We start from the raw sequence: 107,242 nt of genomic DNA, 5'->3' as shown, positions 1-107,242 counted from the left end.
GATCTCGTGACTTTGTTTGTTTAAATTGAGTGTAAAAATCAAAACAATCGTTTATCAGAAATCGAAAATTATTAGAAAAAAATCGTGATTCACCGTACTTTCTTAATAACCTGTAAAAGCCAACGGCAAATTTTGTTTTATTGGTACGTAAGTCTCTAATGGCATAGGCTAGAAAAGACATAGCAACATGAACAGGTATGCTTCCGTGTGACTTTCTAGCACCCCATTCGGTAAAATCAAGACCGTATTCCTGACAAAGAACTTGCAAGATAGAGTTAGGCTTAGGGAGCCTTCCTAAATAATCAAGTTCAAACATTAATCCATCAGGGATATGCCTATGGCGATACGCTTTATAAGTGTCTCTTAGCATCTGCATTTTTAACGTTACGGTTCCGTAGGCCATTTCTTCGTCAAATAAGTGGCGAACAAACTCATTTACATCCGCTTCCTTCAAATCAGCAAGATACTTGTCAGGGTGATGTAGTGTAGCCCACCGTAGAAAGTTCGCCGCATTTTCGACAACACATTTAACACTAACCTTAGATGCACTAATGAAGCGCTTATCGCCCTTGTATCCTCCGAATTTATACAGTATGTAATGCTTAAGAGACTGCTTCCAGCGCTTATTTAGCCTCACTATCCCCATATTCCAATGATAAAACTCACCATTATCGGGGTCTTTAAACAACCACTCATCCGACCTAAATGCATCAATATCTGTACGTAGTAATAACGTTGCTGCATCAAGTGGATTAATCGGCAGGGTAGAATTCATTATTCATCATTCCTTACACTATCGGAGGGAAAAGTGAAGACGGAAGCGTTTTTGAATGTTTTTCACCTTCAGAAAGCACATTTTTAGGAAACTTTGCCAATACTTCAGACAATTGGATGAACTCTTTCAGTACACCTGTTACGATTCTTTTACTGCTTCTTTGGTGCTGTATGATCCTTGGAATTTCAGCTTTCAAATGATCTAGTCTTCTTAATATAAGAGCAGCGGTACTTGTGCTGGCTATATATAAAGTCTTTTGCTTTGATTTAAATTCACCTAATAGGCCTATGCCTTCCACTGCATCACTGATGTGATTTAAACCTAATAAGCCTTTAACATCAGACGTACTCAATACCTCAGTTTTAGACAGCATATCATTTATGTCATCAGCAAAGTTCGACATCATTTCCGCCACTCTGTAGGATAGTGACGGAGTGTCGGTTATTTTCTCTTTTACGATACGTGGATATCTACTGAAGTAGACATCTTCTTCAGTTTTCTTTGTATGACCTGACAAACGTGCTGCCGCGTCTGCGTGGCTGCCAATTGTTGTATTTACACTTGAAACAAGAACGAACGATTCATGTATAGGACTAATAGGAAGTGTTTTTCCTGATTTTTTTAATCTCTCTAATAACCATAAAAATGGTTCTAACTGTTCATTAGATATTAGTTCTCCTAACGCATTTCTCAACACTGAGTTACTATTGAGCAGCCGCTCTCGAAGGTTAACGCCTCTTCCTTTTTGGTTCAAAAATTGACTTAAGGAAACAGTGGTAGAGTTAAAAACTTTGCCACGTTCAGAAGTGTTTCTATATTTTGTGGCTCTCTTAGCTTGAGAAGCCGCACAACTATACGCTTGATAAAGTACAACAGGGGTATCTTTATTCGAATGCAGAGCTGTTGATAAGGATACCCCTGAGCGATTCTTTATATAATCGAACTGAATTGTTTGCGTTCCTGATATACTTACTGTTTCTTTTATGTCAGAAAATCTAAGGTTTTGAACCCCTGTGGTTTGCACACCTTCGGTGGCTAATAGGCAAAATAACGCCCACTCTTGATTTGGGTTAAGTGACGTTAGGTTTGAAACCCCAAAAGACCTGCAAGTCCAGCTATTTCCAGTCAGCCCGAGCGAATCAATATTTAGACGTGATGTCATATAATTTGATTGAGAGGGGGAACCTATAACTTTATATGAGTGCCGACCATCTTTAAGAAGACGTTTCAAAGTGAAGACTTTTATGCCGTATTCTTTTAGGGCATCAGATTGAGTATAGTGTGGTTTACTATATTCTTTCCTTATATTTATCACCACATCATGAGGTATACTTTTGGGAAAATACCCTTCAATGGATCTTCTTGCGTCATACTCTGTACAACCATACTTTTCACCTAAGGCTCTCATAGATGGCCGTGAATGCTCTAGCTTATTCTTCATTTCCTCAATATCAGCAACAGAAAGCTGAGACTCAATAAGCTTTTTCTTGGGGCTAATAAATTCAGCGTATAAATCAGTCAAATTACTGGAGTTAAGGCAATAATCGAAATTATTATTACTGAAAACTTCTGTTAGTACACACTCTTTCGCAAGCTCGTTATTTTCTTCAAAAATAGCCTTAAAAATAGGAAGCATTATTGTACGACACTCATGACGTCCACTATTAAATGAGTGAAGATAGTAAGGGTTTGATACTGAGTTGCATTCAAACTCTAAAAAATGCCCGCAATATTCCTGGTTTAATATTGAATCTTTAGCTTTTTGCTCTAACAGAATGATATTTGCGCACACTAGCCTTAGTGATATTAATAATTCATCATCACCATAAGGACAGTTAGAAAACACCATAGAAAGCGGTGGTTTCTTTTTACTGTGTCTTCGTTGAATATCGAACTCTTGAATCACTTGATTTAAGAAGTCATATTCGTCAATGCTCAGTAACGACCCTTTAGCAAAGAAGTAATCTTCAACCGCTGCTACAAAAGGTCTAATTTGATTATAGGATTTGGAGCTATCTGCATCTTGCGCCAGTGCTATCGCCCATTCGTTAAAAACTGTTACTGGCGTAGTATTGATAGCAGTATAGCCTCTACTTGTCAGGAAATGGTAAAGCTTGTTAGTTCCCCTAACCCAGGTTTTCACCGAACCATCTCCTAATTTGGTAAACTTCTTAGAATAAAATTTAAACCATACAGCTTGCAGGATAGGGTGATTGGTGTCAGCAGGCACTTCTAGCTTATCTAATCTACAGTTTATTGTAGAGATGCTCTTTAGGTGCGATGTATCAATACTACTCATAACTATTCATAGCTTTCCTTTAAAGTCGATCATAAATGCTCATACTATCTAACTTCTTAATCACTTCTAATCGTTTAAATAACAAGGCTTCCGCACAGATGTAAAGCTTACTTGTGTTGTCATCTGAGTGTCCCATCCATTGAGGTAAGCTGAGCATCGGATCGTATCTACCGATGTCCATACCCTCGCAAAATGTAACAAAGTTAGTGGCGCACGTATGCCGAAGTGAATGGAAAACCCAACGATTATAAGAGCTTCTTAATTCCGCTGGAGTAATGTTCTTGGACAGATATTCATCTACAGAGGATCTAAAAAGCTTTGTTGCATAAGATGCGCTTGTCATGGGGATACCTTTCTTTTTCTCAAAAAGGTTTTTTTCCACATATTTACTTAAATCTCCGTACAGAAAACGAAACAGCTCTTTTTTTAGTTCCATAGAAATAGGTACGGAGCGGCGCTTATACCCTTTACCGGTGATCTTAATGAAAGCTTCTTCATAGAAACCGCCCTTATCATTTGGGAATTGTTCCTTGAGCCTTTCAATATCAAAATTGCCGTATTTGACAAGTTCATGTGTCCTAACACCAAGAAAATATCCCACCTTTAAAGCCATCTCATTTCGAGATCTTTTGAACGTATCTTTCGTTGGTATATGGGCAAGAATATTATTAAAGTCTTCTTCTCGGATATATTGCGAAAGAATGGTAGATGTGGCTCTATCTGCTAATTGCAATTTAGCCGACAGGGTTCTAACACTGTATGAAAACTCCTTTGGCTCATCAATGTAACCGTGCTTATATGCAAAGCTATAAAACTCCGAAAGAGTAGATATGTGCCTATTAATAGATACATCTTGGAGGCCGTTATTCACTAAATCCATTAAATAAGTGTTCATCTGACTTTCAGTGATTTCTCTGTAGTCAGATGGGAAAAAGTGATTAGAAGAATCAGTTTTACTAATTACGTTTAGGTAACGAGTCAAATCACTTGCACGTCCCTTTACTGTCGACTTACTACCTGATTTTGATTTTTTAGCAATTTCTAGGAGGAAGTGACAGCTTGCTTTGTGATAGGTGAAATCTTTAGTAAACAGCACTGCTGTTATTAAACTTCGACCACCACAAAAAACTTCCGTAAATCCGTACTTGAATTCCATAATTATCCCAAAGAAGATATCTACCTTTTTGTTTTGTTGACGTTGCGTTTAATGCAAACCCTAGCAGTAATGATGTCAACAAGAGTATAGTAAGTGTTCATAGGAAGATATAAAGTTCAGGCCTCAATTCAAGGTGATACAGTTCGTGTAACTGGTAAAAAACGTGATGACTTACAAGAAACTATGCAGCTTATCCGTGGCGCAGAGCTAGGGCAGCCTTTCCAGTTTAAAAACTTCCGCGATTAACCTTACCTATGTTAAAAGTGCAGCACGCTGCACTTTTGGATTTCTAGACGTCCATTGACAATTCCTTCTAAACCCAAGACAATAGCCACGAATTCTCAAGGTGCTATGCACAACCTAGTTTGGTTGCCAAGTGCATAGATAATCGGGAAGTTGGTGCGAACACAAGGGAACAACTAAATAGTCTTGATACTAGGTACGCGAAAGTATCACAATCAGATGTATTATTTAGTGTGGATCGGTTCAATGCCTGCGCTGCCCCCGCAACGGTAGAGTTAATATGCAAATCCAAGTTAACTGAGCCCGGAGACCGGCCTTGAAACAGTCACTTTGTGTTCTTGTACGGTGGGTACAAGTTAGGGGAAACCATGTTAAATAAAACTGCTTTAAGCGCAGCCATCACTGCGGCGCTCTCTTTTTCTGCATTTGCAGATCAAAATATTGAACACATCACAGTCACGGCGAACAAATTTGAACAGCCACTTGAAAGCGCACTTGCCGCGATCTCGGTGATCAGTCGTAGCGACATCGAAAAAAGCAATGTGCAAGATGTGGTTTCATTACTTGACAATGTAGCCGGTATTCAGGCCGTGAGAAATGGTGGTTTCGGCCAAAGCGTGAGCTTATTTTTACGCGGTAATGATGCCAAGCATACCTTGGTTTTAGTTGATGGTGTACGAGTTACTGACGCTAACTCGGGTGATAATTCGTTAACGAATATTCCATTAAATAGTATTGAAAGAGTTGAAATCATTCGTGGTGCGAAGGCGGCAATTTATGGTTCTGATGCGATTGCTGGTGTGATTAATATTATCAGTCGTGAAGGTAACCACAACACCATTACGTTAACATCGGGTAGTCACAATTATTCTGATATTGAAGCAACAGCAAGCTATAAAAAAGATAAGTTCACTCTGTCAGCTAATGCGGGGTATAGCCATACTGATGGCTATGACGTAATTGAAAAAGATCCTCAGGCTATCGTCGGTAAAAACCATGACCGCGATGGTTATTATAACGGTAACGCAGGCTTAACTTTACAGTATGGTGATGAGCAAAGTGGTATTTTTAGCCTTCGCTCACAGTACAGTGAGGGTGAAGGTGAATACGATGCTTGGGGAAGTGACGCATACCGTTTTCATAACTATACCAATAAATTAGCATGGAAAAGAAGTTCCGAAAAACTTAGTCAGCATGTTTCTTATAGCCTAGGAAAAGAGCAAAATGTTCAAATAGGCAGTAGTGCTGATGACAACGCTTATGTAACAAAGCGTGGACAATTTGAATATCAATCTCAGTATCATATCAGTGAAGCATTGAGCTTAACGGGTAATATAACGTTTTTAAATGAAGATGTTGGTGAATCAACCGCTACGTTTTCAGAATCTGAGCGTGACAATCTCTCAGTGGCATTTGGCGGTTTTTATAATGATGAAAACTGGCTAGCAGAGGTCGTGTTAAGAACTGATGACTATGACTTTCACGGTCGAGCAAATACCTATACCTTAGCGCTAGGTAAACAAGTTACGGATGGGTTGAGCGTAAAATTCAATCATGGTAGTGCATTTAGAGCACCTTCTTTATCTCAGACTTTTGTTATCGATAGCCCGTATTATTTACCTAACGCTAATCTGAGCCCTGAAGAGGCAAAAAATAGCGAAATCATCGTTACTTATAGTGATGAGCGTTTTCGAATTGAAGCGGCAGTGTATGATAATCGCATTACCGATAAAATCGTTTATGAACCGAATAGCGATTGGAAGTACGTACCGTTTAATATTGAACGGGCTGATTTTGAAGGTGCAGATTTAGTTGTTGAAGTTGAAGATAGTTTTGGAGTTGAACATACACTCAATGCCAGTTACGTTAGTGCAAAAGATGCAAAAACACAGCAGCAATTGCAGCGTCGTGCTAGACGCACGCTGACCTATACGATCAGTAAAACATGGCAAGATGTGGATGCAACCCTGACGTTAGTGCATCGTGGTGAGCGCAGCGATAAAGTATGGGGAGCCCAAGGTTCATATACTGTAACGTTACCGTCTTATACCGTATTTAATTTAGCTGCAAACTATACTTTCTTCGATAGGTTCAAACTAACAGGACGCATTGAAAACCTGACTGATAAGCGCTATTTCAATGCAACTGCTGGGGAAGCGAAAGATGGCTCGCTACTCGGTTATAAACCACCGGGTCGACAGGCATACGTTGGGGTAAGCTACCGCTTTTAACCTCAGGCTTCAATCGTGCTTGAAGATAAAATAAAGCACGCGTCTATCCACTTTTATCAAGATTAACCTGATTATCAGGTTAATCTTTAATCTCATTTTTCTTACCTATAAAGTTAGCTGCTTCGGTTGTGTTATCAATTAGTCTTACTACTAGTTCAATTTTAAGGAGTAAATCAGACGCTAATTGCGTTAAAAACTTCTTACTCAGAACAACTGAAAGCAAGTCTCCCAGGTGCTCGACAAGATCTCTTGGCTCAGAATAGGTCACTTAATTAAGTGAATAGGTACAAATTACATTTGTAACTAGCAATCTTAGTGAAACTTTGTTAATAATGAGTCTCGTTTTTATTATTGGTTAAACTTTTTGTTACTACAACTGGAGTGTTTAGTTAATTAGCTATCTTTAACGGCATAAATTGGTTAGACAACAAGGGGTATTGAAATATAAAGACGAGCTAGCATTTAACAACTTCAAGGAAAAGAGTATGAAGTCATTTTTATTAGGACTAGTTGGCCTAGGGTTGGTTACGTCCGCCTATGCCAGTGAACTAGATTTAGCGACACAACCCGATGTCACCACACAAGCAATGAGTGGAGATTTTGCCTGGTTTAATGCCCAGTCACAGACTTGCCGTCAGATCCGAAGCATGCTGTATTACCGCCATCCTGGTAATGATCATTTGACCCCTGTGTCAGTGCCTGTGGTTTATACTGGAGGGGAATGTTGGTCTACAGGTAGGACGACTTCTAGCCAAGGGCCTAAAGCAATGTATGATCAGGTCTCAGCGATTATTCATCAGCAATTTTCTAATGTTGAGCATAACTATAAAGAGTTAACCACAGATATAGTAAATACGGTTGCGGCGCAAGCGAGCGCGACTAAAGTTAGCCACACCACAAACTTATTTGGCACTATGCACATGAAAATAGCAGGTCGTGTGGATGGGCAAAATAAAGTACCAGTTTTAATTGATGGATTCGACTTAAAGTCTTACGCCAAATTTCGTAAGAAACAGCTTGGTATGAATATCTATATTCATGTTCATATTAATAATGAGAATGTTACCATTAAGGGTAAGTATGACGTGCGAACTCAGCAGCTTGAGTTAGACCCTTTGATTTCAAGCTTTAAACCTGTGGTTACCACAGAGGTTGAGTTACCATGGATCCTAGATCTGATGGATCGCTTGACTCCAGGGATCTTTGATAAACTCTATACTGAATTTAGTCGCATTGTAATTGATGTCTTTGAGTTCCTAGGTGTGGATATGAGCGAGGATATTCCCCAAGTGATTAAACACAATGTGCAGCTTATCGGGGCTGGGACTGTACCGCTTAAAGGGCTGGACAATTTAAGGCCTGGAGATACAGCAAACCTAGAGATGGAAGTAATGCGAGGGCATCTACGTATTAAAGATGGTCAAACAAGCTTCTATGTATTTGCAGTACCTATGTTACCGTAGTTTCTGTTGCCGAGTGCATGGCGCACTCGGCTTTTCTAAACATCGAGTCGTTTAGTTTTTCAATTTTGCCGCAAACCGGCTTTCGAACTTGGCAACCTTGGGTGCTATCATCACACTGCAATATCCTTGATTTGGATTCTCAGTAAAGTAGTCCTGATGATATTGCTCTGCAGGATAAAAGATCGGAGCTGGACTTATTTCGGTTACAATTTTCTCATGTAGCTGGAGTTGCAGCTGCGCTATATAATCTTGAGTTTGCTGTTGCTGCTGTTCGTTGTGATAAAACACCACGCTGCGATATTGTGTACCTATATCATTGCCTTGACGGTTAAGCTGGGTCGGATCATGTAGCGTAAAAAACATCTCAAGTAGTGTGATAAAGCTGACCTTATCAGGATCAAATTGCAGCTGCACCACCTCAGCATGTCCACTGTCACCACGACAGATCATTTGGTACGTTGGCTGATCCGTATGACCGCCAGCATATCCCGATGTTACTGCTTCGACGCCACTGACACGGCGAAATGCCGCGTCAATGCACCAAAAACAGCCACCACCAAAGGTTGCGGTTTGTAAGTTTGCCATCTACATCTCCTGCTCTGGATATTGTTGAGATTGCTCTTCTAGGCGCTTGCTCGTCTCTTCTGGAGATTGGGTCTTTTTCGCCAGTAAAGTGTAAGCCGTTGGGATCACAAATAACGTTAAAATGGTCGCAACGCTTACACCTGCAAAGATCACGACGCCAATAACCATACGGCTTTCAAACCCCGGGCCAGTAGCAAACACCAGTGGAATAGAACTCATCACAGTGGTTAACGAAGTCATGATGATAGGCCTAAGTCGCTGTGCTGCGGCATCGACTATTGCTTGCTCAAATACAATTCCTTTATCACGAAGCTGATTGGCAAATTCAACGATCAAGATACCATTTTTAGCACTTAGCCCAATAAGCATAACGATGCCAATTTGGCTGTAGATATTTAATGTACTATCCGTTAAGAATAGTCCATACATAGCACCGACTAACCCCAATGGAACAGTCAACATGATAACTAAAGGGTGCACGAAGCTTTCGAACTGTGCCGCTAGGACCAAGAAAGTCACGGTGAGCGCAAGAATAAAGACGTAAGTCATTGCTGATGCGCCTTCATAAAATAATTGAGACTCACCTTTATAATCAATAGCACCATCTATGTCATTTTCTTCTGCGGCAACTTTATTTAAAAAGTCCAGAGCCTGTTCAAGCGTATAGTTACCAGCAAGGTTGGCGGTGATAGTGATCGCACGCATACGGTTATAGCGATTCAGTCGTGCTGCGGTTGCTTCTTCTTTTATCGTGATCAAGCTGTCTAAAGGCACCAGCGCATCACTTCTAGACTTAACGTAAATATCAGCAATATTGTCAGGCGCAGAGAAGTCTGCTTTAGTACCTTTTAGAATGACGTCGTATTCCTCACCTCGATCAATAAAGGTAGTTACGCGGCGTTGTCCAAGCATGGTTTCTAGTGTTTGCCCAATTGCACTAACGGACACACCTAGATCGGCAGCTCTGGTTTTATTAATACTGATCAGAAACTGTGGGAAAGTTTCTTTGTAGTCATGATCTAAGCGAACCAGTCCTTTGTTATCCCGTGCTCGGGCAAGTATACGGTCGCGCCATGCTGCCAATTCATCGTAGTCGTTTCCTTGAAGCACAAATTCGATGGGGCGAGCATTGCCACCGCCACCAATACCTCGGCGCATGATGGCAAAGGCACGAATGTCAGTGACTTCTTGCATTTTACCACTGATTTCATCAATGACTTCCCACGTTGAGCGTTTGCGTTCATCCCAGTCTGGCATACCAATAATCGCAACTCCTCCTTGGCCACCCCAACCAGGGACACGGACAAGAACACGGCTTAATTCGTTGGATTCGACGTATGGCAGCAACCTTTCTTCGATTTTGGCCATATTCTCGGCGTTATTTTCATAGCTTGCGCCTTCGGGGCCATTCATCATGACAAAAAATGTACCGCGATCTTCTTTTGGCGTGAGCTCTGATGGGATTTGTTGAAATAAGCTATAGCTAGTAAATCCAGCTAGTGCAAGCATTACGATCAAACTATATTTTCGCGTCAAGTTTCTTTGTAATACACGACGGTAAGCTTGTTCAAGTCGACTAAACTGATTATCCATCCACTGACTAAAGCGGTTTTCTTTATTGCTTGGCTTTAATACCTTGGAACACAGCGCTGGTGACAATGTTAACGCGGTAATACTTGAGAACAAGACAGCTGCGCTTACTGCAAAAGCAAACTCAGTGAATAACGCACCAATACGACCGTCCATAAATACGAGAGGGATAAATACCGCAACCAGCACTAGGGTGGTGGCGATAATAGCAAAGCCAACTTCCCGTGCCCCTCTGTATGCTGCGAGTAATTTTGGCTCACCAAGCTCAATGCGACGATAAATGTTCTCTAGCATTACAATGGCATCATCAACCACTAAGCCAATTGCTAGTACAAGTGCAAGCAAGGTAAGGAGGTTAATAGAGTAGCCCATGGCAAGTAAGAACATAAAAGTGGCGACGAGGGCCACAGGAACTGTCACAGCGGGAATAAGAGTTGCACGAATATTGCCAAGGAAAATGTAAATAACCAGCACCACCAAAATCATGGCAATCGCTAAGGTACGATATACCTCAGTGATAGATTCTCGAATAAAAATAGAAGAGTCGTAGCTGTCTTGAATTGTGGTACCTTGCGGTAAATTACGCTTGATTTTTTCAAGCTCTTTACGCGCATTATCAACGACTTCCAAAGTGTTGGCTTTGGCTTGTTTGACAATCCCAAGGCCAATCATATTTTTACCATTGCCTCGGAAAGTACTTTCATCATCAGCCGCTTCAAGATRTACATCAGCAACTTCGCCTAATCGTACTAAGTAACCTTGTTCACCTCGTTTAATAACAAGGTTGTTGAAGTCGTCTTGCGTTTTATAACTTCTGGCAATCCTTACCGAGAAGTCGCGGTCAAGAGACTCAATCTCACCGGCGGGGAGTTCAACGTTCTCCCGACGTAATACTTGCTCTATGTCACTACTGGTGATCCCTCGAGCCGCCATGGCTTGTCTGTTGAGCCAAACCTTCATCGCGTATTTACGCTCGCCACCAATGCGAACATTAGACACGCCATCAACAACAGCGAGGCGGTCAACTATAAAGCGCTGGGCGTAATCGGACAGTTGCAACGTATCCATAGTTTCACTGTTTAATACAAACCAAGCTATGGGGCTATCATCACTATTGGACTTAGATACTTCTGGGGGTCTGACTTGTTCTGGTAGCCTATCAAGTGCTCGTGATACTCGCTCGCGCACATCATTTGCCGCTGCATCAATATCACGATCGATGTTAAATTCTATGGTGATATTTGAGCTACCGTTGCGACTGCTCGAGTTAATACTTTTTATTCCCTCAATACCAGAAATATGGTTTTCTAGAATTTGGGTGATTTTGGTCTCCACGACTTCCGCAGAAGCGCCCGTATAGTTAGTACTTACATTAACTATGGGACTTTCAATATCTGGATACTCTCGAAGCGGTAGCATAGTAAATGCGACCAGACCAAAGGTCAGTAATAGCAAGTTTATTACGATCGCGAAGATCGGGCGTTTAACCGCCGTATCAGTGATTTTCACGCCGTGTTACCCCTTAATTTCCACTTTTGATCCTGAACGGATTTTTAATGTGCCTTCGGTGATCACTTGTTGGCCTTCTGCTAAGCCTTTATCAATCGCAACCCAGCCGCTAAAACGAGTTTGCAAGTGCACCTCGCGTTGTTGGGCTTTACCCTCTTTGTCAACGATAAAGACATAGTGTTTGTCTTGTCGTGGAATAATACTTTTCTCTGGGACGACAAGGGCTTCAAATCTCGCCAGCTCAAGTGCGATGTGTAGCAACATACCAGGGCGTAGCCTATATTCTGTGTTGGTAAAACTTGCTGTAACACGTACTGAACGAGTTTGTTCATTGATGCGCGGATCTATATGGGATACTTTTCCGGTAAACGTTTGTGCTGGATAGGCCTCGCTATTTGCACTCACTTGCATACCTAGTTGCAGTTGAGCTAGGTATTTCTCAGGAACTTGGAAGTCAACTTTGATGATGCTGATGTCATCTAATGTGGTGATCACGGTACTATTATTAACGAAGCTACCTATTGAAACATTTCGAGTACCAAGTAAGCCATCAAAAGGTGCATACACAGTCATTTCTGCCAATTTGGTCTTCGTTGCTTCAAGCTGCGCTGTTAATGAGTCTACTTTAGCTGATTGTGCCTCTAACTGCGAGCGGGCCGCAGATTGGGTTTTGGCGAGATCTTTGAGTCTGTTAAGCTGTCGAATTTCTTCTTTTAGCGTCACTTTTAACGCTTTTATGTCGAGCTTTTCTTCTGCGTCACGTAACTGCACAAGCTTGTCGCCTTGCTTTACTACACCTCCGTCGTCAAAGTACAGTTGCGCAATGTAATCGCTTTGCGCGCTGGTTACGTTTATGGCTTGATTTGCGCGTGCAGAGCCAATTGAATTAACGGTAATGACACGCTCTTCCTTTGCTACTGTGTGTGCTTGAACCGGTGTTGCCGATACTGCTCTGCCATTTGCTTTTCCTTGGGATGCTGGTAAATATAAATAGCCGCTGATCGCGACTAGCACTATAATAATAAAAGGAAACAGTGCTTTCCCTGATTGATGACGCATATAGGTGACCCAGATTATAATTTGTTTCTAGTTTACAAAAATAAAGGCTAGCAAACTCGACGGCATATCCTGTAAATTTGTGCGTTAAACGAAAATCTAATTCAATTTAAGTATTTGTACCTAAATTAAATATTATGAAAAGCAGTCACTCTTGTAAACGGTGTATCACAATACGTAAATTGGTAGTATGGGCGATCATTATGTACTTTTTTTACACTTGGTATACGTATGCTTGAAGCTAAATTACGTGCAACAGCAAACAGACACGGTGCTGAATTTATGCTTGTCGGTGCCATCGGCCTGGTGGTGATCATGCTTTTTGTCAATCTTCGTGGCACGCCTATTTCGATTATCGAAATATTTCTAGCGAGTGCCATGCTAGTCGCTATCTTTATCGGTTTTTTGAAAAGTCAGCAACCCTACTTTAGTTTATGCTTTAATGAACAAGAGTTTAGCTATGTACACAAGTATGGAGCTTGGTCTCTTCCTATTGTAAACTTTCACTCAAGTGGCATTCCGAGCGTGCAACAAGGTATTGAAACACTTGAGTTAAATACAGTTGGTATTAAACTTAATGATATTGACGCATTTTTAATTAATCTAACCCCGAGGCTTGCGGGTAAATTATTGATAGAACAGCGGCATATTTTTTTACAAGCTGTTAAAATACATTGTGAAAATGGCAATTGCCCATCGGAATGGTTAATAGAAGATACAAGTTATCGTTCCAAAGCTGGTAAAGAATACACTGGTTTAATGGCAATGTTTGCAAACCGAATGGATAATTTAAAAACGGTTACAGGTTATGATTTACTTCTGCCTGCGACCGCTTTAGACAGGGATATTTGGCAATTTTCAGCCATGTTAAACCGCTGGAAACTAAACCCTAAAGAGGTGGTAAACGCATTGTTAGAAGAACATACCACCCATTGAAGATGTAACAGGATACACCAATATGAGCTTAGAGACGGCCTATATTAAAAGTGGGCGCAATACCATTATTCACAAAGAGAAGAAATTAGATCTTGTGATTGTTAATGGTGAAGCACACCCAAAAATCATGGTGACGGCCAATGGCTTGGTGCCTTTTAAGGAAGAGCTACCAAGAAACCGAAGAGAAGCGAAAGAGCGCTACCTAGAAGTTGTCCATGTTGCAAGCGTTGATGTGTTTGGGGAAGTGAAGCGCTTGCTATTTATTCAAGCGTTAGATGGCCGTGAGTATAAAGTAGATTACAGCAAAGTGGGCACCAAGTTGTTTGTTCGCATACATCAAGAGAGTTACTTGTAACTTAATAGGGATCATATGACAGCGTTTAGGGGAAGTTGGTGTTTATTAGCGTTGCTACTTAGCGGCTGTGGCGGAGGCTCAGGTGGTAGTGAGCCTACACAAGTGAGCGCTTCGGTAAACGCTGGAATGGACCAAGAAGTGACTGAAAAGACCGACGTTATTTTGAATGCGACTGGCTCCCCTGCGGGTGGGACGTTTAACTGGCAAGTTGTGTCCGGTGCAACGGTGAGTGAGTTTCCCATCACAGATCAACAAGCAAGCTTCGTTGCGCCAGATGTTAAGGCTAATGTCGATTTATTAATCCAAGTGGATTATGTTGCGCCAGATGGCAGTCTTGCCAGCGATCAGGTGATGGTTTCTGTTAAGTCTAATAATCAGCTACCGTCAGTCAATATTACGCAAACAGCCCCTGAGACACTACCTGCAACATATCAAGATACCATCACGCTTAGCGGCGAGGGATCCTCCGATCCAGATGAAAACGGCCAGATTGTCGCCTATCAATGGCAACAGCTAAGTGGTCCCAGTACCATACAGCCGTCAAGTCTGAACAATGCAACATTATCATTTATCCATCCTCTGTTAGATACGGCACAAACCTCAGTGTGGAAGTTGACTGTCACCGATGATGAAGGAGGGCAGGCGAGTAATCAGTTTCCAGTGGGATTATTAGCTAATACCCCAGTCGTGGTCGCGAATGCAGGAAGTGATCAGCAGGTACAAGCCTTTGATACGGTGACGCTAGATGGCTCTAAAAGCGATACAGTGTCTGGTCAAAAGCAGTGTAGTTGGAGGCAAATACCAGCCACAACCACTGTCTCGTTAAGTGCACCAAATGATTGTGTGACCAGTTTTATTGCCCCAGATAAAAATGTGTTATCAAAAGCTGAATTTGAGCTTACAGTAACAGACTCGCAAAACCGCACTGCGACCGATAATGTGGTCGTTGATATTGAGAAAAAACCACTGGGTAAACTCAATGATAGTGGTCAACTTGCTTGCTACGACAACAATACTGCAATTGCCTGCAACAGCGATAGCTTTAGTGGTCAAGACGCCTTACGTGGGCGAGACTATTTTGCAACGCAAGTAGCGAAAGAAGGTCGAGGTAACGCCGGATTTGATTTTACCAAGCTGAACCAGTTTGCTGATGAGTTACCTGATGATGCGACTGACTTTGCCTGTATTAGAGACAATGTGTCAGGACTTATCTGGGAAGTAAAAGAGGCCAGTGCTGGGACGTTACCGAATACCTCTACACGCAACGCACAAAATAGTTATACCTGGGCCTTATCTGTAGATGGCACATTTGCAGAAGGCAGTGTGCAATCAACGGCGAATACCAGCTGCCCGCAAGATAGCCACTGTGGAATTCAAGCGCTAATTGATGAAGTTAATAACCCTGCCACTGGCGAGCAAAGCTATTGTGGAGGAAATAATTGGCGTTTACCAACGTACATGGAGCTGCTGGGTTTGTTGGATTTTAGCTATGCAAACTCGGCGGTTATTGATCAATCACTATTTCCCAATTTGCCTGCCTCTGCACTACTTGGGCACCGCTACTATTGGACGACGCAATCAAGTTTAGATGGCACTGGAACAGCGCTTCGACGTGCTTATGTGGTAGACATGGATACGGGTAACGATTTTGCTGTTGAAAAGTCGAGTAAGGCATTTGTGAGATTGGTTAGAAACCCATAAGGAGAGCACTATGAAGCATGTGATTTCGATGCTACTCACGATATTATTTTCAACTGTAGGTTACGCCCAAACGTGTGTTGGTACAGTGACGGATACAAGCCGTTATACGGTAAATGCGAATGGCACGATACTCGATAGTCAAACTGGACTAATGTGGCAGCGTTGTAATTTTGGACAAAATTACAATAGCACTTCACAAAACTGTGAAGGGGATAGCCAGCAGCTAACATGGCAGCAAGCATTAATAGCAGCCAGCCAAGACAGCTTTGCAGATTTTAACGATTGGCATGTGCCAAATATCAAGGAATTGGCGAGTATTGTACTACATCAATGTGTTGCGCCTGCTGTCAATGCCACAATATTTCCTACGACAAAAAGTAACAACTATTGGTCTGCAACGACGCAAGCGAGTCAGCCAACATTTGCGTGGGCATATCAGTTTGCGGATGGTAAGAATAATCCAACCAATAAAACATCGGACGCCTTTGTTCGATTAGTGCGCTACTATCAGTAAGCACGTTACTGTCGCTTTTTGGCCTACCCCGTAGTCAGTTCTTAGCGTGGTAGGCAGATAACTAACTTATCGTTTATAGATTTCACTCTACATTACTTTTTTGACCTGCACGCAGTTTTCATCTATCTAAAATGGCTTTGGGAATGTTTGATATTTTGCTACTCTCTCGAAGTATTTTATTTCTTATGTACTACACAGGAGGCCATGTGAATCGATTAATCAGTGCGATAGCCGTGTCTTGTGCAGTATTGACCACTTCGGTACAGGCAAAAAGCAAATGTGACGTTGAGCTTGGACATGGTCTTATTATTACGGATAATGAAATCCGAATTGTTGACGACGGACAAACGCGTATTCAAATCAACAACGATAGCCAGCTTTTTATTCTTGGACGCTGGATTGAGCTTGACCAACAAGGCGAGGCTGTCGTTCGTGAATACTCGCTAGGTATCCGAGATACGGTACCAGAGTTAGTTAACTTAGCTACGGATGGGGTCAATTTAGGGCTAAGTGCCATTGAGCAGGTCGTCGAAGGTATGTCAGATAAAGAGCCCGAGGTACTCAAAACTCAGCTGCAATATGTCGAACGTGCCCTCATGGACAAGTTTAAACGCGGTGATGACTTCTTTTTTATCGCACCACAATCATTGTCAAAAATTGATGATTTTTTTACTAAGGAAATTAGCCAAAAAATTCATTCTGCTGTGCATGGCTCGTTAGGGTCGATCCTCGTTTCTTTAGGTGATGCGTTTAAGTCTCGAGAAGGCAATATTGAAGATAGGATCAATGATATGGGGCAGCGTATGGAGATCATCTCAAAAGAGATAGACAAGTCACTACAGAAAAAAGCCCATCAGTTAGAGGAAAAAGCCGAAGAGTATTGTGAGTGCTTAAACTCGTTGGATAAAACGGAAGAAAAACTACAGCGTATAGTCCCTGAGCTGGTTGCTTATGATCTAGTCCAGATCCGTTCTTAAGTGATAACACTTACTGGCGTTTTCTCGACTCAGCTTGTGCCAAGTCGATGAGAGTCCGATAACATTAAAATAGTCTTGCCAAACTTGCCAGTAGCGCTTTTGCATCAATGAGACCGGATAATTTGAGCCTAACATTAAGCTATCTTCACCAGCATGGTCAATGAGGTGACCTAGCCATTTGTCCAGTGCCATTGGGTTTTGAAGCATCTCATGGCCGGAGCACTTAATCATGACATTCTTTAAGGTGCTGATCCGCTGTAAGACAGCCGTACATGGTTGTGTTTGTTCTATAAACCCTGCATGATTAAACACGATTTTTAGGCGAGGGTGGCGCTGTGCCAGTGTCAGTAATAATTCTATTGTGTCGCACTGTGAGAAAGCTAACTGCGCTTCAAAATGTAAGCCCAATGATGCAAGGTAGATTAGATTTTCTTGCAGCCAAGGCGTATGCAAACGGCGACTATCTGCGCCTTCTGTAATATCTCTTACTGCAACAAGCGTCGGCGTCATGAGGCGAGTAATGGCTGCACTAAACTGTTCTGGCGGTGCATCAATCGGTGCGTAGCCAACAGCTTTAAATGGAAACCCTGTGAGAGTTTGTGCTAACCAATGCAGCTCGTTGATAGGGTTTTGATTATCAAAACCGGCTTCAATATGCACCAGCCCAGACAAGGTAAATCGATCATGAGGAGGAATGCTTGCGAGATGGTGGTTTTGCCTGATCTGCGCTAAGTTCGGCCAAGCTGGTGGATTGTGCTTGAGCCAAGAGTATTGACCCTGTGCCAAATCAAAAAAGTGTAGGTGGGTATCAATAATCTGTAGGCTCATTGTAGGCTCTCTGCTTGCTACTGTGCGGTATAACCGCCATCAATACTTTGTAAGCTGCCGGTAATAAAGCTGGCGTCTTCACTGAGTAAAAAAGCCACAAGTGCAGCAACTTCCTGAGGTTGTCCCAAGCGTTCTAGCGGTTGTAATTTTGCTTCCTCAGCGACTATCTGTGATTTGTCGGCGCCACTACGTTGACAGTAATTGTCAATGGCGTGGTGGAATAGCGGCGTTTCAATTGTACCTGGACATACCGCATTAGCGCGGATATTAAATTTAGCGTAATCCAACGCCGTGGTTTTAGCCATAGAAGCGAGAGCACACTTACTCAGGTTATAAGCAAAAGAGTTAGGCTTACCAACCAGCGCTTGATCCGACGAAATTAACACGATACTTCCGGCTTTTTGTGCCTTCATACTGGGTAATACGGCTTGAATAGCAGCGTAAGCACCTTTTACATTTAGCGCGAATAAAGCGTCAAATGTCGCTTCATCGGTGTCTTCAATCGTTGCGCTTAGGTGTTTGCCGGCGTTTGAAACTAGCGCATCAATATGGCCTACTTCTGTCATAATGTCAGAAATGACACCCTTTACATCAGCGACTTTACTAACATCACAGTGACGAAAAATACCCTGCTCGCAAGGTACTATATCTAGATTATAAACTGTGTAATGTTGCGATAGCAGCTTGTTGACAATGGCTTGGCCAATGCCAAAGCTGCCACCGGTAACGATGGCAACTTTTTTCATAACTTAATGTCCGCAACCACCTGCTGCATGCACGTGACCATGGGAGATTTCTTCCGCTGTGGCTTCACGTACAGAGATGACTTCAACAGCAAATGYTAGTGTTTTACCGGCAAATGGGTGGTTTAAATCACAATCTGCGTTAAAACGACCAACTTTTACGATTTTTACTTGATGACGTCCCTGATTTGAATCAACGATAGCTGTCATGCCTGGTTTCCACACTTTGCTATCACCAAGACCTTGTAGGTGTTTGATAGGGATACGTTGCACTAAGCCTTCTTGGTACTCCCCATAGGCTTGCTCTGGAGTTAAGGTTACTGTAAAGCTATCACCACCTGTTTTGCCTTCAAGTTCACTTTCAAGCCCTGGTAGCATGCCTTCAGTGCCGTGAAGATAGTTTAGCGGATCGCCATTTTTGCTAGACTCGATTTGGCTGTCACCTTCATGAAGTGTGTAGTGAAACTCTACCACTGTGTTCTTTGCAATTTGCATAAGTAAACCTTAAATAATTAGTCCTAGGTGATGTTTGCTGCATCAACCGGTAAAGGTAGTAGTTTACGTGAGTGGCATTCTGGGACGCAAGTTTCTCGAGATTAATTCGGCTCTTCATTTGCCAAAGGTTTCCCATGGCGAAGTAACGACTGGATGACTTTTACCCTATTGACGGGAGCGGGAGGAGGCGGTTCTTGTTGATGCTGCTGCATATCTACCGCTGGTAGTAGTAAGGTCAATACTTTCCCTGGTTTAATCAGTGTTTGTGCAGTGAGTGAATTCCAATTAAGTAAATCTTTTACCGCAACATTGTATCGACGGCTTATCGTCCATAACGATTCTCCCGTTTTGACAGTATGGTGATGCGTACGTTGAGGTAACGGCTTAGCTTCAATTTCCTTTATATAGGGACTTATTTCATGGTCAATGAGCCACTGTTGTTGGGCTGTGTTTTTGGATATCCGTAATGTTTCTCCCACGCGGATTAAGTTAGAGGCTTTATTGTTAAGCGCCTTTAGCGCTGTCACACTCATGCCCGCATTAAGTGCGATACGATATAGGGTGTCATTAGCTTTGACGGTGTAGCCGTGACTAAAGTTGTCTCTAAAAAATGCGCTTTGTAATAATGCTTTTTGGGGCAGTGGTAATAGCACGACATGTGGCCCACTTGGTGAGCTTCGGTGCTTTAAAAAGCCTTGATTTAACGCGTATATTTCGCGCTTATCTATCCCACTTAGCTTAGCGAGTTGCCCAATATCAAACTGTTGGCCGATATCTAGTACGGATGTTGTGGCGTGATTTGGTAAATTGGGAATAGTAAAATCTGAAGGCGCGGTTTTTAATAAATGGCTGAGTGCGAGCAACTTAGGTACATACTCAGCAGTTTCTTTTGGTAATTTCAGATGCCAAAAGTGTGTTGGTTTCCCAGCTTTTTTATTTTTCGCAATGGCTTTTTTGACTCGTCCCTCACCACTATTATATGCCGCAAGTGCGTGTAGCCAATCACCATTAAAACGTTGGTGTAAATATAAAAGGTACTCCAAGGCTACGTCGGTTGAGGCTAAAACGTCTTGTCGTCCGTCATACCATTTGTCTTTTTTAATCCCAAAATGATAGGCTGTGGCATCAACTAGCTGCCAAACTCCGACTGCATTTTGGGTAGATTTGGCTTTAGGCCTAAAGTCACTTTCAACAAATGGCAGCAAAGCGATTTCCATTGGCAGCCCTTTACTTTCTACTTTATTGACTACGTGATAGAAGTATGGAGCCGCCCGCTGATTAACGACCTGAAGATAATTAGGTTGTGATAAATACCATTTTATACGTTTATCCAGCCGAGGATGAGAAGCAGTATTAAAGCTAAGCCGATGACGAACATATTGCCACAAATCATCCTCATGAGTGGAGCTTATGTTCTTTTTGGGTGTAATTACTTTAGGCTCCGGGGGCGCTTCTGGTTGTTTTGCAGGCACTACGGGCACTTGGGTAAGCGCGGACAAAATGGCTTGTCTGCTTACTTGTACACTGCTGCTACTTTTACACCCGCTGAGTGTGACCATCAGCACAACAGTATATAGCGTTATTAAGACTCTGTTCATCCTTTAACTATACCGATAGGCTAAGTATTATTCAAAGTCAGTTTGTTGTTGAATATGCTGCCATTGTGATATTGCACGTTGTTGTTGCTGCTTATTTGAGTACAAAGTGGTTATTTTTTCAATAACTTGCTGTTCTTTGGTCTGATTTAGTAAGGTTAAAAATTTGTCCGGGATAGAGAGCATATTAGGTTTATATGGCTTTCCTGTTGCAGGTAACACCCAGCTTAGTGGTCTGGAGCGTAGAGTCTGGAGTGCCTGTTGCCACTGTTGCCAATGCTTTCTATGTACTAAGGGGACTAAATCGACATTGTAGCCACCAATTAGCCCCTGTGAATGAGGAAGATAGATGGTGAGATCTGAGCCTGTGAACCCTGTAAAATTTGCAATGTTGACTTCCACTTCGCCTAAATTCAAAGAGGTGTTGTGGGTATCAAGGGTCTCACTTGAACGAAAGTGAGTTATGCGCTCTGACCAGCTTGCCACTCTTTGTTTGGCAATCGTCAGCTTTTCTTGCCAAGCGCCCTGCTGGTCTTTATCTAGAGTGGAGACTCTGGTCTTACTCAGGTCAATACTTTGTTCAAACAGCGCTAATTGTGCAGCGAAAGCCTGCTGTAGCTTATCGCCAGAAGTTTTTGTTGGGCTTAACCATACCAGTTTTGGAAAAGCATGCTGTAGTAACGCGATGCTAGTATCTTGCTTTATATCTGAATGTAGTGACACCGCATAGCAAAGAGGGACGCTGAATTGACTTTGTAGTATTGAAATGAGCGCTTCTGTTGCGACCAGATCACCATGGATAGAAGCGAGTAGCGCACAGCGCTGACCAACCACTAAAGCCTGATTGGGGATCAGTGGCTGGTTTTTTCCTTGAACAAAGTAAACCGAATCATTTAGCTGATGAAGCGAAATTGCATTGCTCGCGCTGCTGCGAAAGCTTATTACCGATAACACTAGACTCATAAGTAAAGTGATGTGGTATAGCAGCGGTTTACAGGTGTTTATCACTTTGTATCGCCAGATGTTGGTGTGAGCTTATCAAGGAGAGAGGAGACAAAATCAGCATCTTGCTGCTGTTTCAATTCTAGAGCTTGTAAATCGTGGCATAAGTGCAAAGCGGCAAGCAGCAGTGCACTATGGTCATTACGAACGGTTGAACGTTTACGCATTTCTTCAACACGCCTATCAAGTAGCGCTACGGCATTATGTAGCGCTTGCTCTTGATCTGGTGCGCACGCGAATTGATGCGACTTGCCAAGCAACGTGACTGTTACTTGGTTATTTTGCTCAGACATTAGCTCGCCTGTTGGGTCTGCAACTTATCTAGTAAGCCCGATAAAGAAGAGCTAAATTCTTTTTGCTTTTCTTCACTTTCTAGCATTTCGAGCTGTAATGTTTCATTTTCATCGATGAGTTTTTGATTTTGTTCTTTCAGTGCCGAAACTTCCAATTTTAACTGATTATTTTGGCTCAAAAGTTGGTCAATCAACTGGTCGAGTTTTTGGAGATCTTGGTTATTCATAAATGCGCTCATATGACTGTGATTTGTCATGCAAATGTAAAACAAAGCGGCCGAGGATGCTAGTGTTTACGCGACTTTCTGCTGATTTTTCTCAACTTTTAAGCGATAATAGCGGTATTCGAATATTTTGTTCATAAGTGATTCAGATTAAAGTTAAAAATAGATGAATAACTGCTCAAACTTAATCCGTTTCAATTAGCAAGCTACTTTTAGCAAGGCAGGTTTATGCTCAGTTACAGACACTCTTTTCATGCAGGTAACCCTGCCGACGTAATAAAACATTTAGTATTGGCGGAAGTATTGTCATATATGGTCAAAAAAGAGAAGCCTTTTGACTATGTTGATACACATTCAGGCGCAGGCTTTTTTGAACTTGCAAGCGATGATGCACAAAAAACTCAAGAGTATTTGCAAGGGATCGCAAAATTGTGGCATTACTCAGGCGCTGTGACAGCTATTAGCGACTATGTTTGTTTGATTAAATCGTTTAATGAAGGAGAGCGACTGAGTCATTATCCAGGTTCGCCAAAAGTTGCTGAGCATTACTTACGCCGCCAAGATAAAGGATGGTTTTTTGAGCTACATCCGAGGGATCTTGAACTATTGCAGCAAAATACTGCGCATAAAAAGTCATTACGAGTAACTGGTAGTGATGGTTTTAAAGGGTTGCAGGGCCTAGTGCCACCGGCATCAAGACGTGCTTGTGTATTAATGGATCCGCCCTATGAGATAAAGTCGGATTATGACGTTGCTGTGCAAAGCATCATTAAAGCATACAAAAAGTTTGACTCTGGTGTGTATATGATTTGGTATCCGGTTGTAGACCGAGCGCGCATTGATGCCATGGAGTCACAGCTAATCGACTCTGGTATTCGTAATATCCAGTTATTCGAGCTCGCGACCCGTGCAGATACCCAAGAAAGAGGAATGACGGCATCGGGCATGTTAGTGATTAATCCGCCTTGGACGTTAAAAAAGACGATGGATGCGGTGCTGCCTGAACTTGTCACTTTGCTTGCTGAAGAGGAAGGGGCRTTTTATCGCAGTATTCAGCTAGTTGAAGAATAGGGTTGTAAGTCACCTGAGTGCTGGATAATGCAAAGCTTTTCTTGCTCTTTATCCACACTCAAGGTAACAAGAATAGGGTTACTTTTTAACAAATTTTGTCAAGATTACAATGTTCTGACCTTCAACTCTTCCTTCAATATGTTCGGAGTTGGAAGGTGACAGGCGGATATTTCGCACCGCAGTACCACGTTTAGCCACTAAACTACTGCCTTTTACGTCTAGGTCTTTGATCAAGGTAACGGTATCTCCGGCATTTAACTTCACGCCATTGCTGTCAAGGTGCACAATATCGTCATCTTCCGCAAGTACTTGTTCAGCCCATGCTCGGGTATCATCTTCTAGATAAAGCATATCTAACGCATCTTGCGCCCAGCCATTCTCAGTAGCTAAACGGTTAAGCATACGATAAGCCACGACTTGCACCGCAGGTACTTGACTCCACATGCTGTCATTTAAACAGTGCCAATGGTTAGCGTTTAAGTCTTGTTGACCTTCAACTTGGTCTTTACAAAGCTGACAAAGATACACGCATTTATCTGAATGCGCTTCGTTGACTGGTGGTACCTCGTAGACGTCAAGGTTTGTAGTTGATGTGCATAATTCACATTGATTGTTACTGCGCTCAGCTAGCGCGGCAGCGATTGTCATAATAACTTCCCAAGCTATAAAGCGGTGATTATAGCAAGAAACGCACTTGATACTCAGCTAGAAAAGGGCAAATTATACCAATTCTCTTGATTAAGTGGTCTATTCTGAGGCGAGAAAACCTTGTCGATAACCCTGCTATCGCGTCCTGCTATCGCCAAGGTACCTACACCCGTGTAGGCAAGGCAAAAGTTTTGCTATTTAGTTGTTCTAAATAAGAAATTTTTAACGCTGTTAGCGTCAGATTTACTCCTTCAAATTGAACAAGTATTAAGTCAAATTGGTATTACTCCTTCAAATTGAAAACGTATTAAGGCTAATTGGTATTTTGCAAGCTTGCGTTACATCAATTTGCTAATGCGTGATTAACTGGCGTGTTTTTGTTGAGTGGGAGTGTGCTGGTGTATTGTCGCTCAATTCTTTCGAATTCTCCCGCTTGCTTTAAGGCTGCAATTGCTTGATTGAGAGGCTTGAGTAGCTTTTTATGTTTAGCAAGTAAGCGAAATGCCAGCATGCCTTCGGAGTGTAATTGATTAAAGATAAAAGCAACATCAAGCTGCTCTGACCAATATTGAGCAGGTAAGTCACCGATAATAATGTAGTCAATACGTTTCAATTTTAACGCTAATAACAATTCTCTTTCAGAGGCAAAGTCCACTCGATGAAACTGGTTATCGTCGTGGTAATAGTAGCCTCGAACAGTCCCAACCTCTTTCCCCGTAAGCGTTAAAACGGGAGGGTGCGATGGACGAGTCACAATATATTCTCTAATGCTAAGTATTGGCTCTGAGTAGATATATCGAGGGTCTTTTTTCTGTTCATCATTTAGCCAGTCTGGGCTAATAATATCAAAGTCAATCTGCTGCTGTTCCAAATATGCGTTAGTACGCTTAGCTGGAAGTAGTAGGTTTTCCCCCCGGATCTCTGCATGGCTCAATATTGCTTCGACTGTTTCTGGAAATATACCAGGTTTTTCGGGGTTATGAGTAAAGTAGGGATAAAAGCTACCCGAACCACTTAAACTATATTTTAAGTAGGGGGTGAGGTCAGCTTTAACAAAGCTTGTGAAAGTAAAGAACCAAAGAATTAAAATTTGCTTCATAGTCCCATCTTAGCTTAACTGCTCAAATAAAGACAAGGGAGCGCTGAAGCTTTTAATAAGTAACCTAGACTTGGTATAACTCATTTCCTGCTCCAAGTTCAGGTCAAGTACTATCTGTTTTATCTATATTGCAACCAAGCTGCTGTAAAACCACACTTAAAATGAATAGGTGGTAACTTTTGGTTATAAGTGTTGTAAAATATAGAAACTTTTTATTGCCCAAGGCGTAACCATATTATACGCTTCCAGATACGTGGTTTCCTTTTGGCTTCTAAAGGATACGAATGTTAATGAGTGGTCCGGTGACTGAAATTCGCAAATCAGCAGTACAGTATATTGCTAGGCAGGCTATTTTGCGGCCTGATCAGGAAGTTTTTGCCTATGAGCTGCTTTATCGTGACTCAGACAATAACGCGTTTCCTGTTGGGGTGAGCGATGGTCAAGCAACCGGCCGAATGTTCTTTAACTCGCTTATGTTTATCGGGGTAGACCGATTAGCCGCAGGGCAGTTAGCCTTTATTAATCTCTCCGATGAATCACTATTACAAGAGTTGCCAAAACTGCTTTCCCCACAAAAAATTGTGATCGAGATAGTAGAGCGCTCAAAAGATATTCCTTCTCTAGTAAATACTGTGACTAAACTCACGCAAAAAGGCTACCGCTTTGCTCTGGATGATTATGATGGCGATGCTAAGTGGGAGCCGTTATTACCGCTAGTGGAGTTTGTCAAAGTGGAAGTTGAGCAGCCGATCATAAAAACAAATATGGCTGTGAAGCGGCTGAAGCGACAGTTTCCTGATATAAAAGTCATTGTTGAGCGGATCGAAACAAAAGACGAATTTGAGCTTATCAAAACCTCAGGCGCTGACTATTTTCAAGGCTTCTTTTTCGCTAAACCGGAAATGCTCAATCACGGTAATGTTGAACCATCAAAAATGGTGGTATTCCAGCTGCTACAGGCGACAGCCAAAAAATCACTTTGTTTCAAAGAAATACAATCTCGGGTGAGTAAAGATCTTAGCTTAACAGCCAGATTATTGAAGCTTGCCAATGCCAGAGCTGGAGAAGAAAGATTAGAAATTAAGTCAATTTCTCAAGCGGTTGTATATCTCGGTGAAGATGCAATAAGACAGTTTGTTAAAGTTCTTGCGCTGAGTGAACTTGGCTCTGATAAGCCAAGTGAGCTTACTAGAATGGGCTTAGTTCGTGCTAAATTTGTAGAGACCTTTCTCATGCCTGGTGGTGAAGAAATGGCTGAAACGGGCTACTTATTGGGATTGATGTCTATTTTGGATGTTATCCTCGATGTCGAGCTTGCTGTTATTGCATCTGAGTTTTCACTTGATGATTCACTCTCAAGTGCACTGCTGAGCTATCAGGGGTTGCTGGGGGGCGCTTTGCGTTTGGCGTTTGAAATTGAGCGGAACGATTGGAAAGAAGCCGAGCGTATACTAAAAGCGATTAGACCTGCCACACCAACCAACTATTTATATGATATGGCGCTCGCTAGTAGAGCGTATGCGGATGATATTCTCTCCATCGTTACCGAAGAGATTGAATAATACCAATTTGACTTAATACTTGCTCAATTTGAAGGAGTAAATCTGACGCTAACAGCGTTAAAAATTTCTCATTTAGAACAACTAAATAGCAAAATTTTTTCCTAGTTATCGACAAGATTTTTTCGCCTCAAAATAGACCACTTAATTAAGCAAATTGGTATAAAACCTCTACTTTGAGTCGCTGTATATTTCTTTGTTGCTGTTATCCATTATGATTGCTTGATTATATCTCTTAACTAAGTTTGCTATTTTGAGACAAAAAACCTGTTGATAGCACTGTCATCGCCAGCGCCTTGATGTCCTAATCTTTAGAATGTCAGCTGGATCCCCAATGCTTTTAAATATCCCTGCTCTTGTTCTAAATCGGCTTCAAATAATGAATGGGAAGCAAGCCACTTTGCTCCAACGTGCAACACTAGCGTATTGTCTAGGGCTGCGATACTAAGTTCAGGAAGTTGCTCCTGCTGACGCTTTTGGTTCACTAGTATACTCAAGCGAAAAATTGCCAATAGGCGGCTAAAATGACTTAATTCCCCTTCAATAAGCTCAAGTAATTCAGGTAATTTAATTTTCTTTCGATAAAATCGTACCAATGCGCTGAGTGTTAATTGCTGAGCTTGCGTAAAGCCTGGCAGTTGACTGTGTCTAACAATATACGCCCCGTGTTTATGCATTCCTGATGAGTTGATCGCGAGGCCTACCTCATGCAGTTTTGCTGCCCAGCAAAGCATTTCTACATCGTAGTTTGATAACGGCCAGTGGGTTTTCAGTTGCGATGTAAACAACAGAATAGTTTCACATATATTGTCAGCATGTAATTTATCTATGTTGTAGTGGTCACTAAAAGCATTGATAGTTCGGGTTCGAATATCAAATGCTTCCGTTTGATGTATTTCAAATAATAAGCCTTCTCTAAGCGCATAATCACTTAGACGCATGGCTGCAATGTGTAGCTGTCGGAATAATGCAATTAATACTGCAAGGCCACCGGAAATACTGACTTTTCTTTCTTCTGGCAGTGATTTTAAAGTGACGTTATTAATATGCTGGGCGTCAATAAAGAGTTGCTTTATTTGCTCAAGCTTTGCAAGTGTTATCTCATCACTCGCGGTTAACTCAGCGACCATAGCTGCAATAGTTTTGATAGTTCCAGAGGTGCCTATCACCGTATTCCAGCCAAGTTTTAAGTAGCTAGCAGCAATACTCTCAATATGCTGTTCGGCCTTGATCTCTGCTTTTTTAAAGCGTTTTGCTGATAACTTGCCATCAGCAAAATATGCTTTATTCATGGTCACACAGCCCACATTACGACTACTCAAAAGCTTATGGGTCAGGTGTTGTCCTATCACCAGTTCTGTACTGCCACCGCCTATATCGATAACTAAGCGGTTGTGCGTATCATGTTCGTAATTTGCTACACCTTGATAAATAAGACGCGCTTCTTCTTGACCAGAAATTACATTAATCGGGTAGGGAAAAACTTGTTTTGCTTTGGCAAGAAAGTAATTGAGATTTTTGCAATTTCGTAATGTATAAGTCGCTACTACTTGAACAGACTCTTTTGGAAAGCCATGCAAAGTTGTCGCAAATTGTGACAAGGTATCTAGTGCTCTTGCGATAGCTTCGTCACTGAGATTAAAGTTGCTGTCCAGACCAGAGGCCAAGTAAACTCTTTGTTTCTCTTTATGGAGCAGTTGTAAGCGACCATCAACTTCTCTTGCAACAACAAGGTGAAAACTATTTGAACCTAAATCCACAGCTGCAATAGAAGGGTAGTCGCGCATACATTAATCCTAACAAGTTTACTCTTTAGTTCCCGTCAATTGCTGTGATTCCCATTTTTTTAGATGGTCATAAATCGCAATTTGAGAACGAATTTTTTTACGGTTGCCACGGCGAACGTACAGATTCTTCTGTTCAGCGTCAATGACTCTTGCTTTCGTTCTATCTTTAAACTGCAACTCAATGACGTCGATGATAAGCTTTTTCAAATGCTCTGCATAAATAGGGGTGCCCACTTCAACGCGGTGGTCAAGGTTGCGGGTCATCCAGTCAGCAGATGAGATAAACACTCGTGGCTCGCCATTATTATCAAATATCATTACTCTAGGGTGTTCTAAAAACCTATCGACAATACTAATGACTTTGATGTTATCGCTAAATTGATGTAATCCCGGTATAAGCGCGCACATACCGCGCACAATCAGGCGGATCTTTACCCCTTTTCGAGATGCTTCATATAGTTTATCAACAAGCTGTTTATCGACTAAGTTATTAATTTTTATTGTTACTTTTCCGCTTCGCCCTTGCTCTGAGTGTTTGATTTCATCATCAATTAACTCAGTAATTTTACTACGAGCATTAAGTGGTGAAATCATTAGGTGGTCAAACTTAAATGGCAAATAACTACTTTCGATAAAACGAAAGACACTATCACATTCTTCTGTAATATCGGGATGTTTAGTGAATAAGCTAAAGTCGGTGTAGATACGCGCCGTTTTTTCGTGGAAGTTACCAGTACCAATATGCGCGTACTTTACTATTTTTCCTTTTTCTTTGCGGTGTACCACACACAGCTTGCTGTGTACTTTGAGTGCCGGGATCCCGAGCATCACTTTGATGCCATACTCGCTCATAAGCTTTGCCCACTCAATGTTATTTTGTTCATCAAACCGCGCTTTTAGCTCAACCATTACGGTAACTTTTTTACCATTTTTTGCTGCACTGACCAAAGAGGCAATCAGCCGAGACTGTTTTGCAACACGATAGATATTTACCTTTATTTGGGTCACTCGTGGATCGAATGCAGCTTGACGCACATACTCAAGCATATGATTAAAGGTGTGATACGGATAATACAGCAAAATATCCTGAGCAGATATTGCTCTAAAGACACTGCTATATTTGCTAAAAGCTGCGCTTTGTAGTGGCGGTAATGGTTTATTTTCTAAGTAGCCACGGCCAACATTTGGAAATGAAATAAAGTCTCTGAAGTTACGATAGCGACCTGCTGGGATCATAGCGTCTTGGCCGGTAACACCTAATCGTTTTTTCATCAGCTTGAGCATTTCTTCAGGCATTGTCTCTTCGTATACAAGCCTCACAGGTTCAGCATAAAGGCGCTGTTTGAGGCCCTTAGACATCGTATCAAGTACGCCTTCTTCTAATTCATCGTCTAAGTTGTATTCAGCATCTCGGGTGAGTTTCATCGAGTAAGCGTCGATACGTTCGAATTTAAAGAAACTCTTGAACACGTCGGCAATAAAAAAGCGCACGACATCATCCAGTAAAACAATCGTTTTATGTCGGCGTGTTTTTTCAGGAGGGAGCTGTACAAAGCGGTTTAGGCGATCAGTCGGAACCTCTAAAAAAGCATGGTGCTGCTTTTCACCATTGAGCTCAACGAACAGATAAGTCATGGTGTCATTAATATTGTCTGAATAGTCTTTACTCTCATTAATCATCATCGGTAGCAAGTGTGGCAAAACTTGATCTTTGAAATAATTTGCTAACCAATTTTTATGAAAATCAGATAATGCTTCAGGCTGTTCAACGTGAATATTATGCTCATTCAAGTCCTTCAATATTTGAGCGTATATGGCATTGAACTTTTTACCGAGTTCTAGTACTTTTTTTTGAATGTCAGCAAGTAGTGCCTCATCTTCGTCAAAGTTAGTATCAGGTAAGTTATTTAGCAGGATACGACGTTTAACGTCTGCGACTCGTACTTGAAAAAATTCATCTAAGTTATTGGAAAAGATACCAAGAAATCGGATCCGTTCGATGATCGGATTAGCGGGATCCTTGGCTTCTTGTAAAACGCGTTCGTTAAACGAGAGCCAGCTTAATTCTTTGGCAAAGTATGTGATGGTTTTATGCTCTAAAGATACGGCCTGCATTGTGCTTTCCATAGGTACAGCTTTTCTACAGCTTAAGCAGGGTGTATGACACTATTATGACAAACACGACGCGCCTGTTGTGTTTGCCATAAGACTATCTTGAGTATAGTGCAGCTTTTAGCTCTCTTCTATGTCGACAATCAAATCACTGGTGATTGATTCAAGTGCATCTACGACGTTTTCTTTCACCATGCCAACGGGTAAAGTAACTGTGGCAAAAGCGCTAAAAATAGGGAGTCCCCAATTCGGTGCACTGCGTTGTTTCGATGTGAGGTGGGTAATATTCGCCCCTTTATGGCGAATAACAGTCGCGAGCTCTTGGACTATTCCCGGTCTGTCATTACCAGTAATCACTAAATTGAGCGTGTCGGGCTCTGCCTGTGTTGCTGACGTTTCGCCTGACTCTATTTTTACCTCTAAATCAGGTAGCGCGTACAGTGCCTCTTGTATTTCTTGCAAATGTTCTTCAGCGACTTCAATTTGCACTATACCTGCAAAGTGACCTGCTAAATGACTTAAATTACTCGTTAACCAATTACCATGGTGAGAAAGAATTGTAGATGATATTTTCTCGACGAGACCCGGCTGGTCCTTACCTATAAGTGTTAATATTAACTGCTTCATATCATGTCTCTTTTTTTGTGGCGCCCGTAGGCGAAAAAACGAATTCGGCGCATGATTTAGACTAGTCTAAATACTGGCTTTGTCCAGTCTCTGGAAACACTTAATGTAAAGAAATGCAACGAAATTTAGGCCTTTACTCTAGCTTAACATGGAGGCTGTTTTTTGTTCAGTTTGGTTTGTTTTTTTTGATAATAAAACTCTGCTCTAAGGTAATTGAATAACGTGCAATTGTGTATTGGGTGTAACACAACTGTCATCTTGATGAAATATAATGCCCGCAATTTTAAAACCAAAGGGTATATTGATGACTTCCAATCCGCAAAAGCCATCCTTTAAAACGGATAGAAGCCGTCTATTCAAAGACAGGTTTGCACAATTTGGCATTACCTCCGGTGGAGTAATGGTCTTAATCGCACTTTTACTTATCTTCTTTTACTTACTGTACGTTGTTCAGCCCATTTTTGAATCTGCAAAGGTTGAAAAAAGAATGGACATTCAGCTAGTGCAAGAGCAGAAATACCTGGGTATCGGCGTTGAAGAACAAACTGAAATTGCCTATTTACTTAGCCGCAGCGGTACGGTTGATTATTATCAAATCAAAGGCGAAGGTGCTGGTAAGCTACTGGACTCGCTTAACGTTGATCTTGATGGCAATGTAACTGCATTTGCGGAAAGTGCCCCATTTTTGGGTCAGTATGCATTTGGTCTTGATAATGGACAAGTGCAGCTAGTCAAGCCCATGTTTATGGTCAGCTTTCCCGGTAATCAACGTGTATTGACACCACGTCTAAGTTACCCACTAAACGCCAAGCAACTTATTGTAGATGAGCAAGGTCAAGCAATCCGCAAATTTGCGTTTAGCCATTTTGAAGACAAAACTGCAGTGGTTGCGCAAACAGCTGACAAGCGTGTAATTTTTGCTTCTTACGTTGCTGAAGAGAATATGTTTACTGGTGAAGTTGAATGGGCGGTTGAGCGCACGGAGTTGGATATAGACGGTCGTGTTGACGAGCTACTGATTTCACCAGACACATCACGCACCTTTGTTCGTTCTGCTAACCAAGTCTATGTGTTTGATACACGGTATGCTTCAGAAGTAGAGTTATTCCAATTACTCGCAGCAAATGAAGAAAATGCCAACTTAGTCAATATGAATTTGCTCGCTGGTGCAAACTCGCTGATGCTTGCGAATGATAATGGTGAAGTGTCTCAATGGTTTGAAATCAATACCGATAATGGACGTCAATTTGACAAAATACGCTCATTTGAGACGCCCAAGAGTAAAAGAGTAAACTTGTTCAGTGAGTTTTATCGTCGCACTTTTTTCACAACCAATGAAAATGGTGAACTTGGTCTGTATTACACCACCAGTGAAGCACACTTATGGCAAGGTAAAGTGACGGATAAAGCAATACAAAAATTTGCTGTTGCACCACGTGCGAACGCGGCTTTACTACTCGCTGATGATACCTTGACGGTTGTTGAACTGCATAATGAACACCCAGAGGTAACGTGGTCTGCATTATGGCAAGAGGTGTGGTACGAAGGTTACCCAGAGCCTGCTTACACTTGGCAATCCACATCAGCTAGCGATGACTTTGAGTCTAAATTTTCCCTAGTACCAATTTCATTCGGTACGATTAAAGCAGCAATGTACGCTATGTTATTTGCAGTACCTATAGCGCTAGCGTCAGCTATTTACACGGCTTACTTTATGTCCAGTGAGTTGCGTCGAGTCGTTAAACCAGCGGTAGAAATTATGGAAGCACTACCAACGGTTATCTTGGGCTTTTTAGCGGGTCTTTGGCTTGCYCCTTTAATTGAAACTCATCTACCAGCAGTGGTTGCTCTATTGGTGTTATTACCAATAGCAATGATTGCAACGGCATTTGGCTGGACTAAATTACCCGCAAAAATAAGGCACGTTGTGCCTGAGGGGTGGCATTCAATTTTGCTTATCCCAGTGGTACTAATTGTTGGTTGGCTCTCGTTTGCCATGAGCGGTGGTATTGAGTCTTGGTTGTTTGGCGGTAATGTGCGCCAATATTTAACTAATGAACTAGGTCTAACATTTGACCAGCGTAACTCCCTAGTAGTAGGTATCGCAATGGGCTTTGCGGTCATTCCTACTATCTTCTCGATTGCTGAAGATGCGGTATTTAGCGTACCCAAGCACCTTTCAAATGGCTCACTGGCACTCGGTGCTACGCAGTGGCAAACTTTGGTTCGCGTTGTATTACTGACAGCAAGTCCTGGTATCTTCTCTGCTGTGATGATGGGTTTAGGACGCGCTGTTGGCGAAACCATGATTGTATTAATGGCAACGGGGAACACGCCAATTATGGACTGGAGTATATTCCAAGGTATGCGTACGCTTGCAGCGAATATCGCGGTTGAAATGCCAGAATCTGAAGTGGGAAGCTCACATTACCGCATCTTGTTCTTAGCTGCCTTTGTATTATTTATTTTTACTTTCGTATTTAACACCGTTGCTGAATTTGTCCGCCAGCAGCTGCGTGAAAAATATAGTTCAATGTAATTGGAGTGACATGACATGGTAAAGCAGTGGTTTAAGTCAGGTTCTCCGTGGATCTGGATGACAGGTGGCGCGGTCAGTATTAGTTTGATTTCGGTCATTGGACTCTTGGCAATGATAGCGTGGAAAGGGCTTAGCTTTTTCTGGCCATCACAAGTGGTAGAAATGCAATTAGAGGGATCCGTTGCGCAGCAAACAGTGATCGGTGAAATTTATGATCGCGAAATGGTACCAAAGTCTCGACTTGAGGCCGCAGGTTACGACCTATCTGACTATCAGGCCGAATATGTAGAGCGTTTGCTAGTTAAAACAGGTAACCGTGAATATGTGGAGCTTGACTTTAGATGGGTCTTGTCCACTGATATAAAGCGTCAAACAGTACCAGCTGATCTGGCTGTATTTGAGCGCAGTAAAAATGGTAACTTCTATGGCTATGTCGTCCGTGTTTTGGAAGATGGCAAGGCTGTTGTAGAGCAACCAGTTGAGAAACTGCATGAGTTAGTTGAGCGCGCCGTAGACCTAAATGAAGAAGCGCTAGATCTTCAAAACAGTGAAATCGGCCACATTAACTATGAACTTGAGCGTTTACGCTTAAAAGAAAAATCATATCAGTTAGATAACGAACTGACTGATGAGAGGCTAGCTGAGCTAAATGCTCGTCGTGCAGAGTTGCGTGAAGATTACAAAGTATTTGAGAAGCGCCTTTTTGAGCTAAGAAAGCAAGCAAAGCGTGACCAAGTCGTTGTCCGCGACATGCGTGGTGAAGAAGTAACACTTCCATTGTATCAAGTGCTGGATGTGTGGTTCCCAAATGATATGGGCTTTTTCGCTAAAGTAGGTCATTACTTGGTACAAATTAGCAAGTTTGTAAGCGACGATCCGCGTGAAGCAAATACCGAAGGTGGGGTTTTTCCTGCAATCTTCGGTACGGTATTCATGGTGATGTTGATGGCAGTGATTGTGACGCCATTTGGTGTGGTCGCAGCAATTTACTTGCATGAATATGCGGCAAAAAATGCGATCACTAAGATGATACGTATCGCAGTGATAAACCTCGCAGGTGTACCGTCTATTGTATATGGTGTATTTGGTCTTGGTTTCTTCGTTTATATGTTAGGTGGCTCAATTGACGAACTGTTCTACCCTGAAGCAGCGCCAAGCCCTGTATTTGGTACGCCAGGGGTTATCTGGTCAGCGTTAACATTGGCAATTTTAACGTTACCTGTAGTTATTGTTTCTACAGAGGAAGGTTTGTCACGTATTCCAAGTTCAGTACGTCATGGTTCATTGGCTCTTGGCGCAACTCAAGCAGAAACGCTTTGGCGGATCATTATACCAATGGCAAGCCCTGCAATTATGACTGGCCTTATCCTTGCGGTAGCACGAGCTGCTGGTGAGGTAGCACCACTGATGCTGGTGGGGGTGGTAAAGATGGCACCAACACTACCGCTAGATGGAAACTTCCCCTATATTCATTTGGATCGTAAGTTTATGCACTTAGGCTTCCATATTTATGATGTAGGTTTCCAAAGCCCGAATGTTGAAGCTGCAAGACCTTTGGTTTATGCAACTGCGTTCTTGCTGGTTACGGTGATTATTGCACTAAACATTACCGCTATCGGTATTCGTAACCACTTACGCGAAAAGTTCAGATCACTAGAGCATTAATAGTAAAGATTTTTAACAGGTAAAAACATGATTACAGTAGCGCCAGAAGTCAATCAAGCAAATGCTAACAACAAGCTTGATTTAGCAAATTTAAGTCCAGAGCTCACCGCACTAGAGATCAAGAACCTAGATCTTTACTATGGTGATAAACAAGCTCTTAGCAACGTCAACATGCTGATCCCAAAAGGGCAGGTAACCGCATTTATCGGTCCATCAGGTTGTGGTAAATCAACATTACTGCGTTGTATTAACCGCATGAACGACCTGGTTGATAGCTGTCGTATTGAAGGAGAAATCAATCTTCAAGGACAGAACATTTATGATAAGAGCGTCGATGTTGCAGCGTTACGTCGCAACGTAGGTATGGTGTTTCAAAGGCCAAATCCATTCCCTAAATCTATTTATGAGAATGTGGTTTACGGCCTACGCCTACAAGGTATCAAAGACAAGCGTAAGTTAGACGAAGTGGTTGAAAAATCACTGCGCGGCGCTGCGCTTTGGGACGAAGTCAAAGACCGACTTCATGACAGTGCCTTTGGTTTATCAGGTGGTCAGCAGCAGCGTTTGGTTATTGCTCGCTCAATTGCGATTGAACCAGAGGTACTGTTACTTGATGAACCAACATCGGCACTGGATCCAATTTCTACGCTAGTTATTGAAGAGCTCATTAACGATCTGAAAAACAAGTATACTGTAGTTATCGTTACACATAACATGCAGCAAGCTGCGCGTGTATCTGATCAAACTGCGTTTATGTATATGGGTGAGTTAATCGAGTATGCAGATACCAATACTCTATTCACCACGCCGTCTAAGAAGAAAACTGAAGACTATATTACTGGTCGTTACGGTTAAGACGCGCTTGCGAGGAGAATATTATGGAACACAATATTAATAAGCACATTTCTGGCCGCTTTAACGAAGAGCTAGAAAACGTGAGAAATCACGTACTCAGTATGGGTGGGCTGGTAGAGCAGCAACTAAACACAGCGCTTGATGCGGTTAACCACAATGATGCTGAAAAGGCGAAAAAGGTCAGTCAGAACGACTACAAAGTCAATGCAATGGAAGTCAACATTGACGAAGAGTGCACGCGAATTATCGCCAAAAGACAGCCTGCTGCCAGTGACCTACGTTTAGTCGTTGCGATTGCAAAAACCATCGCGGATCTTGAGCGTATCGGTGACGAGGCTGAGCGAATAGCCAAAGTAGCACTCGATTCATTTACCAAAGATCAGCAAGATTTATTGGTAAATATTGATAACATGGGACGCCAAGTCTCGCAGATGCTGCACGATGTATTAGATGCGTTTGCGCGTATGGATGCGCAAAAAGCATTTGAGGTTCACAAAGCGGACGCAAAGGTTGACCGCGAGTATGAAGCTGTCACACGTCAAATAATGACTTATATGATGGAAGACCCACGTTCTATTCCAAAAATTATGGACTTAATTTGGTCCGTACGTTCATTAGAGCGTATCGGTGATCGCTGCCAGAATATTGCAGAATATGTAATATACTTTGTAAATGGCAAAGATATTCGTCATACATCTCAAGAAGATATCGCAAAAACCTTGTGATGCTTATCAAGTAGTTGCGCGCATTGAGCGCGCAATTTCATGTTAAGTTCATCTAAACTTGTAATAAAACCGTTCACAACGGCGCTCAATGCTGTAAAATTACTCTTTGCACATGCATACAAATATGATTTAAGGGTCAGTTATGCCTAGTAACGCGTTTTTAGGAGTGTTTGCTAAATCTCCTATTAAGCCAATTGAAGAGCATATAAAAATAGTCCATCAGGCCAGTGCGGCCTTGATCCCATTTTTTAACCATGTCTTCAAAGGGGAGTGGGCGGAAGCGGATGCAATTCGCATTGAAATCCGAAACCTTGAGCGTGAAGCAGATGAACTTAAGCGTGAAGTTCGCTTACAGTTGCCTCGCGGTTTATTTATGCCAGTAGAACGGACTGACTTACTGGAACTAATTACTCACCAAGATAAGATTGCCAACAAAGCTAAAGATATCGCCGGTCGCGTTATCGGTCGTGAAATGGTGATCCCTGAATCCATTCAAAAAGACTTTCTTGCTTACGTCACCCGTTGTGTAGACGCGACTAAACAAGCATCTGAAGCAATCAATGAGCTTGACGAGCTACTTGAGACTGGTTTTAAAGGCCGTGAGGTTACACTCGTTGAAAAAATGCTCGTTGAGTTAGATGCTATTGAGCAAGATACCGATGAAATGCAAATAAAGATTCGTCAAGAGCTACGTGCTGTTGAAGGCGAGCTAAACCCGATTGATGCGATGTTCTTATACAAAATCATCGAGTGGGTAGGTGGCCTTGCGGATATTGCAGAGCGCGTTGGTTCACGTCTTGAGCTGATGTTAGCTCGTTAATAAAAATCGATCTTTTAAAATAAAGTAAGGTTTGTTATGGATTTTATTGCATCCTACGGCACGGTATTGGTTTTAGTTGCCGCAGCAGTTGGTTTCTTTATGGCTTATGGTATTGGCGCAAATGATGTTGCTAATGCGATGGGTACTTCGGTAGGTTCAAAAGCACTTACCATCAAACAAGCAATTATTATTGCTATGATCTTTGAATTCGCGGGTGCTTATCTTGCGGGTGGCGAAGTAACATCAACGATCCGAAAAGGGATCATTGACTCAACTCCTTTTATTGATATTCCTGAACTTATGATATTGGGGATGATATCAGCATTATTTGCCGCAGGTAGCTGGTTATTATTAGCTTCTATGCTGGGCTGGCCGGTATCAACTACGCACTCAATTATCGGTGCTATCATTGGTTTCGCACTGGTCGCGGTAGGTAGTGAAGCTATCCAGTGGGGCAAGGTTGCAGGAATAGTTGGTAGTTGGATAATTACTCCAGCTATTTCAGGCTTTATCGCCTATCTTATTTTCATGAGCGCACAAAAGCTTATCTTTGATACCAATAAACCACTAGAAAATGCCAAGCGTTTCGTCCCTATTTATATGGGTCTAGCGGGCTTTGTGATGTCATTAGTTACCATTAAGAAGGGACTAAAACACATCGGTATCAACATGGGTACTTTTGAAGGTTTTGCGCTGGCAATCGGTATCGCTATCGTGATTGGTATCATCGGTAAATTTGCAATTTCTAAATTGAAGATGGATCCAAATGCAGATAAGCAAATGCAGTTTAATAACGTTGAAAAAGTATTTGCTATTCTGATGGTGCTGACAGCGTGTTGTATGGCATTCGCACATGGTTCAAATGATGTAGCAAACGCAATCGGTCCTCTAGCAGCAGTAGTAAATATTGTTGAAAATGATGGTGAAATTGCAAAGAAAGCGGCGCTTGCGTGGTGGATCTTACCATTAGGTGGTTTGGGTATTGTTGCTGGCCTTGCGATTCTTGGTAAAAAAGTAATTAAGACCATTGGTGAAGGTATTACGCACCTTACTCCGAGCCGTGGTTTTGCAGCAGAGCTTGCAGCAGCCTCAACAGTTGTTATCGCCTCTGGTACCGGTCTCCCTATTTCGACAACTCAAACCTTAGTTGGTGCAGTTTTAGGTGTAGGTATGGCTCGTGGTATTGCCGCATTGAATATGGGTGTTATCCGTAACATCGTAGTTTCTTGGGTAATTACATTGCCAGTTGGTGCTGCCCTTGCTATTGTTATATTCTATATTTTGAGATTAGTGTTTGGCGTTTAAAAGCAAACCACACCTTTTCAAAAAGACAGACTTTTAGCTTGAAAAGATCTCAACACCTTTGGTGTTGGGGTCTTTTTATTTGTGCTGTTGAAAATAAAGAGTAAAGCTTGTGACGAATTTACCCAGTATCAAACAACTACAATACCTTCTTGCGGTGCATCAGCATCAACACTTTGGCCGAGCAGCCGAAGCTTGCTTTATCGGCCAGTCGACGCTAAGTAGCGCGATACAAAACCTTGAGGAAACACTTGGGTGTCAGCTTATTGAGCGTGAAAATCGCAGCCTAATGTTTACTGACATTGGCGAAGAAGTGGTAGAGCGAGCACGGAAAATTATCGATGACACCATGAGTGTGAAAGAGCTGACCAAAAGCTATAAAACCCCACTTTCTGGTAAGCTAACTTTAGGTATTATTCCAACTATTGCGAGTTTTATTGCAGCACCCCTTTATCAAGCTTGTAAGAAAGAGTTTGAAGCACTTAACCTAGTGCTAGTTGAAGACACCAGTGATAACCTATTAGATAAGTTAGAGCATGGGCATATCGATATGGCGATGCTTGCATTGCCATATAGAACGGATAAGTTCCATACTCAAGTCTTAGCCAAAGATCACTTTAGCTTAGTTCGTCATGCAGATTATAGTGTGCCTGAGCCAATAGAAGATTTTAATTTATTACCAGAGCAAAGCGTCTTTTTGTTGGAAAAAGAACACTGTATGACGGGGCACGCATTGAGCGCTTGCCACTTAAATCGTAGCGCGTGTATCAACCCATTTGAGGCGGCAAATCTGCATACATTACTGAGCATGGTCGAATACAAAAATGGTGTCACCTTTTTACCACAAATGGCCATTAATGCTGGAATCTTACAAGGTAAGCCCCTTATTGCAACGCCTCCACAGGATCATGCCTATAGGGAAATAGGCTTAATATGGCGCCGTACCACTGGACGGATCAGGGATTTTAGACTGTTTAGTGATTTTGTTAGAGGCTATATTTCATCACAGTGTCAAGCCAAAGCTGACACTATGAAGTAAGATTCAATCCTATCTATCGCACCAGTAATGGTGCTTTTTTCAAAAAATTCTCTATTGATACAACTTTTTTAATACTTGCAGCGATTAACTGATAAAAGAATTAATGAGTGAGCTGAGTGTTTTTTAATAGCGAAAAACAATTAATAAAAAGAGCACTACAAGGCAATCAAGGTGCTTGGGCATCATTATGTAAACAGCATCACAGTCGAGTATACAACCAGTGCTTAAGGCTCGTGGGTGAGCCGCAAGATGCGCTGGATATAGCACAAGATGTATTTATCAGTATGCACCGTAATTTACATACATTTAATGGTAACTCTCAGTTTTCAACTTGGGTATTTAAAATTACCCACGCAAGGATTGTTGACCATATGCGTAAGCGGAAATTCGAATCTATTGAAGGGAAAGAGCCGGAGGTACTTCAAGCTGGACCTGATGCTGGAGTGGCTCAACAGCAGAGTAATCAAGAAATTTATGATGCACTAAAACAGCTTCCTTTTGAGCAACGGATTGTGGTTGAACTAAAGTTTTTCCAACACTACACGTTCGAAGAGATTGCTATGCAACTTGAACTATCGACTAACACGGTAAAGGCGCGACTTTATAACGCGCTTAGCAAAATGAAAGGGCAACTAGAGGTGCGTGATCATGGCTAAATTGGATGTTTTGTTTGCAAAGTGGTTAGAGGGAAAGCCAATCACAGAGGATGAATTAGCAGCGCTGCGTAATAACAGTGAATACCGTGACATGCTCCAAGCTGCAACGCAATGGCAGCAACATGCCAAGACGTACCAAGTGCAAACACCACCACCACAACTTACTCAGCAGTCAAATACTGATACTTGGTCATTGTCGACTGTAGCTGCTTGGTTGGTCGTAGGATTGGGAGTTGCAGGTTTATGGTTACAAAACTTGGGGTTACACGAGCAAATGACTGCGCAACAAAGGCAGTTGGCTAAGCAACAAGAGGTAATTCAGAAGGTTTTATCCCAGTTTGATGAAGTGAAACCGATAGAGCAAGAAGCACTCTCCAGATTAGTGACCCAAGTTGTGGAGCAAAATCGCAAAGAACGAAGTTTAGCAATGAATAACTTGGTTGATCTTATCCAAGCGCAACGTGCGCAAGATCAAGCACTACTTAGATTGCAACTAAATGAACTTGCAGAGCAAGTAGAGCAGACACCAACGCAGAATTTAGCACAGTATCGAGGTAAACCATGAAGTTAATTACATTGTGCCTAGGCGCAGCTGCAACATTATGTGCAGGCTTGGTCCAGGCTGAGTCGCCAAATCCATCTTTACAGCGTGAAGTGGCTATTTTTGAACGTGTACTAACTAGTGCGCTACAGCATGACACACAAGATCAAGTCCGCAGCGTTTCTGGTTACTACCTTCATGACCAAGGAGCAGTGTTTGAATTAGTATTGAAACGTCGACATCGACTAGAGTGGCTATCACATATAGAGAACCTTGACGACGTTGCCGCTATTGGTGAGTTTGAATTACCAGACTTAGACATCGCGATTGCTGAAGTAGAAGTCTCAGAGCCAATTGCTGAGGCTTTCTCTGAAGCTTATGCCGATGTTGCTGATAAAGTAAGAGCGGGTGCTGAAAAAGTAAGAGAAGCTGTTGAGCAAGAAAGAGAAAACCGGATCAGACTCCGAGAACTTGAACGCGAAAAGGCTGAACTTGAGTTTGCGAAAATGCATGAGCAGGAAGCCGACAGCCAGAGGTTTAGTGAGTCTTTAAAAGAAGTCGAAAAACGTATTGTGCAACTCTCGCATAAAGACACCGAATTAAAAGCCTTAAAAGATAAACTCAAGAGCAGTCTAGAAGCATCTCGAGCGAAAAGGGAAAAGGAAAGAGTACAGCAGCAGCGAGCACTCGAAGAAGCGCTTACGATGAGTTTAGCAACCAGTCTATGTGATTACGGTGCCGGCTTACGCAGCTTGCCTGATGATGAATATATTAGTTTTATCTACAGCGAACCAAATAACACAAATAGCAAACAAATACGTATCTATCCAAAATCATTGATACAGCAATGTGTGACTGGAAAGAAAAGTGCAACAGAGCTACAAGAAGCGGCTGTTAGCTACCGCTTCTAACTAATACCAATTTGACTTAATACTTGCTCAATTTGAAGGAGTATATCTGACGCTAACCGCGTTAAAAATTTTTTATTTAGAACAACTAAATAGCAAAATTTTTGCCTTGCCTACAGGACGTAGGTACCTCGGCGTGAGCAGGACGCGGAAGCGGTGTTATCGACAAGATTTTCTCACCTCAAAATAGACCACTTAATTAAGAAAATTGGTATAAGCTGAACTTAGAGTTAGAAATAGGCTAATCAACAAAAGTACCTAAGCTTTACAGCGGAATATTACTCTAGCCAAAAAATATTTCTTAGTGCRAAGCAAATGTCATGATGTGGTTAGGGATAGTGGCGAGAGCATCACCTTTTTGCCGAGTTCAGGTTATTGTCCTGCGCTATATCGGGAACCCTAATAAAAACAGCATGCCAAGAGTAGCGGCATGCTGTTTTTATTAAATATAGTACTTTCCAACGTACTTTGTCTGAATGGACGTAGACACTTTGGCGATAGCAGGCAGCGATGCTGGTGTTATCGACACGGACTACTCATTTCCGAATAGACGTCAAATTGAGCAATCTAGTGTTACGCTTGTTCAATATTTTTGGCCGTAGTCAAGTTCGGTAGAAAGAGTAAGTATACCCACACGACCAAGTTAAAATAGGGTAGCAGTCCAAGCCCCGTGAATAACTTTACTGGATATCCCTTAGCACTAGCATAACGGTAGCACTGATATGCGATGAGCAAGTTTGCAAGTATTAAAAAAAGCGATAATGACAGCATAATTTACCCCTTGAAGTCCATAGCAAGATGTAGCTCAATCCTTTGAATGTCTATATTTTTAAGGTGTTACCTTAAAAATTGATGACATTTTAAACTGGTATCTTTAATTATAGTGAACTTTGCAAGAAGTAAAAGTAACCTTTAGTATAAAGTTGTTACTGCTCTGTTTTTAGGGATAAAATAGTTTTTAGGTTGCATTCCAACTGCTCGATGGGAAGTGGCCTTGAGATAAAATAGCCTTGACCATAATCCACACCAATCTCTCTAAGTTTATGAAATATATCTTTATTTTCGACGTATTCGGCTACCGAACACTTGTCTAATGAGTGACTGATATCGTTTACAGCCTTGACCAAAGCCAAGTCGATAGGATCATTTAACATGTCTCGTACAAAGGAGCCGTCAATCTTAACATGCTGTGCAGGAAGCTGTTTCAGGTAGCTAAAAGTACTAAAGCCTGTTCCAAAATCATCAATAGCAAAATGGCAGCCTAAGTCGTTTAGATTTTTGATCATAGACTGTGTTGCATTTAAATTATTAATACTGGCTGATTCTGTGATCTCGAATATAACGCGATTCGCACTTACTTGATACTCAGTGAGACAGGCTTGAATATGTGGTTGCAGTCTCTCATCTAAAAAAGAGTGTGCAGACAAGTTAATCGCCACTTGGCTGAGCACATCAAACTCTGAAAGTGCCTTGATCGCAGTTCTGATAACGCATTGATCCATTAGAAAAGTATCGTTTAAAAGCTCCAATGCGGGGATAAACTGATTGGGGTACACGATTTCATCATTGATTTTCAATCTGAGTAAGGCTTCGTAATACGCAACTTGTTGTTTTTTGAAGTCCCAAATAGGTTGATAATGAAGTTCTATACTGTCATTTTGTAGCGCTTGTCTGACACTGTGACCCCACTCTAAGCCGATTTGTAGTGTTTGGTTCTGCTCATCTTCTTTGTTGTAACAATGAACTAGATTACGTCCCAGATTTTTTGCAATATAAAGTGCAATATCAGCTTGCTTTAAACACTCATTGGGATCAGCATTGTCACTGTTAATTTGGGTCAAGCCAATCGAGCAACTAATAGAGTAGGCATTATCTTCGAAATGAAACTTATGCTTTTCAATGGCCATACAAATACTTTCCGCATACATATGGGCATCGAGTAAAGCGGTATGTTTGAGTAAAATTGCAAATTCATCACCACCAATACGAAACGTGAGGTGCTGTTCTCCAATTTCATCCCCAAACAGCTCTGACACTTCTTTTAGAACAATATCGCCTTGTTGATGACCTTTGCTGTCATTAATGATTTTAAAGTGATCTAAGTCGATGTATATCAGGGCATGCTCAATATCATTGGTAGACTTTACTTCATTACACAGTTGATTAAGTTGCTGGTCAAAATAATAGCGATTATGCAAACCTGTCAGTGTATCGTGTAATGCTAAATGTCTGAGTTGCAACTCTGCTTGTTTGCGCTCATGAATGTTATCAAGCGTCGCAGTGATAGCTACGGAGCTAGATGTATTTTTGATAAGTTGCAAACGGCACTCCACCCAAATGAGATGACCGTTTTTATGACGTAGCTGTAATTCTATTTGAGCATGCTGTCGCTCACCATTTTGCATTTCTTGCATTACGGTTTGCAGCGTTATTAGTTCCTCTTTGGCGATATAGTCATGTAGTTGGGTATGCAAACTAGACTTTATCCCAAACCCTGACAGGTATTCCCATGCTGGGTTAATAAATCGAATCGCGCCTTCTAAATCAAGTTCAACCACAACCGTTCTTAAATGAAGGAGGATCCTTTGGTGTGCGGAGAACAAATCTTTATAACGATTTTCACTTCTGCTTAGCTGTTCAACCTTATTTGCAAACTCAGCGTAACTCACCATAAAGTCTTCTCGCCGTGCGGCGTGATCACATACTTTACTTAAAAATGGCATATCGTATGGTGCCCGAACAAAGTCGGTTACGCCAAGTAGTAATAGTTGTTCAGCATGATCGGCATCACGTTTGTCAATAATGGTCACAATTGCTTGACTAGGTTTATGTTTTAGAATGCTCTCTACGAGTTCGTCAGCGGAGCCAGAAAGGTTGGTCGTTGTGTCCATTAAGACGATAGCATAGTTACCCTGAAGAAATAGCGATAGGGCACTGTTTGCTGTATTTACATGCGTACAAGAGAAATTATGTGATAGATGCGCACAAATTTTTTCAGCTTTATTTTGGTCCGGTTCAAGGAGTAGTAAGTTGAGCCGGCTACTTTTATCTAGATGTGTCGACAATACGTTTGCCAAGATCTGTGGCAGCATATCTTGTCGCTCAAACGGTAGCACGGCATCTATACTGTAGCTGCGCGCGGTCGTCTCAGCGATACGCTCACAATAAGTTGGCGGAATAAGTACGATAGGCGTACTTTTTGAGGTAGCGAGCAAGCCTGAACGTATCATACGAGAAAAGCGCCAGCCGTCAATTTTACCGATGTTGAGGCCGGTAATCACTAAGTCGACGGGTTGAGTTTTTAGTAAACTCAAAGCATCTTGTGAGTCAGATTTGGTAATAATAGTAAAGACATCTAATACGCTGAGCGTTTTAGTTAAAGTTTGCGTTTCGTGAGTACTGGCGTTAACAATGAGCAACGTTAGTTGTCTAGACACAATAAAAAAACCTCACCAGATACTGGCATACGATTACAACGGTTGACGGTATAAAATGTGCGCTAAAAGGCATAAGCTATTGTTTCAACTTAAAGAATAAAGATTGTACAGCACTTTGTGTTTTAACTTCGTAAAATCTTTTAAGTGAACGCCATTTTAGACCCGCTAGGTTAAAGGTATTTACGCAAGGTTACAAGCACTTGATTTCGCTAAAACACCGCACTAGACTTGGCGCAATTTTCGAAATGAGGCTTTTCCATGCGCGTAGCAGACTTTAGTTTTGACCTTCCTGATGAGTTGATTGCAAGACACCCAATGAAGGAGCGTTCTAGCAGTCGTCTTCTTACCTTAAATGGCAATAGTGGTGAAATCGAGCACAAGATTTTTAAAGATATTGTAGCGCTTATTAACCCTGAAGATTTAATCATCTTTAATAACACAAAAGTGATCCCTGCTCGCATGTTTGGGCAAAAAGCCAGTGGTGGAAAATTAGAGGTATTAGTCGAACGTGTCGTTGATGAGCGGACAGTACTCGCTCATGTTAGAGCAAGTAAGTCGCCAAAGCCTGGTACTAAAATTGAGCTTGAAGGCCAAGCAACCGCTGAAATGGTTCAGCGTCATGGTGAGTTATTTGAGTTAAGGTTTGAAGGCGAAGAAAACGTGTTGGCGATTTTAGATAAAATTGGCCATATGCCTTTACCACCATACATAGACAGACCTGATGATGATGAGGACAAAGAGCGTTATCAAACTGTTTATGGAGAGAAGCCAGGCGCTGTTGCAGCGCCTACAGCTGGACTGCACTTTGACGATGAGTTGATGGCCAAGCTAAAGGATAAAGGCGTTGAGATGGCTTTTGTGACTTTACATGTTGGTGCAGGTACATTTCAGCCTGTGCGAGTAGATTCGGTGGAAGAGCATGTCATGCACTCAGAATACATTGAAGTCTCAGAAGACGTTGTGCAGGCGATTAAAGCGGCGAAAGCGAGAGGAGGGAGAGTTATAGCGGTAGGGACTACGTCAGTGCGCTCACTTGAATCTGCCGCAAAAGCCAATGGCGGCGAGATTGCTCCGCTTTACGGCGATACCGATATTTTCATTTACCCTGGTTACCGCTTTAATGTGGTTGATGCCATGGTGACTAACTTCCATTTGCCAGAATCGACATTAATCATGCTAGTGAGTGCATTTGCAGGGCAAGAACATATTATGAATGCCTACCAAACTGCAATCGCAAAGCAATACCGCTTTTTCAGTTACGGTGATGCTATGTTCTTGCAAAAGCAAGATAAGTAATTTGCACCATACAACTATTAAAATGCCCAGTATTGCTGGGCATTTTGCTTTTTCTGACTGTAAAGTTGTCGGCGTGATATAGACTTTGGGTTTTTTATCCCAATATTAGAATTGAGCCGTTAATCTTGGTAGAATCGGAAGATCACCGCCCTAAATATGGGGTTAGCATGTTTTTTAATCAATGTTGGACTGTTTTTCTGACAACGAGGTAACAATGAAATTTGAATTAGATCGCAAACAGGGCAAAGCTCGCCGAGGTCGCTTAATCTTCGACCGTGGTGTAGTAGAAACTCCTGCGTTTATGCCGGTTGGCACTTATGGCACAGTAAAAGGCATGACCCCAGACGAGCTTAAAGAAACGGGCGCGCACATCTGTTTAGGCAATACCTTCCACTTGATGCTACGCCCAGGCACGGAGATCATCAAACAGCACGGCGATCTGCATGATTTTATGAATTGGGATAAGCCTATCTTGACTGATTCTGGCGGCTTCCAAGTATTTAGCCTAGGTGCGATGCGTAAAATTTCTGAAGAAGGTGTGCTATTCAAATCTCCTGTTAATGGTGAAAAGATTATGTTGTCGCCAGAAAAAGCGATGGAGGTGCAGCGTGACTTAGGCTCAGATATCGTAATGATTTTTGATGAATGCACCCCATATCCAGCAACAGAGAAAGAAGCTAAAGATTCAATGGAGCTGAGCTTACGCTGGGCAAAGCGCTCTAAAGAAGCACATGGTGATAACCCGTCAGCGTTGTTTGGTATTATTCAAGGCGGTATGTATCCTGAGCTTCGTGCTGAGTCGCAAAAGGGCTTAGAAGAAATAGGTTTTGATGGCTATGCACTAGGTGGTTTATCTGTTGGTGAGCCAAAAGAGGACATGATCAATATTCTTGATCAATGTGCATATAAAATGCCTGAGCAAAAACCACGCTACTTGATGGGCGTGGGCAAACCAGAAGATTTGGTTGAGGCAGTGCGCCGTGGTATTGACATGTTTGATTGTGTAATGCCAACGCGTAACGCTCGTAATGGTCACTTATTTGTGACCGGTGGTGTGGTGAAAATCCGTAATGCAGCACACAAAACGGATACCAGCCCATTGGATGCAGAGTGTGATTGCCACACTTGTCAGAATTACTCTCGAGCGTACTTACATCACTTAGATAAGTGTAATGAAATTTTAGGCGCTCGACTCAATACCATCCACAACTTACGTTATTATCAACGTTTGATGGAAGGAATGAGAAACGCCTTGTCAGAAGGCACATTTGACGAATTTGTCGAAGACTTTTATGCGCGCCGTGGCATACCGGTGCCAGAGTTGGCTGACGTTGGTTTGACAGAAAATAATTAATTTTATAAACGAGGAAGTGAAATGAGCTTTTTTATCTCAAGCGCGCATGCTAGCAGTGCAGCGGCTGCACCAGCAGGTGGCGGTATGGAAATGCTAATCATGTTAGGTATTTTTGGTCTGGTATTTTATTTTTTAATTTACCGTCCACAAGCTAAACGTGTTAAAGAGCACAAAGACCTAATGGGTGCATTAGGCAAAGGTGACGAAGTACTAACTCAAGGTGGACTTGTGGGGAAAATCACAAAGGTAGCCGATGATAAGGATTTTGTTGTAATCGCACTAAACGACCAAGCTGAAGTGACAGTGCAAAAATCAGCGATTTCAGCAGTACTTCCTAAAGGTACAATGAAGTCTCTATAAGAAAAACAATAAAGGGATAGTCCAGTGTTAAACAAGTATCCAATGTGGAAGTACTTACTTGTTCTCGCTGTGTTAGCTATCGGTATTCTTTATGCCACACCTAACCTGTATGGTCGCGATCCGGCCATCCAGGTATCTGGCACAAAAGGAGCGGATGCGACACTCAGCGTATTAGATCAAGTCAACGAAACCCTGCAACAGAATAACCTTGGCGTGAAATCTTCTGTGCTTGAAGATGGCCAAATCCTTGTCCGCTTCAAAAACGTTGAAGATCAGCTTAAAGCGCAAGATATTCTGCGCAATACTCTAAGTGAAGACTACATTTCCGCTATTAATATGTCCCCTGCACAACCTGAGTGGTTAAAAGACTTAGGTGCAAATCCAATGAAACTTGGTCTTGATTTGAGTGGTGGTGTTCACTTCACAATGGAAGTGGATATGGTCACAGCGATGGACAATGCACTAGAGCAAATGGAGCAAGACTTTAAGAGCGACTTGCGAGAGGAAAAGCTACGCTATCGTACTGTTAGACGAGTATCTAATAGTGAACGTGTGCAAGTAACTATGCGCTCTGAAGAAGACAAAGATGCGGCATTAAGTTTCTTGCGAAAGCGCTATCCTGGCAATGACTTTATCAATGACAGCAGTGACAGCCTTGCTTTCTTTTCAAGCCTTAGCGATCTCAAGTACAAAGAGCTTCGTGAATATGCAATCAAGCAGAACGAAACGATTATTCGTAACCGTATCAACCAACTAGGTGTTGCTGAACCAAACGTACAACGTCAAGGCGGTGAGCGTATTATCGTACAATTACCTGGTGTTCAAGATACAGCTCGTGCAAAAGAGATTCTTGGTGCGACGGCAACACTGGAATTTCGTGAAGTAGACGAAAATGCCGATGTTCGCGCAGCTGCACAAGGTCGAGTGCCACCAGGCACAGAAGTTATTCTACATAAAGATGGCTACCCTGTGGTGCTTAAAAAGCGCGTTATTCTTGAGGGTACTCACATCACAGGTGCGCAATCTGGAATGGATGAATATCAGCGCCCACAGGTGAATATCAAGCTAGATAGTAAAGGTGGTGCAAAGATGAACGCCTTTACAAAACGTGCCATTGGTAAACGTATGGCGACGGTTTTCATCGAGTACAAGCCATCAGGCAAGAAAGACGAAAATGGCAAAGCGTTACCACCTATCAAAGTCGAAGAGGTGATTAACGTGGCGACGATTCAAGCGCGTTTAAATAGCTCTTTTCGTATTACTGGGATTGATAGTCCAGCAGAGGCACATAACCTAAGCTTACTACTTCGCGCAGGTGCGCTGGTAGCACCGATTCAAATTGTTGAAGAACGTACTGTAGGTCCAAGCCTTGGTCAGGAGAACATTGAAGCTGGTATGACGGCGGTTGTTCTTGGCTTTGCGTTTGTTCTTGCCTTTATGTTGCTGTACTACAAAGGTTTTGGTCTGGTAGCAAACCTAGCGCTTGCTGCTAACCTAATTATGATTGTGGGCGTGATGTCGATGATCCCAGGTGCCACACTGACGCTGCCAGGCATTGCTGGTATCGTATTAACAGTTGGTATGGCTGTTGATGCTAACGTTCTGATTTTTGAGCGTATTCGTGAGGAGTTAGCTGAAGGGCGTAGCCCGCAACAAGCGGTACACCATGGTTATGATAGCGCATTTAGTACAATCTTCGATGCCAATATCACGACACTCATCGCGGCGGTGATCCTATTCTCTGTTGGTACAGGTCCAATTGCAGGTTTTGCGGTAACGTTAGCCATTGGTATTATCACGTCAATGTTTACAGCGATTGTTGGTACGCGTGCGGTAATAAACGCTACGATCGGTGGTAAACGTATTAACAAGCTATCAATCTAGGAGACGGACATGCAATTATTGAATTTAAAAAGCACTATCCGTTTTATGTCGGCAAGAAAGCTATCAATGGCTTTCTCTGCGTTATTGATTTTAGCGTCGATCGGCTCGTTTATGGTCAAAGGATTAAACTTTGGCCTAGACTTTACCGGCGGTACTGCTGTTGAAGTTGGCTTCTCACAACCGGCTGATTTAGCCAAGGTGCGTAGCGTGTTGGCCGAAAATGGTTTTGCTGATGCCTCGGTACAGTTGTTCGGGTCTAGCCAAGAGGTGCTGGTACGCCTCGCGCCAAGAGGCGATGATGTTAAGGCTGAAGTACTTGGTAATCAATTGATAGCTGCACTTAAACAAGCTGATGAAAGCGTTATTATGCGCCGTATTGAGTTTGTCGGGCCAAGCGTGGGTGAAGATCTTAAAGAGCAGGGCGGTTTGGCGATGCTAACTGCGCTAATCTGTATCTTAATCTATGTTGCTTTTCGATTTGAATGGCGTTTTGCTGTAGGTGCTGTGGCAGCACTTTTCCACGATGTTGTCTTAACGATGGGATTATTTTCCATTCTTGGTCTTGAGTTTGACTTAACAATTTTAGCAGCGATACTCGCCGTAATAGGATACTCTTTGAACGATACTATCGTTGTGTCAGACCGTATTCGTGAAAACTTCCGCAAAGTCCGAATTGATGACACATTAGAGATTATTAATATCTCTTTGACGCAGACACTTAACCGTACATTAGTCACCTCAATCACGACGATTCTCGTGTTGGTAGCACTATTTGTTTGGGGTGGTCAAACCATTCATGGTTTTGCCACTGCCCTGTTATTTGGTGTTTTCATCGGTACTTACTCATCAGTTTATGTTGCCAGTTCTGTTGCAGTTGCAATGGGTGTGAGCAAAGAAGACTTGATCCCAGTAGAAGTTGAAAAAGAAGGTGCGGATTTAGACGCCATGCCTTAACTACTGACTATAGAGTAAATAACCTGAGCTGCGGATAACTGATACCTTTCTAGCGCTAAAACTCTCTGGCTAGACAAGGAAAAACTAAGTTGTGGCTTAGCAACAGTGAGTTGGAGCATTCCTTATCCAAACCTCAGGTTAAATATCAAAAGCGGCTAAGTTAGCCGCTTTTTTGTTAGCATATAATTGTTTCTAAAAAATTACATTGTTGTATAATGATAATCGTTATCAATAAAGGAGATTATCATGTACAAACTCATGATGGCAGTTAGTGTATTAGCCTTAGTTACAGCATGCTCAGAGCAATCTCAGCCAGAGCAAAAAGCAGCGCCTGCCGTGCAGGAAGCGACTGACTCGCTAAGTATGTATAAAACGCAAGCCGAGGCACTATTAGCCAATATTCGTGTAGAGAAAGAAGATAAAGCCTTAGAGGCTCAGTCAGCAGAGTTGGTGAATTTATCACGCACTCTATTGAACGAATTCGTCGCTAAGTATCCTCAATGTCAGACCTATCTTGATGCTTTAGACAAGGCAGCAGATATCATCCCAACATTACCTTTGGAAGAAATTGAAAGTGGTTATCATGCGGATGGTAAGTTACCAAAATTCGACGACCCAGTTTGTTACCATGCCAAAGATCTATTAGTTCACCCTGCGACAGTCCAAGCGATAGCTATGAATGGCTTTAAAGGGCCTGAAGATTATAAAAGCGCAGAGATGGAAATTGTTGAAGTAATAGCGCATTTTGATCAAGTTGAAAGAGCACTGAAGTAAGCGACACTACCTTGTCTTTATACTCGCCCAATTTAACGGCTAAATGTGACACGTCTTAAGAGTTTTTGATTTAAAAAACTTTTACCCATGTAGTCATGGAGATAAGTATCTTGACGAAAGCAGGGGTAGCAAAGTGTTAGCGCTGAGATTGATTCGGTCGTTTACTTAAGTGAGTCGGTTTAGGCAACCCAATTTAAAGGTGAAGTAAATTCAACTTTAAATTGGGTACATTTCATCCGATTGACATGTAACTGTCATACACAGTTGCTACCGTGCGCGATTATGTTTTTACAGTGAGCCTGATCCTGTGAAGTCTTCGCGCACGATACTACTCAATACAATAATAAAAGAAAAAGCGGTATCTACACTTTTTCAGCCCATCTATGATCTTGCGAGGCGTCAAATTTTAGGATTTGAAGCGCTAAGTCGTGGTATTCCGGGTTCATCACTGGAGTCTCCAGATAAATTGTTTGCAATCGCAAGTCAGCAAGAGCGATTATCTGAGCTAGAAATTATTTGTCGTGATAGTGCGATTAAGCAGTTCGTGTCGCACAACTTACCCGGTAAATTATTTTTAAATGTTAGTCCCAAAGCGTTACTAGATCCTTCCCACCCCAAAGGTGAAACACGTCACCTCACGGAAATTTACGGGCTTGACCCAAAACGTGTTGTAATTGAAGTCACAGAACAAGATAAAGTAGATGATGCACATTTGTTGCTATCCACTATTACACATTATCGAGAGCTTGGATTTCAAATTGCAATTGACGATTTGGGAGCTGGGTATTCAGGACTAAAAAAGTGGTCAGAGCTATGTCCTGATTACGTTAAGGTCGATCGGTATTTTATCGATCATTGCGATCAGAGTGTAGTGAAAAGAGAGTTCTTAAAGTCGATAATAGAGTTGGCAAAAGCCACCAGCACTAAAGTGATTGCAGAGGGAATTGAGCGAGCTGAAGAACTAAAGCTAATTGAACAGTTGGGTATTGTTAATGCACAGGGCTTTTTACTTGCTAAACCTGAAATGAAACCGCCTACTGAGCTTGAGGTGTTTAAGTCACTACACTCAGATCCGTCGGCTATATCTGGGCGGTTCGAGCAGTCTATGGCTATCGGTTGGCTGGCCAAAGATATTAATGCTATCCATGAGTGTACACAATGTATTGATGCACATAGGTTATTTGAGCAAGATCGAAACTTGGCTAGCATCGCGGTTGTGAATGATGTGAGAGAGCCGATAGGGCTGCTACATCGAGATCAATTAACAGAAGTTTTTGCAGCACCTTATGGTCATGCGCTATTTGACAAAAAGTCAGTGATTAAATTAATGGACAAGCAGCCTCTGGTGGTTGATGAACAGCAAGAGCTTGACTCCGTCAGTAAGCAAATTACCGATCACGAATTTGATATTCGTCGCCATATTATTATCACCAGAAATGGCTGTTATCTTGGCTTAGCGCCGCTTAGAGACATACTAAAGCACATTACTGAGGAAAAAATACGTCATGCTCAGCATGCTAATCCATTAACCATGCTACCTGGTAACGTCGCGATTAACGAAGCGATAGAGCAAAGACTGCGTTCGAATCATGACTTTTCTTTGGCTTATATTGATTTAAACCATTTTAAACAGTTTAACGATTTATATGGGTACGCCAGCGGTGACAGTGTCATTAAGCTTTTAGCTGAGGTGACCATGGATGTTTGTGCCCACAGCCCAAGTTTTGTAGGTCACATTGGGGGGGATGATTTTATGGTGGTATTTGATAATCATGATGCGCAAGCACTATGTCATGAAATTATTGCTGAATTTGAAGCAAAATCGACTGCTTTTTTTACCCCTGAGCATGTCAACGCGGGAGGCTATTGGGCAACAAACCGCGAAGGACAAAAGCAGTTTGTACCATTATTGACTTTATCAATCGGTTTAGTTCGTCCAGATCTACAGCACTGCTTTAACTCCCATCAAGTGGCGGCATTGGCAACTGATGCAAAAAAAGAAGCTAAACGATACCGAAACAGTTACTTATTCGTTTGTAATCGACGCAAACCCACTGTGTCAACGGTTCGACTCGAAAATGCAGGGTAATAATAGCGTAAGCACACGCGACTTCATAATACTCTTTATCTTTGATAACAAAACGCTATACAAGGGAAAAATATCACTGAAGAAGTAGCAAACTTAGTGCTTTGCTACTCCTATTAGGTGTCTAGCGCTTTTTACGCAGACTGGGGAGGGCGTAGTCATATTCTTCTTTGTAGGTAATTGCGGCTAAAATAAGCAGTATTAGACAATTAGCACTGTAAATTAAGTACCCGCTAACATCAAAACTATAAAAGAAAATGGTCATTTCGACGCCTTTGGCATTTCTAAAATAATTTTCAATTAAGGCTGCGAAGCTCATAAAAACATTAAAAATTGCCAGCCAAGGCATAATTGCATCGGCAAAGGTGTAGCGTGTTTTTAATTTTGGGAACAGCTTTTTGGTGATCTCGACACGATAAGTCAACGGAAAAACTACCATCAAACCAATCAGGAAGTGAGTACCAAAAATAAGGGTATTCTGTAATAGTCGCTGGTCTTTTGAGGATTCTAAACTAATCAAACCAGACGAAAAAACCGCAGTTTCTAGGGTAAAGGGAACAACTGCTAATAGAGAGAGCGCGCAAATATTAACGTCTTTTAATCGAGCCCCTAATATAAAGACTGTTAAGACAATAAGCACATAAATAATGTAGAAGTGAAAACGAATGTCATATAAGACTAAGAGACCTACTGCTACAATTGCATAAGGTATCAGTAAGTCTCCTAATGAGAAATTTTTCTTCATAGCACCACACTAGTCTTTGCTAGTTTCTTTTTGTGCGTTAGGATCGTTTGGTTCGTAAATACCGCCGCCAGAAACCTTTTTGCATTCTTTCAAATTTAGCTTTTGCATTACATAGTCCTTATTGAATTTACTTGACGTGCAAGCAATCAAAGTGTTTGAGGTTGATACTCTAATTGCGCTAAACGCAATTTCGGAAAGTCGCCCAGACTACTTAACCGACAATTCCGACCAGTACAAACTTAACACCAAATAAACACAAGGTGAATGAAAAATTAAAGATTTTTTTTAAGTAATAGCCTTGATAAATCAGAATTTGAGCTAGTTTATTAAAAAAAATAATAAATTCATATTGTTATATTTTGAATTTTGCGACCTCAATTTCTAAATTGCTAGAAAGCGCTTTAATGGTATCAGTTGCTTTGTGGGCTTTTTCTGAAACGCTAGCAGTTTGAGATGCAGTATCTGATATTGTGACGACTCGCTGCGCCGTATCTTCACCTGCACTGAGCTGTTCTTGCGCGGCTTGTGCTATTTGATGACTCATATGTAAAATAGATTTTAAAGAATCGGCGACTTGAACTAGTGCTTTAGAGGCATCAGAAGACATGCTAACGGTCTTTTCACTGGTTGCAATACTAAGGTTTACCGAGGCTTTTGCATCTTGTGTTGCGCTTTGCAGCTTGGTGATCATATTGCGAATTTCTTCGGTACTGGTTTGTGTTCGTTGTGCAAGCTGTCTGACCTCATCAGCAACTACGGCAAAGCCTCGCCCTTGCTCACCCGCTCTTGCAGCCTCTATGGCAGCGTTTAGTGCCAGCAAATTAGTTTGTTCAGCAATGGATTGAATAACGGTTAGGACGTTCGCTATATTTGATACTTCTTCGTCGAGTACTTGGATGTTATTACCAGCGCTGTCAATTTGCTGCTCTAATAATGCAATCTCTTGCGCGGCTTGAGCTGTGAGTTTATCCGCTGCATTTCCTTGGCGTTCAGCCTCTTGTACTGAGCCTGCTGCTTGTTGAGCATGTTCAACAACGGCTTGAGCTGATGCAGTAAGCTCAGTAATTGCAGAAGCAACCATTTGCGTTTCTGAGCTGAGGCTATGGGTGAGCTGCTCCAATTGAATTGAACGTGATTCACTGTCTGACGTTTGCGTCTGCAATGCGCAACTTGCTTGTTTTAACCCTTCAACGACTCCCTTTAGGCCGCCCTGCATGTAAGCCATTGCGGCTAAAATACTATAGTCTTTACAGCTAGCGGTATTAATAGGGGTGGTGAGGTTTCCTCTAGAAACATGCTTTACAATGGTCAATACATCGTTTATTTCTGCCCCCAACTTGTGACTCAAAGACAAACCAAACCGTGCTAGCGCCGTGGTCAGTATAATAGCCACTACTAAAGACAATGCAACTAACCAGATAGCAGTATCCCAGTAGCGTTCATTGACTTCTTTGTAACTTATTCCGGTGCCAACATACCAGCCAAACCGAGGTGTTTTCTGAACTACCGAGGTAAGATCGACAATTTCACCGTCCCGTAATGATGTCCAATGATAAGTAATGATCTGATCAACCTCATTACCCACCAGGCGCTTGACCATACCACCTATGCTCTTTCCTGAAGCATCCCTAAAATCGTTAAAGCTAGTGCTATGAAGCTGAGGATCATGGGGAGTTGCAACAAAATCCATTTTTTCATTAACAACATAAACGTATTCAGAGTCGTGATATTTGTTCTCTCGTAGAACCTGAATTGCCATTTCTTTGGCTTGTTGTTCGGTCAATATGTTCTGTTGTGCAAAATGTTCAAATTGTTTCACTATGTTAACCGTACTTTTCATCAGCTGATTGATGCGAGCAATATTATCGCTCTCACTGGCATGGCGTAGTGCTTGAAGACCAACAAAGGCGACGGCAAGCAAAGAAACAAATATTGCCGCTGCAAAGGTAATTATTTTTGCTCTAAGTGTGAAATTGGAAAACACAGGATAGCCCCCTAAAAATACTCTATTAAATGATTTAGCATGTTTAGGGGGAAGTTGTAAGTGGGTTAATGTGCTATACGGACTATTTCGAGATGATATTTACTCATACACCGGAAATTTGAGAGTTAATTTGCATTAATTATGCTAATTTCTTCATCGGTGAGTGGGCGGTACTCACCCTCTGCAAGCGTTGGATCAAGTGCGATACCAGCTATATTTTCCCGATGTAGTTCAACAACTTGATTACCTACAGCGGCAAGCATTCGCTTAACCTGATGGTATTTTCCTTCACAAATAGACAAGCGTAATGCGTATTTATCTATTTGCTCTGTTTTTGCCGGTAACGTAGCTTGTTTTTCGCCATGAAGTTCAACACCTTGCTCGAGCTGGATCAAAGCTGTGTCGGTCAATTCATCACGACTTTCTAAAACATAAGTTTTAAACTTTTGCTTTTTAGGGGAGGTAATTTGATGTGACCAATCTCCATCGTTGGTGAGCAATACTAAACCAGTTGTGTCGATATCTAACCTACCTGCCACATGAAAATCTTTTAAGTTAGGCTCATCGAGCAAGTCAAAGACTGTTGGGTGTAACTCATCGCTATTTGCACATACATAGCCTTTAGGCTTATTGAGCATAAAATAGCGTAAGCCAAGGTACTGTAGGTGAACACCTGCAAACGTTATATGATCTGCTAAGGTAACTTGGATATCGCCTTTTTTGACGACGTTACCATTGACGGTAACTAGACCTTTTTTAATATTGATTTTGACCTTACTGCGAGGCATTTCAGCAACATGGCTCAAAAACTTCTCTAACCTACATGGAAATTTCATAGTTAAATAGCTCGAATAATAAATTAGTTTTTGCGATAGATTTCAGGTAATAAATCGTAACAATGTACGCTCAGCGCAAACTGTTTGGATACTTTAGCTTGCAACAGTGTTAACGCCCCTTCGGTAAGCGCCTGCTTTTGCTCTATTGTTCTACCCGCCATTAAATGGATCTGTAAATGAATAAATCCTTGTTTGCCATCACCTAGTTGAAAATGCTCGAATGACATTGCACGTGTTTTCACAGAAGCTGGATCGAAAAGACCACACGCACAAGCGAATTGCTGTACTTGTGATACTAAGGCTTCGGTTTCTATTGGTAAATTATCCGAATGTTCGAGAATAAAGTGAGGCATGTGAAACTCCATGTTTTTGCATTAGTCGTAGAGTTTATGCTATTTATCTGGGGTTATTCCACAAAAGAGTGAATTATTAGCATGCTGTCCTTATTTAAATTCTCCCCGTTACTCAGTGAAGAAGAAACTCAGTGGTTGGTCGATACCTTTATTTGGGCATTTGAACACTTTGATGGAGAATACTTTTTAAGCGACACGCAGATTATTACACCGACCCCACACTTTTTCCCCGACCCTGTTTCGAGTATTGAAGAAATGGCTGCTGTTGTTTTTTCCCGAGTAAAGTCATATGCAGGTTTACAAAAATGGCCAATTCATCTGGTATCGCCAGCACAAGTGCAAACGACGCATATGGCAAAATTGCAAGTAGCTGGGCGGTGGCGTGGTGATCAAGCTGTCATTTCAGAGGCTTCAACTCCGATAGCGGTGTCTTATAATCCGAATCAAATTAATCAGCCACAGGATCTTGTTGCGAGCCTAGCTGGGGTGCTAGCAAAGGTACTGATTTTACAGCGGGGAGTATTACCGCCGGGAGGGCAGGAACAGCTGGATGCTGCAAGTGATGTGCTTGCCGGTTTTTTTGGTTTTGGCGTGATGGTTTCTAATACGGTGTATCACTTTAGGGGAGGGTGTGGCTCTTGTTATAATCAGTACGCAAATCGTCAGGCAGCACTGACTGAGCAGCAAAGCATATTCGTCCACGCCTTGGTGTGCCATTTTAAAGGTGCAAAGGATGGTCATAAACATCTCAAACCACATTTGGTCGGCCAGTTTAAAAAAGCCAAGAAGCAAATTAAGATGATGATGGATAGCTCTGAGCGTATAGACTTACTTGCTTTACAGGAACATGTTAATGCCCGCTTATCTTGATGAATTTATCATAATCGCGCTTGCTCACTTTTTTGCAGTAGCAAGCCCAGGTCCTGATTTTGCGATAGTGCTCAAGCAAAGTGTACAGCAAGGTAGAGCAAATGCGCTTTGGACAAGTTTTGGGGTTGGCTTGGGTATTTTAGTACATGTCAGTTATTGCTTATTGGGCGTAGCGTTACTGTTATCTCAATCTGAAACCTTGTTCACAGCAGTAAAATATATAGCCGCGCTATATCTGGCTTATCTTGGTATCCAAGCGTTGCGATATGCAAAACCCAGTTCAGAGCACGAAAATATGACTGAGCACACTGTTACTGAGTCTAATTGGAGTGCGCTGAAGCGTGGCTTTTTAGTTAATGCGCTGAACCCAAAGGCGACGCTGTTCTTTTTATCGCTCTTTACTTTGGTCATAGAGCCAAGTACTCCAAGTAGTGTGCAGCTGTTTTATGGCATATACATGGCGTTGGCAACTTGGTTATGGTTCTCTTTACTGGCTGTTATTTTATCAAAAAAAAATGTCAGGCACTTTTTTCAGCTAGCTGGACATTGGTTTGATCGCGGGATCGGTGTGATCATGTTATTACTCGCAATAAGGCTGGTGGTGTAATGAATGACAAAAACATAATTAATTTTAGCTTTGGTTCGAATATGTCCACTGCTCGATTATTGTCACGATTGCCTGAAGCTAAACTGTTGGGAACTGGCGTGCTAAACGGGTATCGGTTGACCTTTGATATGTTAAGTACAGATGGCTCAGCAAAGTGCAATATCGTGCCATGCTCAGGACTTAACAGTCGAGTTTATGGGGTGTTATACACGCTGAACCTGCAAGAGAAGCGACGTTTGGATGAAATTGAAGGCGAGCGCTATGACTGCCGCAGTGTACCTGTCGTAATGCAAAATGGTAGCGTTGTGGAGGCTTGGTGCTACATTGCCAATACCTTTATTGATGATGAGTTGCCTTTTGATTGGTATGTTCAGCACGTACTTGAAGGGAGCAAAGAACATCACTTTCCATCTGAATATCAAAACGTTATATTACAGCAGCCCCATAGGATTGATGAAAATAAAGATAGACAAAAACAAGAGTTAGCGATTTATCAGTCACGCTGCGATTAATATAAAGTTCACGCTCGCATTTAAATGGTTGAGCTGTAATAAATCCAAGGAATAGTAATGAAAATAAAACAATGGCTCATCACAACTGGTTTGGTTGCTGCAAGTATACTGACACCGCCTGCAAGTGCAGCTGTAAATTTACAAGATGTGGAAAGTGCCGTCGAAGAAGCGATGAAGCGGTTCAATATACCAGGTTTAGCGATAGGTATTGTTGAAGATGGCAAAGTTGTGATGACCAAAGGCTTTGGGGTCACACATTTACACAAACCTGCTAACGTCAACGCTGATACGCTTTTTGGGATCGCATCTAATACCAAAGCTTTTACTGCCGCAGCACTGGCAATGTTGGTTGATAAGGGAAAATTAAGCTGGGATGATAAAGTTGTTCAGCATATTCCTGAGTTTAAGCTTTACGATAGCTATGTCACTCAAGAAATGACCATTCGCGACTTATTAAGTCACCGCAGCGGGTTAGGTTTAGGGGCCGGAGATTTAATGATCTGGCCTGATACAGATAAAACCATGCCTGAACTACTTGCTGGTATCTCACACCTTAAACCAGATTCCAGCTTTCGCAGTCAATACGCCTACAACAATCTCATGTTTGTGGTAGCCGGTGAAGTTGTCAGTCGAGTGAGTGGTAAAAACTGGCGCGACTTTGTTGAGCAAGAAATGTTCAATAAATTGGAGATGGATGATTCCAAAGCAGGGTTTTCTCGGATCCCATCAGATAACACGAACTGGGCAACGGGACATATTCCTATGTCGGGTAAATTGACGCCATTTTTTGTTAACTATCTTGAAGATTTTCGAGGGGCGGGTGCCATTGCGTCCAATGTCGATGATATGACAAAGTGGCTACAAACTCAGTTAGCTGGTGGGCAGCTGCCATCCGGCGAGCAATTATTTTCAGCTGCTCAGCAAGTACAAATGTGGCACCCTCATATAACACGAATACCTGCTAAAAAAGCGGCATCATTTTATCACCAGCAGTTTAGAGGTTACGGCTTAGGCTGGGCGATTGAAGATTATTTCGGTTATAAAAAAGTAGGCCACGGCGGCGGTATTTTAGGCATGGTCTCTCAGGTTGCAATGATCCCAGAGAAGAAGCTGGGTGTTGTTGTGCTGTCAAATCAGCAAAAGTATGCTGCGTTATCAGCGATTATTAATGAAGTATTTGAGGATGCCCTAGGGTTAGAAGATAAAGATTGGGTCAACCTTATTGCTGATGACTATTTTAAAGCTCAGCAAGAAAAGTACGCAAAAGCAGGCATTGTCAAAGTAACGGCGCCGCAGCCATCATTGCCGTTGCAAAATTACACCGGAACTTTGGTAAGCTCATGGTACGGTGATGTGATAATAGAGCAACTTGATAATGTACTGCGAATCGATTTTACGCACACTAAACGGCTAAAAGGAAAGCTTGAGCATCTCAGTGGCAATACTTTTGTGGTACGCTGGGATGAGCCGTTGCTTGAGGCTGACGCCTATATCAACTTTACTATTAATAAATCACAACGCGTAGAGTCAGCTGAAATGGAATTTGTAAACCCTCAAATCACCGATTTTAGTTTCGATTTTCACAACCTTGAATTAAAGGCTAAGGCTGCGCCTGCAGCGCATTAGGATATACCAAAGTATCAAAGCCACTAAGAGGTGGCTTTGATATAGTCAAAAGGAGCAATGACTGGACTCAACAGAGTCATACACTAAGCGAGGATGTATTCTACGATGCGTACTGCGATTATCACCCACCCTTATTGCCGCAAGCATAAAATGACAGAGGAACATCCCGAATGTCCGGCCAGATTAGATGCGATATCGGATAGGCTACTGGCCTCTGGATTAGATATAGCCGTAGAACATAAAGCCGCAATTAAAGCTGACACCTCGCATTATGCCTTGGTGCATGATCAAGCCATGATTAAAGAGGTGATAGACAAGATCCCGAGTGAAGGACTGGTGTCATTAGACGGTGATACATGGCTGTGCCCTGACTCGCTAAAAGCAATTGAGCGTGCTGTTGGTGCTGGAATATTAGCGGTAGACGAAGTTATTGCTGGTAATCTCGATGCCGCATTTTGCGCGGTGAGGCCGCCAGGACACCATGCTAATCAAAGTACTTCCTCTGGGTTCTGTGTCTTTAATAATGTCGCCATTGCTGCGGCTTACGCAAAAGCCAAGGGGGTTGAGCGGATTGCAATTTTAGATATTGATGTGCACCATGGCAATGGTACTCAAGATATTTTCAAAGACGATCCTAGCATTCTGTTTTGTTCACTATTTCAGTATCCATTCTATCCTAATACCGCGATTGAAAACCATCAAAGCTTAATTAACTCTCCATTGGCAGCAGGTGCTGATGGCAATGATTTAAAAGCATTATTTCAACAGCAGTGGCTACCAAAACTAGAAACATTTAGACCACAGCTTATCTTTATTAGTGCCGGATTTGATGGCCATCTTGAAGATGATATGGGAGGACTAAAACTAGTTGAGCAGGACTATCAATGGTTTACTGAACAAGTTGTTGCGTTAGCAAAATCACAACACTGCTTAGGTATTATCTCCTACTTAGAAGGTGGATACGATCTGTCTTCACTTGGCCGTAGTGCCGTGACGCACATCAAAGCGTTAGTAGAAGAGGGTGAATTACTTTAGTAACGCAAAAGCTTGCTGAACACTCTGCAATTGTATTTTACTAACACAACATTGTCCTTCGTCAATAAGGTACTGTTGCACTAAACTGGTTAAATCAGGCAGCTCTATGGTATCAACCACATGCCCCTGTAAATTGGTACAACTGCCATTCGATGCGATAACGACGGCATTGCGCTTGGTGGCGTCATCAAGCATATGAATAGAGTCTGATAGCGCTTTATCATCCTCAATAAGCTCTATACTTTGGTCTAATACCAGTAGGATTGGATAATTTTTTATCGTCATTATTTGTTCAAGGTCAAGTTATCAACAGCGACGCTCAGTATACTTCAAATTGGAATAATATTGCGAGAGTGTGCTTATGGTTGGTGATTCACGTCAGTTACAGATCAAAGAAGTATTTACCAATAGCTTGTTATGTTGCGATGAGCAAACGAGTCTTCATGATGCGGTTGCACAAATGCAAGCAAACCGAGTGAGTTCTATTTTTGTTACTCGTGCTGATGATATTATCGGTATTTGGACTGAGTCCGATTGCGTTAAGCTCGACTTTAATGATCCAAATTTTGCTCAAGTACCTATCAAATCTGTGATGACCTCTCCGGTACAAAAAATTCAGATAGATAAAACATTGAGCGAAGCCACTGTTAAGTTTCATCAGCTGGGGATCCGCCACCTATTAGTCATTGACCTTGATAATATTCCTTGTGGTGTGGTGTCGTTGTCGGATATTGTTCGCAGCCAAGGACTAGACCACTACCTGCACTTTCGGCCAATTGAGCAACATTTTGATTCAAATATTGTCGTGTTAGACAGCCAGGATTGCGTTTCTGATGTGATTAGTAGCATGTGTGAATTAAAGCTCACTGCGGTGCTGGTATATAATCATGCTTTACATGAATATGGGATCATCACTCAACGAGATATTGCCTACATCATTCTCAACCCCGATTGGCGTCAACCATGTTGGAACTTGGCAAGTTACCCGATGCTGGCAATGACCCCAAAGGATAGTTTATTTGATGCCTACCGCATGATGACGGTAAATTCTATTCGGCATTTAGTTGTCACTTGTCCCGAATCTCAAAAAGTTATTGGCTTATTAGCACTGAAGAATGTACTAACTGAAATTGAAACTGCGTATTGCAGTGAATTAGAGAAGGTATTGGTGCAGCGAGATATTGCACTGCAAAAATCTGAGAAGAATTTATACCTTGCCAATCGTATCATTGATGCCTCTTTGGATGGCATCATGATCACCAAAAGTTCGGGCGAAATTATTCAGATCAATCCGGCATTCAGTGCGCTAACCGGTTATAAAGATTACGAAGTACTTGGCAAAAATCCCAGTATATTAAGCTCTGGCTTACATGATGAATCTTACTACCAGAGTATGTGGCAAACGCTCAGAGAAACAGGGGTATGGCAAGGCGAGATATGCAATCGTAAAAAGAGCGGTGAAATCTATGTTGAATGGCTCACGATTATTGAGATCAGAGAGCCTTACAGTGACGACATGCTCTACGCCGCCATTTTTAGCGATATTACGGAGCGAAAAAATGCAGAAGAAAAAATTGCTCGTTTGGCTTATTTTGATGAATTGACCGGGTTGCCTAATCGTCGCTTATTCTACGATAGACTTTCTATGGCGTTGGCATCCGCACACCGCTACAAGCAAAAGCTTAGCGTGATGTTTATAGATTTAGACCGCTTTAAGGAAGTGAACGACTCTCTTGGCCACAGCGCTGGAGATGAGTTATTAGTACAGGTTAGTGAGCGGATAAAGTCTATTTTGAATGAAGGGGACACGCTGGCGCGACTTGGTGGTGATGAATTTGTCGTGCTACTGAGCGAAGTGAACGGTATGTCGGAGGTCATTGAGTTTGCAGATCAAATCTTGATGGCGTTGTCGCACCCTTTTCAACTTGGTGATATGCAGGTCGCTGCGACGGCCTCGATGGGGGCGGCTATTTACCCCGAGGATGGCCATGATACCGAAACTTTATTGAAGCATGCCGATGTTGCTATGTATCGCTCCAAAGAAGTCGGGCGTAATTCTTTCCAGTTATTCGAAGCGTCGATGAATGCACGTTCATTTGAGCGTTTATCTATGCTCAGTCGTTTTCAAAACGCCTTAGAAAATGATGAGTTTGAGCTGCATTTTCAGCCATTGCAATGTTTAACTAGCAGTCGCATCTCCAGTGTTGAGTGTTTGCTACGCTGGCGTGACCCAAACTTGGGCGTTATATCACCGGCCCAGTTTATTCCACTGGCAGAAGAGCTTGGGCTAATAATCCGCCTTGACCAATGGGTAATAGATAAGGCTTGCCAGCATTTAGCTAAATGGCAACAAGCTGGAATGGAGATAAGGCGCTTAGCGATTAACATTTCGGCGTCACATGTCACTCAGGGGGATCTTTATCAATGTGTCGCCCAAGCATTAAAAAAACACAATGTCGAAGGGAAGTATTTGGAGTTAGAGCTCACTGAGAATAGCTTTATTGGTAATTTATTGGAGGCGAAATACACCTTGAAAAAGCTCAAAGAGCTTGGTGTAAAGCTAGCAATTGATGATTTTGGCACTGGTTATTCCGCATTGAGCTACTTAGCTAAACTTCCTATAGATATACTCAAAATTGATGCTAGCTTTATTGCAAAAGTGCCTGATGAGTATGGTAATAGTGAGATTGTTGCGGCAATTGTTGCTATGGCTAAAGCACTTAATTTACAAGTTGTTGCAGAGGGAGTAGAAAAGCCAGTACAAAAGCGTTATCTACGTAAGCTAGGCTGTCATACTATTCAGGGATATGTCTTCTGTAAACCGCTTACAGAAGACGACTGGCAGGCGTTTTACTCGTCAGAGAAGGTGATCTCGTAGGAGCTAAACTTACGGATGTTGATCACGCCGTTATCAAAAAGCAGGTACTGACCTTTGATCCCCTCAAGTACACCAGATACCACGGGATCCTTGTCAAAGTTAAATGAAGTGATTTTGCTCGGATGTTGTTCCACAGGGAAAGTGAGGTCGACCACCTCTTCATCTAGCACTTCAATAGCTGTCGCGCCAAAGAGTTCGGCTAGCTCATCGAGTTTGGTTTGGATCTGTGGAATAAGCTTAGCGGCTTCTGCCTTGAGGTCTACTTCAGGGTTGATCCCTTTGAGCATATTACGCCAGTTAGTTTTATCAGCAATAAACTGCGCCAGTGCTACTTCCACTAACCCTGACTGATGACGGGTCTGCACTTTAAAAATCGGTAATGCTTGCGTCGCGCCTTGATCTATCCAGCGCGTTGGTATTTGTGTATGGCGAGTAATACCAACCTTTAGTCCTGAAGTATTCGCTAAATAGACATAGTGTGGGATCATACAGTTTTCTTCCCCCCACTTTGGCTCTCTACAGGTGCCTTGATCGAAGTGGCAAGTTTCAGGCTTCATAATACACATGTCGCAGCTTGCGAGCTTTTTCATGCACACATAGCAGTGTCCTTGGGAATAACTCTTTTTGGTTTTTTTACCACAATTACTACAAAATATATTGCCAGTGAAGGTAAGCGTGATGGGTTTTCCGAAGTAATCATTAAGTGATACTAAGTTATCCCCAACCGGTAATTGATATTGAATAGGTTCAACAAGCGTAGATTTTAACTTGCTGAGTGTACCTTGTACTTGCATCTTTGCCCCTAAAAATGCTCATAAAAGGGTAGGATACCATAGCAAATCAAGGTGAACGAAGTACATAAACTAAAAAGGCCAGCAATAGCTGGCCTAGCAAAGCTTAACGTGAATTAGCTTTCGCGTGCGATCGCGCGATATGCAATGTCGGTACGGTATTCCACCCCTGCCCAGTGAATATCTTTCACTAGAGAGTAGGCACGTTTTTGTGCTTCAGTTACCGTATGTCCAAGTGCGGTTGCACATAGAACTCGACCACCAGCAGTCACAACGTGTTCGCCATCTTGTTTAGTACCAGCGTGGAATACTTTTTCACCTTCAGGATAACTTACCTGTAGGCCTGATATAGCATCTCCTTTCGGGTAACTACCAGGATACCCTTTAGCAGCAAGTACAACGCCAACCGCAGCTCGTGGATCGAATTCAATTGCTGTTTGATCCAGTTCTTCTCGGTTAGCCGCCTCAATCAGCTCAACTAAATCTGATTGAAGACGTAACATAATTGGTTGTGTTTCTGGGTCGCCAAAGCGGCAGTTATACTCGATAACTTTGGGAGTGCCGTCAGCTGTGATCATCAAACCAGCGTAAAGAAAGCCTGTATATGGGTGACCTTCTTTTGCCATCCCTTCAACCGTCGGGTTGATCACTTCAGCCATGATACGATCATGAATGTCCGGTGTGACCACTGGCGCTGGAGAGTAGGCTCCCATACCACCGGTATTTGGACCTTTATCGCCGTCATAGGCGCGTTTATGATCTTGGCTGGTGGCAAAAGGGAGTACATTTTTACCGTCAACCATGACGATAAAAGAGGCCTCTTCACCTTCTAAAAACTCCTCGATAACAACGCGGCTACCGGCTTCACCAAAGGCATTACCCGCCAGCATATCACGAATAGCTTCTTCCGCCTCCGCTTCGGTCATAGCCACGATGACTCCTTTACCAGCAGCAAGACCATCAGCCTTGACAACAATAGGTGCGCCTTGTGCCTTTAAGTAAGCAAGCGCAGGCTCTATCTTTTCAAAAGTCTGATAAGCCGCTGTCGGAATGTGGTGGCGTGCTAAAAAGTCCTTAGTGAATGACTTTGAGCCTTCCAATTGTGCTGCCGCTTGTGTCGGGCCAAAAATAGCTAGGCCTTCTTCACGGAATCGGTCAACAACACCAATAACCAATGGTGCTTCAGGACCAACAATAGTCAATTGCACATTGTTTTCTTTAGCAAATGCGACCAAAGCATCGATATCTTCAACACCGATAGCAACATTTTCAAGCTTAGGTTCAAGCGCTGTACCTGCGTTACCAGGTGCGACAAAAACAGTTTTTACAGATGGATTTTGTGCGGCTTTGAATGCAAGCGCGTGCTCACGTCCACCGCTGCCAATGACGAGTACATTCATGGCGAAATTTTCCTATTAAAGCTTTTTGAATTTTAAGGTCATGCGGTCGCTTTCTCCAATCGCTTTATATTGCGCGGCTTTCTCATCACCAAGCGCCAAGCGTGGAGGTAGCGTCCATACCCCTTTAGGATGGTTTGCACTATCCAATGGGTTTGCGTTAATTTCACTACTTGCAATCAGCTCAAATCCAGCCTTTTTGGCTATATCGATAACATAACTTTGCTTCATGTAACCAGAAGACTTTTGGTCTTCGGTATCACGGTGCTCTGGTAGACGGTGTTCAACTACACCTAAAATACCACCAGGTTTCAGGGCTTTGTTAAAAGCATTGAATGCGCTAAGCACACCTTCATCACCTTTACCCATGTACCAGTTATGGACATTACGGAAGGTGAGTACCACATCGGCGCTGCCAGCTGGTGCAATATTACTATGTGTAATAGGTGCAAACTCGGTGATCTTAACTTCACTATAATCTGGGTTAGTTGCCACTTTTTCTTGGTAGCTTTTTAATGAACGTTGATAGTAACCAACATCTGAATCAGCAGGGAAGTGCGCTGCGTAGTATGTGCCTTTGCCTTTAACAAGAGGTGCTAAGATTTCGCTATACCAACCACCGCCTGGGGCAATCTCTACCACAGTCATAGCAGGTTCAATACCAAAAAAAGCAAGCGTTTCACTTGGGTTTCTATATTGATCGCGAGCTGTGTTTTTCTCTGCACGATTTTCGTTGGCAACGGCTGTTGCAATTGCGCTTGGTACTGCTTGGTTTGAGTTTGATTCTGTCGCGTTACAGCCTACAAGAGTTGTAAACACGGCAGCAGCGATAAGAGGTTTCATACTTAGATTCATCGTTAGTTTCCTTCATTCTGTTATGATCATGCTGTAGCCAGAATACTGGAAATTAGCTGAAACAAAAAGCGCGAAACTCATCAGTTTCGCGCTTTATTGATTAATGGCGGAAGTGGCGCATTCCGGTGAATACCATGGCCATTCCCGCTTCATCTGCGGCGGCTATCACTTCTTCGTCACGCATAGAGCCACCCGGTTGGATAACTGCGGTAATACCCGCAGCTGCGGCGGCGTCTATACCATCGCGGAATGGGAAGAAAGCATCAGATGCCATCACGGAACCTGGTACTTCTAAGTTCTCATCTGCGGCTTTGATCCCAGCTATCTTAGCTGAGTAAACGCGGCTCATTTGACCTGCACCTACACCGATTGTCATACCGTCACGGGCATAAACAATCGCATTTGACTTAACAAACTTAGCGACTTTCCAGCAGAATAATAGATCTTTTAGCTCTTGTTCGGTTGGTTGGCGTTTTGAAACTACCTTCAGGTCTTCCAAGCCAACCATGCCTTGATCACGATCTTGTACTAAGATACCACCATTAACACGTTTGATGTCAGTGCCTGTGGTCTTAGTAGACCATTGGCCGCATTCAAGCAGGCGAACATTTTTCTTGGCAGCAACAATTTGCGCTGCTTCTTCTGAAATACTTGGGGCAATAATTACTTCAACAAATTGGCGAGCAACAATCGCTTCTGCTGTGTCACCATCCAACTCACGGTTGAATGCGATGATGCCACCGAAAGCAGAGGTTGGGTCGGTTTTAAAGGCGCGGTCATAGGCTGCCAAGATTGTCTCATCTACAGCAACTCCACATGGATTTGCATGTTTTACGATAACACAAGCTGGTTTATCAAACTCTTTCACACACTCAAGTGCGGCATCGGTATCTGCGATATTATTGTAAGATAGTGCCTTACCTTGCAGCTGCTTAGCGGTTGCTACAGATGCTTCTTCGATATTGTTCTCAACATAGAAAGCGGCATCTTGGTGAGAGTTTTCACCGTAGCGCATATCTTGTTTCTTCGTGAACTGCATATTGATAGTACGTGGGAATTTAGTCTCTTCAGAGGCTTCCTCAGTATAATCAGGAACCATTTTGCCGAAGTAGTTTGCAATCATACCGTCATACTGGGCGGTATGCTCATAGGCGGCAATAGCAAGGTCAAAACGCGTCTTGTATGTTGTAGAGCCTGTGTTTGCCTTCATTTCTTCAATGATTCGGCCATAGTCACTCGCATTGACAACAATGGTCACGTCTTTGTGGTTCTTAGCTGCAGCGCGAACCATAGTCGGGCCACCAATATCTATGTTTTCGATTGCATCTTCTAGGCTACAGTCAGCTTTCGCAACAGTTTGTGCGAAGGGGTATAAGTTGACTACTACCATATCGATTGCTGAGATATTGTTTTCGGTCATTACGTCTTCATCTTGACCGCGACGTCCGAGAATACCGCCATGCACTTTGGGGTGAAGCGTTTTCACGCGACCATCCATGATCTCTGGGTGGCCTGTGTAATCAGATACTTCTGTTACTTTAATGCCATTTTCTGCAAGTAGTTTGCAAGTACCGCCAGTTGATAGAATTTCCACGCCTTGAGCTTCTAAAGCTGCTGCGAATTCAACGATACCGGTTTTATCTGACACGCTTAGAAGGGCGCGACGAATTGGACGATGTATATCCATGATGGTTCAGGTTTCCTCAATGATTAGTTAAGGGCTAGCTTAGAAAGCCGGTATTTTAGCGCATTATTGTTAAGATGACGATGTTAAAAGGCGAGTTAAAGATGAGAAAAGTGCGACATGCAAAGGATAAATGTCCGCTAGCTGCTGAATTTTATACAATAAAAAAGCACCAAAAGGTGCTTTTTTATCAACTAAATTTTACTAGCAGTGCTTAGTTCATGCCGTATTTTTTTAGCTTCTTGCGAAGTGTGCCACGGTTGATACCTAAAAGGATCGCTGCACGAGTCTGGTTACCACGAGTATAAGTCATAACCTCTTCAAGTAGAGGTGCTTCAAGCTCAGAAAGAACTAACTCATAAACGTCTTGTACGTCTTGACCATTAAGCTGCTTTAGGTAGTGATGTACAGCTTTTTTAACTGCATCGCGCAAAGGTTGCGGTTTCTCTTGTGACTGAACATGAGCGTTAGTAATAAATGGAGAAGTCACATTTTGTTCGAACATCGTTATGTCTCTTTCTTAGTTAGCTTGCAGGGCAAAAAATATATTTACCCTAATGTTTCAAAATAGTCTTCTAATGCCTCGATTTGCGCCTCAGGCGCTTCAAGAGCATTGAATACTCGCCTAAATTGACCTTCTTGGTCATGGGCTTGCAAATACCAAGATACATGTTTGCGTGCGATGCGCGCTCCCATTGGTTCACCATAGAACTGATGGAGGTTAACTAAGTGTTCCATCAAAATTGCTCGAACCTCTGCTATTTCAGGCTCGGGCAAGTGTTCACCGGTTTTCAAATAGTGGTCTATCTCTCGGAAAATCCAAGGGCGACCTTGGGCGGCTCGACCAATCATAATGGCATCTGCACCCGTGTATTCCAGTACCTGTTTCGCTTTCTCTGGTGACGTGATATCACCATTGGCAACCACAGGGATTGATACTGAACGTTTAATTTCTCTGATCGTAGCGTATTCTGCATCGCCCTTATACATACATGCTCTTGTGCGACCATGTACTGCTAGCGAAGCAATGCCACGACGTTCAGCGATGCGAGCAATCTCAACGCCGTTACGGTTGTCTGTGTCCCACCCTGTACGGATTTTTAACGACACGGGAACCTTTACGGCAGCCACCACCGCAGAGATGATTTCATCTACCAGCTTGGGGTGTTGCAATAGCGCTGAGCCTGCAAGCTTTTTGTTCACTTTCTTTGCGGGGCAGCCCATATTTATATCTATGATCTGCGCACCATTGGCGACATTAAATTGTGCTGCTTGCGCCATCAGCTCTGGATCTGCTCCTGCGATTTGCACCGAGCGAATGCCAGATTCACCACTGTGATCCATGCGATTTTGCGATTTATCGGTTTTCCACACTTTAGGATTTGAAGACAACATTTCAGATACCGCAAGTCCTGCACCTAGACGCCGACACAGTTGTCTGAACGGTCTGTCAGTGATGCCCGCCATGGGTGCTACGATAAGATTGTTTTCAAGTTGGTATGGACCAATACGCACTACAGTTTAATCCGCCTTTCCTCAAGGGGCGCTAAGTTTACGGTTTTTTTTGCAAAAATCAAAGGTTATAAATTGAACATAATTGCTTTTTTTTTGAACTTTATGGGTTGACTTTTGATAACAAGCTGAGAGTTAGGAAAAATCGGCTGAAATTTAACCTAAAAACAATTTTTACTCTAATATGAGTTTAAATAATAAGCTGTAAAAAATGAGTAAAGCCTGTTAATTACAGGCTTTAGCAGTTAAAAGTTACTAACTTTATGAACAGCGAGTGTGCAGGTAAGCGGTGTTGACTTAGCTAACGTAAGCCTGTTCTTACCTTGTTACTTTTTAACCCCGCTAACTCGAGTCCATTCTCCTTCTTGAGCAATGTCATCTAAGTGGATAAAGGGGGCGTATACATCCGCCACAGACTGAGCTTGCTCCTCTAAAATACCAGACATGGCAATCGCGCCTTCATTGCCTAAGAAGCCAAGAATAATCTCATGGAGCTCTCTTAAAGGTTGTGCAAGAATATTAGCGACTACAATATCAGCACTAAAATCAGGCTGGTTTTCTGGTAAGTAGACTTCCAGTTGCTCTTCTACACCATTGCGCTTTGCATTTTCACGACTCGCAACCAGAGCTTGAGGGTCTATATCAATACCAATCACGCGCTCTGCGCCAAGTTTTATCGCTGCAATGCCTAAAATGCCTGAGCCGCAGCCAAAATCGACGACGGTTTTACCGCTGAGATCTTGCTGTTCGAGCCACTTGAGGCAAAGTGCGGTGGTGGCATGTGTCCCTGTACCAAATGCAAGACCAGGATCTAGTAGTACATTTACAGCGCTAGGATCAGGTATGTCGCGCCAACTAGGGCAAATCCATAATCTTTCACCAAACTTAATAGGGTGGAAGTTATCCATCCATTCACGTTCCCAGTCTTTGTCTTCTAGCTGCTCAAGTTTATAATTTAGTGGCTTATCGTGTTGTGATTGCAGGTAATCGACGACTGCCTGCATATCATGGTTGGCTTCAAATAGCCCAATGACGGTTGTTTCTGGCCATAAAATTACCTCACCTGGTTTTGGCTCATAAACCGGGTTATTTTTACTATCCATAAATGTCACAGAAGGGCAGCCAATATCCATTAGCATATCGCTTAGGGCATCAGCGTCGGCCTTATCGGCATAAATTCGAATTTGGATCCAAGCCATGTTTGTATACCTATTTAATCCAATTAGTATAAAAAAGGCCGCTTAATAGCGGCCTTAATCTTATTTGCTACTTCTTAGCCTTTAACGTCTAGGAAGCTCTTTAATAGATCAGAACGAGAAGGGTGGCGAAGCTTACGAAGTGCTTTTGCTTCAATCTGACGAATACGCTCACGGGTTACGTCAAACTGTTTACCTACTTCTTCTAATGTGTGGTCGGTGTTCATATCAATACCGAAACGCATACGCAGTACTTTTGCTTCACGTGCTGTTAGTCCCGCAAGTACCTCGTTGGTTGCACCACGAAGACTTTCCATTGTCGCCGAATCAATCGGTGATTCAATGGTGGTATCTTCGATAAAGTCACCAAGATGCGAATCTTCATCATCACCAATTGGTGTTTCCATTGAGATAGGCTCTTTTGCGATCTTCAGTACTTTACGGATCTTATCTTCAGGCATTACCATACGTTCTGCCAATTCTTCAGGACTAGGCTCACGACCCATTTCCTGGAGCATTYGACGTGAAATACGATTCAGCTTATTGATGGTTTCAATCATATGCACTGGGATACGGATTGTTCTAGCCTGATCCGCGATAGAGCGCGTAATGGCCTGACGGATCCACCAAGTTGCATAAGTTGAAAACTTATAACCACGACGGTATTCGAACTTATCAACCGCTTTCATTAGACCAATGTTACCCTCTTGGATCAAATCCAAGAATTGTAAACCACGGTTGGTATACTTTTTCGCGATTGAAATTACAAGACGCAAGTTTGCTTCAACCATTTCTTTCTTGGCACGACGGGCTTTGGCCTCACCAATACTCATGCGGCGGTTGATATCTTTAATACGCTCTATGCTTAATCCAGTGCTTTCTTCAAACACCTTTAACTTATTTACACAACGCTCAATTTCTGGCTTCACTTCAGCTAATTTTGCTGAGTGCTTTTCTCCGGATGCGATTTCCGCATCAATCCAAGCGGTGTCAGTTTCATTGTTAGCAAAATGCTTAACGAATGTTTTCTTTGGTACTTTTGCTATTTGAACCGCTTGTTTCATGATGATACGTTCTTGAACACGTACTTTATCCATCATGTCACGCATGTTATTTACCATGCGGTCAAATTGCTTAGGAACTAGTTTGAAAGTCCGGAAATGATCACCAATCTCCTGAATTGCAGCTTGTGCATCAGGATGTGAACGGCCTTTACCTTCAAATATTTCACGAGCATTATTGTAAAGTGCACGAAGATGCTCAAAATGTTCACGTGCTTCTTCAGGATCTGGCCCTGTATCTGCATCATCTGAGTCTTCATCGTCGTCATCAACATCATCGTCTTCGTCGTCTAAGTCTTCATCGCTTAGCTCTGAACCGATGTGTGTTGCTGAAATAGGTGCTTCATCTTCTTCGATAGCATTAGGATCAAAAAAGCCAGAAACAATGTCGCTTAAGCGCATTTCTTCAGCTTCGTATTTATCCCATTGCTCTAAAAGGTAAGTAATAGCTTCAGGGTATTCTGCAACAGAAATCTGTACCTGATTGATCCCTTCTTCAATACGCTTAGCGATTTGGATCTCGCCTTCACGTGTTAGAAGCTCAACAGTACCCATTTCACGCATATACATACGAACAGGGTCAGTCGTGCGGCCGATTTCTTTTTCTACTGTCGCTAGTGCCGCAGCTGCTGCTTCAGCAGCATCCTCATCTGTTGTGGTTTCTTGCATCATCAACTCGTCAGCATCAGGCGCATTTTCAGAGACCTGAATACCCATATCGTTGATCATGCTGATGATATCTTCTACTTGATCTGAGTCTATGATGTCTTGTGGAAGATGATCGTTAACTTCTGCAAAAGTTAAATAACCTTGCTCTTTACCTTTCTGAATCAGAAGTTTGAGTTGTGACTGAGGAGATTGATCCATAGAGAAATTTGCTTCCACTCTGAAAAGTTGATACAACAGGCGCCAGCTAATTAACAGCTAAATTTTGATGACGCAGTGAATAGAACATTATAGCACCGAAAATTACTATTGACTAGAACTTCTACCGTTTAAGCGCTTGCATTAATAGCGCACACTCGAGTCGTTCATCATTACTCAAACCTTCGGTTTTCTCTTTGATAAATAGGGTCTCAAGGCGATAATTTAAACACTGGTCTTCAATAAACTGAAAAGTATTTTTAAATTCATCAGCTAACCTATCTTCAGCAACCCCATGCTGCCAAACTGCAAGCTTTTTCAAAGCATCAAATTCTGACTGCTCTCTGTAATGTTCAAGCAGTTGAGCCGTATTGATCGCTGGATTTTGGTGACACAAAGATTGTAGGCCGAGTAATAGTTGAATACCTGGGATCGACATTTCCGCCAGTTCAGGCATATATTCTACACTTTGTGCCAGATTTGGGTGTTGTAGTAAAAGGCCTATGGCTCTTCGCATTGGCGTTACTTTAAATTGTCGCTCAATCTTATTTTGATGTTTGTTATTCGCTAATTTTGCACTGAGTTGCTCTCGAGTTCGGCCAATTAATCGCGCCAAGGTATTCAATAGTGTTTCTTGGTAGTACTCGCTGGGAATTTTATTTATCAGTGGGATCGCATCTGTGAGTAATTTGGATTTGCCTGCATCATTTGTTAAATCACATTGCTCGCGTAGTTTGGTAAATAAGACTTGTGTATAATCAGTTGCCTTATCTAATCGTGCTTCAAATGCTTCTTTACCCTCTTGTTGAACTAATGAATCAGGATCTTCACCATCTGGTAAAAACACAAACTGGAGTGATTTACCATCTTTGAGGTTAGGTAAAGCATGCTCAAGTGCTCGCCATGCCGCATCACGTCCAGCTCTGTCACCATCGTAACAACAGATAACTTTATCTGTATTTCGAAAGAGGGTTTGCATATGCTCGGCTGTCGTTGCTGTGCCAAGCGCTGCAACGGCATAGTCAATGCCCTTTTCAGCTAATGCAACGACGTCCATATAGCCCTCAACAATCAATACTTTGTCTAATTGTTTATGTGCTTGCTTGGCTTCATAAAAGCCGTACAGCTCAAAGCTTTTATGAAAAATACGGGTCTCAGGGGAGTTTAGATACTTAGGTCCTTGCTCCGCTCCCATTATTCTGCCGCCAAACGCGACAACTCGGCCTCGTTTGTCGCGGATTGGAAACATTAGTCGATCACGGAAAAAGTCGAACTGACGGCCTGCGGATTTTTCAGAGGCCAGCTTAAGGTCAAGCAGCTGTTGTTTATGTTCTGGTTTTCGTGCAATTTGATTACACAAGGATTCCCACTCAGGTGGGGCGTAACCTATCATAAATTTTTGTACAACTTCGCCACTTAAACCACGGCCTTTCACATAATCAATAACCTGCGAGGCATTTTTATGGTGTTTGAGCTGGTGTTGATAAAATTTGGCAGCCTGTAGCATTAAGTCATAATCTGACTTTTTTTCGGCCATTGAACGTTGCGGCCCTTGTGGGGCATTTTCTCTTGGAACTTCCAAATTTAAGAGCGAAGCAAGCTCTTCAATGGCGTCTACAAACTCAAGTTTGTCATACTCCATCAAAAAAGAAATTGCGTTGCCGTTAGCTCCACAGCCGAAGCAGTGATAAAACTGTTTATCTCGCGATACCGTGAACGATGGTGTTTTTTCATTATGAAAAGGGCAGCAGGCTTGATAGTCTTTTCCGGCTTTTTTCAATCCCACACGACCGTCTATTAGCTCGACAATATCTGCCCTTGCTAGTAAGTCATCAATAAACTGCCTAGGGATTTTACCTTTCATCTACGTTCCGAAGTTAACCAAGTGATTGGGTTATTATATCAAGTTGCGGCGATAAAAAATCAACTTAATTCAATTGCGGTATGTTATACCAATTAAACTTAATACTTGCTCAACTTGAAAGAGTAATACCAATTTGACTTAATACTTGCTCAATTTGAAGGAATAAATCTGACGCTAACCGCGTTAAAAATTTCTCATTTAGAACAACTAAATAGCAAAATTTTTGCCTTGCCTATATGGATGTAGGTACCAAAGCGATAGCAGGACGCGGTAGCGGAGTTATCGACAAGATTTTCTTGCCTCAAAATAGACCACTTAATTAAGCAAATTGGTATTATCAGCGCTGCATTGATATGCGTGACGCCTAAAACGAAGAAACCGAGCACAAGGCTCGGTTCACTTTCAATCATACATTTGTATGTGGGCTTAGGCAGTAAGTCTCTGTTTGATTAAACCAGACATTTTGCCCATGTCAGCACGACCTTCAGCTTTTGCCTTGATAGCGCCCATGACTTTGCCCATGTCTTGCATACCAGCTGCACCAGTTTGTGCAATCACGGCATCAATTAGCTCAATGATTTCATCTTCACTAAGTGGTTTAGGAAGGAAAGTCTCAAGTACGCTAATTTCAGTAGCTTCGATTTCAGCTAAGTCTTCACGCCCTGCATCTTTGTACTGGGTATAAGAATCGCGACGCTGCTTTACCAATTTAACTAAAACAGCAGTTATTCCTGCATCATCTAGTGTCGTTTGGTTATCGATTTCTCGCTGTTTAATTTCAGCAAGTACCGCACGAATCGCGCCAAGACGAAGTTTGTCTTTGGCTTTCATCGCTTCTTTTTGCGCGTCTTTTAGCGTAACTAATAAGCTCATTGATACAAGACCAATACTAATTAGTATAATTTAACGCGACGTGCGTTTTCGCGAGAAAGCTTTTTCATGTGACGCTTAACAGCTGCAGCTTTTTTACGCTTACGCTCAGCAGTTGGCTTCTCATAGTGCTCGCGACGACGAACTTCAGAAAGGATACCTGCTTTTTCACATGAACGTTTGAAACGACGTAGTGCAACGTCAAACGGCTCGTTTTCTCTTACTTTAATTACTGGCATTAAAAATTCACCTACCTAATTAATGAGCTTAGCTCTATCTGGCTAAAAACTAGCCAATTGGTTCAAAAATGGTGCGGTATTGTAATCTGAAGCAAGACCGCATGTAAAGCTTAAATTATAGCTAAACACAGAGTCTCTGTCATGTGACGCTCTGGTCTAGGTTTTTTCGGATAATTTATCGTTGGTAAAGGCGGCAAATCACTTGTCCTGCCTGCTTTTCCTTTTTTATTTTCCAGTTAGAAGGAATATCTGGCTGCGCATCTTGCTCAAACTCAACATAAATTAAAGCTTCTTCACTAAGCCAATGACTTGATTCAAGCAATGCACAGCATGGTGAGACCAAGTTTTTACGAAAAGGGGGGTCGATAAACACCAAATCATATTGCTGTTGCTGCGGATTGTTCGCTAACACCGTCAGTGCATCTTGATTTATGACTTCAACATTACCGAGCTTGAGTAAGGTCGAATTAGCTGTAAGTTGAGTTGCTGCCTTTCTATCAAGTTCAATAAATGTTCCATGGGCTGCAAACCGAGATATTGCTTCAAAGCCTAAGCTTCCTGCACCTGCAAAACAATCCAGCACTTTGGCATCTCTAACATCTTGCATAAGCCAATTAAATACCGTTTCTTTCATTCTGTCGGTGGTTGGACGCAGTCCCTCTACATCATGAACAGGTAATTTACGACCTTTGTGTTTTCCGCTAATTAAGCGAATGAAACCTGATTGCTTAGGATTAGATTTGGGCTTAGATTTTCTCATAGCGACGTAATTTGCTTCTTTATTAAAGGTTCACGGTATCAGGATTTTTCATCCTCACGGAACATGGTACACTTGCTCACAATTTTGTCTAAGCACTAAGGTTGCCAACCTCGGCTTGCCTTTCAGGCTCAAAATTAAGTGTGAATTCAACCCAACTTGCAGCAATAAGTCTAAGCAGGTTGGTATTTTCAAGTATGGTATCAAGATCATCGACACTTTGCTTTGGGTTTATGCAATTTATCTAACACGGTCGTAAGTGAATATGGGAAAAAAAAATAAGTTTTTATCTTGGTTAGGCTTTGGAAAATCCGATAAAGCGCAACAAGAAGCAGAACGTGAGGCACAACTAGCCAAAGAGCAAGCAGAACGTGAAGAGGCTGAACGCCAAGCCCAACAGGCTAAAGAAGCAGAGCGCCAAGCACAACTAGCCAAAGAGCAAGCGGAGCGTGCAGAGGCAGAGCGTCAGGCACAACTGGCTAAAGAAGCAGCCGAGCGAGCAGAGGCAGAGCGCCAAGCCCAACAGGCTAAAGAAGCAGCCGAGCGTGAAGAGGCAGAGCGTCAAGCCCAACTGGCGAAAGAGCAAGCGGAACGTGAAGAGGCAGAGCGCCAAGCACAGCTAGCGAAAGAAGCAGCCGAGCGAGCAGAAGCAGAGCGTCAGGCACAACTGGCTAAAGAAGCAGCCGAGCGAGCAGAGGCAGAGCGCCAAGCCCAACTGGCGAAAGAGCAAGCGGAACGTGAAGAGGTAGAGCGCCAAGCACAACTGGCTAAAGAGCAAGCGGAACGTGCAGAGGCAGAGCGCCAGGCACAACTAGCCAAAGAACAAGCTGAGCGTGAAGAGGCAGAGCGCCAAGCACAACTGGCGAAAGAGCAAGCTGAGCGTGAAGAAGCAGAGCGTCAGGCACAACTGGCTAAAGAAGCAGCCGAGCGAGCAGAGGCGGAGCGCCAAGCACAACTAGCTAAAGAAGCAGCCGAACGTGAAGAGGCAGAGCGCCAGGCACAACTAGCTAAAGAAGCAGCCGAACGTGAAGAGGCAGAGCGCCAGGCACAACTGGCTAAAGAAGCAGCCGAACGCGCAGAAGCAGAGCGTCAGGCACAACTAGCTAAAGAAGCTGCCGAACGTGCAGAGGCAGARCGCCAAGCCCAACTGGCTAAAGAAGCAGCCGAACGTGAAGAGGCAGAGCGCCAAGCACAACTGGCTAAAGAAGCAGCCGAACGTGCAGAAGCAGAGCGCCAAGCCCAACTGGCTAAAGAAGCAGCCGAACGTGAAGAGGCTGAGCGCCAAGCCCAACTGGCTAAAGAAGCAGCCGAGCGTGCAGAAGCAGAGCGTCAGGCACAACTGGCTAAAGAAGCAGCTGAGCGTGCAGAGGCAGAGCGCCAAGCCCAACTAGCTAAAGAAGCAACTGAGCGTGCAGAGGCAGAGCGTCAAGCACAAGAAAAGCCAAAAAAAGAAGGGTTCTTCTCTCGTCTTAAAAAGGGATTATTAAAAACCAAAGCGAATATTGGCTCAGGTTTCGCTTCAATCTTCAAAGGTAAAAAGATTGATGATGAGTTATTTGAAGACCTTGAAACCCAATTGTTAACGGCTGATATTGGTGTAGAAACCACCATGAAGCTAATCGATAACCTAACAGACGCCGCAGATAGAAAGCAGCTCAAAGATGGTGAAGCGCTGTATGACTTAATGAAAAAGGAAATGTCGGAAATTCTAAAAACGGCTGAGCAGCCGCTAGAGATCCCATCCGATAAAAAACCTTATGTTATTTTAATGGTAGGTGTTAACGGTGTTGGTAAAACAACAACCATTGGTAAGCTTGCAAAGCAATTCCAAAGTGAAGGTAAGTCGGTCATGTTGGCTGCGGGTGATACGTTCCGTGCCGCTGCGGTTGAACAATTACAAGTCTGGGGCGAAAGAAACAGCATTCCAGTGATTGCGCAGCATACAGGTGCAGATTCAGCTTCGGTAGTATTTGACGCATTCCAAGCTGCGAAAGCACGAAATGTTGACGTGTTAATAGCTGATACAGCAGGTCGACTCCAGAATAAAGATAATTTGATGCAGGAGCTTGAAAAAATAGCGCGGGTAATGAAGAAATTAGATCCCGATGCACCTCACGAGGTCATGCTTACTATTGATGCTGGAACAGGCCAGAATGCTATTAGTCAGGTTAAGCTATTTAATCAAGCAGTTGGACTGACAGGGATCACATTGACTAAATTGGATGGTACTGCAAAAGGTGGGGTGATTTTCTCTGTAGCAGATCAATTTAAAGTACCAATTCGCTACATTGGTGTAGGTGAGGGAATTGATGATTTGCGTACTTTTAAGAGTGATGACTTCATTGAGGCATTATTCAGTCAAGAATAAGTAAAGCGTTCAATAATAAAGCGGGCAAATTTGCCCGCTTTGTCGATTACCTAATTGCTACCATAGCCAAGGACAGAGCGCCAGCGGCAATAATAAGTATAAGAGACCAGCATGATTAAATTTGAGCAAGTTAGCAAAACTTATCCCGGTGGACATAAAGCACTTGAAAAGGTGAGCTTTGAACTAGCTAATGGAGAGCTTGCATTTTTAACCGGTCACAGTGGAGCAGGTAAAAGTACGTTGTTGAAGCTGGTTAGCGTAATGGAAAGACCATCGGCAGGACACGTTTATATAAACGGTGTAGATCTGAACACAGTAACTAACAGGCAAGTTCCTTTTGTACGCAGAGACATCGGGATTATTTTTCAAAACCATCGCCTACTAGAACGTTATAGTGTTTTTGATAATGTCGCTTTGCCATTAGTTATCGAAGGTACACATCATAAACAGATCACCAAACGAGTTCATGCTGCATTAGACAAAGTGGGTTTGCTAGACAAGTTAAGATGTCATCCAAGTGTTCTATCAGGAGGAGAGCAACAAAGGGTAGGGATTGCAAGAGCTATCGTAAATTCGCCGCCGTTACTACTCGCAGATGAACCCACTGGAAACTTAGATCCTGAGTTGTCTATGGAAATCTTGAACCTGTTCGAGGAATTTAACCATCATGGCACCTCAGTATTAATTGCGACCCATGACCTTGGCCTGATCGCCCGAATGAAGTATCGCAGCTTTACACTGAATCAAGGACGCATGTTGCAAGATCCTCTAGCGGAGAATTTATTATGAGCTTGTTGTTTAAAGGTCGTGGAAATCAGATTGAACAAGATAAAAAGTCAATATTTCACCATTTTTACTTTTTTTGCTTAATGATCATTCGTCAAGGGGTGCAAAGCTTAGGTGAAATGTGGCGTACCCCGATGGCTTCTTTGATGACTATTTTGGTGCTTGGGTTAAGCCTAACTTTACCAGCAACCCTTTATGTTGTTGTTAAAAATGTTCAGCAAGTAAGTAGTGGTTTTAAAGAAGCATCAGAAATTTCGCTGTTTGTGAAAGAAGAGATGTCCGAGGCACAAACGCAAACCTTGGTAAAACGGTTAGCACTCTACCCTGAGATAGAAAAAGTCGTGCTGGTAAGTAAAAATCAAGCACTCGAAGAATTTAAAACGATGTCAGGTTTTGGCCAAGCACTTAATTATTTAGATGAAAATCCGTTACCCGATGTTGTTTTAGTGACGCCAGTAAGTCGATATCGAAAGYCGCAAGCCGCAGCTGAGCTTTTGTCCAAGTTGGAAAAAGAACGTGAAGTTGACTTTGGTAAGCTCGATATTGAATGGCTTGAGCGACTTAATGCGTTACTAGGACTGCTAAAAGAAAGTGTTATTACTGTAGGTTTCCTGTTACTTAGTGCAGTTATCTTAATTATTGGTAATACGATACGATTATCCATTATGGATAAAAAAGAAGAAATACAAGTATTGAAGCTCGTTGGCGCAACCAATGCGTTTATTCAGGCGCCGTTTCTTTGGACTGGTGTATGGTATGGCATAGTCGGTGGGCTAGTTGCTTTTATATGTGTCGCTCTTATGCTGTGGTGGTTAGAGTCTGCTGTTTCAGCGGTGGTGGGCGTATATCAAAGTAGCTTCGTATTGCAAGGTCTGGTAGGTAACGAACTTTTAGTATTACTTGGCACGGCAGTCACACTAGGGTTTGTTGGCTCTTTTCTCTCTGTACAGCGTTATATTAAAGAAATAGAGCCGGATAAGGTCTAATACTAATGTAGCCAAATTTTTGCCTTGCCCAGGTGAATGTAGGTACTTTGGCAATAGCAGGAGGCGGAAGCGGTGTTATCGACAAAGTTTTCTCGCCTCAAAATAGCAAGCTTAATTTAGATAATAGGTATAAACAGCTGCTAGAGAGGCATTTACAACCTGAAGCTCAGGTTAGTTAACGCGCTAAACGTAAAAAAATGATGAGTTTAGCGTTGTCATAAAAAAATAATATCGTTGATATTTATTAATCATTGTTTTTATTTTTCTTTTAATTCATATGGTTACTCTCTATTTTTGATGAAGGTATAAAAAGGTTGATTTTATACTATAGATAAAGTAGATTGCATTTAGCACTCTAGATGTTAGAGTGCTAAACATACACGAACGGTTTATCACTGAGGTGAAAAATGACTAAAGATTTATACGCACTAGCACTAACTGGGCAACAAAGCGCGAGCGTTGAAGGTTACCTTCAATCGGTTAGCACAATACCTATGCTTGGCGCTGAGGAAGAGAAAGAACTTGCGACACGCCTTCAGGAGGAAGGGGATCTTAACGCGGCTAAGCAACTGATCATGTCTCATTTGAGATTTGTTGCACATATTGCGAAAAGTTATTCAGGCTACGGCTTACCTCAAGCAGACTTAATCCAAGAAGGTAACATCGGATTAATGAAAGCGGTAAAACGATTTGACCCAAGTGTGGGTGTGCGACTAGTTTCTTTTGCAGTGCATTGGATTAAAGCTGAAATTCATGAATATGTACTAAAAAACTGGCGTATTGTAAAAGTTGCGACTACCAAAGCGCAGCGTAAATTATTCTTTAACCTACGCAAAAATAAAAAGCGTTTAGGTTGGTTTAACCAAGATGAAGTGACGACAGTTGCTAATGAGCTTGGTGTAAGTGAGAAGGAAGTGCGTGAAATGGAATCACGCATGGCTGGCCAAGATATGGGCTTTGACTTGTCCGCTGATGAAGATGAAGGGCAGACAAGCAGCTTTTCACCAGTGCAATACCTAACTGATACCAGCAGTGATCTTGCTGAAGAGGTTGAGCAAGAGCAATGGCAAGAGCAATCACATAACCGCTTATTTGCGGCGCTGAAAACGCTTGATGAGCGTTCTCAAGACATTGTTAGTGCGCGTTGGCTTGCTGATGAAAAGGCAACTCTACAAGAGCTTGCTGAGAAATATAATGTCTCAGCAGAGCGTGTGCGCCAGTTAGAGAAATCAGCAATGAAAAAGTTGCAAAGTGCCATGAGCTAATTATTTGCAACTTATGATAAATCGTGTGTGAAATGCCGCTGTCCTAGCGGCATTTTATTTTTAATTTTAAATCAATGCTTTAACTGGCATATTCTCTCAAGCTTCTCGCATTCTTTAAACTATCACTTCTTTGAGCTTACAAGTGTTCGCTAATTTTACTATAATGCGCCAGATTTTAGTTCTGGAGTGGTTAAATTGATTGCCATTATACGAATTCTTCTATTAGCAATATTTATCATTACTAGCGGTATTGTAGGATTGCTATTGTGTATTGTACGCCCATTTCATGCCAACAATGTCCATACAATTGCAAGGTGGTATGGCTACATGTCTCGATTTATTGGGGTTGAACTGGTTATAACAAGGCATAAAAAAGCCAAAGATGTAGTGCCTGCAATGTACATCGCAAATCATCAAAATAACTATGATTTGTTTACCTTACCTGCCATTGTGCCTCAAAACACGGTGAGTATGGGCAAAAAAAGCTTAAAGTGGATACCTTTCTTTGGCCAAATGTATTGGTTATCAGGCAATATTTTAATTGATAGAAGTAATCGCTCAAAGGCGCTTGGGACTCTTTCAAAGTCAGCTAAAAAGATCACTGAATCTAAGCTTTCTGTTTGGATGTTTCCTGAAGGGACGAGAAGTTATGGGCGAGGGTTGTTACCATTTAAGACTGGCGCTTTTCATACTGCAATAAGCGCCAATGTGCCAATTATCCCAGTATGTATGAGCTCTACACACGAACAAATAAAGTTAAACCGTTGGAACAACGGGAAAGTATATATAGATATGCTTGAGCCTGAGTATTTAGACCCAGAAATTCCTGCAAGGGATCATGCGGTACGGATCCATGCTAAAATGGCACAAAGAATAGCTGAACTAGATGCAAAAGCGAGATTGAAATAATGGAAAACTGGCGTGAAATAAGTGAAGACATCGTTTCTTCATTGCTAGAAGATGGCTCAAACCCTGAGACTTTATACGAGGTTGAACATCATTTTGTATGTGAAGACTTCGACAAACTAGAAGCTGCAGCATTAGCTGCGTTTAAGCTTGGTTATGATGTTGAAGAGCCCGCTGAGCTTGAGCTAGAAGACGGTGGTAAAATTTGGGGCTTTGATGTTGTTGTAGAAGCTGAGCTTGACACTGATGTAATTATGGAAGATGTGGAAAAGCTTGAAAAGGTTGCAATGGATACTGGTGTTGAATATGACGGGTGGGGAACTTATTTCCAAGAGTAGTCACTGCCTCTAGCCCTGCTTGCAGGGCCTTTCACTCGTCTGATTATGTTATTGTCTCTTTGTACAAAACCTGCTCACATTGATTTTCTTAATGCTTGCAATTTATCCATACATTAGTGTGAATTTATTCTGAATTGATGGTGTTTTATCTAATTCAATGGTATTAATATTGATTGGCTAACTCGCAGTGTAAATGATCCATGCAGATTATTCTCCCTATTGAAGATCTTAAACCCGGTATGTTTGTAGATAGTGTTCACAAGCATAGATCTGACGCGGGTATTAAGATTAAATCGCGGGGAATGGTTAGAGATGAATCGATCATTCAAAAGCTCATAGACAAAGGGGTACTTGAGCTAACGATAGACTTTACACAAAGCGATATTCCCATACCGCAAAAGTATCAAAAACCACAAGAGCCAGCCCCTCAAACAACTGAAGATGAACCCGAGACGAAGCCCAAGCAGGGAATTGAGGGCAATTTATCGACAGCGCGTAGCAAGCCCAAAAGTAAGCGAAAAGTACAAACTAAAGAGCAAACATTACAGCAAGAATTTGCCGTTGCGATGCAGAAGTTTGAAAACAACAATCGTAAGATCCAAAGCTTGTATGGTGATGTTACCTCAGGCTTGAAAGTCGACATGACGCTGATTAACGAAGTGAGCAAAGATATTGTCGCCTCGGTGCTACGTAACACGAATGCTATGGCGATCTTAACTCGGATCAAAGACAAAGATGGCTATAACTGGCGTCATATGACTAACTGTGCCATTTTGATCACGGTATTTGGAAAACACCTAGGCTTACAGCCCCATATTATTGAGCAGTTAGCCACAGGAGCGATGCTGCATGATATTGGTCATGCGAAGTTGCCACAAGGGTTAATTAATAAACCAGGTCACTTTACAGAGCTTGAGTACAAGGCGGTGAAAAAACACGTCGCACAGTCGTTAGGGCTCAGTAAAGGGGAAGCTGGGATAACCCCTATCATGCTAGATATGATTATAAATCATCACGAGCGGTTAGACGGTACTGGGTATCCTCGCGGAATTAAGGGGGATGCACTGAGTACTGCGGCGAGGATGATGGCGATTGTTGATGTATACGATGCTATTACCTCGGATCAGTATCACAAAGAAGCTGATGAACCGATTAACGCACTGCGCTTTTTGTTATCAAGTAAAGCACAATTTGATCCAATCCTTGTACAACGCTTTATAAAGTGTATGGGGGTGCATCCCGTAGGTACTATTGTAAAGCTAACAAACGAACGTCTGGGGCTGGTGCTTGAAGGGAATAAACATGCGCCAACCGCACCCTTGGTTCGGGTATTTTATAATACCAAGCACTTGCATCATGTGACCGCCAAAGATGTCGATCTAAGTGGGTCTGATATTAAAGTGATTGCCAGTGTGCGGCCATTAGATTACCAAATCAATCTTTCTCGTTTGTTAAGAGATCAACTGCTTATTTAACCAAAGTTCAGGTTTTTTAGGGTTTTGAGTGTGCAGCGGGAGAAAAGGCATTTTTACAACGTCGTTTAAGGTTCTGCCACCTTGCTGAAAGTAACGCCCCTGTCATACAACTTGCCATCATCAGGATCCACAACAAAGTTCCCTTTTCCGAATGTAATGCTGAGCAACTGAGTAGCAAAGAAAGTAACGCCGCAACAATCGAGCCTAGCCAGAATTGGCTCACAGGATTATCGCACTCTCCAGCATGGCGACAAGCACAATAGTTTGCTTTACAAAGACAATAAACACTAATACCACAAAATGCTAAAGCGAAAAGTAGTAATGCTATTGACATGATGTTCTCCTTGCTAGGGTAGCCATTCAAAAAGGGATTCACACTTAGACCCAAGAGTTTATATAAGAGTCGCAAAGTCGTCAATGATATTAATAACTATTATCATTTTTGTGGTTTTGCTCATCCGATGAGTATGTAAAGTGCGTAATTTGTACGTTAAATGTTCACTTAATCTCCAAAAAGTCGCAAAAAAGGAGATTTCTAGTCAGCTTTTAGGTAGGGTGTCTGGAATTTAATATTCAACCTATTTGTAAAGTGACAATAGCTAAGTGTCTGAGCTCACTCAATGAGCTGGTGTAACTCAGCTAGATGTTCATAAAGCGTAGTTTTTTAGTCATTGGCATGTCAGTGATAATTACACAGGGGATCAGAGAATGAACAAAGTATTATTAGGTCTTATAGCCTCGGGTGCGATTTTATCGTCTTCGCAGGCATTAGCAGCTGCTTTTCAGCTAGCTGAGCAAAATGTATCTGGACTTGGCCGTGCTTATGCCGGTGAGGCTTCTGTGGCTGATGATGCCTCAGTTGTTGCCCGTAACCCAGCGCTAATGGGGCAGTTATCTGGTACTCAGCTTTCTGTGGCGGCTATGTACGTACAGCCTGATGTAAGCCTAACAGGGACGGGTACAAACAATGGTGTTCCAGCTGTAGCACTAAATGACAATAGCATCGCACCAAGCGCAGTTATTCCAGCGGTTTATGCCACTCACAAGTATAACGACAAGTGGTCCATCGGTGCAGGTGTATACTCGCAGTTTGGCTTAGCGACAGAGTTTGATGAAGATTATGTTGCCGGTCAAATCGCCGGTGAAACTGAAATTGTGACTGTGAATGCCGGTATTTCAGCTTCATATCAGGTAGACGAGCAGTGGAGTGTTGCATTAGGTGTGAATCATGTCTATGCCGATGCAAAAATTATCCGTAACTTAGGTGCGAATAACATAGGTCAACCGGCAAGCCTTGAAGCGGTACATCTTGAAGGTGACGATACAGGCTTTGGTTGGAACGTAGGTGTAGCTTATCAAATCGATGAAAACAACCGTCTTGGTTTCCATTACCGTAGCGAAACAGACATCACTTTTGATGGTCACTTCCGCAGCGCGTTACCAGTAACCTTAGGTGGAACGAGTAATGCGTCTGTTCCAGGCTATGTCGATATCACACTACCTGCAATCGCTGAAATTTCTGGTTCACATAAGTTAAATGCGGCGACCTCTGTACACTACAGCGTATTGTGGACAGGATGGAGCAGCTTTGATGAGCTACAAGCTATCATCGGTACTTCTAAATCAGCATTCACAAAAGAAGAAAACTTCTCGAACTCGCTACGTTTTGCATTTGGTGCAGATTACCAGCTAAATGACTATGTTAAGTTACGTGCGGGTATGGCTTATGATGAGTCGCCAGCGGATGAAAACTTACTGTCGATTTCAATCCCAGATACAGACCGTACTTGGTACTCTTTTGGTGCTGAATACACGTTACCAAATCAAGCAACTCTTGACTTCGGTATTAGCTTGCTAAGAGGTAAGACACAAAACTTTATCGAGACTGACAAAGCACAAAGCCAGTGGGGCTTCCGCTCAAAAGGTCATGCGATGGTATTTGGTCTTCAGTATAACCACACGTTCTAATCGCAACATCATTTTAGAACACAAAAAAGCGGCTCGTTGGCCGCTTTTTTATTAATTAAAGCATGGACTTAAGTTGGTATAGTAAAGCATGTGCTTGCTTCGGTGTCATCTCATCTGGATCGGTATCTGCGAGCAGTGCCTCTACCTCAGACGGTTCGTTGGCCAACATGAGATTTTGTTGTATTGGTGCTTGTGTGGTGCTCGTTTGTTCACCAACCACACTTTGATGCTGCTCCAATAAAGCGAGTTTTTGCTTAGCCATTTTGATCACCGCTTTTGGCACCCCAGCAAGACTCGCAACTTGTAAACCAAAGCTCTTACTTGCTGCACCTTCCATGACTGTATGTTTGAAGGCGATAGTATCATTATGTTCAATAGCATCAAGATGCACATTGACAAGACCTGCTTGTTGCTCTGCCAGTTCAGTAAGTTCGAAATAGTGAGTGGCAAAAAGTGTTTTGGCTGCTATTTTGCTTGCAAGATAATCTGCTGTGGCATAGGCCAAAGATAAACCGTCATAAGTACTGGTGCCACGACCTATTTCATCCATCAATACCAATGACTGTGCAGTAGCATTATTCAAAATGGTGGCCGTTTCAGTCATTTCAACCATAAAGGTTGAGCGCCCTGAAGCAAGATCATCGCTGGCTCCAATTCGAGTAAAAATACGGTCGACCAAACCGATAGTGGCAGCACTTGCAGGTACATAGCTACCTATATGCGCCATCAACACAATCAGTGCAGTTTGACGCATGTAAGTCGATTTACCTCCCATATTGGGCCCGGTGATAATGAGCATTTTACGCTCATCATTTAACTTAACCGGGTTGGCAATAAAGGGCTCTTTACTAACCTGTTCAACAACTGGGTGGCGGCCATCGAGCAAGTCGATTTCTGTTCCTTCGGTTAGAGTCGGCTTGCAATAATCGAGTGTTTGCGCACGTTCTGCTAAGGTATTTAACACATCTAAATCTGCAAGTGCTGCGGCCATTACTTGTAACTGCTCAATGTATGGCGCAATCAGTTCAAACAATTCTTCATAAAGACGCTTCTCAAGCGCAAGTGCTTTTGACTGGCTACCAAGTACTTTGTCTTCATGTTCTTTCAATTCAGGAATAATGTAGCGCTCATTATTCTTCAGCGTTTGTCTGCGAATGTATTCTGCTGGTACTAAATGTGAATTGGCACGGCTGATCTCAATGTAAAAGCCATGGACTCGGTTGTAGCCAATTTTGAGCGTTGATATTCCTGTGCGTTCACGCTCACGCTCTTCGAGCTTTTCTAACACATCGGTTGCTCCTGCGCTCAGTGCGCGGAGCTCATCTAATTCTGCGTGGTAGCCTTCTGCGATTACACCACCATCACGGATCAGTACGGGGGGATTATCAATAACGGCACGTTCTAATAAATCCTGTAATTTAGGCAATACCGGTGACTGGTTAATAATGGATTGAATACGGGGATCTTTAGCATCATGTAAAATATCGTGCAGAGGTGGCAGCGCTTGCAGTGCATTTCTCAGTCTGGTTAGATCTCTTGGTCGAGCAGTATAGAGTGCAAGGCGAGCAACAACTCGCTCTATATCACCAATTTGCTTCAGTGCATCATAGACTTCCATACATAGCTGCTGTTCTATCAGGCAGGCGATGGCATTCAGGCGAGAATGTAGTTCTTGGCGCTGACGCACTGGGGTGTGGATCCGACGTTTTAATAGTCGCGAGCCCATTGCTGTTGAGGACTTATCTAATATCTGGGCAAGGGTATTTTCAACTCCACCAGATAAATTGACCGTCAACTCTAAGTTTTTACGTGTTGCAGCATCTAAGATCACTGCATGCTCATTTTTTTCGAGCGTAATGGCTCGAATATGGGGGAGTGCTGTGCGCTGTGTATCTTTTACATACTGCATGACGCAGCCCGCTGCGATAAGCCCCATTTCTGCTTTTTCAACACCAAAACCAACTAAGTCACGTGTTTCGAATTGTTGGCAAAGTAAATGTCTAGCAGTATCTAAATCAAACTCCCAATCAGGGCGGCGGCGGCTACCTTTTATAGATTCAAGCACTAAAAGATTTTGAAACGATTCTGGATACAGCAACTCCGCAGGTTGTAGACGCTGTAGTGTTGAACTCAATGCTTCATCCGTTTTTAGCTCAACAATGTTAAAGCTACCCGAGTTTATATCTAAATAAGCGACGCCATAGCCTAATTGTTTTGGATGTTGATAGACCGCGGCTAACAAATTATCTTGGCGTTCTTGCAGTAGAGCTTCGTCTGTTACTGTTCCTGGTGTAACAATACGCACGACTTTTCGCTCAACAGGGCCTTTGCTTGTCGCAGGATCGCCTACTTGCTCGCAGATAGCTACTGATTCACCAAGTTGTACCAAGCGCGCTAAATAATTTTCTACCGCATGATAAGGAACGCCAGCCATAGGAATTGGGTTGCCACCGGCTTTACCACGATATGTTTGTGAAATATCTAAAAGCTGTGCTGCTCTAATTGCATCGTCAAAAAAGAGTTCGTAAAAGTCTCCCATGCGATAGAACAGCAAAATTTCTTGATGCTGAGCTTTTATTCTCAGGTATTGCTGCATCATTGGGGTTTGTTGGTTTATAGTGTGTTCTGAATAAAGATCTGACGACATTGTTGATACCTAAAAGGTTTTCCTATGGAGCACTACAAAGAGATAGCCGAATATGCGGCACAATTGGGCGCTATTCTAACGAATAAAGGCGTAACAATCACTACCGCAGAATCATGTACTGGTGGTGGGGTAAGTTACGCATTAACAGATACCCCCGGGAGTTCTGCTTACATTGAACGATGTTTTGTTACTTATAGTAATCAAGCTAAACATGAATTATTAGGTGTATCACAACAGACACTAGATCAATATGGTGCCGTGAGTGAACAAACCGTGTTAGAAATGGCGCGAGGTGCTCAGCGCGCTGCGAATGCCCAAGTTGCTATTGCGGTATCAGGCATTGCAGGACCATCGGGTGGCAGTGTTGATAAACCCGTTGGCACCGTGTGGTTTGCCGTTGCAAATGGGACACAGGTACTTGCTTTTCATCAAGTTTTTGCTGGTGATAGAGCAAGTGTTAGGTTGCAAGCCATTGAATTTGCTTTGAAAAAGACCATGATGGTAGTAAATTCATAAAATTATACTTGATACTGTAATTTCATACAGTATACTAGGTGTCATTAGGCTGAATTGGAGAAGCAAATGAACGATAACAAGCAAAAAGCACTAGACGCAGCACTATCACAAATTGAGCGTCAGTTTGGTAAAGGCTCAATTATGAAGCTAGGTGAGAACAAGGCACTGGATATTGAAGCCATCTCAACTGGTTCACTAGGTCTAGATATTGCGCTTGGTATTGGTGGCTTACCAACAGGTCGTATTGTTGAAATCTATGGTCCAGAATCATCAGGTAAAACAACGCTCACATTACAAGCGATTGCCGAAGCGCAAAAGCTAGGTAAAACCTGTGCTTTCGTTGATGCGGAACATGCACTTGACCCAATTTATGCAGAAAAGCTTGGTGTAAATGTTGATGAGCTTTTAGTGTCGCAGCCAGATACTGGTGAACAAGCGCTTGAAATCTGTGACATGCTAGTACGCTCTGGTGCAGTTGATGTGGTTATTGTTGACTCAGTAGCGGCGCTAACACCAAAAGCAGAAATTGAAGGTGACATGGGTGACTCGCACGTAGGTCTGCAAGCTCGTCTGATGTCTCAGGCGCTGCGTAAGCTTACAGCTAACATCAAGCGTTCAAACACACTATGTGTTTTCATTAACCAGATTCGTATGAAAATTGGTGTAATGTTTGGTAACCCAGAGACAACAACAGGTGGTAACGCACTTAAGTTTTACGCTTCAGTTCGTTTAGATATTCGTCGTATTGGTTCGGTAAAAGAAGGTGACGAAGTCGTTGGTAACGAAACACGTGTTAAAGTTGTTAAGAACAAAGTGGCACCACCATTTAAACAAGCTGAGTTTATCATCATGTATGGTGAAGGTACCTCTAAACAAGGTGAGCTGATCGACCTTGGGGTTAAACATAAGCTCGTTGATAAAGCAGGTGCATGGTTTAGCTACAAGGGCAATAAGATTGGTCAAGGTAAAGCTAACTCAATTAAGTTCTTAAAAGAAAACGTTGAGATTGCCAATGAAATTGAAGGTAAGCTGAGAGAAATGCTACTAGCACAAGCTACCATTCCGGAAGATGAAGAAGGCAAAGGTCTTGTAGAAGCTGAGGACGATTTAGAGCTATAACCTAATTAGCCAATAGCAACATGTGCTTATTGGCTGCAATGGCTATGATAGGAAAGCCCGACATCAGATGTCGGGCTTTTTGCGTTTTACGATAAGTTTACTTTTGATAACAAGGAGATAGTTATCGATTAATTCGAATGGATTACGAATTTTGATATAAAAATTTATTAGCCATCTTTACTTGTGCCTATTCAGCCGCATTTTCAATGAGTTATATTCTTTAGAGAGACATGAGAAATAATGAATATCAATGAAAGCAGAAAAATTAGGCAAATTGGGATGATCTCAACTATGGTTTTCTGGTAAAATCTGCGCCTAATTTTTTCTAAGTGAATTTGCAATGGGTAAAAACGTCGTTGTATTGGGCACCCAGTGGGGTGACGAAGGTAAAGGTAAAGTAGTTGACCTACTTACAGATAAGGCTTCTTTAGTTGTTCGCTATCAAGGCGGGCACAACGCGGGCCACACACTAGTAATTAACGGTGAAAAAACAGTACTACACTTGATCCCATCAGGTGTTTTACGTGAAGACGTTAAATGTGTGATTGGTAACGGTGTGGTACTTGCACCAGACGCATTAATGAAAGAAATCCATATGCTTGAAGAGCGTGGTGTTCCTGTACGCGAGCGTCTATTGATCAGCGAAGCGTGTCCTTTAATCTTGCCTTACCACGTTGCACTAGACCAAGCGCGTGAACTTGCACGTGGTGAAAAAGCCATTGGTACAACCGGTCGTGGTATCGGTCCTGCATACGAAGATAAAGTTGCACGTCGCGGCCTACGTGTTGGTGACCTTTTCAACCCAGAGCAATTTGCAGCGAAACTAAAAGAAGTACTAGAGTTCCATAACTTTGCTTTGGTCAATTACTACAAAGTAGATCCAGTTGACTTCCAGAAGACATATGATGATGCAATGGAAGTTGCAAAAGTACTTAAGTCAATGATTGTTGACGTTACTGAACTACTTGATCAAGCACGCAACGCCGGCGACCATATTCTATTTGAAGGTGCGCAAGGTACATTGCTAGATATCGACCATGGTACTTATCCGTATGTAACCTCTTCAAATACGACAGCTGGTGGCGTTGCAACTGGTGCGGGTTTCGGTCCTCTACACTTAGATTACGTTTTAGGTATTGTTAAAGCCTACACAACTCGTGTTGGTTCAGGTCCTTTCCCTACAGAGCTTTACGACGGCCAAGACAAGCAAGACCCAGTTGGCAGACATCTAGGCGAGAAAGGCAACGAGTTTGGTGCAACAACTGGTCGTCTCCGTCGTACAGGCTGGTTTGATGCAGTAGCAATGCGTCGTGCTGTGCAAATTAACAGCATCAGCGGATTCTGCTTAACTAAACTAGATGTGCTTGATGGTTTAGAAAAAGTAAAAATCTGTACAGGTTACCAGCTTGAAGATGGCACGGTGACTAACGTGACACCTCTTGCCGCAGAAGGCTATGAAAAAGTAACACCTGTATATGAAGAAATGCCAGGTTGGAGTGAAAACACTTTTGGTGCAACTTCTGTTGAGCAGCTACCGGAGGCTGCTATCAACTACATCAAACGCTTAGAAGAAATTACAGGCGTTCCTATTGATATTATTTCAACTGGTCCTGACCGTGTTGAAACCATGATTGTACGTAACCCGTTTACTGAATAATCTGCTATCAATCTAAAAAAGCTGCAAATGCAGCTTTTTTTGTGTCTATTTTCCTACAAGTTTTCCTACTCCTGCCGATATTAAGGTTAGTATGTATGCTGGCTGCTGGGTTACTATTCATTAAATTGCTTTTGCGGTGATAAAGTTATCTCTACAGCCTGCTATAGTTATTACCAATAAGGTTTAACACTAGCTCAGTTTGAAGGCGTAAATCTAACGTTAGCTGTATTAAATTTTTTGTTTAGCGCAACTAATACCAATTTGACTTAATACTTGCTCAATTTGAAGGAGTAAGTCTGACGCTAACAGCGTTAAAAATTTCTTATTTAGAACAACTAAATAGCAAAATTTTTGCCTTGTTATCGACAAGATTTTCTCGTTTCAAAATAGACCACTTAATTAAGAAAATTGGTATAAATAGCAAAATTTTTCCTTGCCTGTAGAGCGTAGGTACTATGGCGCAAGCGGGGTGCGGCAGCGGTGTTATCGACAAGATTTTCTTGCTTTAAAATAGAGCTCCTAATTAAGTGAATTGGTATATCAGTTAGCGTTACTTTGATGGGTTTTCAATGAACTACTTACTCCGTTATATTGCAGCACCAATACTGGGCGTTGCGCTAGGTCTTACAATACCTAACAAAGCATTTGCTGAAGAAGCTATTGAGGCTGTGCCCTTATATACTCAGCAAGAGTTGATTGAGCTTATTAATAAAAACCAACACCTTGCCCGCGTAAAAGCAGATGAGTGTCAGTTGGTAAGGGATATTGAAGCGCGCGCTGAAATAATGGCCCTGCCATCATATCAATTTCTCTATGGCGATATGCTTGCTTATGCCGTATGCGTAGACCGTGATGTTGAGCTTGGGCTTTACTACATGAAAAAAGCCGCTGAGCAAGGTCTGGCAGCAGCACTTGAACAACTTGGTCGCTATTACGATGTTGGCCAGTTGGTGCAAGAGGATAAAGCGATGGCTGTGACTTACTTGAGAGAGGCGGCTGCGCTCGGAAATCTTAATGCCCAGTTACGCCTTGTTGATGTCTTTAATGATGGTCATGGTAGTCCTAGAGACTATGAAGATGCCTACCGATGGTTATTTCACTCTGCAGTTGCAGATAAAAAGCTGCATAAGCGTATTCAAATTGCACTTGCTCAGTTAGCCCAAAAGATGCCTAGCAGCGTAGTAAAACGCGCTAGGCTGCCGATATAAGCTGTAATATCCGTATGCCCAGTAATACCAATTTGAAGGAGTAAATCTGACGCTAACAGCGTTAAAAATTTCTTATTTAGAACAACTAAATAGCAGAATTTTTGTCTTGCCTACACGCATGTATGTACCTTGGCGATAGCAGGACGCGATAGCAAGGTTATCGACAAGATTTTCTCGCCTCAAAATAGACCACTTAATTAAGAGAATTGGTATAAACTAAAGTTACGTAATTTGTTGATTACTCAGCTTTGCACCAATTTGCCCTTCTTTACTGACATTCGGATCCTTTAACACCGTTAGTTTTGGCGGCTGCAGTGCAATGATCTTATCGCCTTCTTCTGGTAGTTTCTTCATCTCTGAAGTGAATGGGCGGATCAATAAAGGTTCTTCATCCTTGTTTTGCTCAGTTAGCACAAACAAAGGTATTGCTTCACAATTAACCTCTTTATACTGCTCCCAATCAAATTCATCAGAGATCCGAGTTACACTTACTTTTCCACCTTTAGCCATCATACTACTGAGTTTGGCGTAGTTACCTTCGTCACCGAATAAAATCTGACGTGAAAGAAAAGTCGCACTGTCTTTGTTTGCTTTCGCATGATTGGTAGATGACTTGAGGGAGTAAACACATTGCTCTCCAAGTAAGTGTGAGAAATACTGAACTCCAAGTGCATTGTGGTGACGATTAGGAGAAAGTGCCAACACAGATTTGAGACTGGTGAGCGGAAGATAGCGCTCTGCATGCTCTGACTGGGGGTTCCCATAGTAACAGGGTAAACCATCCATCCTTGCCATTTTACAGTTTTCCCAAGCTGGATCTGACAAGTAAACATCAACATTTTGATCCTTTAAGCCTTTTGCAATAGCTCGAGCAACATGATTTGCACCTATAATAAGTAAGGTGTTTGGCTTGGGTTGACGAACTCCTAAAAGGCGCGCAAATGGTGTTGCGGTTAAGCTTTGTAATACAACGGTGATAATAATTACTGTAAAGATAAGTGGTACCATTTTATCAGCATCAGTAATCTCAGACTTGGTCATACTAAGTGCAAAAACAGACCCAACAGCAGCTGCAACAATCCCTCGTGGGGCTATCCAACTAAGTAAAATACGAGATTTAATCGGTAAGTCGGTATTAAATGTTGATACAAATATGGATAGTGGGCGAGCAACAAACAATACCACAGCTAAAAAGATGAACACATCCGTGTCCAGTAGCATTAAATCTTCGAGCTTGAGTCGCGCTGCTAGTAAAATAAATAGACTGGAAATGAGGATCATAGAAAGATCTTCTTTAAACTCCAACACAGAATCTATTTCTAAATCGTCTTGGTTTGCTAGCCATATACCGAAAATGGTGACGGCAAGTAGACCTGACTCGTGGCTAAGGTGGTTTGATATGGTAAAGCTAAATAGCACCAGAGCTAAAATAGCGAACTTATGTAGCTCGAATGGCAACCATTCCTTACGAATTAATAAACTGGTTAAAAAACCAGAGATAACACCGATGCTTATTCCTACACCCAAGGTGGAAATGAGCGCCCAGAGTGTGTGACTAAAGATCCCTTCACTGCCAACTAAAGAAACGGCTTCAAATACTAATACTGCAAACAAAGCACCGATCGGATCGATAACAATGCCTTCCCAGCGAAGTATACGATCTATGTCTTTATCGGGGCGCATTGCATTTAACATAGGAGCTATAACGGTTGGGCCGGTTACGACTAATACCGCGCCTAGTACAGCTGCGACTTGCCAGTTAAGCTCTAGTACCAGAATTGCGGTTGTCGCAATCACCGCGAATGTGGCTAGCATACCAATCGAGCATAGGTTTCGAACAACTTTACCGATCCCTTTAAGCTCTTTAAAGTGAAGGGTAAGCGACCCTTCAAAGAGAATAACTGCGACAGACAGAGACACGACAGGAAAAAGCAAGTCACCTAGCAGGGCATCTGGATCGAGCGTTCCACTAAAAGGACCTAATGCTAATCCTATCAGTAGTAAAAACAAAATAGCAGGAACCTTAAAGGCCCATGCGAGCCATTGGGCGATTACAGAACATACTGCAATACCTGCAATGTAGATTGCTGACATAGATTCTCCTAGTTGGAATATCCCAACATTTTTATCAGTATAGCCATCATCCAGTTATAACATAGTTTGAATGAGGGGAAAGTGAATAAATAATTGAAAATAGGCTGTTATTAAGTTTATTTATAGTCGTCATAAATAATTAATATGTGTGAAGGTTGCAATCTGACCTAAGCTTACGTTAAGGTAATAAAACTCAAGGCGTGAGCGAGCTTACGCCATCTTTAAAATCTACTCATTACGCAATTATTCATTGCGGTACAGCCTTTTCAGCCGCACCAAACCATGGTGGCCTCTGCTGAAAACGGCTCGACGTCGAGGTTTAAATACTTGGTGTCACAATCAATCTTCTATTAGTGAAATGTCAGCCAACTACTTTGTGTGTTGTGTCTGGATTTAGCATGTGTGGCGATCAAGCATATACATCGTTTGTCGCACGTCTGTTTGTTTTATCTATTTGCTGGCCGTTTTGGTCGAAGCATTGCGCTTTTCTGTTGTCTTCTAGTAGAAGGTATTTGAGTACCCTTGTGTGAGTGAGTGGTGAATTTAAGCAGGAATTTATGTCGATGAAACAATCAAAGCGTATCGTTATCAAAATTGGAAGTGCATTAATTGCACCTGAGCAAGATGGTTGCCGTTCCCGCTACTTACTCAGCATCGCGCAATTTATAGTGCGCTGTCGGGCTCGGGGTATTGAGGTTATCTTGGTTTCCTCAGGCTCTGTTGCTGCAGGGTCACACTTATTTCCAAATTCAGATCATCCAAGTATTGCGGTTAAAAAAGCAATGGCCGCAGCGGGACAGACAGAAATGATGGCGACATGGGATCGTTTCTTCGACTTTCCGTCAGCACAGATCTTATTAACTCATGGTGACTTGCGTGATAGGGAGCGATATACCAGTATCCGTGAAACCATATTCACTTTACTGGAGCACGGAATACTGCCTATTATCAATGAAAATGACACGGTGACCACCGATAATTTGAAAGTTGGAGATAATGACAACCTATCAGCTATGGTTGCTGCTGCGGCAGATGCTGATGGCTTGATTATCTGCTCTGACGTCAGTGGGTTATATACTAAAAACCCCAATTTACACGCTGATGCAGTGTTGATTTCAGAGGTGACAGAGATCACAGAAGAAATCTACGACATGGCCGGGTGCCCAACAAGCAAGGTAGGTACTGGTGGGATGAAAACAAAAATTGAAGCGGCCGAAAAGGCAACGTCTCACGGTATAGACACATATATTGTCAATGGTTTTGAAGAGACCACTTTTGAACAACTACTGGCAGGTAAAAACCCTGGCACTGTTTTCACCGCTTATGACAAACCAATGCAAGAGGCTGTACATTGGATGACTCACACGGCATCCGAACAAGGTGAGTTGGTTGTAGAAAGTGATTATGGTGAAAGTGATAATCAGGTTGTTGGGCAGCTTAGTGGTGATGAGATAGCTGAAGTGAAAGGAGAATTCTCTGTAGGGGATACCGTGCTGGTACGTAGCAAAGATGGTAAGCGTCTCGCGAAAGCAACGACCAACTATAGTAGTTGTTTACTTAACTTTTTAACCGAACATGAAGAAAGTCCGATCAGCGAAAAAATTCAAGACAGCATTGGGCCCGTTATTTCAGAACAAGATATTGCATTATTGGAGAAGTCTTAAGGTATGAGTTTAATTACAGATATTTCATCACAAGCAGCAACCGCTGCAAAGAAGTTAGCATTGCTGTCTACAGAAGAAAAAAATGCAGTCCTTACAGATATGGCCAAAGGTATTCGTGAAAACAGTGAGGCAATTATCACTGCTAACGAAGCTGATTTAGCTGCAGCGCGTGATAATCAACTTAGCGATGCCATGATAGATAGATTGACGCTAAACCAAGCGCGTATCGAAAGTATGGCTGAGGGCATCGAAACGATTATTCAACTAGACGATCCTGTCGGTGCACTGCGAGATATGGGGGTAAGACCAAATGGCATTAAAATTAGCAAAATGCGAGTGCCACTTGGTGTTGTTTGCATGATTTATGAAGCACGCCCGAATGTGACAGCAGATGCTGGAGCATTGTGCTTTAAATCAGGTAATGGTGTGATTTTAAGAGGCGGTAAGGAAGCGCTTTGCAGCTCACTAGAGATTGCCAAAGCGATGCACAAAGCGCTAGAAAAGCACGGCTTGCCTACTGCGCTGGTTTCTGTAATTCCAGATCCAGACCGTGGTTTATTAATGGAGTTGATGCAGCAAAAAGACTATATCGATTTGATCATACCCCGTGGTGGCGAAGGGCTGATCAACTTCGTTACACAGAACAGTACAGTACCCGTTATTCAGCACTTTAAAGGCGTTTGTCACTTATACATTGATAAGGATGCTGATTTGGACAAAGCACTAGCCTTGCTGTTAAATGGTAAGACTCAGCGCACAGGCGTATGTAATGCACTTGAGGGGCTTATTGTGCACCAAGATATTGCTGCAGACTTCTTACCCAGAGCGGCTGCTGCGTTGGCTGAAAAAGGCGTAAAAATAAATGCGTGTAAGCAAAGTGCTGATTATTTTGAGCATGCAGTGGTGCTGAATGAAGATGAGTTTGGTGAAGAATATTTAAGCTTAGAAATTGCGATACGACAAGTTGCAGACTTTGATGCGGCACTTGCACATATCGACCGCTTTGGGAGTCACCACACTGAAGTTATTTGTACAGAAAACCAAGCGACAGCAGCGCTGTTTCAACGTAGTGTCGACGCATCAGTTGTGATGGTAAACGCATCTTCTCGTTTTAGCGATGGTTCAGCGTTAGGTCTAGGTGCTGAAATTGGTATTGCGACAACTAAATTACACGCCTATGGGCCAATGGGTCTAGAGTCTCTTACAACGGAAAAGTTCTTAGTAAATGGCGAAGGCCAAGTAAGAGAATAGTGTGAATTAATACCAATTTGACTTAATATTTGCTCAATTTGAGGTAGTAAATCTGACGCTAACAGCGTTAAAAATTTCTTATTTAGAACAAATAAATAGCAAAATTTTTGCGTTGCCTATATAGATGTAGGTACCTTAGCGAAAGCAGGACACGGTAGCGAAGTTATCGACAAGATTTTCTCGCGTTAAAATAGACCACTTAATTAAGGAAATTGGTATAACACAGAATAATGACATAAGTAACTGCAAAGCTCGGGTCAATAGACTTGGGCTTTTTTCTTTTTTAGGTGGTATTAGGATGAAAATAAAGAAGGAAAGAAAAGTGGTGGAGCTAAGCAGGATCGAACTGCTGACCTCCTGCGTGCAAGGCAGGCGCTCTCCCAGCTGAGCTATAGCCCCACGTTTCGTCTTCTAGACGAGTCGAAATCTAATCATTTTTTATTTACTCGTCAACCCTTGGCAAAAAATTTCGCTATTTTTTTGTAGTCTTTGTTACACTGAACCGAAAGAATAATTATTAAGTTAGCTATGTTTCAACGTTGCCTGTTTTTTGTTATTGCATTTAGTACACTCGCTGGATGTGCATCTAAGTCTGACGAACCTGTGCTAGTAATTGAGAAACAATCGCTCCACAAACGTCAGTCAGCGTCTGGTGAGCAAGAGTTTGCATTTATTGTGACGGTAAAGGCAACTCCAAGAATGGAATTGGACTCAAGCAAGCCAATGTCAAGGCGCGAGCTTAAACGTTTTGCTGAGTTTGAACGCATAGAAGATTCACCCGCGCTCAAACTCAAGCTCGAAGAACAAGCTGTTGCGTTATTAAAGCCTGCTTTGGCTAGCGAGCGCTATTGTGGCGCAGGCTATAAAATTACCGATGTTTATTGGCGCCAACGTAGTGTACAGCTTAGAGGCCAGTGCTTGTGATTAGAAACAATCCCGAAGCATTGGCAAAGCAGTTAGCTACATTAGGTATCGACTACCTGAATTACGATCATCCTCCTTTACATACGTGTAGCGATGCCGATGAGCTGGGATTAGTAAGAGAAGGGACGCGCCTGAAAAATCTTTTTTTGCGAGACAACTATGGAAAGCGCCATTTTCTTTTTATTATTCCTGCTGATAAGCAAGTCGATTTAAAAGCGTTATCAAAAGCGCAGGGACTATCTCGTTTGGGTTTTGCTTCCAAAGAGCGATTAGCAAAATATTTGGGTGTTGAACAAGGCTGTGTTTCAGCTCTTGCCCTTTGTAATGATAGCGAGCAAAAAGTAGAGCTGTGGCTCGATAGTGAACTACAATCTGCGATGCGATGGCAGTGCCACCCATTAGTGAATACTAAAACTTGGGTTGTGACTCTAGATAACCTAAATCATTTTTGGCAATCAACGGGGCACTCACCGCGCTGGTTGGATTGCATTTCTAAGACTTAAGCATAGCCCTAATGTGCATACTGCAAAAAGTGACACGGCAAACCAGTTTAATCCTGCATACTCATAAATGAGGCCGGGTAGGTAGGAGCCGAGTACTCCACCCGAGTAATAGAAAGATACATAGGCGCCATTTGTTACCGTTGCGGGAGCTTGACTAATACTGTTAGCCAGCGGTGCTGCGGTAGTGTGGATGACAAACATACACGCGCAAAAAAGTGTAAATAACAGCACAAAAAAGACGAGTGAAGCTGTTGGTAAAAGCGCAATAGTTGTAGCGTAGATAAAAAACACTATGGCTAGAAATTGCCATGTTGATTGAAATCTATTTTGTAGCCAAGGCGTAATTGTCGAGCCTAATGCTCCCACTAAGTAACCCGTATAGACCCAGCCTACTTTACTAGGGTCGGTTAACTTAAAGTCATACTTGAGTATAAAGGGTAAAAAGTTAAGTAAGCCAGCAAAGCAAAAAAACATGCAAAATATCGAGCTATATAGCCGAACTAGGCGAGTCTGCTTAAGTGGTGCTAAATAGTCTTTAATCTTAGTTGCAGTAATGATAGGTGGTTTGTTTTTACTCGCGCTAATGCTAAAAGCAAGTACTATCAACAATAAAGCGTTAAGATAATAAAAGCTCTGCCATTCAAACCACACTGCAAAATTTGCAGCCAATGTACGACCAAAATAACCCCCAGCGATACTGCTACCAATATACAGGCTCATATTTGTTTTCAACAATGCTCCACTAAATTGTTGGCCTATGTAGCCCGTCATGGCGGTAAGTGCAGCTGGTAACAATAACCCTTGGATCAACCTAATTAATAACAGTCCAGAGAATGAGTCTACAGATGCAAAAGCAAGGTTGCTTAACGCCAGTAACAGCATTGTCCACTTTAAAATTTTCAAGGGATTAGATTTGGCAAGTATCAAACCATAGCAAATTGGGGCAATGGCAAGCGGTAACATGGTTGCAGACATCAGCATGCCAGCATCGGAAGCGGACACCATAAATTGCTCTGAAAATTCAGCCAATAATGGTTGTGGTGCGTACAATACAAAAAAGATTGCAACAGAGCAGAGTAATAAGTGGATGATGGGCATTGCGCTGGAAAGCTTTAAATTTTGATGACTTAGCTTAAATTAAAGCAAACTAGTTGACAATTTTTTGCGCTACATCACGATGTTATAGAGTAATTTTGATAGTTTTACAGTGAATTGGCGTAATTACTCACTGGTCAATCAAAATTGCTGAGTTAAAATAGTGAAAAGTCTATTTTACGGAGTTGCATTATGGGTTCACTGCAAGAGCAGTTGCTAAAAGCTGGCCTAACAACTGAGCACAAAGCGAAAGTTGCGAAAACGCAAAAGCGTAAGCAGCAAAAGAAAAAAAAGAAGGGCGCTACAAGCGACCAAACCGATCTTCAAAAGCATATTGAGCAAACCAAGCTTGAGCAGCAAAAACGTGCTGAAGAGTTAAATCAAGCCAAGTTAGAGGCGCAAAAAAACAAAGAGCAGATAGCTCGAGTAAAACAGATCTTGGAACATCACAATCAAGATGCTATCCGTGGAGATGTCACCTTTAACTTTACTTATCAAAATAAAGTTAAAGAGCTAGACGTAAACGCTCAAACACAACAAGCCTTAGCTAAGGGGCGTTTGGCCATTTGTGTATTAGAGGATAAGTTCTACGTATTACAAGATGAACCAGCAAGAAAGATTGCTGAGGTAGACGAAAAATATATCGTTTTCCATGTAGAGGACAATCAGCAAGGTGACGAGGATGACCCTTATGCTGACTTTGAAGTCCCAGATGATTTGATGTGGTAGTGATTAGGCTTAAGGTCAAACTTTAGTCTACACTGACTTACAATGTTAACCGTCAACAAAAAAGAGTAATGATATGAGCAAGATGAAAAAACTACTAGTAGGGACTGCTGTGGCTATATGTGCACTTGGTTCAACAAGTTCGATGGCTGCTGATGGTAAAGCGCTATACACAGCTAAAATGTGTCAAACCTGCCATGGTGCAGAAGGTAAAGCACCAATCATGCCTCTGTATCCAAAGCTAAACGGTCAGAACAAAGAATACTTAGCGGCACAGATGAAAGACATTAAGTCAGGTAAACGCAACAATGGTATGTCGGCTGCAATGAAAGCGATGGTTGCGAATGTTTCTGATGCAGAAATCGATGCTATTGCAGAGTATCTATCTAAAGTTGAATAACAACATCAGCTCGACGTTAAAAATAAAAAACCACCGTTCGCGGTGGTTTTTAGTTGAAGATATAATTAAGCTATTTTAGACTTCTATACATCCAGATGTGGAGTCAATAAGGGATCCCCATGTTCGAATTACCTCAGTTAAATCTAAAAGACAAAGTAAGCGCAGATGAATGGCAACTGCGTGTTGACCTTGCAGCTTGCTATCGACTGGTTGAGCACTTTCGTTGGGGAGACTTAATTTATACGCATATGTCGGCGCGTTTACCTGGGACAGACCATTATCTTGTTAATGCCTTTGGTTTGACGTTTGATGAAGTGACCGCCTCCAACCTGGTGAAGGTTGATTTGCAGGGGAATATTCTTGATGACACGCCATTTAAAATTAACCCTGCGGGCTTTACTATTCATAGCGCAATCCATGAGGTGCGAGAAGATGCGCATTGTGTTATCCATCTTCATACCAAGGAGACGATAGCTGTCGCAAGCCTAGAATGTGGGTTACTGCCGTTGAGTCAGCATAGTATGTTTTCCTTACCATCGTTATCGTATCATGGTTACGAAGGCTTGGCGGTCAATATGGATGAGAAAAAGCGCCTGCAAGATGACTTGGGCACTACAAACCATATGCTCTTAGTAAACCATGGCGGTTTGACGGTAGGACCAACGGTAGGTGACGCCTTTATGCGTTTTTATGACTTACAGCGTGCATGCGAAATTCAAGTTGCGATTCAAGCAACGGGACAACAAGCGGTACCTGTACCACAGCCCATTATTGATAATATTTATAATCAAGCGAATGTCGTGCACAGCGGTAGCACCGGAGGCCAACTTGCTTGGCCTGCAATGCTTCGTAAAGCTTACCGCCTAGACCCAAGCTTTGCTCAATAGGAGTCAACATGAAAGTTAATCGCGTCGAAGTCTTCGATATTCATTGTCCAGATAGACCTGCTTGGACACCGGTTTTTGTACGTATTCACACCGATGAAGGTATTTCAGGAGTAGGTGAAGCAGGCCTTGCATACGACCTTGGTCACAGCGCCGCGGCCAGTATGATCAAAGAAATGGCTGAAGCTTTTTTGATTGGTCACGACCCTTTTCAAACTGAGTTGCTCTGGTCACGTATGCTCAGAGAAAGCTTCTGGGGTTTAGGTGGGGGACCTGTGGTTTATGCGGCGATGTCAGCAATAGATACCGCGCTTTGGGACATCAAAGGTAAAGCTTTAAATCTACCGGTTTATCAGTTGCTTGGTGGTAAAGTGAACCCTGAGCTTCGCACCTATGCCTCACAATTACAGTTTGACTGGGATAGCGAGTTTAAAGCATTGGTGCAACCACACGAATATGCCGAAGCGGCACATAAAGCTATTGCTGAAGGGTACGATGCGGTTAAAGTTGACCCGATTCAGTACGATAAAGATGGCAACACTTATTACGATAGAACAAAGCTAATTTCACGCGCAGAAATGAAATTATACCGTGCGAGAATGCAGGCTATTCGTGAAGCGGTAGGCGATGAAGTGGACATTATTTTTGAGTGCCACAGCCTACCAGGCGCGACATCAGCTATTCAAATTGCGGATATCGCTGAAGAATTTGATTGTATGTATTACGAGGAGCCTGTGAATTATCTTAACCACTCTTTACATGCAAAGGTAGCAAACAAAACCTCTGTGCCAATCGCTGGTGGTGAGCGATTGTATAACCGCTGGGGTGTCCGTCCTTATTTTGAAGATCAAAGTATTGATGTACTACAGCCAGATATTGGCTTATGTGGTGGTTTTACAGAAACCAAGAAAGTATGTGACTACGCCGATATCTTTGATATTCGTATTCAGGCGCATGTTTGTGGCGGGCCAGTCGCAACCGCGGCTTCATTACACTTAGAAACCGCGATCCCCAACTTCCTGATCCATGAGCACCATACTTATGCAATTAAAAAGTGGAACAGAGAATTGTGCTTGCAAGATCCACAACCTAAAAACGGTATCTTTAGAGTGTCAGAAGAGCCGGGGCTTGGTATTGAGTTAAACGATGACATCGTAATGCGCTCAGCCCGTGTGGAAATTAAGTAGGTATCCGACGCTCAGCTTAAATACCTAATACCAATTTGACTTAATACTTGCTCACTTTGAAGGAGTAAATC

93 protein-coding genes, 1 tRNA gene, 1 pseudogene and 1 riboswitch are annotated in these 107,242 nt (G+C 42.4%); of the genes and pseudogenes, 53 read left to right on the top strand and 42 right to left on the bottom strand.

The window, feature by feature from the left end:
• From EAG18_RS09610 to EAG18_RS09600, 3 genes are all read right to left on the bottom strand, one after another.
• On the bottom strand, positions 1–775 hold a 775-nt coding region (locus tag EAG18_RS09610), incomplete at its 3' end, for a hypothetical protein (protein WP_148098523.1).
• Between the two features lie 13 nt (positions 776–788).
• Positions 789–3,074 (bottom strand): hypothetical protein, encoded by a 2,286-nt coding sequence (locus EAG18_RS09605; RefSeq protein ID WP_125252164.1) that lies wholly within the window; start codon positions 3,072–3,074, stop codon positions 789–791.
• Positions 3,075–3,093: 19 nt separating this feature from the next.
• On the bottom strand, positions 3,094–4,230 hold the full coding sequence (locus tag EAG18_RS09600) for a tyrosine-type recombinase/integrase (RefSeq protein ID WP_125252163.1): 1,137 nt from the start codon (positions 4,228–4,230) through the stop codon (positions 3,094–3,096).
• A gap of 105 nt (positions 4,231–4,335) precedes the next feature.
• Between EAG18_RS09600 and EAG18_RS09595 the strand changes: the two are divergent.
• The 3 genes and pseudogenes from EAG18_RS09595 to EAG18_RS09580 all read left to right on the top strand — a co-directional run.
• Positions 4,336–4,476: pseudogene (locus EAG18_RS09595) on the top strand (DUF520 family protein); the annotation flags it as partial.
• An 89-nt stretch (positions 4,477–4,565) separates the two neighbouring features.
• A riboswitch (cobalamin riboswitch) is annotated at positions 4,566–4,807 on the top strand.
• 34 nt (positions 4,808–4,841) lie between these two features.
• Entirely contained in the window at positions 4,842–6,704 is a 1,863-nt protein-coding gene (locus tag EAG18_RS09590; protein ID WP_125252162.1) for a TonB-dependent receptor, read from the top strand.
• A gap of 485 nt (positions 6,705–7,189) precedes the next feature.
• Positions 7,190–8,167, top strand: coding sequence for a hypothetical protein (locus EAG18_RS09580; RefSeq protein ID WP_125252160.1), 978 nt, complete (start codon positions 7,190–7,192; stop codon positions 8,165–8,167).
• A gap of 51 nt (positions 8,168–8,218) precedes the next feature.
• Here EAG18_RS09580 and msrA read toward each other — a convergent pair whose 3' ends face one another.
• From msrA to EAG18_RS09565, 3 genes are read right to left on the bottom strand one after another with little or no spacing between them, the layout of a single operon-like run.
• On the bottom strand, positions 8,219–8,752 hold the full coding sequence (msrA, locus tag EAG18_RS09575; RefSeq protein ID WP_125252159.1) for a peptide-methionine (S)-S-oxide reductase MsrA: 534 nt from the start codon (positions 8,750–8,752) through the stop codon (positions 8,219–8,221).
• A complete protein-coding gene (locus tag EAG18_RS09570) occupies positions 8,753–11,851 on the bottom strand; it encodes an efflux RND transporter permease subunit (protein ID WP_125252158.1) in 3,099 nt (1,032 codons plus the stop codon).
• A gap of 6 nt (positions 11,852–11,857) precedes the next feature.
• Positions 11,858–12,910, bottom strand: coding sequence for an efflux RND transporter periplasmic adaptor subunit (locus EAG18_RS09565; RefSeq protein ID WP_125252157.1), 1,053 nt, complete (start codon positions 12,908–12,910; stop codon positions 11,858–11,860).
• A 228-nt stretch (positions 12,911–13,138) separates the two neighbouring features.
• Between EAG18_RS09565 and EAG18_RS09560 the strand changes: the two genes are divergently transcribed.
• From EAG18_RS09560 to EAG18_RS09540, 5 genes are all read left to right on the top strand, one after another.
• Positions 13,139–13,843: a DUF2982 domain-containing protein gene (locus EAG18_RS09560; RefSeq protein ID WP_125252156.1), complete on the top strand. Its 705-nt coding sequence runs from the start codon at positions 13,139–13,141 to the stop codon at positions 13,841–13,843.
• A gap of 22 nt (positions 13,844–13,865) precedes the next feature.
• A complete protein-coding gene (locus tag EAG18_RS09555; protein ID WP_125252155.1) occupies positions 13,866–14,198 on the top strand; it encodes a hypothetical protein in 333 nt (110 codons plus the stop codon).
• 15 nt (positions 14,199–14,213) lie between these two features.
• Positions 14,214–15,899 carry a DUF1566 domain-containing protein gene (locus EAG18_RS09550; RefSeq protein ID WP_125252154.1) on the top strand — a complete coding sequence of 562 codons (1,686 nt, stop codon included), beginning with the start codon at positions 14,214–14,216 and terminating at the stop codon, positions 15,897–15,899.
• 10 nt (positions 15,900–15,909) lie between these two features.
• Positions 15,910–16,413 (top strand): DUF1566 domain-containing protein, encoded by a 504-nt coding sequence (locus EAG18_RS09545; RefSeq protein ID WP_125252153.1) that lies wholly within the window; start codon positions 15,910–15,912, stop codon positions 16,411–16,413.
• A gap of 185 nt (positions 16,414–16,598) precedes the next feature.
• On the top strand, positions 16,599–17,390 hold the full coding sequence (locus EAG18_RS09540) for a YggN family protein (RefSeq protein WP_125252169.1): 792 nt from the start codon (positions 16,599–16,601) through the stop codon (positions 17,388–17,390).
• Here the strand turns inward: EAG18_RS09540 and EAG18_RS09535 are convergent.
• The 7 genes from EAG18_RS09535 to EAG18_RS09505 form a co-directional block, all read right to left on the bottom strand.
• Positions 17,370–18,218, bottom strand: a complete 849-nt coding sequence (locus tag EAG18_RS09535; protein ID WP_125252152.1) for an amidohydrolase family protein — start codon at positions 18,216–18,218, stop codon at positions 17,370–17,372. The genes EAG18_RS09540 and EAG18_RS09535 overlap by 21 nt on opposite strands.
• 17 nt (positions 18,219–18,235) lie before the next feature.
• Complete coding sequence (locus tag EAG18_RS09530) at positions 18,236–18,964, bottom strand: SDR family oxidoreductase (RefSeq protein ID WP_125252151.1); 729 nt, start codon at positions 18,962–18,964, stop codon at positions 18,236–18,238.
• Positions 18,965–18,967: 3 nt separating this feature from the next.
• Positions 18,968–19,456 carry a peptidylprolyl isomerase gene (locus EAG18_RS09525; RefSeq protein ID WP_125252150.1) on the bottom strand — a complete coding sequence of 163 codons (489 nt, stop codon included), beginning with the start codon at positions 19,454–19,456 and terminating at the stop codon, positions 18,968–18,970.
• A 101-nt stretch (positions 19,457–19,557) separates the two neighbouring features.
• Positions 19,558–21,054, bottom strand: coding sequence for a LysM peptidoglycan-binding domain-containing protein (locus EAG18_RS09520; protein ID WP_275557255.1), 1,497 nt, complete (start codon positions 21,052–21,054; stop codon positions 19,558–19,560).
• A 27-nt stretch (positions 21,055–21,081) separates the two neighbouring features.
• Positions 21,082–22,014, bottom strand: coding sequence for a hypothetical protein (locus EAG18_RS09515; protein ID WP_125252149.1), 933 nt, complete (start codon positions 22,012–22,014; stop codon positions 21,082–21,084).
• Between the two features lie 41 nt (positions 22,015–22,055).
• Positions 22,056–22,346 carry a cell division protein ZapA gene (locus tag EAG18_RS09510; RefSeq protein WP_125252148.1) on the bottom strand — a complete coding sequence of 97 codons (291 nt, stop codon included), beginning with the start codon at positions 22,344–22,346 and terminating at the stop codon, positions 22,056–22,058.
• Positions 22,346–22,573 (bottom strand): DUF904 domain-containing protein, encoded by a 228-nt coding sequence (locus EAG18_RS09505; RefSeq protein ID WP_125252147.1) that lies wholly within the window; start codon positions 22,571–22,573, stop codon positions 22,346–22,348. Before EAG18_RS09505 ends, EAG18_RS09510 begins: the two co-directional genes overlap by 1 nt.
• 225 nt (positions 22,574–22,798) lie before the next feature.
• Between EAG18_RS09505 and rlmJ the strand changes: the two genes are divergently transcribed.
• On the top strand, positions 22,799–23,641 hold the full coding sequence (gene rlmJ / locus EAG18_RS09500) for a 23S rRNA (adenine(2030)-N(6))-methyltransferase RlmJ (protein ID WP_125252146.1): 843 nt from the start codon (positions 22,799–22,801) through the stop codon (positions 23,639–23,641).
• A 78-nt stretch (positions 23,642–23,719) separates the two neighbouring features.
• Here the strand turns inward: rlmJ and EAG18_RS09495 are convergent, their stop codons facing one another.
• Both EAG18_RS09495 and EAG18_RS09490 read right to left on the bottom strand, forming a co-directional pair.
• On the bottom strand, positions 23,720–24,289 hold the full coding sequence (locus tag EAG18_RS09495) for an alkylphosphonate utilization protein (protein ID WP_125252145.1): 570 nt from the start codon (positions 24,287–24,289) through the stop codon (positions 23,720–23,722).
• 343 nt (positions 24,290–24,632) lie between these two features.
• Positions 24,633–25,388 (bottom strand): transporter substrate-binding domain-containing protein, encoded by a 756-nt coding sequence (locus EAG18_RS09490; RefSeq protein ID WP_125252144.1) that lies wholly within the window; start codon positions 25,386–25,388, stop codon positions 24,633–24,635.
• A gap of 284 nt (positions 25,389–25,672) precedes the next feature.
• Here EAG18_RS09490 and EAG18_RS09485 point away from each other — a divergent pair, with 284 nt between their 5' ends.
• Complete coding sequence (locus EAG18_RS09485; protein WP_125252143.1) at positions 25,673–26,950, top strand: HDOD domain-containing protein; 1,278 nt, start codon at positions 25,673–25,675, stop codon at positions 26,948–26,950.
• A 308-nt stretch (positions 26,951–27,258) separates the two neighbouring features.
• Here EAG18_RS09485 and EAG18_RS09480 read toward each other — a convergent pair whose 3' ends face one another.
• The 3 genes from EAG18_RS09480 to EAG18_RS09470 all read right to left on the bottom strand — a co-directional run bounded on the left by EAG18_RS09480 (position 27,259) and on the right by EAG18_RS09470 (position 31,473).
• Positions 27,259–28,734, bottom strand: coding sequence for an exopolyphosphatase (locus EAG18_RS09480; protein WP_125252142.1), 1,476 nt, complete (start codon positions 28,732–28,734; stop codon positions 27,259–27,261).
• Positions 28,735–28,752: 18 nt separating this feature from the next.
• Entirely contained in the window at positions 28,753–30,849 is a 2,097-nt protein-coding gene (ppk1, locus tag EAG18_RS09475) for a polyphosphate kinase 1 (RefSeq protein WP_125252141.1), read from the bottom strand.
• 117 nt (positions 30,850–30,966) lie between these two features.
• Positions 30,967–31,473 (bottom strand): ACT domain-containing protein, encoded by a 507-nt coding sequence (locus tag EAG18_RS09470; RefSeq protein ID WP_125252140.1) that lies wholly within the window; start codon positions 31,471–31,473, stop codon positions 30,967–30,969.
• 304 nt (positions 31,474–31,777) lie between these two features.
• On the opposite strand from EAG18_RS09470, the gene EAG18_RS09465 reads away from it, so the two are divergent.
• The 10 genes from EAG18_RS09465 (at position 31,778) to EAG18_RS09420 (ending at position 42,526) form a co-directional block, all read left to right on the top strand.
• Complete coding sequence (locus EAG18_RS09465) at positions 31,778–34,012, top strand: ABC transporter permease subunit (protein ID WP_125252139.1); 2,235 nt, start codon at positions 31,778–31,780, stop codon at positions 34,010–34,012.
• A 15-nt stretch (positions 34,013–34,027) separates the two neighbouring features.
• Entirely contained in the window at positions 34,028–35,677 is a 1,650-nt protein-coding gene (pstA, locus tag EAG18_RS09460; protein WP_125252138.1) for a phosphate ABC transporter permease PstA, read from the top strand.
• 27 nt (positions 35,678–35,704) lie between these two features.
• Positions 35,705–36,532 (top strand): phosphate ABC transporter ATP-binding protein PstB, encoded by an 828-nt coding sequence (gene pstB, locus EAG18_RS09455; RefSeq protein ID WP_125252137.1) that lies wholly within the window; start codon positions 35,705–35,707, stop codon positions 36,530–36,532.
• A 23-nt stretch (positions 36,533–36,555) separates the two neighbouring features.
• The gene (gene phoU / locus EAG18_RS09450) at positions 36,556–37,257 is read left to right on the top strand and encodes a phosphate signaling complex protein PhoU (RefSeq protein WP_010607158.1); all 702 of its coding nucleotides are present in this window, start codon (positions 36,556–36,558) and stop codon (positions 37,255–37,257) included.
• Positions 37,258–37,399: 142 nt separating this feature from the next.
• Positions 37,400–38,077 carry a TIGR00153 family protein gene (locus tag EAG18_RS09445; protein ID WP_125252136.1) on the top strand — a complete coding sequence of 226 codons (678 nt, stop codon included), beginning with the start codon at positions 37,400–37,402 and terminating at the stop codon, positions 38,075–38,077.
• Positions 38,078–38,113: 36 nt separating this feature from the next.
• On the top strand, positions 38,114–39,382 hold the full coding sequence (locus EAG18_RS09440; protein ID WP_125252135.1) for an inorganic phosphate transporter: 1,269 nt from the start codon (positions 38,114–38,116) through the stop codon (positions 39,380–39,382).
• A gap of 109 nt (positions 39,383–39,491) precedes the next feature.
• Positions 39,492–40,418 (top strand): hydrogen peroxide-inducible genes activator, encoded by a 927-nt coding sequence (locus EAG18_RS09435; protein ID WP_125252134.1) that lies wholly within the window; start codon positions 39,492–39,494, stop codon positions 40,416–40,418.
• Between the two features lie 116 nt (positions 40,419–40,534).
• Positions 40,535–41,074: an RNA polymerase sigma factor gene (locus tag EAG18_RS09430; RefSeq protein WP_125252133.1), complete on the top strand. Its 540-nt coding sequence runs from the start codon at positions 40,535–40,537 to the stop codon at positions 41,072–41,074.
• A complete protein-coding gene (locus tag EAG18_RS09425) occupies positions 41,067–41,639 on the top strand; it encodes a hypothetical protein (protein ID WP_125252132.1) in 573 nt (190 codons plus the stop codon). The genes EAG18_RS09430 and EAG18_RS09425 overlap by 8 nt, the downstream gene beginning before the upstream one ends.
• Positions 41,636–42,526, top strand: coding sequence for a hypothetical protein (locus tag EAG18_RS09420; protein ID WP_125252131.1), 891 nt, complete (start codon positions 41,636–41,638; stop codon positions 42,524–42,526). The genes EAG18_RS09425 and EAG18_RS09420 overlap by 4 nt, the downstream gene beginning before the upstream one ends.
• Positions 42,527–43,096: 570 nt before the next feature.
• Here the strand turns inward: EAG18_RS09420 and EAG18_RS22335 are convergent.
• Positions 43,097–43,294 carry a hypothetical protein gene (locus EAG18_RS22335; protein WP_125252130.1) on the bottom strand — a complete coding sequence of 66 codons (198 nt, stop codon included), beginning with the start codon at positions 43,292–43,294 and terminating at the stop codon, positions 43,097–43,099.
• A 155-nt stretch (positions 43,295–43,449) separates the two neighbouring features.
• Positions 43,450–45,960, bottom strand: a complete 2,511-nt coding sequence (locus EAG18_RS09410; protein ID WP_125252129.1) for an EAL domain-containing protein — start codon at positions 45,958–45,960, stop codon at positions 43,450–43,452.
• Positions 45,961–46,218: 258 nt separating this feature from the next.
• On the opposite strand from EAG18_RS09410, the gene queA reads away from it, so the two are divergent.
• The 7 genes from queA (at position 46,219) to EAG18_RS09375 (ending at position 54,671) form a co-directional block, all read left to right on the top strand.
• Positions 46,219–47,256, top strand: a complete 1,038-nt coding sequence (gene queA / locus EAG18_RS09405; RefSeq protein ID WP_125252128.1) for a tRNA preQ1(34) S-adenosylmethionine ribosyltransferase-isomerase QueA — start codon at positions 46,219–46,221, stop codon at positions 47,254–47,256.
• Positions 47,257–47,470: 214 nt separating this feature from the next.
• On the top strand, positions 47,471–48,610 hold the full coding sequence (tgt, locus tag EAG18_RS09400) for a tRNA guanosine(34) transglycosylase Tgt (protein WP_125252127.1): 1,140 nt from the start codon (positions 47,471–47,473) through the stop codon (positions 48,608–48,610).
• Between the two features lie 21 nt (positions 48,611–48,631).
• Positions 48,632–48,970, top strand: coding sequence for a preprotein translocase subunit YajC (gene yajC, locus EAG18_RS09395; protein ID WP_125252126.1), 339 nt, complete (start codon positions 48,632–48,634; stop codon positions 48,968–48,970).
• Positions 48,971–48,994: 24 nt separating this feature from the next.
• Complete coding sequence (gene secD / locus EAG18_RS09390) at positions 48,995–50,854, top strand: protein translocase subunit SecD (RefSeq protein WP_125252125.1); 1,860 nt, start codon at positions 48,995–48,997, stop codon at positions 50,852–50,854.
• Between the two features lie 9 nt (positions 50,855–50,863).
• The gene (gene secF / locus EAG18_RS09385) at positions 50,864–51,808 is read left to right on the top strand and encodes a protein translocase subunit SecF (RefSeq protein WP_125252124.1); all 945 of its coding nucleotides are present in this window, start codon (positions 50,864–50,866) and stop codon (positions 51,806–51,808) included.
• 246 nt (positions 51,809–52,054) lie between these two features.
• On the top strand, positions 52,055–52,582 hold the full coding sequence (locus EAG18_RS09380) for a hypothetical protein (protein WP_125252123.1): 528 nt from the start codon (positions 52,055–52,057) through the stop codon (positions 52,580–52,582).
• 307 nt (positions 52,583–52,889) lie between these two features.
• Entirely contained in the window at positions 52,890–54,671 is a 1,782-nt protein-coding gene (locus tag EAG18_RS09375) for a bifunctional diguanylate cyclase/phosphodiesterase (protein WP_125252122.1), read from the top strand.
• A 121-nt stretch (positions 54,672–54,792) separates the two neighbouring features.
• Here EAG18_RS09375 and EAG18_RS09370 read toward each other — a convergent pair whose 3' ends face one another.
• The 4 genes from EAG18_RS09370 to EAG18_RS09355 form a co-directional block, all read right to left on the bottom strand.
• A complete protein-coding gene (locus EAG18_RS09370) occupies positions 54,793–55,413 on the bottom strand; it encodes a hypothetical protein (protein WP_252094896.1) in 621 nt (206 codons plus the stop codon).
• 352 nt (positions 55,414–55,765) lie between these two features.
• A complete protein-coding gene (locus tag EAG18_RS09365; RefSeq protein WP_125252121.1) occupies positions 55,766–57,397 on the bottom strand; it encodes a methyl-accepting chemotaxis protein in 1,632 nt (543 codons plus the stop codon).
• A 125-nt stretch (positions 57,398–57,522) separates the two neighbouring features.
• Complete coding sequence (rsuA, locus tag EAG18_RS09360) at positions 57,523–58,233, bottom strand: 16S rRNA pseudouridine(516) synthase RsuA (RefSeq protein ID WP_167508257.1); 711 nt, start codon at positions 58,231–58,233, stop codon at positions 57,523–57,525.
• Between the two features lie 23 nt (positions 58,234–58,256).
• Positions 58,257–58,586: a 5-carboxymethyl-2-hydroxymuconate Delta-isomerase gene (locus EAG18_RS09355; protein WP_125252120.1), complete on the bottom strand. Its 330-nt coding sequence runs from the start codon at positions 58,584–58,586 to the stop codon at positions 58,257–58,259.
• Positions 58,587–58,667: 81 nt separating this feature from the next.
• Between EAG18_RS09355 and EAG18_RS09350 the strand changes: the two genes are divergently transcribed.
• From EAG18_RS09350 to EAG18_RS09330, 5 genes are all read left to right on the top strand, one after another.
• Complete coding sequence (locus EAG18_RS09350) at positions 58,668–59,456, top strand: hypothetical protein (protein ID WP_125252119.1); 789 nt, start codon at positions 58,668–58,670, stop codon at positions 59,454–59,456.
• Positions 59,440–60,063, top strand: a complete 624-nt coding sequence (locus EAG18_RS09345) for a LysE family transporter (RefSeq protein ID WP_125252118.1) — start codon at positions 59,440–59,442, stop codon at positions 60,061–60,063. The genes EAG18_RS09350 and EAG18_RS09345 overlap by 17 nt, the downstream gene beginning before the upstream one ends.
• Positions 60,063–60,575 (top strand): gamma-glutamylcyclotransferase family protein, encoded by a 513-nt coding sequence (locus tag EAG18_RS09340; protein WP_125252117.1) that lies wholly within the window; start codon positions 60,063–60,065, stop codon positions 60,573–60,575. The genes EAG18_RS09345 and EAG18_RS09340 overlap by 1 nt, the downstream gene beginning before the upstream one ends.
• 57 nt (positions 60,576–60,632) lie before the next feature.
• Positions 60,633–62,201, top strand: coding sequence for a serine hydrolase (locus EAG18_RS09335; protein ID WP_125252116.1), 1,569 nt, complete (start codon positions 60,633–60,635; stop codon positions 62,199–62,201).
• Between the two features lie 105 nt (positions 62,202–62,306).
• Positions 62,307–63,236 carry a histone deacetylase family protein gene (locus EAG18_RS09330; protein WP_125252115.1) on the top strand — a complete coding sequence of 310 codons (930 nt, stop codon included), beginning with the start codon at positions 62,307–62,309 and terminating at the stop codon, positions 63,234–63,236.
• Here the strand turns inward: EAG18_RS09330 and EAG18_RS09325 are convergent.
• Positions 63,228–63,521 (bottom strand): DUF4144 family protein, encoded by a 294-nt coding sequence (locus EAG18_RS09325; RefSeq protein ID WP_125252114.1) that lies wholly within the window; start codon positions 63,519–63,521, stop codon positions 63,228–63,230. The genes EAG18_RS09330 and EAG18_RS09325 overlap by 9 nt on opposite strands.
• 76 nt (positions 63,522–63,597) lie before the next feature.
• Between EAG18_RS09325 and EAG18_RS09320 the strand changes: the two genes are divergently transcribed.
• Positions 63,598–66,114 (top strand): EAL domain-containing protein, encoded by a 2,517-nt coding sequence (locus tag EAG18_RS09320; RefSeq protein ID WP_125252113.1) that lies wholly within the window; start codon positions 63,598–63,600, stop codon positions 66,112–66,114.
• Here the strand turns inward: EAG18_RS09320 and EAG18_RS09315 are convergent.
• The 12 genes from EAG18_RS09315 to rsmD form a co-directional block, all read right to left on the bottom strand.
• On the bottom strand, positions 66,087–66,908 hold the full coding sequence (locus EAG18_RS09315) for a DUF2797 domain-containing protein (RefSeq protein ID WP_125252112.1): 822 nt from the start codon (positions 66,906–66,908) through the stop codon (positions 66,087–66,089). The genes EAG18_RS09320 and EAG18_RS09315 overlap by 28 nt on opposite strands.
• Before the next feature lie 113 nt (positions 66,909–67,021).
• Positions 67,022–68,305 carry a phosphoribosylamine--glycine ligase gene (purD, locus tag EAG18_RS09310; RefSeq protein WP_125252111.1) on the bottom strand — a complete coding sequence of 428 codons (1,284 nt, stop codon included), beginning with the start codon at positions 68,303–68,305 and terminating at the stop codon, positions 67,022–67,024.
• A gap of 15 nt (positions 68,306–68,320) precedes the next feature.
• Positions 68,321–69,157 (bottom strand): class I SAM-dependent methyltransferase, encoded by an 837-nt coding sequence (locus EAG18_RS09305; RefSeq protein WP_125252110.1) that lies wholly within the window; start codon positions 69,155–69,157, stop codon positions 68,321–68,323.
• 100 nt (positions 69,158–69,257) lie between these two features.
• Positions 69,258–70,844, bottom strand: a complete 1,587-nt coding sequence (gene purH, locus EAG18_RS09300; RefSeq protein ID WP_125252109.1) for a bifunctional phosphoribosylaminoimidazolecarboxamide formyltransferase/IMP cyclohydrolase — start codon at positions 70,842–70,844, stop codon at positions 69,258–69,260.
• A 211-nt stretch (positions 70,845–71,055) separates the two neighbouring features.
• On the bottom strand, positions 71,056–71,346 hold the full coding sequence (fis, locus tag EAG18_RS09295; protein WP_010374122.1) for a DNA-binding transcriptional regulator Fis: 291 nt from the start codon (positions 71,344–71,346) through the stop codon (positions 71,056–71,058).
• A gap of 44 nt (positions 71,347–71,390) precedes the next feature.
• Complete coding sequence (gene dusB, locus EAG18_RS09290; protein WP_125252108.1) at positions 71,391–72,356, bottom strand: tRNA dihydrouridine synthase DusB; 966 nt, start codon at positions 72,354–72,356, stop codon at positions 71,391–71,393.
• A 323-nt stretch (positions 72,357–72,679) separates the two neighbouring features.
• A complete protein-coding gene (gene prmA / locus EAG18_RS09285; protein WP_125252107.1) occupies positions 72,680–73,552 on the bottom strand; it encodes a 50S ribosomal protein L11 methyltransferase in 873 nt (290 codons plus the stop codon).
• Positions 73,553–73,626: 74 nt separating this feature from the next.
• Positions 73,627–75,477 (bottom strand): RNA polymerase sigma factor RpoD, encoded by a 1,851-nt coding sequence (gene rpoD, locus EAG18_RS09280; protein ID WP_125252106.1) that lies wholly within the window; start codon positions 75,475–75,477, stop codon positions 73,627–73,629.
• Between the two features lie 121 nt (positions 75,478–75,598).
• A complete protein-coding gene (gene dnaG, locus EAG18_RS09275; RefSeq protein ID WP_125252105.1) occupies positions 75,599–77,338 on the bottom strand; it encodes a DNA primase in 1,740 nt (579 codons plus the stop codon).
• A gap of 426 nt (positions 77,339–77,764) precedes the next feature.
• Entirely contained in the window at positions 77,765–78,211 is a 447-nt protein-coding gene (locus EAG18_RS09270; RefSeq protein WP_125252104.1) for a GatB/YqeY domain-containing protein, read from the bottom strand.
• Positions 78,212–78,231: 20 nt separating this feature from the next.
• Positions 78,232–78,447, bottom strand: coding sequence for a 30S ribosomal protein S21 (gene rpsU, locus EAG18_RS09265; RefSeq protein ID WP_010362466.1), 216 nt, complete (start codon positions 78,445–78,447; stop codon positions 78,232–78,234).
• A gap of 175 nt (positions 78,448–78,622) precedes the next feature.
• A complete protein-coding gene (gene rsmD, locus EAG18_RS09260) occupies positions 78,623–79,207 on the bottom strand; it encodes a 16S rRNA (guanine(966)-N(2))-methyltransferase RsmD (RefSeq protein ID WP_125252103.1) in 585 nt (194 codons plus the stop codon).
• 262 nt (positions 79,208–79,469) lie between these two features.
• Between rsmD and ftsY the strand changes: the two genes are divergently transcribed.
• The 7 genes from ftsY to EAG18_RS09225 all read left to right on the top strand — a co-directional run bounded on the left by ftsY (position 79,470) and on the right by EAG18_RS09225 (position 87,328).
• A complete protein-coding gene (gene ftsY / locus EAG18_RS09255) occupies positions 79,470–81,572 on the top strand; it encodes a signal recognition particle-docking protein FtsY (protein WP_125252102.1) in 2,103 nt (700 codons plus the stop codon).
• Positions 81,573–81,683: 111 nt separating this feature from the next.
• Positions 81,684–82,361, top strand: a complete 678-nt coding sequence (ftsE, locus tag EAG18_RS09250; protein WP_125252101.1) for a cell division ATP-binding protein FtsE — start codon at positions 81,684–81,686, stop codon at positions 82,359–82,361.
• The gene (ftsX, locus tag EAG18_RS09245; RefSeq protein ID WP_125252100.1) at positions 82,358–83,344 is read left to right on the top strand and encodes a permease-like cell division protein FtsX; all 987 of its coding nucleotides are present in this window, start codon (positions 82,358–82,360) and stop codon (positions 83,342–83,344) included. Before ftsE ends, ftsX begins: the two co-directional genes overlap by 4 nt.
• A 407-nt stretch (positions 83,345–83,751) precedes the next feature.
• On the top strand, positions 83,752–84,609 hold the full coding sequence (gene rpoH, locus EAG18_RS09240) for an RNA polymerase sigma factor RpoH (protein WP_125252099.1): 858 nt from the start codon (positions 83,752–83,754) through the stop codon (positions 84,607–84,609).
• Between the two features lie 195 nt (positions 84,610–84,804).
• Positions 84,805–85,518, top strand: coding sequence for a 1-acylglycerol-3-phosphate O-acyltransferase (locus EAG18_RS09235; RefSeq protein ID WP_176032580.1), 714 nt, complete (start codon positions 84,805–84,807; stop codon positions 85,516–85,518).
• Positions 85,518–85,853 carry a ribonuclease E inhibitor RraB gene (gene rraB / locus EAG18_RS09230; RefSeq protein ID WP_125252097.1) on the top strand — a complete coding sequence of 112 codons (336 nt, stop codon included), beginning with the start codon at positions 85,518–85,520 and terminating at the stop codon, positions 85,851–85,853. Before EAG18_RS09235 ends, rraB begins: the two co-directional genes overlap by 1 nt.
• Positions 85,854–86,053: 200 nt before the next feature.
• A complete protein-coding gene (locus tag EAG18_RS09225; protein WP_125252096.1) occupies positions 86,054–87,328 on the top strand; it encodes an HD domain-containing phosphohydrolase in 1,275 nt (424 codons plus the stop codon).
• Between the two features lie 16 nt (positions 87,329–87,344).
• Here EAG18_RS09225 and EAG18_RS09220 read toward each other — a convergent pair whose 3' ends face one another.
• Entirely contained in the window at positions 87,345–87,662 is a 318-nt protein-coding gene (locus tag EAG18_RS09220) for a hypothetical protein (protein WP_125252095.1), read from the bottom strand.
• A 374-nt stretch (positions 87,663–88,036) separates the two neighbouring features.
• Between EAG18_RS09220 and EAG18_RS09215 the strand changes: the two genes are divergently transcribed.
• The gene (locus EAG18_RS09215; RefSeq protein ID WP_125252094.1) at positions 88,037–89,296 is read left to right on the top strand and encodes an outer membrane protein transport protein; all 1,260 of its coding nucleotides are present in this window, start codon (positions 88,037–88,039) and stop codon (positions 89,294–89,296) included.
• A gap of 55 nt (positions 89,297–89,351) precedes the next feature.
• Here the strand turns inward: EAG18_RS09215 and mutS are convergent, their stop codons facing one another.
• Entirely contained in the window at positions 89,352–91,943 is a 2,592-nt protein-coding gene (gene mutS, locus EAG18_RS09210; protein WP_125252093.1) for a DNA mismatch repair protein MutS, read from the bottom strand.
• A 24-nt stretch (positions 91,944–91,967) separates the two neighbouring features.
• On the opposite strand from mutS, the gene EAG18_RS09205 reads away from it, so the two are divergent.
• The 4 genes from EAG18_RS09205 (at position 91,968) to EAG18_RS09190 (ending at position 96,443) form a co-directional block, all read left to right on the top strand.
• Complete coding sequence (locus tag EAG18_RS09205; RefSeq protein ID WP_125252092.1) at positions 91,968–92,459, top strand: nicotinamide-nucleotide amidohydrolase family protein; 492 nt, start codon at positions 91,968–91,970, stop codon at positions 92,457–92,459.
• A 66-nt stretch (positions 92,460–92,525) separates the two neighbouring features.
• On the top strand, positions 92,526–93,578 hold the full coding sequence (recA, locus tag EAG18_RS09200) for a recombinase RecA (RefSeq protein ID WP_125252091.1): 1,053 nt from the start codon (positions 92,526–92,528) through the stop codon (positions 93,576–93,578).
• Positions 93,579–93,918: 340 nt separating this feature from the next.
• Positions 93,919–95,235, top strand: a complete 1,317-nt coding sequence (locus tag EAG18_RS09195) for an adenylosuccinate synthase (RefSeq protein WP_125252090.1) — start codon at positions 93,919–93,921, stop codon at positions 95,233–95,235.
• A gap of 569 nt (positions 95,236–95,804) precedes the next feature.
• Positions 95,805–96,443, top strand: coding sequence for a tetratricopeptide repeat protein (locus tag EAG18_RS09190; RefSeq protein ID WP_125252089.1), 639 nt, complete (start codon positions 95,805–95,807; stop codon positions 96,441–96,443).
• Between the two features lie 222 nt (positions 96,444–96,665).
• Here the strand turns inward: EAG18_RS09190 and EAG18_RS09185 are convergent, their stop codons facing one another.
• Positions 96,666–98,537, bottom strand: a complete 1,872-nt coding sequence (locus tag EAG18_RS09185) for a sodium:proton antiporter (protein ID WP_125252088.1) — start codon at positions 98,535–98,537, stop codon at positions 96,666–96,668.
• A 563-nt stretch (positions 98,538–99,100) separates the two neighbouring features.
• On the opposite strand from EAG18_RS09185, the gene proB reads away from it, so the two are divergent.
• A complete protein-coding gene (gene proB / locus EAG18_RS09180; protein WP_125252165.1) occupies positions 99,101–100,201 on the top strand; it encodes a glutamate 5-kinase in 1,101 nt (366 codons plus the stop codon).
• Positions 100,202–100,204: 3 nt separating this feature from the next.
• Positions 100,205–101,452 carry a glutamate-5-semialdehyde dehydrogenase gene (locus tag EAG18_RS09175; protein ID WP_125252087.1) on the top strand — a complete coding sequence of 416 codons (1,248 nt, stop codon included), beginning with the start codon at positions 100,205–100,207 and terminating at the stop codon, positions 101,450–101,452.
• Positions 101,453–101,775: 323 nt separating this feature from the next.
• Here the strand turns inward: EAG18_RS09175 and EAG18_RS09170 are convergent.
• Positions 101,776–101,851 (bottom strand) — tRNA-Ala (locus tag EAG18_RS09170).
• A gap of 129 nt (positions 101,852–101,980) precedes the next feature.
• Between EAG18_RS09170 and EAG18_RS09165 the strand changes: the two genes are divergently transcribed.
• Positions 101,981–102,376 (top strand): hypothetical protein, encoded by a 396-nt coding sequence (locus tag EAG18_RS09165; RefSeq protein ID WP_125252086.1) that lies wholly within the window; start codon positions 101,981–101,983, stop codon positions 102,374–102,376.
• Positions 102,373–102,879: a prolyl-tRNA synthetase associated domain-containing protein gene (locus EAG18_RS09160; RefSeq protein WP_125252085.1), complete on the top strand. Its 507-nt coding sequence runs from the start codon at positions 102,373–102,375 to the stop codon at positions 102,877–102,879. Before EAG18_RS09165 ends, EAG18_RS09160 begins: the two co-directional genes overlap by 4 nt.
• On the opposite strand, the gene EAG18_RS09155 is transcribed toward EAG18_RS09160, so the two are convergent.
• Positions 102,844–103,977 carry an MFS transporter gene (locus EAG18_RS09155; RefSeq protein ID WP_125252084.1) on the bottom strand — a complete coding sequence of 378 codons (1,134 nt, stop codon included), beginning with the start codon at positions 103,975–103,977 and terminating at the stop codon, positions 102,844–102,846. The two genes, EAG18_RS09160 and EAG18_RS09155, sit on opposite strands and share 36 nt — an antisense overlap.
• Positions 103,978–104,166: 189 nt before the next feature.
• Here EAG18_RS09155 and EAG18_RS09150 point away from each other — a divergent pair, with 189 nt between their 5' ends.
• The 4 genes from EAG18_RS09150 (at position 104,167) to EAG18_RS09135 (ending at position 107,171) form a co-directional block, all read left to right on the top strand.
• The gene (locus tag EAG18_RS09150; RefSeq protein ID WP_125252083.1) at positions 104,167–104,703 is read left to right on the top strand and encodes a DUF2058 domain-containing protein; all 537 of its coding nucleotides are present in this window, start codon (positions 104,167–104,169) and stop codon (positions 104,701–104,703) included.
• A gap of 73 nt (positions 104,704–104,776) precedes the next feature.
• Positions 104,777–105,100, top strand: coding sequence for a c-type cytochrome (locus EAG18_RS09145; RefSeq protein WP_125252082.1), 324 nt, complete (start codon positions 104,777–104,779; stop codon positions 105,098–105,100).
• A gap of 119 nt (positions 105,101–105,219) precedes the next feature.
• Positions 105,220–105,987 (top strand): class II aldolase/adducin family protein, encoded by a 768-nt coding sequence (locus EAG18_RS09140; RefSeq protein ID WP_125252081.1) that lies wholly within the window; start codon positions 105,220–105,222, stop codon positions 105,985–105,987.
• Between the two features lie 8 nt (positions 105,988–105,995).
• Positions 105,996–107,171 (top strand): mandelate racemase/muconate lactonizing enzyme family protein, encoded by a 1,176-nt coding sequence (locus tag EAG18_RS09135; RefSeq protein ID WP_125252080.1) that lies wholly within the window; start codon positions 105,996–105,998, stop codon positions 107,169–107,171.
• The last annotated feature ends 71 nt before the right edge of the window (positions 107,172–107,242 follow it).

The organism is Pseudoalteromonas sp. J010, from assembly GCF_003934235.1.
In the GTDB taxonomy this organism is placed as follows: Bacteria; Pseudomonadota; Gammaproteobacteria; order Enterobacterales; family Alteromonadaceae; genus Pseudoalteromonas; species Pseudoalteromonas peptidolytica.
This window is presented reverse-complemented; position numbering and strand designations above follow the sequence as displayed.

Excerpts from the sequence above, each read along its gene's own strand:
- EAG18_RS09605 (WP_125252164.1), bottom strand. The coding sequence starts at position 3,074 with ATGAGTAGTATTGATACATCGCACCTAAAGAGCATCTCTACAATAAAC.
- EAG18_RS09600 (WP_125252163.1), bottom strand. The coding sequence starts at position 4,230 with ATGGAATTCAAGTACGGATTTACGGAAGTTTTTTGTGGTGGTCGAAGT.
- EAG18_RS09590 (WP_125252162.1), top strand. The coding sequence starts at position 4,842 with ATGTTAAATAAAACTGCTTTAAGCGCAGCCATCACTGCGGCGCTCTCT.
- EAG18_RS09580 (WP_125252160.1), top strand. The coding sequence starts at position 7,190 with ATGAAGTCATTTTTATTAGGACTAGTTGGCCTAGGGTTGGTTACGTCC.
- msrA (WP_125252159.1), bottom strand. The coding sequence starts at position 8,752 with ATGGCAAACTTACAAACCGCAACCTTTGGTGGTGGCTGTTTTTGGTGC.
- EAG18_RS09565 (WP_125252157.1), bottom strand. The coding sequence starts at position 12,910 with ATGCGTCATCAATCAGGGAAAGCACTGTTTCCTTTTATTATTATAGTG.
- EAG18_RS09560 (WP_125252156.1), top strand. The coding sequence starts at position 13,139 with ATGCTTGAAGCTAAATTACGTGCAACAGCAAACAGACACGGTGCTGAA.
- EAG18_RS09555 (WP_125252155.1), top strand. The coding sequence starts at position 13,866 with ATGAGCTTAGAGACGGCCTATATTAAAAGTGGGCGCAATACCATTATT.
- EAG18_RS09550 (WP_125252154.1), top strand. The coding sequence starts at position 14,214 with ATGACAGCGTTTAGGGGAAGTTGGTGTTTATTAGCGTTGCTACTTAGC.
- EAG18_RS09545 (WP_125252153.1), top strand. The coding sequence starts at position 15,910 with ATGAAGCATGTGATTTCGATGCTACTCACGATATTATTTTCAACTGTA.
- EAG18_RS09540 (WP_125252169.1), top strand. The coding sequence starts at position 16,599 with ATGTACTACACAGGAGGCCATGTGAATCGATTAATCAGTGCGATAGCC.
- EAG18_RS09535 (WP_125252152.1), bottom strand. The coding sequence starts at position 18,218 with ATGAGCCTACAGATTATTGATACCCACCTACACTTTTTTGATTTGGCA.
- EAG18_RS09530 (WP_125252151.1), bottom strand. The coding sequence starts at position 18,964 with ATGAAAAAAGTTGCCATCGTTACCGGTGGCAGCTTTGGCATTGGCCAA.
- EAG18_RS09520 (WP_275557255.1), bottom strand. The coding sequence starts at position 21,054 with ATGAACAGAGTCTTAATAACGCTATATACTGTTGTGCTGATGGTCACA.
- EAG18_RS09515 (WP_125252149.1), bottom strand. The coding sequence starts at position 22,014 with ATGAGTCTAGTGTTATCGGTAATAAGCTTTCGCAGCAGCGCGAGCAAT.
- EAG18_RS09510 (WP_125252148.1), bottom strand. The coding sequence starts at position 22,346 with ATGTCTGAGCAAAATAACCAAGTAACAGTCACGTTGCTTGGCAAGTCG.
- EAG18_RS09505 (WP_125252147.1), bottom strand. The coding sequence starts at position 22,573 with ATGAATAACCAAGATCTCCAAAAACTCGACCAGTTGATTGACCAACTT.
- EAG18_RS09495 (WP_125252145.1), bottom strand. The coding sequence starts at position 24,289 with ATGACAATCGCTGCCGCGCTAGCTGAGCGCAGTAACAATCAATGTGAA.
- EAG18_RS09490 (WP_125252144.1), bottom strand. The coding sequence starts at position 25,388 with ATGAAGCAAATTTTAATTCTTTGGTTCTTTACTTTCACAAGCTTTGTT.
- EAG18_RS09485 (WP_125252143.1), top strand. The coding sequence starts at position 25,673 with ATGTTAATGAGTGGTCCGGTGACTGAAATTCGCAAATCAGCAGTACAG.
- EAG18_RS09480 (WP_125252142.1), bottom strand. The coding sequence starts at position 28,734 with ATGCGCGACTACCCTTCTATTGCAGCTGTGGATTTAGGTTCAAATAGT.
- ppk1 (WP_125252141.1), bottom strand. The coding sequence starts at position 30,849 with ATGCAGGCCGTATCTTTAGAGCATAAAACCATCACATACTTTGCCAAA.
- EAG18_RS09470 (WP_125252140.1), bottom strand. The coding sequence starts at position 31,473 with ATGAAGCAGTTAATATTAACACTTATAGGTAAGGACCAGCCGGGTCTC.
- pstA (WP_125252138.1), top strand. The coding sequence starts at position 34,028 with ATGGTAAAGCAGTGGTTTAAGTCAGGTTCTCCGTGGATCTGGATGACA.
- pstB (WP_125252137.1), top strand. The coding sequence starts at position 35,705 with ATGATTACAGTAGCGCCAGAAGTCAATCAAGCAAATGCTAACAACAAG.
- phoU (WP_010607158.1), top strand. The coding sequence starts at position 36,556 with ATGGAACACAATATTAATAAGCACATTTCTGGCCGCTTTAACGAAGAG.
- EAG18_RS09445 (WP_125252136.1), top strand. The coding sequence starts at position 37,400 with ATGCCTAGTAACGCGTTTTTAGGAGTGTTTGCTAAATCTCCTATTAAG.
- EAG18_RS09440 (WP_125252135.1), top strand. The coding sequence starts at position 38,114 with ATGGATTTTATTGCATCCTACGGCACGGTATTGGTTTTAGTTGCCGCA.
- EAG18_RS09425 (WP_125252132.1), top strand. The coding sequence starts at position 41,067 with ATGGCTAAATTGGATGTTTTGTTTGCAAAGTGGTTAGAGGGAAAGCCA.
- EAG18_RS09420 (WP_125252131.1), top strand. The coding sequence starts at position 41,636 with ATGAAGTTAATTACATTGTGCCTAGGCGCAGCTGCAACATTATGTGCA.
- EAG18_RS22335 (WP_125252130.1), bottom strand. The coding sequence starts at position 43,294 with ATGCTGTCATTATCGCTTTTTTTAATACTTGCAAACTTGCTCATCGCA.
- queA (WP_125252128.1), top strand. The coding sequence starts at position 46,219 with ATGCGCGTAGCAGACTTTAGTTTTGACCTTCCTGATGAGTTGATTGCA.
- tgt (WP_125252127.1), top strand. The coding sequence starts at position 47,471 with ATGAAATTTGAATTAGATCGCAAACAGGGCAAAGCTCGCCGAGGTCGC.
- yajC (WP_125252126.1), top strand. The coding sequence starts at position 48,632 with ATGAGCTTTTTTATCTCAAGCGCGCATGCTAGCAGTGCAGCGGCTGCA.
- secF (WP_125252124.1), top strand. The coding sequence starts at position 50,864 with ATGCAATTATTGAATTTAAAAAGCACTATCCGTTTTATGTCGGCAAGA.
- EAG18_RS09380 (WP_125252123.1), top strand. The coding sequence starts at position 52,055 with ATGTACAAACTCATGATGGCAGTTAGTGTATTAGCCTTAGTTACAGCA.
- EAG18_RS09370 (WP_252094896.1), bottom strand. The coding sequence starts at position 55,413 with ATGAAGAAAAATTTCTCATTAGGAGACTTACTGATACCTTATGCAATT.
- rsuA (WP_167508257.1), bottom strand. The coding sequence starts at position 58,233 with ATGAAATTTCCATGTAGGTTAGAGAAGTTTTTGAGCCATGTTGCTGAA.
- EAG18_RS09355 (WP_125252120.1), bottom strand. The coding sequence starts at position 58,586 with ATGCCTCACTTTATTCTCGAACATTCGGATAATTTACCAATAGAAACC.
- EAG18_RS09350 (WP_125252119.1), top strand. The coding sequence starts at position 58,668 with ATGCTGTCCTTATTTAAATTCTCCCCGTTACTCAGTGAAGAAGAAACT.
- EAG18_RS09345 (WP_125252118.1), top strand. The coding sequence starts at position 59,440 with ATGCCCGCTTATCTTGATGAATTTATCATAATCGCGCTTGCTCACTTT.
- EAG18_RS09340 (WP_125252117.1), top strand. The coding sequence starts at position 60,063 with ATGAATGACAAAAACATAATTAATTTTAGCTTTGGTTCGAATATGTCC.
- EAG18_RS09335 (WP_125252116.1), top strand. The coding sequence starts at position 60,633 with ATGAAAATAAAACAATGGCTCATCACAACTGGTTTGGTTGCTGCAAGT.
- EAG18_RS09330 (WP_125252115.1), top strand. The coding sequence starts at position 62,307 with ATGCGTACTGCGATTATCACCCACCCTTATTGCCGCAAGCATAAAATG.
- EAG18_RS09325 (WP_125252114.1), bottom strand. The coding sequence starts at position 63,521 with ATGACGATAAAAAATTATCCAATCCTACTGGTATTAGACCAAAGTATA.
- EAG18_RS09320 (WP_125252113.1), top strand. The coding sequence starts at position 63,598 with ATGGTTGGTGATTCACGTCAGTTACAGATCAAAGAAGTATTTACCAAT.
- EAG18_RS09315 (WP_125252112.1), bottom strand. The coding sequence starts at position 66,908 with ATGCAAGTACAAGGTACACTCAGCAAGTTAAAATCTACGCTTGTTGAA.
- purD (WP_125252111.1), bottom strand. The coding sequence starts at position 68,305 with ATGAATGTACTCGTCATTGGCAGCGGTGGACGTGAGCACGCGCTTGCA.
- EAG18_RS09305 (WP_125252110.1), bottom strand. The coding sequence starts at position 69,157 with ATGAATCTAAGTATGAAACCTCTTATCGCTGCTGCCGTGTTTACAACT.
- purH (WP_125252109.1), bottom strand. The coding sequence starts at position 70,844 with ATGGATATACATCGTCCAATTCGTCGCGCCCTTCTAAGCGTGTCAGAT.
- fis (WP_010374122.1), bottom strand. The coding sequence starts at position 71,346 with ATGTTCGAACAAAATGTGACTTCTCCATTTATTACTAACGCTCATGTT.
- prmA (WP_125252107.1), bottom strand. The coding sequence starts at position 73,552 with ATGGCTTGGATCCAAATTCGAATTTATGCCGATAAGGCCGACGCTGAT.
- dnaG (WP_125252105.1), bottom strand. The coding sequence starts at position 77,338 with ATGAAAGGTAAAATCCCTAGGCAGTTTATTGATGACTTACTAGCAAGG.
- EAG18_RS09270 (WP_125252104.1), bottom strand. The coding sequence starts at position 78,211 with ATGAGCTTATTAGTTACGCTAAAAGACGCGCAAAAAGAAGCGATGAAA.
- rpsU (WP_010362466.1), bottom strand. The coding sequence starts at position 78,447 with ATGCCAGTAATTAAAGTAAGAGAAAACGAGCCGTTTGACGTTGCACTA.
- rsmD (WP_125252103.1), bottom strand. The coding sequence starts at position 79,207 with ATGAGAAAATCTAAGCCCAAATCTAATCCTAAGCAATCAGGTTTCATT.
- ftsE (WP_125252101.1), top strand. The coding sequence starts at position 81,684 with ATGATTAAATTTGAGCAAGTTAGCAAAACTTATCCCGGTGGACATAAA.
- rpoH (WP_125252099.1), top strand. The coding sequence starts at position 83,752 with ATGACTAAAGATTTATACGCACTAGCACTAACTGGGCAACAAAGCGCG.
- rraB (WP_125252097.1), top strand. The coding sequence starts at position 85,518 with ATGGAAAACTGGCGTGAAATAAGTGAAGACATCGTTTCTTCATTGCTA.
- EAG18_RS09225 (WP_125252096.1), top strand. The coding sequence starts at position 86,054 with ATGCAGATTATTCTCCCTATTGAAGATCTTAAACCCGGTATGTTTGTA.
- EAG18_RS09220 (WP_125252095.1), bottom strand. The coding sequence starts at position 87,662 with ATGTCAATAGCATTACTACTTTTCGCTTTAGCATTTTGTGGTATTAGT.
- EAG18_RS09215 (WP_125252094.1), top strand. The coding sequence starts at position 88,037 with ATGAACAAAGTATTATTAGGTCTTATAGCCTCGGGTGCGATTTTATCG.
- mutS (WP_125252093.1), bottom strand. The coding sequence starts at position 91,943 with ATGTCGTCAGATCTTTATTCAGAACACACTATAAACCAACAAACCCCA.
- EAG18_RS09205 (WP_125252092.1), top strand. The coding sequence starts at position 91,968 with ATGGAGCACTACAAAGAGATAGCCGAATATGCGGCACAATTGGGCGCT.
- recA (WP_125252091.1), top strand. The coding sequence starts at position 92,526 with ATGAACGATAACAAGCAAAAAGCACTAGACGCAGCACTATCACAAATT.
- EAG18_RS09195 (WP_125252090.1), top strand. The coding sequence starts at position 93,919 with ATGGGTAAAAACGTCGTTGTATTGGGCACCCAGTGGGGTGACGAAGGT.
- EAG18_RS09190 (WP_125252089.1), top strand. The coding sequence starts at position 95,805 with ATGAACTACTTACTCCGTTATATTGCAGCACCAATACTGGGCGTTGCG.
- EAG18_RS09185 (WP_125252088.1), bottom strand. The coding sequence starts at position 98,537 with ATGTCAGCAATCTACATTGCAGGTATTGCAGTATGTTCTGTAATCGCC.
- proB (WP_125252165.1), top strand. The coding sequence starts at position 99,101 with ATGAAACAATCAAAGCGTATCGTTATCAAAATTGGAAGTGCATTAATT.
- EAG18_RS09175 (WP_125252087.1), top strand. The coding sequence starts at position 100,205 with ATGAGTTTAATTACAGATATTTCATCACAAGCAGCAACCGCTGCAAAG.
- EAG18_RS09165 (WP_125252086.1), top strand. The coding sequence starts at position 101,981 with ATGTTTCAACGTTGCCTGTTTTTTGTTATTGCATTTAGTACACTCGCT.
- EAG18_RS09155 (WP_125252084.1), bottom strand. The coding sequence starts at position 103,977 with ATGCCCATCATCCACTTATTACTCTGCTCTGTTGCAATCTTTTTTGTA.
- EAG18_RS09150 (WP_125252083.1), top strand. The coding sequence starts at position 104,167 with ATGGGTTCACTGCAAGAGCAGTTGCTAAAAGCTGGCCTAACAACTGAG.
- EAG18_RS09145 (WP_125252082.1), top strand. The coding sequence starts at position 104,777 with ATGAGCAAGATGAAAAAACTACTAGTAGGGACTGCTGTGGCTATATGT.
- EAG18_RS09140 (WP_125252081.1), top strand. The coding sequence starts at position 105,220 with ATGTTCGAATTACCTCAGTTAAATCTAAAAGACAAAGTAAGCGCAGAT.
- EAG18_RS09135 (WP_125252080.1), top strand. The coding sequence starts at position 105,996 with ATGAAAGTTAATCGCGTCGAAGTCTTCGATATTCATTGTCCAGATAGA.